This window comes from Pseudomonas sp. FW305-E2 (genome assembly GCF_058782925.1).
The window spans coordinates 145,781-256,542 of the sequence record NZ_JBYSYE010000004.1; the positions used below are offsets into that span (position 1 = coordinate 145,781).

Consider the following 110,762-nt stretch of genomic DNA (forward strand, 5'->3'; position numbering starts at 1 on the left):
AATAGGCTGAATGACGAACAGATCGATGAGGTTCTGCTGTTCCATGGCCTTGATGGCGACGACCTGCGTGGCCTGCATGTACACGCCCAGGCACCGAGCCCAGGGATGATCGACAGTGTGGAGCGGGTCAGGCTTGATCAACGCATCCGCAGCATGATTGGCCGTCTGCGCAGCGGCGAGCCGGTCGCAGATACAACAGTGCTCGATCACGCTCGGCGCCTGCCAGGCGCGAGTGGCCTGACAGATCAGGCACTGGCCACGTTGGCATGGACGCAGCGCCGAACACTGCTGCAGCACCTTTTCGAAGCCTTGCAGCCCAGCGACACCCCTGGCAGCGCGGCGCTGCGCCGGGTGTTCCCGGGGCTGAGCGCGCGCACTGCGCAAGCATTGGTACAGGCCGCCAGCAGCGTGGATCGCATGCGGCTGCGGTCCAGCGGCAGGGTTGCACTGGGGCTCGCCGAAGCGGCAAGGGGCAGTGTGCTGGCTACCCGCCAGGCTCGGGTATTTGAAGCGTTGTACCTTGATACCCCGCAGCACGCAGACTTGGCACGGGTGGCCTTGGGCTTGCTGCGGTATGTACCCGGTGGCGAACAAGGTGTGTGCTGGCGTCTGTACGAAGGTTGCCTGGGCGGGCCGATGCTGGCGAAGACCGAGCAAGGGCAGCGGGCGTTCGATCTGGTGCACGTGAACGGTACGTTTCAACTGCATGGCAGCCAGGGCACGGCGCTGGGTGAGGCAGGTGAGTTGTTCGACGTCATGGCGCCAGCCTATACCGAAGCGCAGAGGGCGGCGATGGGGATCGGCGATCCATTTGCGCACAACCTCAGGGTGATACTGGCGCGCGAAGCGGCACGCCATCGTGATGAAATCAGTCGTTTGCTTGGCGCGGTACGCCCAGGTGCTGTCCGAGGGCCCATGCGCTTGGCCGATGGACGTATTGGCTACCCGCTGGGTGGTGGCGGAGTAGGTGGTTTCGCATCAAGGGGGAGTGCCCTGAGGGCAACGCTGCGCGATCTCTTTCCGTGGTTGAGTGATGAGCAGGTCGAGACCTTCGCCGATGACGCCAGGCGTTCAGGGCAGCAGATTGAACACGTACTGGCGGACCTTCGCAATGAGTTCGCCATCCTGCGCATCACACTGAATACCTGGGTGGCACGAGGGCAGGGCGATGTCAGGGAAGATCGAGAGGCTCTACGCCAGACGTTGTTCAATTGCTGGCGGCGGTCAGTCGGCGTGGGGGAACTGCAAATCAATGCACAGGAAAACCTCCACGTCATGTTCTGCAATTTCAGATCGAGCGGCTTGCCCAACATACCCCCACAGGTCAGCTTCAGAGGTGTGACCAGCCTGTCGCTGCTGCACCTTGACCTTCTGGAGGTGCCCAGCAGCCTATTGCTGGCTTTCCCTAACCTGCAAACCCTCGATCTGGGAGGGAACCTGTTGACGCGCCTTCCGCAGCCGTTGCTGCAGATAGCGCAGCTGCGGCATCTGAGCCTGACCAACAACCGGATCGTCCTGAACATTGCACAAACCGCCACATTGGCCAGTTGCACGAACCTGCAGTCTCTCGACCTATCCCACAACCCCCTGGGGAGCCGGTTCACGTTGGCGGGTTTGGCTGAATTGCGTTGGCTGAACTTGCGCGACACACAGATCTCGCAGTTTCCACTGGGCGTGTTCGACAACGCTCAGTTGGTATCCGTTGACTTGCGGGATAACCGGATCAGGCACATTCCAGAGGGTTTCTACCAGTTGCCCCTGTGGCATCGGCGGCGGTTTCGCTTGAATGCGAACCCCTTGGGCGAGGCCCAGACGTTACGCTTGCAGGCTTCGCTGAGTAGCGACGATCCTGCCCTCGACGAGGAGCAAGTGCTTTTGCGCCTGCAGCACGCGCGTGAAGTCTGGGGGGATGCCGTGGCCCCGGAGCATCGCGGCCTGATGCTTGCTGCCTGGGACTCGCTGGATTCAGGGCAGGACGCCGAGCGTTTTTTCCGTGTGCTTCGCCAGTTGTTGCTGTCCGAAGACTTTCGTGTCAATGCGCGTGCACTGGGCAATCGGGTAATGGCGGTATTGCAAGCGATGGCCATTACGCCAGAGCTGCGGCAGAACCTGCTGTCAGTGGCCAATGATGAGTGGGGGTGCCAGGACGGTGCAACCTGGTGCTTGAGCAACCTTGAACTGAATTTGCTGGTTTGGCAGGTTGAGCACGCGGCTCAGGGAGAAAGCGAACGCGCTTTGCTAGACCTGGGCAGACGTTTATGGCGCCAGGATGCAGTCGACATGTTCGCTACCCGATGGGCGCTACAGCATGGCAGGACGCTGGAAGGAAGCGAGGTGGGGTTGGCTTTCAGGATCGGGCTGAGGGAGCGTCTCGACCTGCCATTGCAGGTGGGAGAAATGAGCTTTCTTGCGATCTCAGGCGTCCTGGAGGCGGACCTTGCAGAGGCAGAGGCTGCGGTGCGGGATGCAGAAACGCCGGAAGAGATTGCCCGCTCCATGGTTGACCGTGAATTTTGGCAGGCGCACCTGGAGCGTTCCCATCCTGAGCGATTCGCTGCGGTCGACCTGCCGTTCAGAAGGCAGCTTGAAACCGTGCTTGACGACGAAGCGCTGAGCGAAGGGGCCAGGATCGACCAGGCGGATGCCATTCGTGATGCTCAGCGCGCTGCACGCAGAGGGCTGATGCTGGATATGACGATTCAAGCGATGGAAATGGGACCCAAGGGGCCATCGATCGATGTACGTTGACATGCGCTCAGGGTAAGGGCTTGCCCGGCCCTGCCAAAGCGGCTTTGGGCTATGCTCAATCAAGCTGAATGTGGTTTGTACCAGCGCCGTAGTCTTGGCTTCAGGTGGCTCGGAAATCGACAGTTACTTTTACACACCCCGTTCTGGAATGAAGTGGTTTAGGCTCCCTGTCGGATTTTTCTCCGTGATCTGTAGTCATTGGTTTATCGAGACAATAAGGAGATACGCATGCTTGTCCGGTCACTGACCCTCGCAACCTTGCTTGCTGTTGCCGGCCCCCTGTTTGCCGCAGACAGTGATGCGCCTCTAGCCAAGGAACTGGGCAAGGCCAGACCATTGGTGGTTATCGCTCCCAGCAGTGCCGACCCAACGTTGCGAGGGCTGAACAAAGCGCTCGAGGACCCGGCCACACAGGCAGCGTTCAAGGAGCGCAACCTTGTCCTGTACAGCGTCGCCAACATGATGGGCAAGCGAGAGGACAAGAACCTCGAGCAGCAGACCACAATGGCCCTGATTCGGGAACTGAAGCTGGGTGCGAGCAAGGGTACCAAGGTGATCCTGGTGGGCAAGGATGGTGAGCGGCACATGCTCAAGGACGACGACACCGGCGAGGCCATCGACCCACAGGTGATCCTCAAAGCGGTCGATGAACTGCCTGCCAGCGAAAAGGCGGTGGCGGCGCCCGAGCCCGTAGCGGCGGCCCCGCAAGCCAAGGACAAGGACAGCAAGCCGGCCAAGCCCGCCAAGCCAGCGGCCCCGCCCAAACCGCTGGAAGACTGATCACGCCTCATGGCCCCAAGGCAACTTGGGGCCCGTTGCCGGGTGGTGTGTATCGCACTGTATCTGCCTGTGCTGCAGACCTACTGCCATACAAAAGTGCGCCTGGCACGATACATCCACGACAAACCGCAACGGCCTAATGGCTCCACTTTCCAACCCCAGTGGAGCTGCATCATGACTCAAGCAAAAAACACCCTCGGCCTGCTCGGCGCCGCCCTGATCGGCAGCATGGCATTGAGCAACAGTGCGTTCGCCGTCGAGCCGCTGGCTCAAGGTTACCAACTGGCCTCGGCCAAAGTGGCCGGCGAGGGCAAGTGTGGTGAAGGCAAGTGCGGGGGGAGCGGCAAGGCTTCCCAGAGCGAAGGCAAGTGCGGTGAGGGTAAGTGCGGCGCCGGCGCCAAGGCTGGGGCCGAGGGCAAGTGTGGTGAAGGCAAGTGCGGTGACGCCTCGTTCGCCAAGACCGACAGCAATCACGATGGCAAGGTCTCGCGCGATGAGTTTCTGGCGGTGGCCAAGGACCGTGCCCGTGATTTCGACACGATCGACCGCAACCATGACGGTTTCATCTCCGAGCAGGAAGCGGCCGATCACCTCAAGGCGATTTATCAGGCCAATGGCAAAGCCATGCCTGATGGCTTGTTCAGCCACCTGACCGGCAAGCCCTGACGTTCTACCCCATGAAACGCCACAACGCTCCTCCTGCTGGCCAGGTGGGGCGTTGTGCTTGTTGGAGAACTTTTATGTTTCCTGCGATGTTGAACATCGGGCTAGGCTTGCGTCGCGGCCTGTTGCCGGAACTGCTGGCCATGGAGGCGGGTGCAGTGGACTTTCTCGAGTGTGCGCCGGAAAACTGGATTGCCGTGGGCGGCGCCTATGGCAAGGGCTTGGCCCAGTTGGCGGAGCGCTTTGCTGTCACCTGTCATGGGTTGTCTTTATCGCTGGGTGGCAGTGCCCCGCTGGATCGCCATTTCCTTGAGCAGACCCGGCAGTTTCTCGATCGATACCATGTGCGACTGTACAGCGAGCACCTGAGCTACTGCAGTGATGACGGGCACCTGTACGACCTGATGCCCATCCCGTTCACCGATGAAGCCGTACACCATGTGGCCGCGCGCATACGCCAGGCTCAGGAGCAGCTGGAGCGGCGCATTGCCGTGGAGAACATCAGCTACTACGCCGCGCCGTATCAGGCGATGAGCGAACTCGACTTCATCCAGGCGGTGCTCGAAGAGGCGGATTGTGACCTGCTGCTGGACGTCAACAATGTCTATGTCAACGCCTGCAACCATGGCTACGACGCCCAGCAATTCCTTGCAGGCTTGCCCCCGGCGCGCGTGACCGGGATGCACGTTGCCGGGCATTACGATGAAGCGCCGGACCTCAAAGTGGATACCCATGGGGCCGCCGTGAAGGAGGATGTCTGGACGCTGTACGCCAGCGCTTGCGTGCGCTTTGGCGTAAAGCCGACGGTGCTTGAGCGTGATTTCAACTACCCGCCCTTGGCCGAACTGTTGGCCGAGACGGCGCGTATGCGTGCTGTGCAAAGCGCTGCCGGAGGGCAAGCAGATGAATGAGACCCTGCGTGCGCAGCAGTATGCCTTGGCCCGTCACCTGCGCGATCCACAGCGCCATGCCCCGCCGCCCGGCGTCGAGGCCCGGCGCCTGAAGGTTTACCGTGAATTGTTCTATGGTGCCATCGAAGGGTTGCTGGCTGGCAGCTTCCCGGTCATGCGCCAGGCGTTGGGCGAGCAGCGCTGGCACGCCCGAGTACGTGATTTTTACGCCAGTTACCGTTGCCAGACGCCGTTGTTTACCGAAATTGCCGAGACGTTCGTCGACTACCTGCAACATGTGACGCTGGACACCCCTTGGCAGCTGGAGCTGGCGCACTATGAGTGGGTCGAGGCGCAACTGTACCTGAGCGATGCCGAGGACCCGGCGCATGACCCGGGTGGTGACCTGTTGGCGGGAGAGCCGTTGTTGTCTTGTGTGGCGCGGGTGCTGGCCTATCGTTGGCCGGTGGAACGCATTGGCGGTGACTACCAGCCAACGGCTGCCCCGGCGTCGCCAACCTTGCTGCTGGTTTATCGCGATGCCCGGTTGCAGGTGCGTTTTGCCCGGTTGGCACCTATGGCGTATCGGTTGCTGGTGGAGCAGGGGACTGGAAGAGAGCGGCTGCAGGCGTTGGGCGGGGATGTGCAGCAAGGGTTGGCATTGTTGGAGGCATTGCGCGAGCAGGGTGTCATTGTCGGAACCGTTTGAAGGCATTGGGGGCTGCGCAGCAGCCCCCGATCCTCATCTGCCGAACCGCATGCCAAGCCAATGATCGAGGCTAAGGCGCCCGGCGCCCTTGAGCAGCAGGGGCAGCAACGCCACCAGGTAGATCAGCGGCAACTTGTAATTGCCGAAGCCCTGGTCGGTAATGGCATAGCCTTGGGCCAGCTCCGACAGGCCCGACCAGTGCGCCGGCCAGTGCACTGCCGCTATGGCTACAACGGTCACCACCATCAAACCCAGCGATGCCAGCCGGGTACCCAGGCCCAGCAACAGCAGCAACGGCAGCACCAACTCGGCCCACATCGACAGCTGCCAGTTCAGCTCCGCGGGCAGCAGGTTGAAGGGGAACGGGAAGCTGGACTGCAGGTCGGCGAACCAGTTGCTGCCGTTGAATTTCTCCAGGCCGGATTCGAAAAACTCCCAGGCCAAAAATACCCGTAATGGCACGTCGGCACTCCAGCTGCCGAGGCGATCAACGGTGGTCAGGGTACGGGTCAAGGTCGTCATGTGCGGTGCTCTCTTCAGGCAAGGGCGCGGGTGGTGCGGCGTTGTTTACGGGCCACTTTGGCGGTGAGCTTGACGGCGATGGCGCTGAACATCAGGGCGAACGCCAGCGGGTACCACCCCCCCATAGGGATGCGTTTGTAGAATGACAGGCAGAACACGGCAGCCAGTACCCACATGCCGCTGCTGTGCAGCGCTTGCCAGGCACGGCCGCCCAACAGCCGCATGGGGGGCTTGAACGAGGTGGCGGTGAGCAGCAGCACGAACAGGTAGCCGACTGTGCCGGGCAGGCTGGAAGTCAGTGTGCGGCCGGCCCAGAACAGCTCGGGAAATTGCTGGGCGTAGCGATAAATCAGCACGCCGTGCACGGTGTGGGAGAACGCGAATGCCAACCCCAGGTAGCGTCGCTCCTGAAGGATGCGGCGGCTTGATGTGCCAGGCAGCAAGGTCACTAGCGACGAGGCCAGGAACGCCAGCAGGAACAGTGCGAACGAGCTGCGTGCGGTGGCACGAATGGCACTGCGCAAGCCGTCCGGGTCAGGTTGGCTGGCCAGGACTATGGCGGTCATCGCCAAGGTCAGGCCGGCGAGGGCGGCGAACAGCTTCCAGCCGGAGGGCAAGGTGAGGGCTTTCATCAGGGACTCCCGGGGTGTGGTTGTGTGACCGGGAGTGTCTCGAGGCGGGGTATCTGCAGTGTGTCAGGGGGGATGCAGTTGTGTATCTGTTTGTAGAGGCGATCGCGCGTTTTGCAGGAACGGCCCGATCGAGATCCAAGGCCGTTCCTGCCAACGATCGCACTTCAGGTGAGTTCGATCTGCGCGCACAATCCGCCCTGTTCGCGGTTGCTCAGGGTCAGCCGGCCCCCCATGGCCTGGATCAGCTGGTGGGCAATGGCCAGTCCCAAGCCGGTGCCACCCGTGCTGCGATTGCGTGAACCTTCCACCCGGTAGAACGGCTTGAGCACTTCATCCAGCTCGTCACCGGGTATCCCTGGCCCGTTGTCGAGCACGCGGATGATGGTGGTACTGCCCTCGCGTGACACTTGCAGCTCGGCAGCACCTGCAAACTTCAGGGCGTTGTCGACCAGGTTCACCAGTACCCGGCGCAGCGCATGCGGGCGGGTTTCCAGCAGAGTCCCGCTGCTGCCGTGGCGTTCAACCTGGGCGCCGCTGTCCTGGTAGTCGAATACCAGGCTGTCGAGAAAGGCATCAAGGTTGACCCGGCAGGTTGCTTCGGTGCTGCTGTCCATGCTGCGGGCGTAAGCCACGCCTTCGCGCACCAGGTGTTCCATTTCATCGAGGTCGCTCCCGAACTTGTCCTTTTCGACCCCCTCATCCATCACTTCGACCCGCAACTTCATGCGAGTGATCGGTGTTTGCAGGTCGTGGGAAATGGCTGCCAGCAACTGCATGCGTTCCTTGAGGTGGGCAGCAATGCGCGCCTGCAGGGCGTTGAAGGCCACGGCAGCGTAACGCACCTCGCGTGGGCCGCTTTCATCCAGTTGCACGCCGGGCTGGTCCGGGTCGAGGTTGTCCACTGCCTGGGCCAGACGGGTTAGCGGGCCGATGGCCAGGCGTACCGCCAGCCAGGTACACAGCAACAGCACAGCCAGCTGAATCAGCAGCACCACGGGCAACCAACGGGCTACCGGGACCGGTGCGGGTGTCACGTCGATGGTCAGTGGCGCGCCGTCGGCCAGGTTCAGGTGCGCCTGGAAGTGCGCATTGGGCCCCGGGATTTCCAGGAAGGTCAGGCGGTAGTCGCTGCCAATGGCCTTGACGATCGACGCGGCGGCCATCGGTGGGTCACTGCTCGGCATCGCTTCGCCTGCCAGGCCCTGGTCGAGGCGATAGCGGTAGGTGCGCCGTTCCAGGCGCGGCAGCCAGGCGGCACGCTCGGCTGCAGGCAGGCGATCGAGGATGGCAACCGAAGTCGCCACGTCCTGTTCGAGGTTGCTGAGCATCATCGAACGGCTGCTGATGTAGCGCTCGTAGGCCTGCAGGCCGAACGACAGACCATAAGCCAACACCAGGCCGGTGAAGAAGATCATCGCCAGGCGCGAGGCCAGGGTGCGCGGCCATTTCATGAGGGGGACTCGAGCAATTGCACCGGCAGCGAAAACACGTAGCCCTCGCTGCGCACGGTCTTGATGCAGCTGGGCTCGCGGGCATCGTCACCCAGGCGCTGGCGCAGGCGGCTGACCAGCAAGTCGATGGAGCGGTCGAAGATGTCGGCTTCGCGGCCCTGGGTCAGGTTAAGCAGCTGTTCGCGGCTGAGCACCCGCTGCGGGTGGTCGAGGAACACCCGCAGCAGGCGGTACTCGGCGCCGCTCAGGGCCACCAGGGTGCCTTCGCTGTCGAGCAGGTGGCGCGCGGTGGTGTCCAGGCGCCACTGACCGAAACCCAGCAGGCGGCTGCTTTCACTGATGGTCAGGTTGGGCGGCAGCATGCGTGTGCGGCGCAGCACGGCGTTGATGCGGGCGAGCAGTTCGCGGGCCGAGAACGGTTTGGTCAGGTAATCGTCGGCGCCCATTTCCAGGCCGATGATGCGGTCGGTTTCGTCATTGCGGGCGGTCAGCATCAGCACCGGCGTATTGCGGTGCTTGCCGGCGCGCAGCTCGCGGCACAACAGCAGGCCGTCGTCGCCAGGCATCATGATGTCGAGCACGATCAGGTCGACGCTGTTGGCTTCGAGAAAGGCGCGCATCTGCCGGCCGTCGGCAACGATGCTGGTGCGCAGGCCGTTCTTCTTCAGGTAATTGCCGACCAGTTCGCGGATCTCGCGGTCGTCGTCGACGATCAGGATGTGATCGACGTGTTCCATGCGCTGGGTTCCTGTGCAAAGGGGGTTGGGCGCAGTGTACCGAGCGCGTTCGCCCTTGCCTGCGGGAGTTTGTATTGCAGTGTATCTGGCACGGGTAGGGATACAGCAGGACGCACATCACAACGTTGGGAGACACATGCGGGATACCTGGCTGACGTGAAATGGCTCTCGACCGGGGAGCAACACTCCCCACCCCCAAGTGTTACCCAGGAGAGATGCCATGAACGTCAAGACTATCGCCAGCGCCAGCCTGTTCGCCGTGCTCAGCTTCGGCGCCATCGCTGCCCAGGCCGCCACGGCCCCGATGCAGGATGGCGGGGTCATGCAGTACCGCTACGGTGAGCCTCTGGATGTGAAGAAAGTGCTGTCGGTGCAGGACGATCAGAGCAACGCCTGCGGCCTGGTGAACACCCGAATGGACTACCTTGACTCCCATGGCCAGCGGCAAAGCGTGCAGTACCGCACCTACGCCACGGGCGGTTGCCATGACAATTGATCGGCGCCGGATGCTCAAGGCAGGTGGTTTTGCGCTGGCGCTGATGGGGCTTGGGTTGGCTGGGCACCTGAAGGCACGCGACAGCTACGGCGCCATGCCGTCGCTGTCAGGCGCCAGCCAGTGGTTGAATTCGCCGCCCGTGGATGCCCCGGGGCTCAAGGGCAAGGTGGTGCTGGTGGACTTCTGGACCTGGGACTGCATCAACTGTCGGCGCAGCCTGCCGCATGTGAATGATTGGGCGCGGCGCTATGCCGATCAAGGGCTGGTGGTGGTGGGGGTACACACGCCCGAGTTCGACTACGAGCATGATGTGGACACGTTGCGGGACAAGTTAGCCCGGTTGGGTATCGGGTATCCGGTGGCGGTAGATAACGACTACAAGGTGTGGAATGCCTGGGGCAACCAGTTCTGGCCGGCGCATTACTTTGTCGACCGCAAGGGGCAGGTGCGCCATGTGCACGTTGGCGAGGGGGATTATGGCGAGCAGGAACAGGTGATACAGGCGTTGCTGGATGAAAAAGGGTGATTCTCCTGTACCGGCCTCTTCGCGGGCATGCCCGCTCCCCCAGGGAGAGTGCAATCAGTAACGTTTGCGCAGTACCTGTGGGAGCGGGCGTGCCCGCGAAGAAGCCAACACTTTTCTATCAGGTGAAACTGGCAAAGTGTGCCTGCATTCGCGCCGCATCCGCCTGCCGCCCGCTGAACAGCTCGAATGCCTTCACCGCCTGGAACACCGCCATGTAGCTGCCATCCAGTGTGCGGCAGCCCAGTGCCCGGGCCGCGCGCAGCAGTTCGGTCTCCAGCGGGAAGTAGATGATCTCTGCCACCCACAGGCGGGGATGCAGCAACGCCACCGGCAGTGGCGTGCCCGGTAGCTTGGCCATGCCCACCGGCGTGGTGTTGACCAGCCCGTCCGCTTCGGCCAGTGCTGTGGCCAGGTCGGTGCCAAGCACGGCGCGCTCCGCGCCGAAATGGGTGTTCAGGTTGTCCACCAGCGCCTGCGCACGGGTCGCATCCACTTCGAACAGCACCAGCCGCTCTACCCCTTCACCCAGCAGGGCATGGGCCACGGCCGAGCCAGCGCCACCGGCACCCATCTGCACCACCTGGCGCCGTGCAACGTCGGGCAGGCCACGGCGCAAGCCTTCGGCAAAGCCCAGGCAATCGGTGTTGTGGCCGACGCGCTTGCCGTCCTTGAGCACCACGGTATTTACCGCGCCGATACCGCGGGCCTCGTCGGACAGTTCGTCGAGCAACGGCAGGATCGCCTGCTTGAACGGGTACGTAATGTTCAGCCCGGTGAAACCGGTATGTTGCGCGGCTTCGAGCAGGCCGGGCAGGGCGCTGTCGTCCAGTTGCAGCTGGTCGGCGTCGATCAGCCGGTACAGGTAGCGCAGGGCCTGGGCGTCGCCTTCGTGTTCGTGCAGGGCCGGCGTACGTGACAGTTGGATGCCGCGGCCGATCAGGCCGGCGAGGATGGCTTGCTGGCTCATGCCGCACGCTCCTGCAACAGCTCGGCGAAGTGGCTCAGCGCCATGCGGTAGCCGTGGCTGCCCAGGCCGCAGATGACACCGACGGCGATGGACGATACGAACGACAAGTGACGGAACGGCTCGCGTTTGTGCACATTGGACAGGTGCACCTCGATCACCGGCAGTTCGCTGGCCACCAGGGCATCGCGGATGGCGACCGAGGTGTGCGTCCAGGCGCCGGGGTTGATCACGATGCCGGCGCAGCGGCCACGGGCGGCGTGGATCCAGTCGATCAGTTCACCTTCGTGGTTGGTCTGGCGGAATTCGATTTCCAGGCCGTGGGCGTGGGCAGTGTCGGCACATCCCTGAGCCAGGTCAGCGAGGGTTTCGTGGCCGTACTGGGCAGGCTCGCGGGTGCCCAGCATGTTCAGGTTGGGGCCGTTGAGCACGAGAATAAGGGGCTTCATGACGGGCATCGCTTTGTTGTTGTTGAATGCACGTAGTTTTGTACTGACTGGTTAGTTCCGTCAATTGGCCAAGATCGCCGCACCGGGAAAGTGGGCGATTATCGAACTTATTGGGCGTTGAATGCCCTGTACCCAGCCGTGCAAAGCTGCCCCTGCAACGAACTGCAGGGCGTCATTACAAAATTGTAATCTTGCCGCCACCGCCCCGATAACCAGCCCTTTCTACAGTCCCTCGCCAATGCTTCGCCCAGAGGACTGTTTCGTGCCCATCCCCCGCAAGATCGCCTTGCTCTGTCTGCTGCTGGCCAGTGCCACCGGCGCCCAGGCCAGCCAGGTGCTGAGCCTGCCCCAGGCGCTTACCGCCGCTTTCGCCCAGAACCCGGAGCTGGCTGCAGCCGGCCGTGAAATTGGCATTGCCGATGGCGAACGGCGCCAGGCCGGGCTGCTCCCCAACCCGGAGCTGGCCTGGGAGGTCGAGGACACCCGCCGCGACACCAGCACCACCACCGTCACCCTCAGCCAGCCGCTGGAACTGGGCGGGAAGCGCGGCGCACGTCTCGCCGTGGCGGGTGCCGGCCAGGCCATTGCCCAGCTTGACCTGGAGCGCCAGCGCAACGCCCTGCGGGCCGATGTGGTGCAGGCTTTCCACGCTGCCTTGCGTGCACAGACCGCGCTGGAGTTGGCTCAGCAGTCGCAGGCGTTGACTGAACGCGGTCTGCGGGTGGTGCAAGGGCGGGTTACGGCAGGCCAGTCATCACCGGTGGAGGCCACCCGTGCCCAGGTGCAACTGGCCCAGGCCCAGGCCGAAGTGCGCCGCGCGAAAACCCAGCGCAGCGTGGCCTACCAGGCCTTGGCCCGGTTGACGGGCAGCCCGCTGGCAAGCTTCGACCGGTTGCAGGCAGCCAACCTTTCGCCAGGCATTGCGCCGGGTGCCGACACCTTGCTTGACCAGGTCGAAAAGACTGCCGAATGGCGCCTGGCCGCTGCCCAGGTCGAGCGCGGCGACGCCTCCCTGGGGGCGGAAAAAGCCCAGCGTATCCCCAACCTCACCGTCAGCCTTGGCGGCCAGTACAGCCGCGAAGACCGGGAGCGAGTGAACGTGGTTGGCCTGTCCATGCCGTTGCCGCTGTTCGACCGCAACCAAGGCAATGTTCTGGCAGCTGCGCGCCGCGCCGACCAGGCGCGCGACCTGCGCAATGCCGTGGCGCTGCGTCTGCGCAGTGAAACCCGTAGTGCCATCAGCCAGTGGGAGACGGCGATGCAGGACGTTGAAGCCTACGACCGCACCATCCTGCCTGCTGCGCAGCAGGCCGTGGACACCGCCACCCGCGGTTTTGAAATGGGCAAGTTCGCTTTCCTCAATGTACTCGACGCCCAGCGCACGCTGATCGAGGCTCGCGGGCTGTACCTCGAGGCGCTGGCCTCGGCGACCGACGCGCGTGCACAAGTGGAGCGCATCTACGGCGATCTCGATGGCGTGAGCAACAAACCCAATAGCAGGAGCAACAATGACTAACCCACGCAAGCTAGCCCTTCTGGCTGCCGCCATTGCTGCGCTTGGCCTCGCGGGCCTGGCCTGGACCGGCAACCTCGGCCAGGCGTCCAAGGCTCAAGCCCCCCATGACGACCATGGTGAAGACAGCCACGGCCATGCTACAGCGCAGGCCGCCGAAGGCCCTGCAGAGAAGGAGCACGGCGAAGAAGAAGGCCAGCTGCACCTGTCTATCGCGCAGATCGAATCGGCTGGCATACAACTGGCTGCCGCAGGCCCCCGTGAGCTGGGCACCGCCATCAGCTTCCCGGGTGAGATCCGCTTTGACGAGGACCGCACCGCACATGTGGTACCCCGCGTGCCGGGTGTGGTCGAAGCGGTGCAAGCCGAGCTGGGCCAGGCGGTCAAGCGCGGCCAGGTACTGGCGGTGATTGCCAGCCAGCAGATCTCCGACCTGCGCAGTGAGCAGCAGGCCGCTCAACGTCGCCTGGAACTGGCGCGGTTGACCTTTCAACGGGAACAACAGCTGTGGCAGGAGCGAATCAGCGCCGAGCAGGATTACCTGCAGGCACGTCAGGCGTTGCAGGAGGCCGAGATCGCCCTGGCCAATGCTCGGCAGAAGGTCGCAGCGGTGGGGCCGGCCGGTGCCGGCAACCGCTATGAACTGCGCGCCCCCTTCGATGCGGTCGTCGTGGAGAAGCACCTGACCGTGGGCGAGGTGGTCGACGAGACCAGCAACGCGTTCACCCTGTCCGACCTGAGCCGGGTGTGGGCCACCTTCGCCGTGGCCCCTCGTGACCTGGGCAAGGTGGTGACCGGCCGTGAAGTCACGGTCAGTGCGCCGGACCTGGGCGCCCAGGTTCTGGGCAAGGTCAACTACGTCGGCAGCCTGCTCGGCGAGCAGAACCGTGCCGCCACTGTGCGTGCCACACTGGCCAACCCCAATGGCGCCTGGCGCCCCGGGCTGTTCGTCAATGTGGCTGTCAGCGTCGACCGCTTCGATGCCGCCGTGGCGGTGCCGGAAAGCGCCCTGCAAACCTGGGAGGCGCAGACCGTGGTGTTCGCCCGCACGGAGGAAGGCTTCGAGGCGCGCCCGGTGAAGACTGGCCGTCGCGATGCTGGCCAGGTGGAAATCACCAGCGGCCTGGCCGCCGGTACTCAGGTTGCGGCTGCCGGCAGCTTTGTCCTCAAGTCGGAACTGGGCAAGGGCTCGGCCGAGCACAGCCACTGATCACGGGGACACCTGCATGTTCGAACGCCTGATTCAATTTGCCATCGAGCAGCGCCTGGTGGTGATGCTGGCCGTGGTCCTGATGGCCGCGGTGGGTATCCACAGCTACCAGAAACTGCCGATCGATGCTGTGCCGGACATCACTAACGTCCAGGTGCAGATCAACACCGCCGCCCCCGGCTATTCGCCGCTGGAGACCGAGCAGCGCATCACCTTTGCCATCGAGACCGCGATGGCTGGCCTGCCAGGGCTCAAGCAGACCCGCTCGCTGTCGCGCTCGGGCCTGTCGCAAGTCACGGTCATTTTCGATGATGGCACCGATATCTTCTTCGCCCGCCAACTGGTCAACGAGCGCCTGCAGGTGGCCCGCGAGCAATTGCCTGAGGGCATCGAGGCGGGCATGGGGCCGATCTCCACCGGGCTGGGGGAAATTTTCCTGTGGACGGTGGAAGCCCAGGAGGGGGCGCTCAAGGAAGACGGTACACCTTACACCCCAACTGACCTGCGGGTGATTCAGGACTGGATCATCAAGCCGCAGCTGCGCAATGTACCGGGTGTGGCCGAGGTCAACAGCATCGGCGGCCATGCCAAGCAATACCTGATTGCACCAGAGCCCAAGCGCCTGGCGGCCTACAAGCTCACCCTCAACGACCTGATTGCAGCGCTGGAGCGCAATAACGCCAACATTGGCGCTGGCTATATCGAGCGCAATGGCGAGCAGTTGCTGATTCGCGCGCCGGGCCAGGTGGCCTCGGCCGAAGACATTGCCAACATCGTTATCTCCAGCGTCGACGGCACGCCGATCCGCGTCAGCCATGTCGCCCAGGTTGGCCTTGGCGAAGAGCTGCGCTCGGGGGCAGCCACCGAAAACGGTCGGGAAGTGGTGCTGGGCACGGTGTTCATGCTGATTGGCGAGAACAGCCGCACGGTGTCGCAGGCGGTCGCTGCAAAATTGGTCGAGATCAATCGCAACCTGCCCAAGGGCGTAGTCGCCGTGACGGTGTACGACCGCACCAACCTGGTGGAGAAAGCCATCGCCACGGTGAAGAAGAACCTGATCGAAGGTGCGATCCTGGTGATTGCCGTGCTGTTCCTGTTCCTCGGCAACATTCGCGCTGCGCTGATCACGGCCATGGTTATCCCGCTTTCGATGCTGTTCACCTTTACTGGCATGTTCAGCAACAAGGTCAGTGCCAACCTGATGAGCCTGGGCGCGCTGGACTTCGGCATCATCGTCGACGGCGCGGTGGTGATCGTGGAAAACGCCATCCGTCGCCTGGCCCATGCCCAGCAGCGCCACGGTCGCATGCTGACCCGCGGCGAACGGTTCCATGAGGTGTTTGCCGCTGCCCGCGAAGCACGCCGGCCGCTGATCTATGGGCAGTTGATCATCATGGTGGTGTACCTGCCGATCTTTGCCCTGACCGGGGTCGAGGGCAAGATGTTCCACCCCATGGCCTTTACCGTGGTCATGGCCCTGTTGGGCGCGATGATCCTTTCGGTCACGTTCGTTCCGGCAGCCATTGCCCTGTTCGTCACCGGCAAGGTCAAGGAAGAGGAAGGCCTTGTGATGCGTACGGCACGGCAGCGCTATGCCCCGGTGCTGGCCTGGGTGCTGGGCCGGCGCAAACTGGCATGTGCCGCCGCCGCCGCCCTGGTGCTGTTGTCGGGCGTGATGGCCAGCCGCATGGGCAGCGAGTTCATCCCCAGCCTCAGCGAGGGTGACTTCGCCCTGCAGGCCCTGCGCGTGCCGGGCACCAGCCTGTCGCAGTCGGTGGACATGCAACAGCGCCTGGAGCAGGCGATCATCGCTCAGGTGCCGGAGGTGGAGCGGGTGTTTGCCCGCACCGGCACTGCCGAGATTGCCTCCGACCCGATGCCGCCGAACATTTCCGATGCCTACGTGATGCTGCGCCCGCGCGAACAATGGGTTGACCCGGGCAAACCGCGGGATGAGCTGATCGCCCAGGTGCAACGCGCCGCTGCCAGTGTGCCCGGCAGCAACTACGAGCTGTCGCAGCCGATTCAGCTGCGGTTCAACGAGCTGATTTCCGGGGTGCGCAGTGATGTGGCGGTGAAGCTGTTCGGTGACGACATGGAGGTGCTCAACCGCACTGCCGCGCAGATCGCTGCCAGCCTGCAAGGGGTGTCGGGCGCGTCCGAGGTGAAGGTGGAGCAGACGACGGGCCTGCCGGTACTGACCATCGACATCGACCGTGACAAGGCCGCACGTCATGGCCTGAATGTGGGCGATGTGCAGGATGCCATCGCCATTGCCGTGGGCGGCCGCACCGCCGGTACGCTGTATGAAGGCGACCGCCGCTTCGACATGGTCGTGCGCCTGTCGGAGACCTTGCGTACCGATGTCGACGGGCTGGCCAGCCTGCTGATTCCGGTTCCGGCCAGTGCCGCTAAGGGGGCCGGGCAAATCGGTTTCATCCCGCTGTCGCAGGTCGCCACGCTGAACCTGCAACTGGGCCCGAATCAGGTGAGCCGCGAGGATGGCAAGCGCGTGGTGGTGGTCAGTGCCAACGTGCGTGGACGCGACCTGGGCTCGTTTGTGCAAGAGGCTGAGCAGGCCCTGATCGATCAGGTGCAGGTACCACCGGGTTACTGGACGCGTTGGGGAGGGCAGTTCGAACAGTTGCAGTCGGCAGCCGAGCGCCTGCAGGTGGTGGTGCCGGTGGCCTTGCTGCTGGTCATGGCGCTGTTGCTGATGATGTTCAACAACCTCAGGGATGGCCTGCTGGTGTTCACCGGCATCCCCTTTGCCCTGACCGGCGGGGTGCTGGCGCTGTGGCTGCGTGATATTCCGCTGTCTATTTCTGCCGGCGTCGGGTTCATTGCATTGTCGGGAGTGGCAGTGTTGAACGGGCTGGTGATGATTGCCTTTATCCGCGGGCTGCGCGAGGAAGGGCGCACGCTGCGGGCGGCGGTCGAGGAGGGGGCGCTGACCCGCTTGCGGCCAGTACTGATGACGGCGCTGGTGGCCTCGCTGGGGTTCATACCGATGGCCCTGGCCACCGGGACCGGGGCAGAGGTGCAGCGGCCACTGGCAACGGTGGTGATTGGCGGAATCTTGTCTTCTACCGCGCTGACATTGCTGGTGTTGCCGGCGTTGTATCAGTGGGCGTATCGGCGGGATGAGCAGCAGGAAGGCTGAGTACGTGGGGCTGCAAGGCAGCCCCAACAACCTCAAATGGCCCTTCGGGCACCAGCCCGTACACCGTCCACACCCAGGTCGTCATGCAAAGAAATCCGCGACGTTTCCGGCAACGCCAACCCGCCCACCAACGCCACCAGCGCAATCACCACCAGGTAGAACGCCGGTGCCAGGCTGCTGCCGGTCTGTCCGATGAGCCAGGTTGCCACCAGCGGCGCTGTGCCGCCAAATAGCGTGTAGGCCACGTTGTAGGTAATTGCCGAAGCGGTGTAGCGGGTACGGGTAGGGAAGCTTTCCGACAGCAAGGCTGCGGTAACCACGCCGCTGCACAATGCCCCCACCGCGAGCAGGATCACCCCCAGCAGCGCACCCGACATCGAGCCAGAGCTGGCCAGCCAGTACGCCGGGAACACGCAAAGCATCACCCACAGGCAGGTAAAGCCGATGGTCTTGCGCCGCCCCACCCGGTCCGAAAATGCCCCGGCCAGCGGGCAGCCGACCGCAGCGAACAGCAGGGCCACGGTGGTTACCAGCAGTGACTGCGCGCGGGTCAGGTTGCCGACCAGTTGCAGGTAGGTGGCGAAGTAGGTGGTGAACATGTAGAACGACAATGCGGTCAGCGAAATGAACGCCCCCAGGTTGCGAATGACCCGGCCATGGTGGCGCAGGGTTTCCTTCAGCGGTGAATGCTCGTGCTCCTTGCCCTGGGCGACGGCTTCGCGGAACGCCGGGGTTTCTTCCATGCGCCAGCGCAGGTACAGGCCGACCAGGCCCAGCGGTGCTGCAATCAGGAACGGAATGCGCCAACCCCAGGCATTCATCGCCTCGGTCGACAGGCTGGCTTCCAGGCCATACGCGATCACCGCCGCACAGGCAAAGGCGGAAAAGGTCGACACAGGCACGAAGCTGCCATAAAAGGCGCGCTTGTTGTCAGGCGCGTGCTCCATCAGGTAGGCGCAGGCCCCGGCATATTCGCCACCGGCAGAAAAACCCTGCAGGCAGCGGGCCAGGGTCAGCAGTGCCGGGGCTGCCAGGCCGATACTGGCGTAGGTCGGCAGCAGGCCGATCAACGTGGTGGAGCCGGCCATCAGCAAGATGGTCAGCGACAGGATGCGCTTGCGTCCCAGGCGGTCGCCCAGGGCGCCGAAGACGATGCCGCCCAAGGGACGCAGGGCGAAGGCCACGGCGAACACGGCGAAGGTTTTGAGCAAGGCTACGCTGGCGTCTTCGCTGGCGAAAAACTGGCTTGCGATCAGCGTGGCGAGAAAGCCGTACACGGCGAAGTCGAACCATTCGACGAAATTGCCGATGGCCGAAGCGGCAATCACCCTGCGCAGGGTGGCGGGGGATACCTCATGATGTGCGGACATGCGGGTGCTCTCCGGTTTCCTTTGGCAGCCATGTTGAAAGTGGCGCAGTCGGGCCGCGCCATCGTTATTGTGCTTGCCAGTAGATAGCCGAGCGCTGCAACGCGCTTTGTCGAGGGCGACCTCGGTATACCTGATTCGACCGGTCCAGCAGGTTACAGCTGGAGTACCCCCAACGGCCTGTCAGGCCGCACGCTCAAGCACATCCAGCAAATCGATGAATGCCAGGGCCAGTTTATGCCGCGGCGCCAAATGCACCAATGGCACCGAGGCGTGGTGCGATTCGCGCATCTTGATCGAACTGCTCAGGTACACCGGCAGCACCGGCATGCCTTCGTTGCGCAGTTGATCGACCAAGGTCTGGTGCAGCGCCGTGCGCCCGGCGAACTGATTGACCACCACACCTTCCACCACCAGCGCGGGGTTGTGGTCCTGGCGCAGTTCTTCGACCTCGGCCATGACATTGTGCAGGGCCTGGCGCGAGAAACTGTCGCAGTCGAACGGAATCAACAGAAGCTCAGCCGCCACCAGCGCGCTGAAGGTGTAGAAGTTCAGCGCGGGTGGGGTGTCGATGTAGATTCGCTCATAGTCCTCGCCCAGCGTTATCAGCAACTTGCGCAGCTTGTTGATCTTGAACTTGCTCTCCAGCTTGCTTTGCAGGTCGCTGAGGTCTGGGCTGGCGGTGACCAGGTGCAGGTTGCGGTAGCGGGTTTCGGTGATGGCCACGCGGTGCTTCTTGCCGGCGGCGGTAACCGGCGACAAGGTCTGGCGGAAGAAGTCGGCGATGCCGGCAGGAATGGTGTCGTTGGCCAGCCCGGTGAGGTAGAAGGTGGCATTGGCCTGCGGATCGAGGTCGACCAGCAAGGTCCGGTAGCCCTCGGCGGCACTGGCTGCGGCGAGGTTGCAGGCAATGCTGGATTTGCCGACGCCACCTTTCTGATTGAAAACCACACGACGCATGAGACGCTCATCCATGAAGTGAAAATGTCAGGTCGGGGTCAATCCTATGACTGAAACACTGCAGTTTTATGACAGGAATTGTTACAAGCCACCGATTCATCGTTGCCTGTAACGGCATTTCACGGGCAAGCCCGCCCCCGCAGACAACTCAAGACGTTCAGGCAAAAGCGACCCGGTTGCGCCCCTCCTGCTTGGCCCGGTAAAGCGCCCGGTCAGCCTCGCCCAATGCGTTCATGGGCTCGCCGTGAGTCTCGCCATCCCAGTGCGTCACCCCCAGCGAAATCGTCACTGCCCCCACCGGTTCCACCGGCATGTCCTGTACGGTCACGCGCAACCGTTCGGCCACCGCGGCCGCCACGTTCAGGGTGGCCCCAGGCAGCAATATCAGGAACTCCTCGCCACCGGTGCGACACAGCAGGTCGCCCTCGCGGCAACAACGGCGCATGAGCTCCGCCAGCTGGCGCAGCACCTGGTCGCCCACTTCGTGTCCATGGCTGTCATTTATCCGCTTGAAGTGGTCGATATCTAGCGCAATGGCTGCAAACTCCCGGTTTTCAGCCTCCAGTAACGACAGGCTGATTTCCAGGCTGCGGCGGTTGCCCAGGCCGGTCAGCGGATCGGTCTGGGCGTCCCGATTGAGCCGGCCGATGCGCTCTTGCAGCAAGTTCAGGCTGAACAGCAACGCCCGCTTGAGCTCTGCCGCCTCGAAGTACCAGGCCCGCACCTGATGCAAGTGCTCGGCGGTAGCGGCGCGGTCCATCGTGCGGGCACCGGCGGCGAGTTTCCACAGCGGGCGGGCGATGGTACGGGCCAGCCACCACAGCAGCAGGCTGCCAACCAGCGCCAAGGGCGCCGAACTGGCGATCACGTTCAGCACCAGATGGTGCAACGGCGCCACCGTCTGCGCCAATGGCTGCTGCGCTACCACGCCCCAGCCGGCGCTGGGGACGGTGGCGAAGCCTGCGAGCATTTCCACGCCCAGGCTATTGGTCAGCTGCCGGGTACCGCTGTCCAGTGTCGCCAACTGGTCGACCAGCGCATTGCCCTCCACCACCGTGCCTACCCGCTCGCTATGGGGGTGGTACAGCAGGCGTCGGTTGCGGTCGACCACATACAGGTACGAACCGTCCTTGTAGAAATGCTCGCCCAGCAGGCTGTTGAGGATGTTGCGTTCACGCAGGTACAGGCTGCCACCCACATACCCCAGGTAGCGGCCGTTGCGGTCGAAAATGGGTTGCGACAGCGCCACCACCAGGTTGTCGGCCGCCGACAGGTAGGGCGTGGAAACCAGCGGACGGCGTTCCTGCAGGGCTTCCAGAGCGCCGGGTGACTGCACGTGGGTGCCGACCAGGTGGCGTAGCGGGGCGGGAGATACTGCCAGCAGTACACCGTTGGCATCGATCACGAAGGTGGAGTTGAAGGCCATGCTCTGGCCCAGTAGGCGGTCGCTTTCCACCTGCAGCGCAGCGGCATCGCTCAACTGCCGGCTTTGTACGCTGGCGCTGAACATCAGTTGCTGCAAGGCGTTGCCTATGAAGGTTTCGGTGATGCTGGCCAGTTTTGTCGCATACACCCGGTTGGCTTCCAGGGCATTGTCGATCAATAGCTGGCGCTGCACCCGGTAGCTGGCGAAATAGCTGGCGCACAGCATGACCACTGCGGTAAGGGCGCAGAGCACCAGAATGAGTGTACGTAGATCCAGGCGCAATCCATGCTTGGTGTATGTCAATCCTGACCTCGGGTGATCGTAAAGGGCGGCTGAACGGAAGTTACCTTGGCGGGCAGCGCTCAAGAGCCTGCCTTGTCCAGCGCATCAAGCTCATCTTCCACCTCTTGCATACGCTGCTCCACCAAAGCTTGCACGTTCACATCGCGGGCGGTTTCGCGCATCAGGGCGGTGAGTTTTTCGCTTAAGCGTTTGCCGGCTTCGGTGTCTTCCAGGGCGCGAGCTTTGGCGGGGTCCTGGGTGGCGGCGACGATGGTGGCGAATTCGGCGTCGCTGAAGTTCTTTTCGCTGTACAGGCGGAACAGGTCCCGGCGCTGGTCCTCGACGGTGAGGTGCTTGCGCAGTACGTCCTGGATGGTCGCTTGCGACAGCTGCGGGTGAGTGCGACCCAACAGCGCGGACATGCGCTCGATGTTGTGCGTGTAGGCGTCCTGCAGCGGCAGCTGGCTGAGGATCTGATCTTCACGGGAGGGTTTCTGGTCGCAGGCGGTGAATGCAGCAGCCAGCAACAGGGGTAACAGCAACTTCGGGAGGCGAGGCATGGTGTGGCCTGGTCGGGCAGTGAAGACTGCCGATTATACCGATGTCCGCCTTGCCACGACGAGCCCTGTGATTTGCCTTGTGCGGCACGCTGCGGTAGAACCGTGCGCTCCCAACCATACTGGCAATAGCCCGATGCCGAACTGGACCCTGCAACCTGTGGCGCGTGACGCCATTGCCGAAGTGCTGGCATTTGTCGACAGCGCCCGGCGTGCGCTTTTCCCGATGCTCGCCAACGCACCCTTGCCGCGTGACCTGGCGCATTTCGCCGACACTTACCTGGACGGCGCCGGCTGCTTTCTGGAAGCCCGTGAGGGTGGGCGGCTGGTTGCGGTGATCGGTTACTTGCCCTATGACCATCGCTTTGCCCAGCTTGATTACCGCGCAGAGCGGGTAGTCGAGGTGGTGCGGCTGTTCGTGTTGCCGGCCTACCGCAGGCATGGCCTGGCGGCCGCCTTGTTTGGTGCCTTGCGCGAACGGGCGATGCAAGCGGGCTTGGACTGCCTTTACTTGCATACTCATCCGTTTCTGCCGGGTGCCATTGCGTTCTGGGAGCGGCAAGGCTTCACGGTGGTGGATGTGGAGCAGGACCCGGTGTGGCAGACCACGCACATGCAGCTGCGATTACGCTGACCTGTGGGCACGTGCCTGTTGGCGATGACGCAACAGCATGGGCAGGGCTACCAGGTTCAGGGGGCGCGAAAGCGCAGGATGCGCACGCCGTCGTAAGGGTCGGTGAGGTAGTGGGCGTGGACACCGAAGGTGCTCAGCAGGCGCTCTGGGGTAAGCACTTCGAAGGGTTTGCCGAGGGCGACCAGACGGCCCTTGTCGAGAACCGCGACACGGTCGCAGGTCAGCGCCTGGTTGAGGTCATGCAGCGCTACCAGGGTGGTGACCGGCAGCGCCTGCACTTGTTGCAGCAGGCTTAGCTGATGCTGAATGTCCAGGTGGTTGGTCGGTTCGTCCAGCAGCAGCACCTGCGGCCGTTGGGCCAGCGCACGGGCGATGTGCACACGCTGGCGCTCGCCACCGGACAGCGACCCCCACAGGCGCGTGCGCAGGTGCAGGGCGTCGAGGTCGGCCAGGGCTTGTTCGACGATGGCGCAGTCCTGCCGAGAGAACGGTGCCAGGGCCGAGAGCCACGGCGTGCGGCCCAAGGCAACCGCGTCGAACACGCTGATCGCATCGAGTGTGTCGGCCTGTTGCTCGACCAGCGCCAGCGCCTGGGCAACACGGCGGCGGGGCATCTGTGCCAGTGGCTCACCCAGGAGCTGCACGCTGCCGCAGGCGGGTTTGCACAGCCCTGCCAGCACCTTCAACAGCGAGGACTTACCCGAGCCGTTGGGGCCGACGATGCCCAGGGTTTCACCAGCGACAACGCTGAGATCGATAGCGCTGAGCACGGTAGTGCCGGCCAGTTGCAACCCCAGCCCATGGCAGGCTAGCGGGGGGATGCGAACAGCGGTCATGGCTGTCATGGGCGCCCCCGTCGGCTGACCAGAATCAGGGCGAATACGGGGGCACCGATCAGCGCCGTAACCACGCCCACCGGGATCACCTGGCCGGTGATCAGCGTGCGCGAAAGAATGTCCGCCACAATCAGAAACAGCGCACCACCCAGTGCGCTGGCGGGCAACAGACGGCTGTGCCCGGGGCCGAGCAGAAGGCGCAGGGCATGGGGTATAACCAGCCCGACAAAACCGATGGCGCCGACAATGGACACCATCACAGCCGTCACCAGCGCTGCACAACTGATCAGCAGCAACTGGGTGCGGCGCACCGGGATGCCCAGCGAGGCGGCCGAATCGGCACCGAAGGTAAAGGCATCCAGCGCACGGCGATGCCACAGGCACACCAGCAAGCCGACAATCACCACCGGTACGGCCAGCCACACCGAAGGCCAGCGTACACCGCTCAGGTTGCCCAGCAGCCAGAACAGGATGCCGCGCGCCTGCTCGGCGGTGGCTGACTTGGTGATCAGGAAGGCGGTCAGTGCATTGAACAGCTGCGAGCCGGCGATACCGGCAAGGATGACCTGTGCATTGTTGCTGCTGGGGCCGGCCGCGCGGGCCAGCACCAGCACCAGGGCGAATGCGGCCCCGGCGCCGATGAAGGCCCCTGCAGACATGCTTAATGCGAAGCTACCCAGCCCCAGCAGGCCGACCAGTACCGCGCCGGTCGAGGCGCCGGCAGACAGCCCCAGCAGGTAGGGCTCGGCCAGTGGGTTGCGCAACATCGCCTGCAGGATGACACCGCAGGTGGCCAGCCCGGCGCCGCAAGCGGCCGCGACCAGGGTGCGGGTCAGGCGGTAGTTCCAGATGATGCCGGCGTCGATCGGGTCCACCGGGTAGTCGGCTTGCCACAGGTGGTTGGCCAGCACCTGGCCAACCACGCTGGGCGACAGGTTGGTTTCGCCAATGGCGGTACCGGCCAGCAGGGCGGCCAACAGAGCGGCCAGGGCAACCGCGATGCAGGGTAACAGGCGGTTCATCACGGGGCTGCTTTACCGCTGGCGAAGGCCGTGGACAGCGTCTGCATGCCGCGGAACAGGCGGATGCCGGCCTGCATGGCGTCAGCGTCGAGGATAATGATGCGGTCGTGCTTCACCGCGTCCATGTTGCGGGTTACCGGGTCACTGCGCAGGAATTCGAGTTTTTTCTGGTAGTCGTCGGCGGGGAAACGGCGGCGGTCCATACGCGCGATGATCAGCCAGGTCGGATTGGCCTTGGCCAAAGTTTCCCAGCCTACGCTTGGCCATTCTTCGCTGGACTCGACCACGTTGCGCACACCGAGGGTGCGCAGCATGAAATCGGCGACACCTTGGCGGCCGGCCACATAGGGGTCGATGTCTAGGTCGGCGCTGGAGAACCAGAACAGCGCCGAAGTTGCCGACAGGTCCTTGCCGGCCAGTTGTGCCCTGGCGCTGTCGAGGCGCCCTTGCAACTCGGCGTTCAGGGCCGCGCCGCGGTCCTGAACGTCGAAGATCTCGGCCAGTTGGCTGACGCTCTTGTAGATACTGTCTACCTGGAACGCTTGCAGGCGGGTGCCGTCTGCACCGACCAGGTTGTCCTTGCCCTCGCAGTCCGATGGCAGCACGTAGGTGGGGATCTTCAGCTCATCGAACTGCTCGCGGGTGGCGACCACGCCCTGGGCACCGACCATCCATTCGAACTGCGCCGCGACCAGCTGCGGGCGCTTGCCGACCACCGCCTCGAAGCTGGGGTCGTTGTCGGCCAGGCGCGGCACCTTGGCGTTCACCGCCTGGTATTCGGGCAATACATTGTTGAACCACAGCGAAGTGCCCGCCAGCTTGTCACCCAGCCCCAGGGCATAGAGCAGCTCGGTACCGGCCTGGCCGATGGTGACGGCGCGCTGCGGCGCCTGGGCAAAAATCTGCGGCTTGCCGCAGTTGTCGACCGTCAGCGGATAGTGGGTGGCAGCGGCCTGGGCCAGGCCAGTGAAGCCTAGGCCAGCGAGTAGGGTGGCGAAACGGGGCAGCATGCTGGGCGATCTCCTATCGGACAGTTCTGGTGAGGAACGCACGGACAGGCATCGCCGAGGCCCAGCGGGTGGCCGGGGCAACACGGATGGCCAATCCCGGACACCCCGCCGGTTGGTGAATGTAGGCCGGCAGGTCTCCTGACTGGTGCGTCACGGCCCGGCTCCGGCCTTCCCGGGCGGCAGGCCCAGTGGCATCGATGGAGCAGGCTCGGCACCTACAGTTGCGGGGGCAGTTCCGTTTGGCCCGTATTGGCAGGCCTGGGATTCCCTGTTAGTTCCGTGGTGGAAACCGGCGGCCCGCATGGTAGACCATCGCGTCGCCAGGTGAAAACGCTTTTCAGAAGTACTTCAGCCAGCTGATGTCGCGGCGGCGCTGCTTCAGTCGGGCGAACCCGCGCACCGGCAGGTACAGCGAAAACGCCAGCAGTACTGCGACCAGCCATATCGCTGCGACACCGTCGAAACCGAAGTAGTCGCCATGGTTGAGCCCGAACAGCGCCACGCAGACCAGGTACAGCAGCTTCAGCACATACAGGTGCAGCAGGTAGAAGAACATCGGTGCCGCACCGAACACCGCCAGGGCAGTGATCCAGCGCGCCTGGCCGGCCCGTTCGAACGCGCGTAACAACAACAGGCCGCAGCCCAGGGTCAGGGTCAGGAACAGCAGCGACGGTGGGTATTTGGTGATGTTGAAGAAGCTCATCAGGGTTTGCGTGAAGGTTGGGTAACCGCTCCACGGTGCCTCACCGTAACCGTTGAACATGCGCAGCAGGACAAAGCCAAGCAGCGCGAGCAAGCCAGCCGCCAGCAGGTGTTGCTGGCGTTGCCCGGCATCGCTGCCGCGGGCGAACCAGGGCCCCAGGCCGTAACCCAAGGCGATGACGCCGATCCACGGCAGCACCGGGTAAGACGTGCGCAGGTGCAGGTTTTCGGAAAACGCCAGCCAGCCGCGATCATGCAGGATTGCCCACGGCACATGCAGGGCTGAATCCACGCCAAAGTGCAGGCCGTCGAGCAGGTTGTGGCCGGCGACGATGCTGGCGCCCAGGGCGAGCAGTGCGGCGCGTGGCAGCCACACCAGCAGCGACAGGGCGATCATGCTGACGCCGATGGCCCAGATCACTTGCAGGTAGATCACGCTCGGGGGCAACTGGAAGGTCCAGGCGAAGTTGACCAGGGTGAACTCCAGCACCACCAGGAACAGCCCGCGTTTGAACAGGAACGCGGAGACGTCGCCACGGCCCTGATGCTTCTCGCCATACAGCCAGGCCGACAGGCCGGTCAGCAGGACGAACACAGGCGCACACAGGTGAGCGAGGGTGCGGCTGAAGAAAAGCGCCGGTTCCGTGGTGTCGATGGCCATGGGGTCGCTGACCTGGCGGTGCAGGAGGAAAGTCTCGCGGACGTGGTCCAGGAGCATGAACAGGATCACCAGGCCGCGCAGGGCATCGATGCTCTGCAGGCGCTGGGTGATCAGCGTGGGCGTGGCGCTGGCACTTGTCATGGGTTGTCTAATAGGAATTAATTTCATGTGAAACGTTATCGTATAACAAGACGCTGAAAGGGAATAGAGGTTTTTGTGTGGCCTGTGCCGGGCTCTTCGCGGCACAAGCCACCCAGATCAGAAGCTGTAATCCACCGTCGCGAAGTACGACCGCGGTATCCCCATCAACCACTGCTGCCCGCTGAACGCCGACTGCACATACTCGCGATCGAACAGGTTGTTCAACTGCAACCCCACCTTCACATCCGGCAACACCCGCCAGGCGATGTTGGCATCGACCACGGTGTACCCGGGGGCGCTCTGGGTATTGGCGGTATCGGCATAACGCTCATCCACATAGCGCGCCCCAATGCCAGCCTCCACCTGCTGGCCGAAGCCTTTGCTCAACCAAAGGTTGGCGGTACGCCGTGGCACGTTGGCCGGCCGGTTGCCTGCCCGATCCTGCGGCAGGCCGCCGACCCTTTCGTCGAAGTCGTCGTACTTGGCGCGTATCAGCGATGCGTTGGCCGACATCTGCCACTGATGGGCCAGGGCCAGCTCCAGCGTCGCTTCCAGGCCATCGGAAGTCTGCTGCCCGGCTTGTTGCTTCTCGTGCGTGATGGGGTCGTCCACCAGCAGCTTTTTCTTGACGATGTGGTAGGCGGCAAGCGTCCATTCGCCGCGCCCCTCCCAAAAGCGCTGCTTGAGGCCGGCCTCGGTCTGCTTCGCCTCGGTCAGGTCATAGTTCATCTGCGCGGGGCTGAGGCTGATGAGGTTGTTGACCCCGTCCTCGCTGGTCGAGTACTGGCCGTACAACGACAGGTCGTCGCTGATTGCGTACACCAGCCCGACGCGCCAGTTGCCCCCTTGCAGGCTGCGATCGCTGCGGCTGTCGTTGGTCAAGTTGTTGCGGTCGATGTGGTTCTGGTCGCGACGCACGCCGGTAACCAAAGACAGGCGATCGCTCAATTGCAGGCGGTTTTCGGCAAACAGGGCAAAGGTATGGGTGGTCGAGAGTGTTTGCGGCCGCAACGGCGAGGCGCTATGAAACCCGCCGGGCTGCGGCTGCCACGGGTCGAGGTAGTCGCCGCCGACATCGTTGTAGGGTGAATTGCTGTCGACGTTGAATCGCACCTTGTTGTATTCGGCACCGAGCACGGTCTTGCTGTCCAGGCCGAACAGGGTGTGGTCGAAGGTGAAGGTTTGACGGTCGCCGAACTGTTCCTGGTTGTGCTTGATTTCCAGGTAGCTGCCGCGCAGCAACTGCTGACGCCCGGCGTCCCAGCTGTAGTCTTCGGCGTTGCGCCAGTGGCGGCGGCTTTTGATGTAGTACAGCTGGTTGCTGGCGCTGAGCTGGTCGTTCAGCGCCCAGTCGGTCGTTAACCGGGTCCATTCATCAACGTACTGCTGCACGTCGTTCTGCACGTTGTAGTTCTTTTTGCGCAGGCTGCTGCGGTAGTGGCCGTCGATCAGCGGGGTACCGTAGTAGTTGGCAGGTTGTGCATCGCCGCGGTCATGGGCCAGCGTGAAGCTGAGGTCATCACTGGCGTCAAAACGCAGCGCGGCGCTCAGGGCCAGGCTACGTGAAGCGGTGCGGTCGACCCAGCCATTGCCGGCCTGTTGGTTCAGCGTCAGGCGGTAGCTCAGGCGCTCGCTGAGGCTGCCGCCGCTGTCCAGGCCGAGCTGCTGGCGGTCCCACGAGCCGTAACCCAGTCGCAGGTGGTTGCGCACCTCGCCGGCAAAAGGTTTTTTCGGGATCACGTTTATCACTGCGCCGGTGGCGCCTTCGCCATGCAGTACCGAGGCCGGGCCGCGAATCACCTCGATGCGTTCGACCATCCACGGGTCGACCGGGAAGGTCTGTGTGCCGGCACCGGTGTACAGGCGCGCGCCGTCGAACAGGGTCATCACTGAGCTGTGGCCGGCAAAGCCGCGGGCAGACAGGCCTGTACCGCCGTCCCCCGGGGAGCCGACGAAAGTAATGCCCGGTGAGCGGGTCACTGCATCCTGCACCGTGATGTTGTTGCGCTGCTGAATCTGCCGTTCGCTGATACTGCTGGTGCTGGCCGGTGTTTCCAGGGCGCTGAGGCCAAGGCGCGAACCGGCCTGGGTCGGCGTGGCCAGGTCGATGGTGCGGTTGTCCTGGGTGTCGGTGATGGCCGTGGAAGGCAGGGCCAGAGGCTGCGGGTCGCGGTCATCAGCCAGCGCCGGCAGGGCAACGGCCAGGCAGGCCGCCAGGGGGTGAAGTTTGAACATACGGGACATGTCGTTCCACTGCTGCAGGAATGAATGGATCCCGGTGGAAAACACGCAAAGGCGAACCATGCAGGCAGGCGCGCGCACGGATTCCGGCCTGCGCCCGCCCACCGCGGGTTGCCAAGTGAAGCTCCAGGCCGGTCTCCGGGCTTGCGAGGGGCATGAAACCTTCACCTTCCCATGCTTGAGCACAGTGGTATCTCGAAGGGTTCGCTCGCTTACCGTTGCGGGGGCAGCACCGGACTTGTCGTGGGCAACACGACGCACCGGTTTCCCGTTTCACCCTGCGCGCGGCGGCGCAGGGCACCTGAAACTGGCGCGCATCTGACCATTGAAAGGCTGGGGCGTCAAATGTTGGTGTGCTGTGAATGCTGAGAAAAAACAACAGGTTGTGCGTTTTTGCGGCGCCGGAGCCCCATTTGGCAAGAAGATCAGGCCCCAGCGTGATGAGTTGGCTGGGGAGGCAGGCTTGCCTGTAAAGCTAGCGCCCGCGGCGCCGCGATACCCGTGCCTCGATGTTCTTGCGCCCGATCAGCAGCGGCGGCTTCTCCACCACCGGCTCATCCGCCAGCCATTTGTACATCACCAGGCAGTCCACCAGCCCCAGGCGGGCATGACGGTAGGCCTTGGGCAAACGGCCGACTGTTTCAAAGCCCAGCTTGTGCCATAGCGCCACGGCCACTGCGTTGGTGGCTACCACCGAGTTGAACTGCAATGCCAGAAAGCCTTCCTGGCGCGCCAGCTTTTGCGAGTGCTCGCACATCAAGCGCGCCACGCCCCGGCCGCGCGCCTGTTCGCAGACCATGTAGCCGCAATTGCCCACATGCGCACCAGGCCCGGCAGCATTGGGCTTGAGGTAATACGACCCCAGTAGCTCGCCATCTTCTTCGGCCAACAGCGTGTGCAAGGGCAGCTCCAGCCACAGCTGGCGCGCCTGTTCGAAGCTCAGCGCCGGGTCGAAAGCGTAGGTTTCACGGGCTTGGACAATGGCCTGGAAGGTGGGCCAGAAACGATCAAAATCTTCCGGCGTCATGGGGCGAATGTGGATCATGCGGGTTCCTGCGCGGGGTGAGCCGCCCAGTCTGGGTGGCGCGGCGCCGTCGCGCAAGGGCGGCGACGCCGTTTGTGCTCAACCGTTGGCCTTGCCCACCGCGTCCATTGCGCGGGCCGAGTACACCAGCGCGGCACCGGCGTTCATGGCCACGGCCACGCCGAGGGCCTCGGCAATTTCCTCGCGGCTGGCACCCGCTTTGACGGCCTGCTGCGAATGCACGGCGATACAGCCGTCGCAGCGGGTGGTCACAGCCACGGCCAAGGAGATCAGCTCGCGGGTCTTGGCATCCAGGTGGTTGGTTTTGGCGCCTGCACCGCTGGCGGTCATGTAGCCGGCTACGGTGTCGGGGGAGAGTTGCTTGAGATCGCCGATGCCGGCCATCAACTGCTTACGGTAGGCGTCCCAGTCCATCATGCTCATCGTCTTCACCTTGGGGGGTTGCGAGTGGAGCTTTCAGGCTAGTCGAAGCGTGGCACGTGCGAGGCGGTACTTTGGTGGGTAAACGCAGGTCACTCGTACAGTGGCCTGCGTTGAGCCTTCAGATGTAGATGAACACCAGCACCAACGCCGCGACCACTGCCCATTTTTCCAGGTAGTAGCGCAGGCGATTGCGCTTCTTCAGCGCCTTGCCACGCTCGCGGATCTTGTAGATGCGGGTGAACAGGCGGTTGATGCCACCGGTCTTGTCGCTGGCATCGTTGGGCGCAGCGGCAGCGGCCATCACGTTGCGGCTGAACCAGCGGTTGAACGCGGTTGCCCAGCGGTACTTGAGCGGGCGTTCGACGTCGCAGAACAGGATGATGCGGTTGTGCTCGGTGGTGTTGGCTGCATAGTGGATGTAGGTTTCGTCGAAGATCACCCCCTCACCATCGCGCCAGGCGTATTTCTCGCCGTCCACGTCGATGTAGCAGCCGTCGTCATTCGGCGTGTCCAGGCCCAGATGGTAGCGGTACGAGCCGGCATACGGGTCACGGTGGCGCACCAGCTTGGCTCCCGGAGGCAGGGTAGCGAACATGGCGGCCTTGACCGTGCCGATGCCTTGCAGCAGCTCGGTCGTGCGTGGGCAAAGGGCCATTGCCGACGGGTGGCTTTCGCCATACCACTTCAGGTAAAAACGTTTCCACCCGGTCTTGAAGAACGAGTTGAAACCGACGTCATCGTAATTGTCGGATTTCTTGATTTCGCCTACGTGCAGCAACTGGCGGCCTTCCTCACGGATCTCCTGCCAGTGGTCCTGCAGCGGTTTCAGTTCTGGAAAGGCCTCGACCGGCAGGTAAGGCTTGGCCGGGTGTTTGGAGAACAGGTACAGGAAGCTGTTGATCGGGGCCAGGAAGCTGGAGTGGTCGCCCAGCTGACGAGTCAGCTTGTGGCGAACCCGACCGCGCAGGTGAACATAGGCGATCGAGAAGACGAAGATAAGTACGAGTGCAATTTTCATGGACGTTTACTTGTCGAAAAATGGCCATGCGCCGAGGCATGAGCCCGCCAGCATAAACAATCATGGGGGCAGTTTGTACTTATTGTTACCAAACTGCGGGGCGACATTGGTGTAATACCCTACAGTCTTGCGCAAACGTTTCATGTCAGGGAGTTTGTATGGTTCAGGATATACGCTCCAGCGGTAGCCCGTTCAAGCGGCTGTTCTTCGCCTTGCCGGTCAGCGACGCGCAGCGCCGTGACTTGGGCCAGTGGCGGCGCGGGCTGAACCTGCGCAGCGGCAAACCGGTGCCGGCGGCCAACTTCCATGTCACGCTGCTGTTTCTCGGTGATGTGGACACTGCGCAGGTGCCTGCAATGTGCGCGGCGGTTGACCAACTGGCGCTGCCAACCTCGGCGCCGCGGCTGTTGCTCGACCGTTTGCAGGTGTGGCAACGGGCCGGCGCCTTGGTGCTGGAGGCGCAGCAGGTACCGCCCGCCCTGTTGCAACTGGTGTACGGTTTGCAGCAGGCGTTGCTGCCGTTGGGGCTGGAAGCGGCCACGCGTGAGTATCGACCGCACCTGACGCTGTCCAGGGATTACCGCGGGCAGCCGCCCGAGGCCAGTAGCGCGCCGGAGTTTTACCTCACCGCGCGACACTTCACGCTTTACGAGTCGCGCAAGGGGGCTTACTGGCCATTGGCGCAGTGGCCGCTGGCGGGCTGACCCGCCGGGCGAAAAACGCCTTGTCCCGGATGCGTACCTGCAGGGGCTGTTCAGATCGGGTGATTACACCGGCATGCTTTGGTAAGGCAATTCATCCCCTGGGCTGCGTTCGAACTGGCGCTTGTATTCGCGGCTGAACTGCGAGGTACTCTGATAGCCCACCCTGTGCGCAGCCTGTGCCACGCCCAGGCCTTCGCCGATCAGCATCTGCTGCGCCTTGAGTAGCCGCAAGCGCTTGAGGTACTGCATCGGCGCCATGTCGGTGCAGCGCTTGAAATGTTCGTGGAAGGTTGAAACGCTCATGTTGGCGCGCGCAGCCAGTGCCTCCACGCTCAGCGGCTCGCTGTAGTGCTCGCGCAGGTGGGCGAGGGCGGCGCCGATGCGGGCGAAGTGCCCCTGTTGCTCCACCAGTGCCCGCAGCACACCGGCCTGCGGGCCACGCAGGGCGGTGTACAGCACTTCGCGCACACGCGCCGGGCCCAGCACCTTGGCGTCCAGCGGGTCGTGCAGGCAGCGCAGCAGCCGCTCCACGCTTTCGCGCATGGGCGCATCCAGTGCCGCCGACGTCATCGATTGCGGGGTTTGCGCCTGCACTTCAGCGTCCGGTGCCAGGCCCATGCTCTGCACCAACTCGCCCAGCACGCCACGGTCGATGCCCACCGCCACGCCCAACAGCGGCGCCTCGCGGGTGGCAAAGGTTTCACACATGAACGGCACCGACAACGCCTGCACCAGGTAATGCCCGGCGCCGTACTCCAGGGTGCGCGGCCCCAGGCGCGCCAGTTTGCTGCCTTGGGCCAGGATCATCAGGCTTGGTTCGTAGATCTGCGGGCTGCTGGCCACATAGTGGTCCCAGCTCAGCACCTGTACCTGGGGCAGGTGCGTGGGCACAAAGCCTGGGCGCGTGGCGAGGCTGCGGATCAGTGCGCAAAGCGGCGCATTGGCGTCGACGTGACGGGTCAGTTGCATGGTGGACCAAGGGCAGAGAATCAGACAGTTTGATCATCGCAGATTGAGGGCGTGGCGCCAGGTGTTAGATGACACCTTCGGAGAATCAGGCATGCATGCCGGAGAATCAGCCGTGGGCGAGGCGGCGAACGGCGCGCAAAATGCGTCGCCTGAATCGTTTCACTTCACTGCGAGGCCCTGCATGTATACCGCCATCGGTTATGCCGCTCAAACCGCCACCAGCCCCCTGGCCCCCATGACGTTCCAACGCCGCAGCCCGCGCCCGGATGACGTCGCCATCGACATCCTGTACTGCGGCGTGTGCCACTCCGACATCCACCAGGCGCGCAACGAATGGGGCATTGCCGTGTACCCGCTGATGCCGGGCCACGAGATCATCGGCCGGGTCACGGCGGTGGGCGACAAAGTCACCGCGCACAAGGTCGGTGACCTGGTGGGCGTCGGCTGCATGGTCGACTCGTGCCGTACCTGTGAAGCCTGCGCCAAGGACCTGGAGCAATATTGCCTCGAAGGCCCGACCATGACCTACGCCACCCCGGACCGGGTCGATGGCAGCAACACCATGGGGGGGTACTCCAGCAGCATCGTGGTCAGCGAGCACTTCGTGGTGCGCATACCGGCCGGCATGGACCTGCCCAGCGCTGCACCTATTCTGTGCGCCGGCATCACCACCTATTCGCCGCTCAAGCACCACGGCGTTGGCCCGGGCCACAAGATCGGCATCCTCGGCATGGGCGGCCTGGGCCACATGGGCATCAAACTGGCCAAGGCCCTGGGTGCGGAAGTGACCCTGTTCACGCGCTCTCAGGCCAAGGCCGAGGAAGCGCGCCGCCAGGGGGCCGACCATGTGATCGTCTCCACGGATGCCGAGCAGATGCGCGCCGCTGCCGGCCGTTTCGATTTCCTGCTCGACACCATTCCGGTGCAGCACGACCTCAACCCGTACCTGGAAACGCTGAAGTTCGACGGTGTGCACATCCTGGTCGGCCTGATCGAACCGATCGACCCGGCATTGCATGCGGCCAACCTGGTGATGAAGCGCCGAGTGCTGGCGGGGTCGTTGATCGGGGGGGTTGCCGAGACTCAGGAAGTACTGAACTTCTGCGCCGAGCACGACATCCGTTGCGATATCGAGATGCTGGATATCCGCAACATCAACCAAGCCTATGAGCGGATGATTGCCGGTGATGTGAAGTACCGGTTCGTGATCGACATGGCCACGTTACAGGGCTGATGGGTCGGTTGCCTGTACGGGCCTCTTCGCGGGCAAGCCCGCTCCTACACAGGGGTGATGTAGGGCTTGCGCGCGGTGGGGCCCGTACAGGCAGCAACGATGCAGCCGTTTTACCAGGCCATCGGCTTGTCCCAGGCCTTCCAGAACAACCATCGCCGCACCTCGCCGTGCGCCCCGGTACCGATCTGCCACTCGGGCCGCCCGCTATCCAGCGCAATCACCGAAATAACCCCCGCATGGCTCGCCGCCACCAGCGTTTGTCCGTCGGCGCTGATATCCATCGCACTGATGGTCGATCCCAGGTAATGCTGCCAATGCTCCTTACCCTCTTCGCCAAACGCCCGCAGGTAGCCATAGGCATCACCCACAATGTACTCGCCATCGCGCGCAACCCCCGCATACACCCTTGCGCCATCCTGCACCAGCGGGGTACGCGGGTCCTGGCTGTAGTAATCGGTATCCAGCCCGTGCAGGTCTGCCACCCTCACGGCCAGCGTGGCACCGCTGTAGAAATGGCAGGCATTGACGATCAGCTGGTCACCGGCGCGGTTGAACAAGGCAAAGTGCGGGTATTCGCTGCCCGGGCCGATGTGCGCCAGCGGCTTGAGTCGTTCGTCCAGAACAAGGTGTCGGCTGCCTTGCTCACCCACGACGATCAGCCGGCCATCCGCCGACACCGCACCATGCTCCATGCTCAGCCCCAGGCTGATGTCGTCCGGGTCGGTGCCCTCGGCCAGCTCATCGAGCACCCGTGTCTGCTGTGGCAGCAGGCGAGTCGCACCTTGAGTGGCCAGCACGAAGATACCTTCGGCACTCACCAGCAGCACTCGCTGGCCATCGGGGAAGGGGATCAGCGCGGTCGGTGTGGGCGGCAGGTCGAACGGCTCGAACGGGTAGCCTGGCGGCAACCCCTCCAGCCCCGTAGGCCAGGCCAGGCGCTGCACTTGCGGGCCGCCCCAGCCATCGGTCACACGCACGCCCTCGGTATTGGCCAGGGCGAAATAGCGCCGCGCCGGGCAACGGCCAAAGTGTTCGATGCCGATGACCGGGGTTACCCCATGGTGATCGATACGCACCACCTGGCCCTTGTCGTAAGGCATACCGATGCGGGCCAGCAGGCTGCCATCTTCCAGCAGCAGGACATGGCTGATGCCTTGGCCGTGGTCTTCGAGCAACGGTATCAAGGGGTGGTGTGCGGGTGGCCAAGCCTCGCGAAATGCCTGACGCTGCGGTTCGTCCATGCCAGGGCGGTTGGCTGCCTGCAGGGCTGCCAGCCAGGCGTCGAGCAGGTGTTCGGTGGCGGGTGCCTGCGGCTCTTCGAGGTTGTCCCAGCCGTGCGCACGGCCCTGCGCGACGTAGTCGTTGACGGCCTGGGCATAGGCGATGACTGCCTGCTGCCACTGCTGCTGGGGGTGCTGCTTGTCCATGAGCGGATCGGGCTCCTTGTTGCACGCGCGTTTCACACAAAGCGCGCATGGTACTCCTTCTGCCTGCCCAGCAGTTGTGAGGCCCCAGCTTGACGCGTACCATGCCGGGCATTCCTATCCATAACAAAACGTACGTTGGCACCCCTGCAAGCGGGGGGGCTGGCGTGCGACCTGTTGCTTTGTCTGCGGAGAAGCGGTTTCCACCCATGAACGGACCCATACCCACACACCTGCCGCCCACAACGGGCAGCGGCAGCTGGCTGAGCGTCATCGCCCTGGCCTTGGCGGCCTTCATTTTCAACACCACCGAGTTCGTCCCGGTGGCGCTGCTCAGTGACATTGGCCGCAGCTTCGACATGAGCACTGCCCAGGTCGGCCTGATGCTGACCATCTATGCCTGGATCGTGGCGCTGGCCTCGTTGCCCATGATGTTGCTGACCCGCAACATCGAACGGCGGCGTCTGCTGCTGTTCGTGTTCCTGGTGTTCATTGTCAGCCACGTGCTGTCGTGGCTTTCGCAGAGCTTCGCCATGCTGCTGGTCAGCCGTATCGGCATTGCCCTGGCGCATGCGGTGTTCTGGTCCATCACCGCCTCGCTGGCGGTGCGTGTGGCGCCGCCGGGCCAGCAGGCCAAGGCGCTGGGCCTGCTGGCCACCGGCACTACCCTGGCCATGGTCCTGGGCATCCCGCTGGGCCGTGTGGTGGGCGAGGCACTGGGCTGGCGCATCACGTTCCTGAGCATTGGCGGGGTAGCGCTAGCCACCATGCTGTGCCTGATGAAATCGCTGCCGCTGCTGCCCAGCCAGAACTCCGGTTCGTTGCGCAGCCTGCCGGTCCTGTTCAAGCGCCCGGCACTGGTCATTACCTACTTGTTGGTGACGTTGGTCATTACCGCGCAGTTCACGGCCTACAGCTATATCGAGCCGTTCGCCCTGCACGTAGCGCAGATCGGCGGCGACCGCACCACACTGTTGCTGCTGTTGTTCGGCGGTGCCGGGGTTTTTGGTTCGTTGTTGTTCAGCCGTTACAGCGACCGCTTCCCGCATGGCTTCCTGGTGGGTTCGATCGGGGTACTCGCCGCGTGCCTGTTGCTGATGTTGCCGCTGTCGGGCAACTTCTATGTGTTCGCAGTGCTGAGCATGTTCTGGGGCGTGGCCATTCTCAGCTTCAGCCTGGCGCTGCAGTCCAAGACCCTGAAGCTGGCGTCCGACGCCACCGATGTGGCCATGGCGCTGTTCTCGGGTATCTACAACATCGGTATTGGCGGGGGTGCGCTGCTGGGCAGTATCGTCAGCAGCCAGATGAATGTGGCGGATATCGGCCTGGTGGGCGGCAGCGTGGCAGTGGTCGGGCTGGTACTGGCCGTTGCCAGTACCCGGCGCTTTCGCGAGGCATTGGCACGCTGAGCCGGGGCCGCTCAGGCCCCTTGCCGGTCAAGTAGAGACTCAGGCCAATACGGCAGCCCATGCCGATATCAACAAAACCCCCGCCAATACCTGGTTGAACACCCGCAACCGCCCCGGTGCCTGCAGCCACCGGGCGCTCCCCACCCCCAACACCGCCCACGCGGCCATGCTCGGCAGAGCGATCAGCAAGAACACCAGCGCCAGCTGCCACACTGGCAACGACGGCGCGGCAAATACCCCGACCACCGCCACGGCCATCAACCACACCTTGGGGTTCACCACCTGCAACGAAGCCGCGCTGAGCGCACTGAAGCCTGGCGCCGTGGTCGTGTGGAGCGGGGCGGCGGCACTGCGCAGCATCTTCCAGGCCAGGCTGCTCAGCCACAGCACCCCGGCCCCGCTCATCAGCTGTTGCGCCAGGGGGTGGCGCAGCAGCAGTTCGCCCAGCCCCAGCCCGACGAGCAGCACAATGGCTGCAGCCGCGCCACACGCCGCCACGATCGGCGCCAGGCTTGCGCGCAGGCCCCGGCGGGCGCCATGGGCCAGGATCAACAGGTTGGTCGGCCCCGGGCTGATACTGGACACCAGGGCAAACAGAATGAAGGGCAACAACGACTCAGACATGGTTCAGGGCTCCGTAACATCGAAGCACCATGCTCGCTGCCCGCCGGCACTCAGTCTGGAAGGTTTGAGCAGCGCCTGCGGTAGTCGGCCGGGGTCAACTGGTAGGCGCGGCGGAACCAGCGCCCCAGGTGGCTCTGGTCGGCAAAGCCCAACGCCACGGCCACTTCGGCCGGTGTCTGGCCTTGGGCAAGCAGGCGCCGCGCGCGTGCCAGGCGCAGCTGGATCAGGTAGGCATGGGGTGCAATGCCGAACGCCGCCTTGAACGCACGCGTCAGGCGAAAGCGGTCAATGCCGCAGGCCTGGGCCAGGTCCTCCAGGCCGATGTCGCGCTCCAGATTGGCATGCAGGAAGTCCCGGGCGCGCTGTGCGGTCAGCGGCAGGCGCGGGTCGGGGTTGATGCGGCGGCGCCAGTGCAGGTGGCGGGTCAGGCAGGCCAGCAGATCGTCCATGGCCGTTTGCCTGACGATGCGCAAGTCCTGGTCATGCACGGCCCTGAAGGCCAGGGCGGTGGCCCGTGCCAGGCGTTCGTCGTGGCACAGGGTGTCGGCGAAGCTGGGCAGGCTGTCGCCCGGCGCGTGCTCGTACAGTGCGCGCAGCTGTTGGTCGAGCCAGGCGGGCTCCAGGTACAGCGTCGAATAGGTGAAGCCTTCTTCGGTGGGCGCCAGGCCATCGTGGATGTCGCCAGGCTCAAGTAAAAATACCTGCCCCGGCGTGCTGCGGTGGCGCACCCGGCGGCAGTTGAACTGCTGCACACCCTGCTCGGTCACGCCGACCAGGAAGCTGTCGTGCCAGTGGGGATCATAGGCATGGCCGACAAAATGCGCGCGGACCGACTCGATGCCGGTGTCGGCGTCTTGTTTGAAGTCGATCCAGTTGCTCATGGACGTGTACCGTGGGGTAAATGGCTACCTTAGCGCAACGCCCCCGGCTCAGTCTGGAACGATTGTGCAGCCGTTGGTCAGTGCCCGGGCGCGCAGGGCCTCGAAGCGTTCGCGTAGCCACAGGTGCAATTGCTTCACGGCCGGTGTGAGTTGTTTGCGATGAGGGCAGACCAAGGTCAGCGGGGTAGGCTCGCCGAGCAATTCGGGCAGGACCATTTCCAGTTCACCGGTCGCGATGTTGGCGCTGACATCCAGCCACGACTTGTAGACGATACCTTCCCCCTGGATGGCCAGGCGGCGGATGACGTCGGCATCGTCACTGACCAGCGGCCCACGCACCTGCACGGTGCGATTACCCAGCTGCCACTTGTCGTACACCCGGCTGTGCTGCATGTACAGCAGGCAGGCATGCTGCTGCAGTGCGTCGGGGGTAAGCGGGCGGCCGTGACGGGCCAGGTAGTCGGGCGAGGCCACCAGCACGCGGCGGTTCCATTCGGCCAGTGGCAGGGCGATGTAGTTGGCATCCTGGTTGAGGCCATAGCGGATGGCCACATCCACAGGGTCGCGGTTGAGGTCGGCCATCTGGTCGGACAGGAAGAAGCGCAGTTGCAATGCCGGGTGGTCGTGGCGGAAGGCGCTGAGCCAGGGCAACAACATGTTGCGGCCCATGTCGGAAGGGGCCGACACCTGCAGGGTGCCGCGCAGGCTATTGGGGTTGCCATGCAGATCTTCATGGCCCTGGCGCAGGCTTTCCAGCACATTCAGCGCGGTTGGCAGGTAGCGCTCGCCCTCGGCGGTCAGGCGCAGGCTGCGGGTGGTGCGGGCGAACAGGCGTACATCCAGGTCGCGTTCCAGGCGTTTGATCGCGGCAGCCACCTGGCCCGGCAGCAGGCCGGCTTCATGGGCGGCGGCAGTGAAGCTACCCAGCACGCTGCTGCGGGCAAACAGTTCGAGGTCGGTGATGCGCAGCATTTTCATTCCAGGGATGAAAGTGTTGTTACATTGTGCCGCTTTTTCTTTTTTGCTGGAAAGATAAGATGCCCGGCAAATCCACTGTTAACTCCGGAGTTGTCGCATGGATACCGTATCGCTGGCCAAGCGCCGTTACACCACCAAAGCTTACGATGCCTCACGCCGCATTCCCCAGGCCACCGTCGACGCCCTGCTCGAACAACTGCGTCACAGCCCGTCGTCGGTCAATTCCCAGCCTTGGCATTTCATCGTCGCCGACACGGCCGAAGGCAAGGCCCGCCTGGCCAAGAGCACTGCTGAGGGTTATGCCTACAACACGCAGAAGCTTCTCGATGCCTCGCATGTGATCGTGTTCTGCACCCGTACCGAAATGACTGAAGAACACCTGAACGCCGTGCTCGATCAAGAGGCTGCCGATGGCCGTTTCCGTGATGAGCAAGCGCGCGCCGGGCAAAACCAGAGCCGCCGGCACTACGTCAACCTGCACCGCTTCGACCAGAAGGATGTGCAGCACTGGATGGAAAAGCAGACCTACCTGGCGTTGGGAACTGCCTTGCTGGGTGCAGCGGCGCATGGGCTGGATGCCACGCCGATCGAGGGCTTCGACAGCAAGGTCCTCGATGCCGAACTGGGTTTGCGTGAGCGTGGCTTTACCAGTGTGGTGATCCTGAGCCTGGGTTACCGCAGTGAGGCGGACTTCAATGCCGGGCTGAGCAAGTCGCGGTTGCCGGCATCGCAAGTGTTCACCTTCCTGTGAGGTTTCCGGGGCCGCTGTGCGGCCCTGGCAACGCTGGCGGTTAATCTGGCAAAGCCCAGACGTCGACCGCCCGATCAGGCAAACTGGCAATGACCCGGCATATACCGCATACTTATCGGCAAATGCCGAAAAGGAGCCTGCCATGCTTGCCGAAGTGCTTCGCGACAACGGTTACCACGAGTACCGGGCGCGCTTGCAGGCGCTGCTGGACATTCCCGAGCTTGCCAGCGATTTCGAAATCCACACCCGCATCACCGATGGTTTTGCCGCCACCTGGTTGGTAAAGCTGACCGAACGCGGTGTGCTCACGCCGGTGGAGCGCGACCAGATCATCCCGCTGCGCACCCTCAAATCCCGTATCGAGCGCGACCAACCGCTGACCGTGGATGAGAGCGATCGGCTGTTCCGCTCGGCCCACATCACCGCCATGGCCGAGGCTGTGTTCGGTGAAGCGGGCAAGGCCAAACGCTGGCTTTCCAAGCCCAAGGAGCGTTTCTCGGGGCTGACGCCGATGCAGATGCTCACCACCCAGCAAGGCACCACGCAGGTCGAAGAAATGCTGCTGCAGATTGCCGAGGGCTATGGCCTGTGATTTTGTGGCGAATCAGCGCCTATGCAGACTTGAGCGGTACGGGGGGCTTGCGTGTAAGTGGCCGCTGGCACCAGGCGGGTCGGCCGGTGGTGTATGCCGCCACCAGCCCTCCCGGGGCGATGCTGGAAGTGTTGGTGCACCTTGAGATCGACCCCGAGGATTTCCCGACCACCATGCGCTTGCTTCGCATCGAACTGCCCGACACGGTTTCCCAGGCGCAGTTGCCCGCTTTGCAGCCCGGCTGGTCTGCTCAGCCTGAGTTGACCCGTACGCTGGGCAATCGCTTTCTGGATGACGGTTCGGCATTGCTGCTGCCGGTGCCAAGCGCGATCATGCCCAGCACCACCAATTACCTGTTCAACCCACGCCACCCGCAGGCGCAGAGCGCGAAAATCCAGGTTGAGGATTTCACGCCGGACAGCCGCCTGTTCTAGTGTGGTGTTTTGCAAATACGGCCAATAACTCGCGAGCGATTTTTGCGCTCAGGCAAGGCGTCGCGACGAGTCGTAGCCCAGCTACGGCGAGGAGCGACAACGCCGCATGAGCGCAAAAAGCGCCGCGAGTTATGGTCGTTATTTGTGAAACACCACACTAGGGCGTGGTCACCACAGTGCTGCCGATGCTGACGCCAGCACCCGGCCAAACACTTCGAGCGCCTTGTCCACGTCAGCCTCGGTGCTGAAACGGCCGATGCTCAAACGCACACTGTTGCGAGCCTGACACTCATCCAGCCCCAGTGCCAGCAGCACATGCGAGGCAGCGTTGCTCGCCGAGTTGCAGGCCGAGGTGGTCGACAAGGCCAGCTCGCCGGCCAGCGCCGCGCTGTTGAAGCCTTTGCTGTCGATGCACAGGTTCAAGGTATGGGGAATGCGTTGCTTGGCGCAGCCGTTCAAGGTAACGCCGGGCATGGCCAGCAGGCTTGTGCGCAGGCGTCTTGCCAGTTGCTCGAGGCGCTGGTGTTCGCTGTCGCCAGGTTGGCCGGCCAAGGCAAAGGCGCTGCCCATGCCCGCTATCTGATGGGTCGCCAGGGTGCCGGAACGCAGGCCCTGCTCGTGGCCGCCGCCGTGCATCTGCGCACGCATCAGCACGCGGGCGCGCGGCCCGACATACAGCGCACCGATGCCTTTTGGCCCGTAGACCTTGTGCGCCGAAAAAGACATCAGGTCCACGGCCATCGTATGCAGGTCGATCGCCAGCTTGCCCACGGCCTGCGCGGCATCCACGTGCAGCAGGGCACCATGGGCACGTACCTGCTCGCCGACCGCGGCAAAATCAGTGACCGTGCCCAGTTCGTTGTTGACCGCCATCAGCGATACCAGGCGGGTGTCAGCGCGCAACGCTGCCTGCACGCTTGCAGGCTGAATCAGGCCATTGCCATCCGGTGCCAGGCGTGTAACGGCCCAGCCCTGGCGCTCCAGTTCGGCCACGGTGTCGAGCACGGCCTTGTGTTCCAGTTGGCTGGTGATCAGGTGCCCGGGCTGGCCGATGCCTTGGGCAATACCCTTGAGCGCCAGGTTGTTGGACTCGGTCGCACCTGACGTCCATACCAGATGCTCGGCGTGCGCGCCGACGCACTCGGCGACTTGCTGGCGCGCTTGTTCCACGGCGTGACGTGCAGCCTGGCCGAAGGCGTGGCCGCTGGACGCCGGGTTGCCGAAGTTGGCCTGGTTACCCAGGCAGGCGAGCATGGTTTCGATAACCCGGTCGTCGACTGGGGTAGTGGCGGCGTAATCGAAGTAGAGTGGGGCGCTAGGCATTGAGGGCGGGTCCGTGTCAGTGGCCGTCAAATCGGCAATCATTGACGTAAGCGTACCTGCCAGCAGCGGTATTTTTTTCGTTTCCCTCAGGTCAATTCGCGATTATTTTAGAAAAAAATTCTCTATCGAAGATCTTTCATGGGATTTTCTACTTTGCCTGGTGAGGGCCATGAAGGGGCCCTCGCCGGCACCGTCAGGGCTCCAGAGCCTTCTCTTCCTCTGCAACCACGCGCTCGCACAATTCCGTAATCTGCTCGCGCATCCAGCGGTTGGCCGGGTCCTGGTCGGTGCTTTCATGCCAGTACAGGTGCGTTTCCAGCGCAGGGACCTCCACCGGCAGCGCCTGATAACGCAACTGATGGCGACGGGCGAAGCGCTCGGGGACCGTCATCGCCATGTCGGTCTGCTGCAACACCTGCGACGCCATCAGGTAGTGTTGCGAACGCAGGGCGACCTTGCGTTGAACCCCCATCTTGCCCAGCGCCAGGTCGACGTAACCCAGGCCGTTGCGGCGGCTGGAGATATGGATGTGGGTCATGCCCAGGTAGCTGTCGAGGGTCAGCTTGCTGTCGGCCAGCGGGTGACCCTGGCGCAGGGCGCAGACATAGCGGTCTTGCATCAGTTTGATGTGGCGCACCTGCGGGTCGGTGTTCAGTGGCGCGTCGATGGCAAAGTCCAGGCGGCCGGCCGCGAGTTCCTTGGTGGTCTCGCGGCGCTTGCACAGGAAGCTTTCGATCATGACTGCCGGCGCCAGGCGGCGCAGGCGCTGGAACAGCGGCGGCAGGATGACCGCCTCGGTCAGGTCGGTCATGCTGATGCGGAAGGTCTTGTTGGCCTGCTGCGGGTTGAACGTGCGGCTTTCCTGCACCGAAGTCCGCAGCAGCGCCAGCGCGTTGCGCACAGGGCCGATGATGTTCTGCGCCATGGGTGTGGGCACCATGCCTTGCGCGGTACGCACGAACAGCGGGTCATTGAAGGTTTCGCGCAGGCGCGACAGGGCATTGGACACTGCCGGCTGGGTAATGCCGACGATCTGCCCGGCGCGGGTCAGGTTGGCTTCGGTGTAGATCGCATCGAACACGATGAACAGGTTGAGGTCGACCTTGCTAAGGTTCATGGGCGCCGCTCTTTATTGGAATTATCGGCCGATCATATATCGGTTATGAATGTTTATACACGCGGAAAATAGACTAGGTGGATGGAGCAATGCTGCTCTAGGCTCTGGCCCACGTACTCCGAACTGTGAAGGTAGCCCAGATGGATTTCGCCTATTCGCCCAAGGTCCAGGCACTGCGCGAGCGTGTCACTGCGTTCATGGACGCTCATGTCTACCCCGCCGAAGCCGTGTTCGAGCGCCAGGTCGCCGAGGGTGACCGCTGGCAGCCCACTGCAATCATGGAGGCGCTCAAGGCCAAGGCCCGCGCCGAAGGGTTGTGGAACCTGTTCTTACCAGAGTCGGAATACGGCGCCGGCCTGAGCAACCTGGAGTACGCACCGCTGGCAGAGATCATGGGCCGCTCGTTGCTCGGGCCGGAGCCGTTCAACTGCTCGGCGCCGGACACTGGCAACATGGAAGTGCTGGTGCGCTACGGCAGCGAGGCGCAAAAACGCCAGTGGCTGGAGCCGCTGCTGCGTGGTGAGATCCGCTCGGCGTTTGCCATGACCGAACCGGACGTGGCCTCTTCGGACGCCACCAACATGGCTGCTACTGCCATACGGGACGGTGACGAGTGGGTGATCAACGGCCGCAAGTGGTGGACTTCCGGCGCCTGCGACCCGCGCTGCAAGGTCATGATCTTCATGGGCCTGTCTGACCCTGAAGGGCCACGCCACCAGCAGCATTCCATGGTGCTGGTGCCGACCGACACGCCAGGCGTGAAGATCGTCCGCCCGCTGCCGGTATTCGGTTATGACGATGCGCCCCATGGTCATGCCGAAGTCCTTTTCGAGCATGTGCGGGTGCCGTACGAAAACGTGATCCTTGGCGAAGGCCGCGGCTTCGAAATTGCCCAGGGCCGCCTGGGGCCAGGGCGTATCCACCACTGCATGCGCTCGATCGGCATGGCCGAGCGCGCACTGGAGCTGATGTGCAAGCGCTCGGTGGAGCGTACTGCTTTTGGTCGGCCACTGGCACGCCTGGGCGGCAACGTCGACAAGATCGCCGACTCGCGCATGGAAATCGACATGGCCCGGCTGCTGACGCTCAAAGCGGCCTACATGATGGACACCGTCGGCAACAAGGTGGCCCGTAGCGAGATCGCCCAGATCAAGGTGGTGGCGCCGAACGTGGCCTTGAAGGTGATCGACCGGGCTATCCAGATACATGGCGGGGCAGGGGTAAGCGGCGATTTCCCGCTGGCCTACATGTATGCCATGCAGCGCACCCTGCGCCTGGCTGACGGGCCGGATGAAGTGCACAGGGCGGCGATTGGCAAATACGAGATTGGCAAGTATGTGCCGGTGGAGATGTTGCGTAGCGGGCGGTGAACGCGTCAGCCTGCGCCGGCCCATTCGCGGGTGAGCCCGCGCCTACACGGGCAGCACTCAGCTTGCCCGCGACGTGGCCAGTGCAAGTGATTCACTCAGGCACCTAGTTGCGTGTCTTTTTCTCTCTTGGACGCGGGTTCTTGTCCAATGGCGTGCGGCTGGTGCCCATCCATACTGTCATCCTTTTTTTGCCCCCGCGTCTTGATCAACGAAATCACCACCCCACCCAGCAACAACCCGAATGTCACGCCCAACGACAGCAGCGCCGGCACCTTGCCCACCATGCCGTGGTAGAAAATCTTGCAGCCAATGAAGATCAACACCAGTGCCAGTGCGTACTTGAGGTAGACGAACCGGTGCATCAGCGCCGCCAGCGCGAAATACAGCGAGCGTAAGCCGAGGATGGCGAAGATGTTGGAGGTGTAGACGATGAACGGGTCCTGGGTGATGGCGAAGATCGCCGGCACGCTGTCGACGGCAAACACCAGGTCGGCCAGTTCGATCAGTACCAGCGCCAGAAACAGCGGGGTGGCATAACGCAGCGCCTTGCTGTGCCCGGCCGGGGTGTGGCGTACGAAGAAGTGCGAGCCATGGATCTGGTCGGTAACCCGCATGTGCCGCCGCACGAACTTGAGGATCGGGTTGTTGGCCAGGTCCGGGCGGCTGTCTTCCTTCGACAGCGCCATTTTCACCCCGGTAAACAGCAGGAAGGCACCGAAGATGTAAAGCACCCAGGCAAAGTTCTGTACCAGCGCCGCGCCCACGCCGATCATGATGGCCCGCAGGAACACCACGCCCAGGATGCCCCAGAACAGCACGCGGTGCTGGTAGCGGCGGGGGATGGCGAAGTAGCTGAAGATCATCGCCATGACGAACACGTTGTCCATGGACAGCGACTGTTCGACCAGGAAACCGGTGTAGAACTCCAGTGCCGACTGCGCACCCAACTGGTACCAGACCCCCGCGCCGAACAGCACACCGACACTGAAATAGCCTGAATACAGCAGCAGGCTCTCGCGCATTTCAATTTCCCGGTCGTGGCGGTGCAGCACGCCCAGGTCGAGCACCAACAAACCGATGACGATGGCCATGAACACCAGCCACAACCAGGCGCTGGTACCGAGGACAGGTGTTGTGAGGAATGCTTGCAGAGCTGTCATGAGCCCCTCCTTGAATGTCGACGTTGCAAGGCAACAGTGATCCGACATGGCGGCTTGGCAGCCGTCAGAGGGGCCCGGTATCACATGGGTTTGAGCCTAGACCCGTTTGCCCGCGATGCCGAATGGGGAGCTGTTACATTTCTTTGCCAGTGCAGCGCTCAGGACCGCAATCCTTTGCTCAGCCCGTTCCCTTCTATTAAGTAACCCCGGTTATAGCCAAAACCAATTGAAAGCATGAGCTTTGCCAATGAGCCTTCAGCGGGATGATTGGTTAGGATTCTGTGCATCAACTGATTCCAACCCCATGAAGGAGTGTCTCTCATGCCAATCATCAACAGCCAGGTCAAACCCTTCAACGCCACCGCCTACCACAAAGGCGAGTTCGTTCAGGTCAGCGAAGCCGATCTGAAAGGCAAGTGGTCTGTCGTGTTCTTCTACCCGGCCGACTTCACCTTCGTTTGCCCGACCGAGCTGGGTGACCTTGCTGACAACTACGCCGAGTTCCAGAAACTGGGCGTGGAAATCTACGGTGTTTCCACCGACACCCACTTCACTCACAAAGCCTGGCACGACACTTCGGACACCATCGGCAAGATCGAATACCCGCTGATCGGTGACCCGACTCACGTCATTTCGCGCAACTTCGACGTGCTGATCGAAGAAGCCGGCCTGGCCGACCGCGGTACCTTCGTGATCAACCCGGAAGGCCAGATCAAGATTGTCGAGCTGAACGACGGTGGTGTAGGCCGTGATGCTGCTGAACTGCTGCGTAAGGTCAAGGCTGCTCAGTACGTTGCCGCTCACCCAGGCGAAGTGTGCCCGGCCAAGTGGAAAGAAGGCGAAGCCACTCTGGCGCCGTCGCTGGACCTCGTAGGCAAGATCTAAGGTCATGCCCATAACGCGGGCGGTAAGCAGCCGCCAAAGCTGAAGTACCTACCGCCCCGTCAAGCGCCCGGGCGACCTCGCCTGGGCGTTTTTGTATCCGAGTTTTGAAAAAGGAATCGCCCGTATGTTGGACGCCACGCTTAAATCGCAACTGAAAACCTACCTGGAGCGGGTCACCCAGCCGATCGAGATCGTTGCTTCCCTCGACGACGGCGCGAAGTCCCGCGAATTGCACGACCTGCTGGTAGAGATTGCCAGCCTGTCGAACCTCATTACCTTCAGCGCGGACGGTACCGATGCCCGTCGCCCTTCGTTCTCGCTGAACCGCCCGGGTGCCGATATCAGCCTGCGCTTCGCCGGCATCCCCATGGGCCACGAGTTCACATCGCTGGTGCTGGCACTGCTGCAAGTGGGTGGCCACCCGTCAAAGGCCAGTGCCGAAGTGATCGAGCAGATCCAGGCCCTGGAAGGTGAATTCAACTTCGAAACCTACTTCTCGCTGTCGTGCCAGAACTGCCCGGACGTCGTCCAGGCACTGAACCTGATGGCGGTACTCAACCCCAACGTGCGCCATGTTGCCATCGACGGTGCGCTGTTCCAGGACGAAGTGGAATCGCGCAAGATCATGGCGGTTCCGAGTATCTACCTCAACGGTGAAGTGTTTGGTCAGGGCCGTATGGGCCTGGAAGAAATCATTGGCAAGATCGACACCAACGCTGGCGCCCGCCAGGCCGAGAAGATCAACGCCAAGGAAGCCTTTGACGTGCTGGTTGTCGGCGGTGGCCCCGCTGGCGCCGCGGCTGCCATCTACGCTGCCCGCAAGGGCATACGCACCGGTGTTGCCGCCGAGCGCTTCGGCGGCCAGGTGCTGGACACTCTGGCCATCGAGAACTTCATCTCGGTGCAGGAAACCGAAGGGCCGAAGCTGGCCACGGCGCTGGAAGAGCACGTCAAACAGTACGACGTCGACATCATGAACCTGCAGCGCGGTGAAGCGCTGATTCCGGCCGCCGAGGGCGGTCTGCACGAAGTGCGCCTGGCGGGGGGCGCTTCGCTGAAGGCCAAGACCGTGATCCTGGCCACCGGCGCCCGCTGGCGCGAAATGAACGTGCCGGGTGAGCAAGAGTACCGTGGCCGCGGCGTGGCCTACTGCCCGCACTGTGACGGCCCGCTGTTCAAGGGCAAACGCGTGGCGGTGATTGGCGGCGGCAACTCGGGTGTGGAAGCGGCCATCGACCTGGCCGGTATCGTCGCCCAGGTGACGCTGATCGAGTTCGACAGCCAGTTGCGTGCCGATGCGGTGTTGCAACGCAAGCTGCGCAGCCTGCCGAACGTCAACGTGATCACCAGCGCGCTGACCACCGAGGTGCTGGGCAATGGCGAGAAGGTCACCGGCCTGCGCTACAAGGACCGCACCACGGATGAACAGCACGAAGTGGCACTGGAAGGCATCTTCGTGCAGATTGGCCTGCTGCCCAACACTGACTGGCTGAAGGGCACCGTCGAGCTGTCGCCGCGTGGCGAAATCATTGTCGACGCCAAGGGCCAGACCAGCATCCCGGGTGTGTTTGCAGCAGGTGACGTGACTACCGTGCCATACAAGCAGATCGTCATTGCGGTGGGTGAGGGGGCCAAGGCGTCGCTCGCGGCCTTTGACCACCTGATTCGGACTTCGGCACCGGCGTAAGCCTGTACGGCCCTTTCGCGGTTGGAGCCGCTCTCACAGGACTGCGCAGTTGTTGAAACTGTGAAGATCCCCGTAGGAGCGGGTTTACCCGCGAAGAGGCCGGGCCTGCTGGCCAATCACCACCCGCCGTTCACCGTTGCTGCCGCTACCGTATTCGCGGGTAAACCCGCTCCTACATCGGATCGGTGGTGGACAGATGTCGGTGGCTGGACACAGGCCGTCGTGTAGGAGCGGGTTCACCCGCGAAAGGGCCGGCCCTGCTGGCCAATCTCCACCCGCCGGTCACCGCTGCCGCCGCTACCGTATTCGCGGGTAAACCCGCTCCTACACCTGATCAGGGTTGGACACACATTGGTGATTGGGCGCAGGCCGTCGTGTAGGAGCGGGTTTACCCGCGAAGAGGCCGGGCCTGCTGGCCAGTCTCCACCCGTCGTTCACCGTTGCTGCCGCTACCGTATTCGCGGGTAAACCCGCTCCTACACTGGACACGCATCGAGGGTTGGACACAGGCCGCTGTAGGAGCGGGTTCACCCGCGAAAGGGCCGGTGCAAGCAAAGCAGCACCTGAAGGTGTCTATGCTTACTGCAGACCCCTCAGGAATCACACCCATGACCCTGATCAGCCGCGAACCCTGGTGGCTAGTCCCCCCACAGCCCGGACAGCAAGAGCAGGACCTGCACTGGGGCTACCTGGAAATCTACGCCGACGGTCGCGCTGTGTTCGTCGACCAGCGCCCCACTGACCGGGAGCTGGCCGAGCGCAAAAGCTGCCGCAATTTCCCCGACCCCGAGCCGTGAAGGCTCAGCCTTCCAGCTCGGCCAGGCGTGCTTCCAGCGCCGCAATGCGGGCTTCGAGGGCCTCGATGCGTTCTTCTGACACACTGCCGCCACTGCGCCCGCCGCCTTCTTGCTGCCGTGCAGCGAGAATTGCCTCGATTTCCGCTGGGTCGCCCAAGGCATGGGTGTAGCGGTCTTCACGCTGGCCGGCCTGGCGTGGCAGGTGCAAGGCCAGGCCCCGCGAGATCAGGCGCTCCAGCTGATGCTGGATCTGCTCGGTGTCGTCGAAGTCGTGCAGGCGGTTGCTACGGGTCAGCAGTTCGTTGAGGGTTTGCGGGCCCCGCAGGAACATCAGGCCCATCAGCACCAACTGCGCTGGCACCAGCTCCAGTGCCTTGTCTACCCGATGTTCCCAGCGGTCGGCACGGCTGCCCATCTGCAGGCGGGTCATGCCCTGACCTTCGAGGACGCGCAGGGCCTGGCCGACCTGGCCTTGGGTGAGGTTCATCACCGGCTCGCGGCTGGTCTTCTGGTTGCAGGCCAGGACCAGGGCATTGAGGGTCAGTGGGTAGCTTTCCGGGCTGGTGGCCTGCTTTTCGATCAGCGAGCCGAGAACGCGGACCTCGATGCTGTTGAAGCGGCCTTCACCTGCGGTTTCGTGTTCTGACATGGCCCTGTCTCGTGGCTGGGGAAAGGCCACTAGGGTAGGTAATGCGATCGCGTAAGGCAATTGGGGCCGCAAAGCGGCCCCGGCCCGCTTAGCCGTTACGCCGCTCTTGGGCCTGACACGCCGCCGCGGTGAACAGCACATCGGTCGAAGAATTCAGCGCCGTTTCGGCAGAATCCTGCAACACGCCGATGATGAAGCCCACCGCAACCACCTGCATGGCAATTTCGCTAGGGATGCCAAACAGGCTGCACGCCAGCGGAATCAGCAGCAGCGAACCCCCAGCCACGCCCGAGGCGCCGCAGGCGCACACTGCCGCCACCACGCTGAGCAGCACGGCAGTCGGCAGGTCCACCTGGATACCCAGGGTATGCACGGCGGCCAGGGTCAGCACGGTAATGGTGATCGCCGCACCGGCCATGTTGATGGTCGCGCCCAGCGGGATCGACACCGAGTAGGTGTCTTCATGCAGGCCAAGGCGTTCCGACAACGCCAGGTTCACCGGGATGTTGGCGGCCGAGCTGCGGGTGAAGAACGCGGTAATGCCGCTTTCACGCAGGCACAGCAGTGTCAGCGGGTAGGGGTTGCGGCGAATCTTCCAGAACACGATCAGCGGGTTCATCACCAGCGCCACGAACAGCATGCAGCCGATCAGTACCGCCAACAGGTGCAGGTAGCCGAGCAGCGCGTCCAGGCCCGACTGGGCCAGGGTGGAACTGACCAGGCCAAAGATGCCCAGCGGGGCGAAGCGGATGACCACGCGCACGATCAGGGTTACACCCGTGGACAGGTCTTCGACCACGGTACGGGTGGTTTCGCCGGCGTGGCGCAGGGCCACACCCAAGCCGATGGCCCACGTCAGCACGCCGATGAAGTTGGCATTGAGCAGGGCATTGACCGGGTTGTCTACCGCACTCAGCAGCAGGTTCTGCAGCACCTCGGTGATGCCGCCTGGCGCGCTCAGCGAGGCTTCGCTGGTGCTTAGTGCCAGGTGCGACGGGAACAGCATGCTGGCAACCACGGCCACCACTGCTGCGGCAAAGGTGCCCAGCAGGTACAGCCAGAGGATCGGGCGAATGTGGGTTTCCTGGCCGTGACGATGGTTGGCGACCGAAGCCATGACCAGGATGAACACCAGCACGGGCGCAACCGCCTTCAGGGCGCTGACAAACACCTTGCCAAGAAAGGCCAGGTCGCGGGCGATGGCAGGTGCCAGCAGGGCGAGGGCGATGCCAGCGAGCAGGCCGATGACGATCTGAGTCACCAGGCTGGTGCGGTTGAGGAAGCGGAGGAGAGGGGTCATGTGCAGCGGTATCTCGGAATCTGGAAAGGGCGGACTTTACCATAGAGCACCTGGTGGGCACGGCGCGCCTTGTTGCTAGTCAATGAGGCTTGGATGGCTACCAGTGAAACAACTCCCGCCGCGCCCCCTCGGTAATCGCCACGATCCCTGGGTGCTTGACCTTGCGCTCCACCGAAATGGCGTAGAACGACTCGTGCACGGCCTCGGTCTGCCCGATCAGTTGCACGCCATACTGACGGCACACCTCCTCGGCGATTACGCTGGGCGCAACGAAAATGCCGCTGCCCGACTGCCCGAACGCTTGCATCAAGGCACTGTCATCGAACTCCCCCACGATCCGTGGCTGCACCTGCTGCTCGCCCAGCCACCGCAGCAAGCGGCTGCTTACCACGGTCTCCTGGCCGGGAACCAGCAGCGGAGCATCCTGCAGGCAAGCTGGAAAAGGGCCTTCAAGCCGTTGTGCCAGCGCCGGGGTGGCGAAGAAGCTCAGCCCGCACTCGCCCAGCTTTTGGCTGTAGCACTTGATGTCCAGGTGGTTAGGCATGGGGCTGTCGGAAATCACCAGGTCCAGGCGCTGAATAGCCAGGTCTGCCAGTAAACGCTCAAGTTTGTCTTCGCGGCAGTTGATGCGCAGCACCTCTTCCAGGTCCATGGTCGGTGCCAGCAGGCGGTAGACAATGGATTTGGGCACTACGTCAGCCACCCCCACACGGAACAGGATCTGCTCCTGAGGGCCGGCACGCAGCATGGCTTCGAGCTCGCTGCCGATCTGAAACATCTGCTCTGCATACACCAGGGCCTGACGGCCGGTTTCTGTCAGTTCCAGCTGCCGGCCGGCGCGCTGGAACAGTTCCAGGCCGTAGGTTTGCTCGAACAGGGTGATCTGCCCGCTAATGGTTTGTGGTGTGAGGTTCAGCTGTTGGCTGGCGCGGGTGATGCTGCCCGTCTTGGCCACGGCCCAGAAGTAATGCAGCTGGCGATAGTTAAGCACCGTCGGTCGTTCCGATTCGTAAAAACCGAAGTATATGCCATGAAAATACGAATTTTCCTGAACTATTGCCGTCTCTAGAATGCACGGCTATCAGGCGCCATGCGCCGCCGGGTTATTTCAAGCGAGGACACCATGCTGCAACTCAAATCCATTGGCACCCCCTTGGTGCTGGCTTTGGCCCTGTTCACCCTGGCAGGCTGCGACCAGGCCGAGAAATCCGCCCAGCAGATGCTCGACCAGGCCGCGCAGTCGGCCAAGCAGGCCATCGACGACACCAACAAGGCTGCCCAGCAGGCGCTGAGCGAAGCCATCGGCGGCGAAGGGCAGAAGCCCAAGGATGCCGAGAAGAAAGAAGAAACCCAGGAAATCTGACCCCAACCGCTGCTGCAGGATTTGAACAATGGAATATTTGCTGGAACTCGCCGCTAGCCCTACCGCCTGGGTTGCCCTGGCTACGCTGGTGGCCATGGAAGTTGTACTGGGCATCGACAACCTGATCTTCATCTCGATCCTGACCAACAAACTGCCGGTGGAGTACCGCTCCAAGGCGCGGCGTATCGGTATCAGCATGGCCTTGGTCATGCGGCTGGCCTTGCTCAGCACCGTGGCCTGGATCGTCCAGTTGACCGACCCGGTGTTCGAAGTGTTCGGCAACGCCTTCTCGTGGAAGGATGTGATTCTGATTGCCGGTGGTTTGTTCTTGCTGTGGAAGGCGACCAAGGAAATTCACGAAAACGTCGACCCGCATGGCGCCAAGGAGGAAGCCAAAGTCTCCTCCACGGTGACCCTGGGCTTTGCTGCGGCGATCTTCCAGATCCTGCTGCTGGACATCGTCTTCTCGGTCGACAGCATCATCACCGCCGTGGGCATGACTGAGCACCTGCCCATCATGATTATCGCCGTTATCACGGCTGTGATCGTGATGATGGTGGCCGCCGACCCGCTGGCCAACTTTATCAACGACAACCCGACCGTGGTCATGCTGGCGCTGGGCTTCCTCATCATGATCGGCATGACGCTGATCGCCGAAGGCTTTGGCGCCCATGTACCCAAGGGCTATGTGTATGCGGCCATGGCGTTCTCGACGGCTATCGAGGTCCTCAACATTCTGGCCCGCCGAGCGCGTCTGAAGCGTGAGGCGGCTGAAGGTTGATGTAAAAAAGGGGCGCTTCGCGTCCCTTTCGCGGACAAGCCCGCTTCCACAGGTACCTCGCGTGGCACTGACATTGCGAATACCTGTGCAGCGGGCTTGTCAGTGAGTGGGGTTCGGGAAATCCTGAGGTTAGCTCACCCCGGCATGCCGCCGCGCCCGCCTTACTGGCTGTGGCTTGGCGGGTGCCTGCGGTGGCAGGTGGTGTGCATGACGCCGCACGATACGCAGTACACCCCACAGCATGGCGGCTGCGACGCTCAGCCACATGCCTACCAGCATGAGAATTGCCATGGTCAGGCTCATCTGTGCCTCCATCTTTGCGGCAAGCGCTTGATTGGCCCGCGTTTACCTTCCAGACACTGCTTTAGTCTAGCCCTTCGTCTGTGACGTTCCATCGAACAATGGTCTATCTCTAGGGCCGATTCGCTCCAAGGCGCTGTCGGACTATACCCGCGCCGCTGTCGGACCTATGATCGGTGGCCAGAGCCGGGCGCTGCCTGCCTGGCGTTGGAACAAGCGAGTGTCCATGGAGCAACATTCCTTCAAGGCTGCCCCCCGGCGGCTACTGGCGGCCTGCCTGCTGGCTGCCACCCTGGCCGGCTGCGCCAGCGCACCGCACGGCAACCTCAAGGGCCTGCCGCAGCGAGTCGAGATCAGCAGCGTGCCGTTCTACCGTGGCAACGCCAACCACAGCGGGGCCATGGCGCTGGCGGCAGTGCTGTCGCAGCAGGGGGCGCCAATCACGCCAGGGCTGCTGGACAAGCCGCTGAACCTGCCCCAGGGCGTTGAAGCGCTGGGCACCGGCATCCCCCGTGTTGCGCGGGAGTACGGCATGGTCGTGTACCCGTTGGACCAACAGCTGGACGCGCTGCTGACCCAAGTGGCGGCGGGCAACCCGGTGCTGCTGCGTTACGAGGACGGTTCGGCCTGGTGGGGCGAGCCCCGTTATGCCGTTTTGATCGGTTATGACCGCTACAAGCAGCGGGTGCTGCTGCGCGCAGGCATGCACCGGCGGCAGGTGATGGCGTTCGACGAGTTTGCCTCGGCGTGGGCGAAGCAAGGGAGTTGGGCGGTTTTGGTGCAGCCACCACGGCAGCTACCGGCCCAAGTGGATCGTCAGCGCTGGTTGCAGGCCGCCGATGAGCTGGCGCGGGCGGGGCAGGAGGTTGCAGCGAAGCAGGCTGTGAATAGCCTGAACAAGTAGTATTGCCTGTCCCGGCCCTTTCGCGGGCACGCCCGCTCCCACAGAAACCATGCAACCTGCACAAATTCTGTGGGAGCGGGCGTGCCCGCGAAGAGGCCAGGCCTGCTTACATCAGAAGCCCAGGCGATCGCGCAGGCTGTAGTACCAGGCACCGATGGCGCTGAACGGCACACGCAGCATCTGGCCACCCGGGAACGGATAGTGCGGCAGGCCGGCGAAGGCGTCGAAACGCTCTGCCTGGCCGCGCAGGGCCTCGGCCAGCACCTTGCCCGCCAGGTGGGTATAGGTCACGCCGTGGCCCGAGCAACCCTGCGAGTAGTAGATGTTGTCGCCAATCCGGCCAACCTGCGGCAGGCGCGACAAGGTCAGCAGGAAGTTACCGGTCCAGGCGTAGTCGATCTTCACGTTCTTCAGCTGCGGGAAGGCCTTGAGCATTTTCGGGCGGATGATCGCCTCGATGTTGGCCGGGTCACGCGCGCCGTACACCACGCCGCCACCGAAAATCAGGCGCTTGTCGCTGGTCAGGCGGTAGTAGTCGAGCAGGTAGTTGCAATCCTCGACACAGTAGTCCTGCGGCAGCAGGGTGCGTGCCAGTTCTTCGCCCAGTGGCTCGGTGGTGATCACCTGCGTGCCGCATGGCATGGACTTGGCGGCCAGCTCGGGTACCAGGTTGCCCAGGTAGGCGTTGCCGGCAACGATGATGAACTTGGCGCGGACCTTGCCCTGCGGGGTATGCACGACCGGGTTGGCACCGCGTTCGATGCGCACGGCCGGGGTTTGCTCATAGATGATGCCACCCAGCGACTCGACCGCGGCAGCTTCACCCAGGGCCAGGTTCAGCGGGTGGATGTGGCCGCCGCTCATGTCGAGCATGCCGCCGATGTAGCTGTCGCAGGCAACCACTTCGCGGATGCGCTTCTGGTCCATCAGCTCCAGCTGATTATGGCCAAAGCGTTCCCACAGGCGCTTTTGCGATTCCAGGTGGCCCATCTGCTTGCTGGTAAGGGCAGCGAATACGCCACCATCTTTCAGGTCGCACTGAATGTTGTACTTGGCCACGCGTTCACGAATGATGCGCCCGCCCTCGAAGGCCATGTGGCCCAGCAGTTGTGCCTGCTTGGGGCCGACGGTGCGTTCGATGACATCAATGTCGCGGCTGTAGCTGTTGACGATCTGGCCGCCGTTGCGGCCCGATGCGCCGAAGCCGACCTTGGCCGCTTCGACGATGCTCACCTTGAAGCCGTTCTCCAGAAGGAACAGGGCGCTGGACAGGCCGGTGTAGCCGGCACCGATGATGCACACATCGGTTTCCACCTCACCCTGCAGCGCCGGACGTGGCGGCACCGGGTTGGCCGAGGCGGCGTAGTAGGACTGGGGGTAGGGGGTGTTAGCCATGCTGCAGGAACCTCGTGTTTTATATTTTTAACGAATGTACCGATGCTATCAATAATAATAAACACCCGCTAGTCGTCTGGTGAAAATCCTTTACGGGGCCCCCTCAGCCAGCCTCTCTATAAAGAGTTTAAGATTCAGTGGGTTAGCGCGAAAAAAAGTGTTGACAGAGTTTTTGTAATGCGTAGAATGCGCACCACACGACAGGCACATAGCTCAGTTGGTTAGAGCACCACCTTGACATGGTGGGGGTCGTTGGTTCGAGTCCAATTGTGCCTACCAAATCGAAAAAGGGCGATCAGAAATGATCGCCCTTTTTGCATTTGCGCCCGAAGCAGCGTGTAACGTTTGGTCGCGGTTCGGGGCATACCCGGCGTGCTAGAATCCGCCCCTTCGAATCTGGAGGTACACGCGTGCGCAAACTGGCTGTGGTAATGGCAGTGCTCGCCCTGGCGGGCTGTGAGAACGAGGTCGAAGGCGTGCACAAGCAGGTGGCCGAACACCTGCATAACCCCAAGACCGCCAAGTTCGGCAACGTGCGGATCGACACCCAGGGCACCATCTGCGGTCAGGTCCGTGGCAAGGACGATGCCGGGCAGTACGAAGCCTACCGCAGCTACGTGGCGATCAAGCGCGATGGCCAGTACGACATCATCGTTGACGAAACCGGCAACAACCTGCGTATCCGTGAGCTCTGCGGCGGAGCCGACCTGCAGCGCCGTGCCGAGGCGCTGGCAGACCAGCCGGCGCCCCAGGGGTGGGATGTGGAAGTGGTACAGGGCGCCAACATGGGCGCACTCAGCGATATGACGGCGCGCCTGATCGAAAAGGGCATCCCGTCTTCGGTGGAGTACCGTGACGGCAAGCCGGTGGTGCTGATGGGGCCGTTCCCCACCCGCGAAGAAGCGCAAGCGCGCAGGGACGAAGTGATGGCCAAGCTGGGTACCGATTCGGTGGTCATCCAGCACGGCGCAGCACGCTAGGGTCTGTTCGAGAAGTCTTGAGACGCAGCATGACCAAGTATCAAGGCTTATCGTACAGAGCCTAAGCCAGTACAGTGGCGCCGCGGCCAAGGCTTGTGTCAGGCGCTGTTCACACAAGTTTGGCTATGCTTGGGTTGGGAGATGCCAAACGGGGAGGGCCTCATGTCTACACTGGAGCGGGCCATTGCCGTGGCCGCCAGGGCGCATGAAGGGCAATACGATAAGGGTGGGGCTGCTTATATCCTCCACCCGTTACGCGTGATGATGCGGGTTTCCACACCTGAGCAGCGGATTGTGGCGGTGCTTCACGATGTGATCGAAGACACCCCGCTGACCCTGTCCGACCTGGCGCGTGAGGGCTTCGCGCTGAAAATCCTGGCTGCGTTGCTGGCGCTTAGCCGCCGCGAAGGCGAGCCTTACCAGGATTTCGTGGTGCGCCTGGGCGAAGACCCGTTGGCGCGCACCGTCAAGCTGGCCGATCTGGCCGACAACAGCGACCTCTCGCGCATCCCTTGCCCGGGCCCCGCCGACCTGGCGCGGCTGGCCCGTTATCGCCAAGCCAGTGCCTACTTACAGGCGCTGGCCTGAGGATCAACCGCACGCCTTGAGGTTGACCGGCCCCACGAACGCGTTTCCTCGCCCCATCACGCAGGCGACCTGTTGGTTGCGTTGCTGCTCCCAGGCTTGCGGCGGGTAGGTCTTGTTCCAGGCTTCGAACAGCTGGCGGTCCTGTTTGGACAGGCGCAGGTTGTACTGCTTGCTCATGTAGAAGTAGGTGCGGGCGATCATGCCGCGGATCGACGGGCGCGGCATCACCTTCTTGGCCTTGAAGTCGACCTGGGTCAGGCAGCGGCCATACTGGCCGCGTTGTTCTGGTAGCCAGCCGAAGCTGAAGTTGCTGCGGTCGCCGTTGACCTCGCCGATGCTTGGCACCAGGTTGTGCAGGTCGGCTTCGGCGCGTTGGTACACTTCGTCATGCTGCGAGCACTGCTTGCGCCCGCCGCTCTGCCAACACTGGCGCTGATGGCCGATCTGCCAGGCGGGTACGATGTGTTCCCACTCGATGCGCGACGCGCGCTGGGCGTTCTTGCGTGGGGCATAGCCGCAAGATGCCAGGTCGACCTTGTTGCCTTTGTATTTACAGCCGCAATAGAACTCGGTCGATTGCGGCGCATAGAGCTTCCAGGCGACCTTCTTGGCCTCCTGGAAGGTGCGCGGGGCGTCGGCTTGAACAAGCGGAGTGGTCAGTAACAGGCAAGCTGCTGCGAAAAGCGAAACTCTCATGCGCCGTCAATCTTCCTTCGGTACGGTCCAGAAAATCTGCACGCCGCCATCGTCGCGATGGGCGAGGGTGACGTTGTCGTTTTCTGCGATCTCCTGAAGCAGGGTCTCCCAGTCATCCGGGCTTTCCTGTTCCAGGCGGAAGATCAGCGCCGCACGGCTGCGCTGGGCGGTGGGGCTGTTGATGATCTTCTGGATGCGTACACCCAGCTGTTCATAGCTGCTCGGGGTGGCGGAGGCGGTGCTGGACACAGGAATTTCCTTGTTTTGCTGTATGTGCATACAGTATTTCACTGTAAGTAAATTCGCAACAGCTTGTCAGGGGAAATCCAGCGTTGGTCCGTAAGCCATGACACCGTTCTGAAATGTAAACGATGTTCGGGTTAGTAGCAGTGCAAAGCAAAACCTCTTTTTTGTCCTGGGTATGAAGTGAGACAGGCGGCGACTGAGGCTGCCTGCCTTCTTTATCGCTTCAGCAGGTTGTTGCGCTGGTGGCTTTCTTCGCGGCCGTACGGATGTGGGTGCCGTACAGCGTCAGGCCTGTGAAGGCCAGGCCGCCCACCAGGTTGCCCAGTACGGTGGGGATTTCGTTCCACACCAGGTAGTCCATGAGCGAGAAGTCGCCGCCCATGATCATTGCGGAAGGGAACAGGAACATGTTCACGACCGAGTGCTCGAAGCCCATGAAGAAAAACAGCATGATCGGCATCCACATGGCGATCACCTTGCCGCTCACAGAGGTGGAGATCATCGCGCCGACCACGCCCATCGACACCATCCAGTTACACAGCACGCCACGCAGGAAGATCGTCAACCAGCCTGCCAGCCCGTATTGCTCGTAACCCAAGGTGCGGGCCTCACCGATGCTGGCAATTTTCTCTCCCACGGCACCGGGGGAAGCATGGAAACCATAGGTAAAGACGAAGGCCATCATGCAGGCGACCGTAAGGGCGCCGGCGAAGTTGCCGACGAACACCAGGCCCCAGTTGCGCAGAATTCCCCTAACGGTGACCCCGGGACGTTTGTCCAGTAATGCCAGCGGGGTGAGCATGAAGACCCCAGTGAGCAGGTCGAAGCCCATAAGGTAGAGCATTGAAAAACCAACCGGAAACAGTACTGCGCCTAGCAGGGCTGAGCCTGTCTGTACTGCGATGGTCACTGCGAATACGGCAGCCAGGGCCAGAATTGCCCCGGCCATGTAGCTGCGGATCAGTGTGTCGCGAGTGGACATGTGGACCTTTGATGCGCCGGCATCGAGCATCTTGGTGACAAAGTCGGTGGGTAGCAGATAAGACATGGCGGCTCCCTCAGTTGCGGGTCATAGGCGGCACCCCTGAGGGGTGCCGAGGGTTGGATGGGTTTACCAGGAACGGTATGGCAAGAACTTGCCATTGAGGGTCAACAGAACCCGGTCGCCTTTGGGGTCTTCGATTCGCTCGACATGCATGGAAAAGTCGATGGCACTCATGATGCCGTCGCCAAATTTTTCCTGGATCACGTCTTTCAGGGTCGGGCCATAGACGCCCACGACTTCGTACAGTCGATAGATCAGCGGGTCTTGAGGGATGGACTTGTCCCAGCCCTTGACTGGGAAAGCGGTTAAGGTGGTGGCGACTTGATCATCCAGCTCCAATACCTCGCAAAGATGCGTTGCCACTTCCCGCGGCGCGCTGTTCATGCCGTAGCAGACCGATGCAAGCCATACCGGGGCCTTGCCCACTGCGTTGGCAAGATCATCCCAGCTCAGGCCCTTGCGTGCTTTCGCGGCCATGATCAGGTGATGCATTTCAAGTTTGTCCATTATTTCTGCTCCCGCAGTTGGGTTTAAGGTGAACACACCCATAGCGAGAGATGTGCCAATCTCCATTATTTTTTAACTATCTGATTTTATTAGTTTATTTTTTATTGATAGCGATTTGGATTGACGAAATTTCGTGAATTACGAACTCTCGTAATATTGTTTACGAAATTTCGTGAAAATCGGCTGAAGGATATGCATCTGTGACAGACGCCGTCGCCCTCGGAGTCGCTGCCGACTCCGCCGTTGCCATGCTGTTAATCCACCCGGTAGATGATCGGGTACTGCAAGCCAACAACGCCGCGCTTGATTTACTGGGCTGCGCCGCAAATGAGCTGCCCGGTCATGCCTTTAGCCATTTTCTGCGAGGGGGAATCGCACTGTGGGTGAGCTTTACGGATGAGGTGCTGACTCAAGGCGAAGCGTGGTCGGACGACCTGCTGCTGGTGGATCTGCAACTGCGGCAAATAGCGGTGGAGGTTTCGGCTAGCGCGGTTGATGGCGGGAAAATTGTACTGGCGGTGCAGCGCCGGGACCTTCTGGAGCAGCGCCGTAACCGTGCAGAGGCGCGCCGCCAACACCGTTTGGGTCACGTGGGATGGGAGCGGATCAGCCAGGTGTTCGAGCGCATCCAGCAGCAAAACCGGCTGATTCTTGGTGCAGTTGGCGAGGGCATCTATGGGCTCGATACCCGGGGCCAGACCACGTTCATCAACCCCGCCGCCGAGCGTATTTTGGGGTGGAGTGCCGTCGACATGATTGGCCAGGATGCCCACCATTTGTTCCACCACAGCCATAGCGACGGACGTGCGTTCGAGGTCAATCAGTGCCCCATCCATGCTTCGTTCAGCGATGGACAAGTTCATCGCGTGGACCACGAGGTGTTCTGGCACAAGAGCGGCGAACCAATCGCCGTCGAGTACACCAGCACTCCAATCTTCGAGATGGGAAGGCTGGTGGGGGCGGTGGTGTTGTTTCGGGACATCCGCGAACGACAGCGCACTGAAGCGCGCCTGCGCGATGCGCTAAGTGAAGTAGAGCAGTTGAAGACTCGGCTGGAGATGGAAAACCAATACTTGCAGGAGGAAATCAACGCCCACGGCAATCACCACGAGATCGTCGGCGAAAGCCCAGCGGTCAAGCATCTGTTACAGCAGATCGACCTGGTCGCAGCTACCGACGCCAACGTGTTGGTCACCGGCGAGTCAGGCACGGGTAAGGAGCTTGTGGCTCGCGCGATTCATGCCAGCAGCCCCCGGCGCGACCGCCCTCTGATTCGGGTCAATTGCGCCGCGGTGCCCCGTGAATTGTTCGAGAGCGAGTTCTTCGGCCACCTCAAAGGGGCCTTCACCGGAGCGGTCAGCAACCGAGTGGGTCGCTTTGAGTTGGCAGACGGCGGAACCTTGTTTCTCGATGAGGTGGGAGAGATTCCGCTGGAGCTACAAAGCAAGTTGCTCCGTGTTCTACAGGACCGCCAGTTTGAGCCTGTAGGCGACAATCGCACCAGGGCCGTTGATGTGCGAGTTATCGCCGCAACGAACCGTGACCTGCGCGATATGGTCGCCCGAGGGGCGTTCCGGGAAGATTTATACTTCCGCTTGAATGTGTTCCCTATACGCTCGGTGCCCTTGCGGGAGCGACTTGAGGACATTCCGTTGCTCGCCAGCCATTTTCTTGAAAGGGCTAGCCTGGCGTTTAACAAGCCGGGCATTCGCATGTCGCTGACCCAAGTCGCGGTGCTTCAGCAGTACGCCTGGCCAGGCAACATCCGCGAGCTTCAAAATGTGATTGAGCGACAGACCATCGTCTCCCGAGACGGTCGCGTGAGCTTTCATGAGGTTCTGGCGCCAAACGGCCCGTCCAGTGGCCCAGTATCTTCAATTGCACAATGCCAGCCTGAGCCGACTGCCGACAAAGACTGGGAGCGGCAGATGAAGCTGAATGCGATCTCTGTGCTCAAACGAACAGCAGGGAAAGTCTCCGGCGAGGGTGGTGCTGCGCAATTGCTGGGGTTGAAGCCCACAACCTTGGCGTCTCGACTCAAGAAGTGGGGCGTTGATCCGAGAGATTACAAATAGAGCCGCTTGCGCAAGCCAGAGAAGAAACCCGCTGATGCGAGCCCCAGTTGAGTGGCGGCGGGGCGGGTTGATCTGGAAAGGAAGCATGGCCGGTGATGTGGGGCACCGGCCATGGGGGGTTGATCAGTACTCCCAGAAGATGCGTTGCAGCTCTTTGCTGTCCTGGGTCTTGGTCATTGCCACCATCGCCAGGATCCGCGCTTTTTGCGGGTTCAGGTCGTGAGCCACGACCCAGTCGTTCTTGTCATCCGGCTGTTCGGCGTTACGCAGTACGAAACCACCCTGGTTGACATGCGACGAGCGGATGATCTGCACGCCGTTCTTGCGCAGTTCTTGCAGCGCCGGGACTACCCGCGACGATACCGAACCGTTGCCGGTACCGGCATGGATCAGCGCCTTGGCGCCGTTCTGTGCCAGCGCCTTGTAGGCGGTGTCGGTGACGTTGCCATAGCCATAGGCAATGTCCACCTGCGGCAGGCTGCTGATCTGCTTGATATCGAACTCGGAATTGACCGTATGGCGCTTGGCCGGCAGGCGGAACCAGTACGATTTGCCTTCCACCACCATGCCCATCGGGCCCCAGGCGCTCTTGAAGGCTTCGGTCTTGATGTTGACCGCCTTGCTCACATCGCGGCCGGACTGGATCTCGTCGTTCATGGTCACCAGCACGCCCTTGCCACGCGACTGCTTGTCGCTGGCTACGGCCACGGCGTTGTACAGGTTGAGCATGCCGTCGGCGGACATGGCGGTACCCGGACGCATCGAGCCGACCACCACGATTGGCTTGTCGGTCTTCTCTACCAGGTTGAGGAAGTAGGCGGTTTCTTCGAGGGTGTCGGTGCCGTGGGTGATGACGATGCCGTCCACGTCCTTGCTTTCGGCCAGCTCGGCGACGCGCTTGCCCAGCTTCAGCAGGTCGTCATTGCTGATGCTCTCGGAGGCGATCTGCATCACTTGCTCGCCACGTACGTTGGCGATGTCGGCCAGTTCTGGCACGCCGGCGATGAGCTTGTCGACGCCCAGCTTGGCAGCCTGGTAAGTGGCGCTGTTGGCTGCGCTGGCGCCGGCGCCGGCAATGGTGCCGCCGGTGGCGAGGATGACCACGTTGGCCAGCTTCTGTTGGGTTTCGGCTTCTTTGGCCGAGGCGCTGGATGGCAGGATCAGCAGCAGGGCGAGTGCGCTGGGGGCGAAGGTTTTGAGTGCGGCATTCATCGTTATTGTTCTCGCTTCCTAGTGAGATAGTTATTGAGTCGCGCAGGGCTATAGGCATTTTTCGTACCAAGGCACCACGCGTTGCCTGGGTTGGAGCGGCCTTGCGTTGCAAGGGGCCGCGTAGCAGCCCCGGCAATGTGTGGTGTTGCACCGAGCCGCGCCTGCAAAAGGTGGCATTGCATTCGTAATTCCGAACAAAAAAAGGAAAAGGTGTTCGGGTTTTCGGAAAAGCCTGCATAATCGGCCCCGGCAGCACATCGGCCTCCGACAGCCAAACGGATTTGACAAACAACGGTCCTGTTACCATAGTTGGTCAGCGCAAACGTTTGCGATCCGATAAAAAACACAAGATTCGGAGTCATCGTTCATGAAGCTGCCGTTCCCCGGTCGTCTGCTGGCCCTCGCTGTCATTTCCTCGCTTAGCCTCGCCTTGCCATTGTCTGCCGCCCAGGCTGAAGACAAGCCCAAGGTCGCCCTTGTCATGAAGTCGCTGGCCAACGAGTTCTTCCGCACCATGGAAGACGGCGCCAAGGACTACCAGAAAACCCACGCCGACGAGTTCGACCTGATCGCCAACGGCATCAAGAACGAGACCGACACTGGCGAGCAGATCCGCATCGTCGAGCAGATGGTCAATGCCGGCGCCAAGGCGCTGGTGATTGCACCGGCTGACTCGAAAGCACTTGTGTCGGCGGTGAAGAAGGCCATGGACCAGGGCGTGGTGGTGATCAACATCGACAACCGTCTGGACCCTGACTTGCTCAAGAGCAAAGGCATCAGCGTTCCCTTCGTCGGCCCCGACAACCGCAAGGGCGCGCGCCTGGTTGGCGATTACCTGGCCAGCCAGAAGCTCAAGGCCGGCGACCAGGTGGGCATTATCGAAGGCGTGCCGACCACCACCAATGCCCAGCAGCGTACCGCCGGCTTCAAGGACGCCATGGACGCCGCGCAGATGAACATCGTCTCGGTACAAAGCGGCAATTGGGAGATCGACAAAGGCAATGCCGTCGCCGCCTCCATGCTCAACGAATACCCCGACCTGAAGGCCTTGCTGGCCGGAAACGACAGCATGGCACTGGGCGCTGTGTCCGCCGTGCGTGCCGCTGGCAAGGCCGGCCAGGTGCAAGTGGTGGGCTATGACAACATCAATGCCATCAAGCCAATGCTTGAAGACGGTCGCGTGCTTGCCACCCTCGACCAGGCCGCCAGCCAGCAGGCGGTGTATGGCATTCAGGCGGCGCTGAAAATGGTCAAGGGCGAAAAGCCTGATGTGGATGCCGACAACGTCATTCAGACCCCGGTCGAACTCATCACCAAGAAGCCCTGATGCTGCCAGGAGAATCGGCCATGCCTGCATCGGCCAATGAAGTGGTGCTTGCCGCCAGCGGCCTGGGCAAGACCTACGCCCAGCCCGTGCTCGGCGAGGTCAGCCTGAGCCTGCGCGCCGGTGAAGTGCTGGCCCTGACCGGCGAGAACGGCGCGGGCAAGAGTACGTTGTCCAAGCTCATCAGCGGCCTGGAGGTGCCCACCACCGGGCACATGACCTACCGTGGCCAGGCCTACGCGCCCGGCAGCCGCAGCGAGGCCGAACGCCTTGGTGTGCGCATGGTCATGCAGGAGCTGAACCTGCTGCCGACGCTGACCGTGGCGGAAAACCTGTTTCTCGACAACCTGCCCAGCCGTTTCGGCTGGATCAGCCACAAGCGCCTGCGCCAGCTGGCAACGGCCGCCATGGCTCGGGTCGGGCTCGACGCCATCGACCCGGACACCCCTGTCGGCGAGCTGGGCATCGGCCATCAGCAAATGGTCGAGATTGCCCGCAACCTGATCGGTGACTGCCATGTGCTGATCCTGGATGAACCCACTGCCATGCTCACTGCGCGCGAGGTGGCGTTGCTGTTCACCCAGATCGAGCGCCTGCGCGCGCGCGGCGTGGCCATCGTCTATATCTCGCATCGCCTGGAAGAGTTGCAGCGGGTGGCCCAACGCATCGTTGTGCTGCGCGATGGCAAGCTGGTGTGCGACGAGCCGATCCAGCGCTACAGCAGCGCCGAGCTGGTCAACCTGATGGTCGGCCGCGAGCTGGGCGAGCATATCGACCTTGGCCGACGGCAGATGGGTGCACCGCTGCTCAAGGTCGACAAGTTGTGCCGCGGCGACAAGGTGCGCGAGGTGTCGTTCGAAGTCAGGGCAGGGGAGATTTTTGGCATTTCCGGCCTGATCGGCGCCGGCCGTACCGAGCTGTTGCGCCTGATCTACGGTGCCGATCGCGCCGACAGCGGCGGTATCGCGCTCGGCCAACCGCCGCAGGCGGTAAACATCGACTCGCCCAAGGCTGCAGTGCGGGCCGGTATCGCGCTGATAACCGAAGACCGCAAAGGCGAGGGCCTGCTGTTGACGCAGTCGATCAGCGCCAACATTGCATTGGGCAACCTGGGCGCGGTATCGCGGGCCGGCGTGCTCGATGGCGAAGCGGAAAAAGCCTTGGCCGAACGCCAGATCCAGGCCATGCGCATTCGCAGTGCCGGCGCGCAGCAGGTGGTGGGTGAGCTGTCTGGCGGTAACCAGCAAAAAGTGGTGATCGGCCGCTGGCTGGAGCGCGATTGCCAGGTGCTGCTGTTCGACGAACCCACGCGTGGCATCGATGTGGGCGCCAAGTTCGACATTTATGGCCTGCTGGCCGAGCTGGCGCGCCAAGGCAAGGCCTTGGTGGTGGTGTCCAGTGACCTGCGAGAACTGATGCTGATTTGCGACCGCATCGGCGTGCTGTCCGCCGGTCGCCTGATCGACACCTTCGCGCGTGATCATTGGAGCCAGGACCAGTTGCTTGCCGCCGCCTTCGCCGGTTATCAGAAACGTGACGCGCTGCTGCATGATGCAGCCCCCAGGATGGATGCATGAAAACCACCCCGCTCAACAACCAGGAAGCCGCCCCCGTGCGCCGCAGCGGTACCTACTTTGGCCTGGGCACCTACCTGGGCCTGGCTGGCGCCTTGCTGGCGATGATCGTGCTGTTCTCGTTCCTCAGCAGCCACTTCTGGTCGTATGGCACCTTCAGCACGCTGGCCAACCAGATCCCGGACCTGATGGTGCTGGCGGTGGGCATGACCTTCGTGTTGATCATCGGCGGCATCGACCTGTCGGTGGGCTCGGTGCTGGCGCTGGCCGCCTCCACGGTGAGCGTGGCGATACTCGGCTGGGGCTGGGGCGTGCTGCCCTCGGCGCTGCTGGGCATGGCTGTGGCCGCATTGGCCGGCAGCATTACCGGTGGCGTCACCGTGGCCTGGCGCATCCCGTCGTTCATCGTCTCGCTTGGTGTGCTGGAGATGGCCCGTGGCCTGGCCTACCAGTTCACCGACTCGCGCACCGCCTATATCGGCGACGCCTACGCCTGGTTCTCCAACCCGGTCGCCTTTGGTGTTTCGCCAGCGTTCATCATCGCCTTGTTGGTGATCGTGCTCGCCCAGTTGGTACTGACGCGTACGGTGTTCGGCCGTTACCTGATCGGTATCGGCACCAATGAAGAGGCCGTGCGCCTGGCCGGTATCGATCCGCGCCCTTACAAAGTGCTGGTGTTCGCCCTGATGGGCCTGCTCGCCGGCCTGGCCGCACTGTTCCAGATCTCGCGACTGGAAGCCGCCGACCCCAACGCCGGGTCTGGCCTGGAGCTGCAGGTCATTGCCGCCGTCGTGATCGGCGGTACCAGCCTGATGGGCGGGCGTGGCTCGGTCATCAGCACCTTCTTTGGCGTACTGATCATTTCCGTATTGGCCGCCGGGCTGGCGCAGATCGGCGCCAGCGAGCCGACCAAACGCATTATCACCGGGGCGGTGATCGTCATCGCCGTTGTGCTCGACACTTACCGTAGCCGGCGCGCAGGCCGGCGGAACTGACACCATGGCAACCATCAAAGACGTCGCGGCACTGGCGGGTATTTCCTACACCACCGTGTCCCATGTACTCAACAAGACCCGTCCGGTCAGCGAACAGGTGCGGCTGAAGGTGGAAGCCGCCATTGTCGAACTGGATTACGTGCCCAGTGCGGTGGCGCGCTCGCTGAAGGCGCGCAGCACGGCCACCATCGGCCTGTTGGTGCCCAACAGCGTCAACCCGTACTTCGCCGAGCTGGCGCGGGGTATCGAAGACGCCTGCGAGCGCAACGGCTATTGCGTGATCCTGTGCAACTCCGACGACAACCCGCAGAAGCAGCGCAGCTACCTGCGCGTGCTGCTGGAAAAACGCATCGACGGCCTGGTAGTGGCCTCGGTGGGCCAGGACGACGACCTGCTGCAAAGCCTGGCCGGTGTGCGCACGCCAATGGTCATCGTCGACCGTGAGCTGGAAGGCGTCGATGCCGACCTGGTGCGCATCGACCACGAGCAGGGGGCGTATCTGGCCACCCAGCACCTGCTGGAGCTGGGCCATCGCGACGTCGCCTATATCGGCGGCCCCGCCGAAACCGGGGTTACCCAGCTACGCCTGAGCGGCTTCCGCCGTGCCATGGCCGAAGCCGGAGCGCCTGTGCTGGACAGCCGTGTACTGCACTGCGACTTCACCAGCCCGGGTGGTCATGCAGCGGCGGCGCAGGTGCTGGAAGGCAAGCGGCCCTCGGCGATTTTTGCCGGCAACGACATGATCGGCTTTGGTGTGCTGCGCGCTGCCGCCGAACGTAATATCAGCGTACCCGGCGAGCTGTCGGTGATCGGCTTCGACGACATCGAACTGAGCCGCTACGTGTACCCACCACTGACCACCGTGGGCCAGTCGATCCGCGAGCTGGGCGAGAGCGCTGCCTCGTTGCTGCTGACGCGTATCGCTACGCCCCGGCAAGGCGCGGCGGAGCAGCGTATCGTCGCCCCGCGTATCGTCTTGCGTGAATCCACCGGGCCGCGCCCGGACCTGTTCAATGAATACCGCTAACGCTAAGGAAACGTCATGAATGCCAAGGTTGTGGTGGTCGGCAGCCTCAACATGGACCTGGTGGTCCGCGCCCAGCGCCTGCCCCGGGCCGGCGAAACACTCCCCGGCGATAGCTTTTTCACGGTGCCGGGCGGCAAGGGTGCCAACCAGGCGGTGGCGGTAGCGCGGCTGGGGGGCAGCGTGGCGATGATCGGCAATGTGGGGGATGATGACTACGGGCGGCAACTGCACCGGGCCTTGTATGTCGAGGGTATCGACTGTCAGGGTGTCAGCACCTGCCCGGGCACGTCCAGCGGTGTGGCGCTGATCACGGTGGATGCTGCCAGCCAGAACTGTATTGTCATCATTCCCGGCGCCAACGGCCTGCTGACGCCGCAGTCGGTGCTGCGTTTCGATGCACTGCTGCAGGCCGCCGAGGTGGTCATCTGCCAGCTGGAAGTGCCCACTGACACTGTGGCTTGCACACTGGCCAGGGCGCGTGAGCTGGGCAAGCAGGTCATCCTGAACCCAGCACCCGCTACCGGCCCCTTGCCAGCGGACTGGTTTGCGCATATCGATTACCTTACCCCTAACGAAAGCGAGGCCGAAGCCTTGACCGGTGTGGCGGTGACCGACCAGGACAGTGCCCGGCGCGCAGGCGAGCGCTTGCTGCAGCTGGGGGCAGGCAAAGTGATTATCACCTTGGGTGCGCAAGGTGCCTTGCTGGTTACTGCCCAAGGCCATCAGCACTATCCGGCGCCGCGCGTGCAACCGCTGGACACCACCGCTGCCGGCGATACCTTCATTGGTGGCTTTGCTGCCGGCCTGGTGCGTGGGCTGGAGGAGGGGGGGGCGATCGCCTTTGGCCAGCGTGCCGCGGCATTGTCGGTTACCCGTGCCGGTGCCCAACCGTCGATTCCCTACCTGGCGGAGCTGACGCCATGAAGAAAACCCCGCTGCTGAACGTTGCCCTGTCGCGAGTCATTGCCGGCATGGGGCATGGCGATATCCTGGTGATCGGCGATGCCGGGCTGCCGGTGCCGCCGGGTGTCGAGCTGATCGACCTGGCCATTACGCCTGGCCTGCCGGACTTCGCCAGCGTGCTGCGGGTGGTGCTGAGCGAATTGCAGGTTGAGCGGCACGTGCTGGCTGAAGAAATGCAGAAAGTGGTGCCACCTGCGCTGGTCGAAATCGAGCGACTGAAGGGCAAGCTGGGCAAGCGCGAATGGCTGACCCATGAGGATTTCAAAGTGCTGTCGCGCAGTGCCCGTGCGGTGGTGCGTACAGGCGAGTGCCAGCCCTACAGCAACATCGCCCTCATCTCCGGCGTCACCTTCTAGCCGCTTCCACAAAGGACGCCGGGCTGTGTAAACGCATGATGCATAGGCAACAGGAGTGCCATCCATGCTCAAGTCCCTGCTACAAGGAGTTGTTTTCATGGCCACAGCCTCCACCCTCCAGGCCGCACCCATCGACCTGATCATCGACACCGATCCCGGCGCGGACGACGTGGTCGCGCTGTTTCTGGCCATGGCTTCGCCCAACGAACTCAATATCCGCGCCATCACCACCGTGGCCGGCAACGTGCGCCTAAACAAGACCTCGCGCAATGCCCGCCTGGCCCGCGAATGGGCGGGGCGCGAAGACATCCCGGTGTATGCCGGTGCCGGCCGCCCATTGGTGCGCACGCCGATCTACGCCGCCGACGTTCATGGCGAAGAAGGCCTCACCGGTGTACCGGTGCACGAGCCGAAAGCGCCCCTGGCCCAGGGCAATGCCGTGCAATACCTGGTCGATACCCTCAGCGCAGCCAAACCGCACAGCATCACCGTCGCCATGCTCGGCCCGCAGACCAACCTGGCCCTGGCGCTGATCCAGCGCCCGGGCATCGTCAACGGCATCAAAGAGGTGGTGGTCATGGGGGGAGCCCATTTCAACGGCGGCAACATCACCCCGGTGGCGGAGTTCAACCTCTACGCCGACCCGCACGCCGCCGAAGTGGTGCTGGCCAGCGGCGTGCAGCTGACCTACCTGCCGCTGGATGTCACGCACAAGCTGCTGACCAGCAACGCTCGCCTGAAGCAACTGGCAGCCGTGAACAACCAGGCCAGCAAGCGCGTGGTGGATATCCTCAATGCTTACATCACCCACGATATGGACGTGTATGGCATACCTGGCGGCCCTGTGCACGACGCCAGCGTCATCGCCTACCTGTTAAAGCCCGAGCTGTTCAGTGGCCGGCGTATCCACATGAGCATCGACAGCCGCGAAGGGCCCACTTTCGGCCAGACAATTGCAGACTGGTACGGTGTGCTCAAGCGGCCGGCGAATGTGCTGTGGGTGGAGCAGGGTGATGCCCAGGGGCTGTTCGACCTGCTCAGTGCCCGTCTGGCGCGATTGGAATAGCCGCGTGCGGCGCGTAGCGCTCGAACACCTGGTCGATGAAGCTGCGTGCCGCCTCGGCACCGTTGTCGCGCACCAACAGGTCGATGGCGATCAACAGTAACTCTTCCGGTGTGCCAGGGCTGTACGCGCTCTGGCCCTCGGCCCATTTGACCTTGATATCGGCATCGATGCTGTGGGTGCTCATGAAAAGCTCTCGCTGGGGGCCCGGAACGAAGGGGGAACACCTGACCCTGGTGTTCGATGGAGGCGGGATGCGCTCCACTTCTTGCAGCAAATCATGGCTTTGCGCCGGTGACCGTGCGAGCTAAGCATATGGCAAACGCAGCGTGTTGTGCAAAATCCGGTCACGATTGCTTTTCGCCTCGCCGCTGCAGTTCAGGCAGACTTGACCGGTTTTGCAACAAATGATGAGCGGAGCTGTCGGATCAGGCAGTTCCCGGACCGATTTAGGAGGCTTCATGTTCCGTACCCGTGCTTACCTGGCAACTCTGGCTGTGGCTGCTGTCCTGGCGGGTTGCAGCACTGGTGGCAATGCTGATGGTGGTGCCGCGCCGGCCGCGCCAGCGGGCAACGATGGCCGCTGCGAAGCCAGTGGTGCCGACTTTGCCCTGGGCAAGCAGGCCAGCGCCGAATTGCTGGAGCAGGCACGCAAGGCCAGCGGCTCGCAGATGGCGCGCATTCTCAAGCCGCACGACGTGGTGACCCTGGAGTACCGCTCCGAGCGCTTGAACCTGAACGTGGACGAGCAGGGCAGGGTAACCCGCGTCAACTGCGGTTGATGCACGCGGGGGCAACTGCCTTGCGCAAAATGTGAAAAACCTGCGCGGTCGCCTGTAGGAGCGGGTTCACCCGCGAACACGGGCGAAGCCCGTGCCATTCACCCTAAAGTAGGTTTCGCAGGCAATCCCGCCCCACTCAGATGATGCATCACCCATAAAAAAACCCGCCACAAGGGCGGGTTTTTTTACAGCTATCCGAATTACTCCGGACGAACCTGTGCAGCCTGCATGCCCTTCTGGCCGCGCTCGGCGACGAAGGAAACAGTCTGGCCTTCTTTCAGGCTCTTGAAGCCGTCAGATTCGATGGCTTTGAAGTGTACGAACAGGTCGTCGCCGCCGCCTGCTGGGGTGATGAAGCCGTAGCCTTTCTCATCATTGAACCATTTGACGGTGCCTTGTTGGCGATTGGACATGGGTGAATCTCCAGAACATTTAGTTTTTTCAGTGGTGCAATGCGGCCGAGGCTACGGAGCACGGGATACATCATAGTCTAATTCTGCGCATCTAGCGCCTTTTACCTTCGCAGGATATTGATCCAGCTCAAAGAATGGCTGGCCATCACCGGCTTTAAGGTTTCAGCTCTTCGGTGCGCAGGCCTGTTTCACCACCGACTGCGCCTTCTGCATCAGTTTGGCGTCAACGCCGTCCTTGCTGTCGAGGTCGGCAATCTCGGCGTCGGTGAAATTCTTTTTGATGGCTTGCGCGCCGCAGTCGCAGTGTTTTTTCGCGGTGGCAGCGTCAACGCCCTGGCCGCTGGCCACTTGCGTGCACTGGGTCATGTAGGCGGCCTCCTTCCCGGCTGGGAAGTTGCCGGCGTTCGCAGCCACGGGCAGCAGCAGGGCGCCAGCGGCCGCCAGGGCCAGAAGAGACGGAACTCGCATCACCAGTTACTCCTTGGGTTAAGGTCTCATCAAGAGTAGGTTGCTTCCCAAAGTCTGAGCGGTATTTTTCCGCGTTAGTTCACCGCTGCGGTGCAATTTCCAAATATTTCTGCCTGGGGTGCAACCCGCGTGCTAGCATGCTCGGCTTGCAGTCGCGCTGTTGCCGGCTGCAGCTATCTTTTTTCTTTCCAGTCACTCTGGTTCGTCCCTGACAAGCCGAAAGGCTTCTGCCACTGTGGGGCAGGCTTCCTTTTACCGGAAGGCAGGTCGGATCTTGTACTGGCTCATCCCAACCCACGTGACCTTTGGTAGGGGTCACCACTAGGAGAGGAGGCGCCATGCCCGTTATTACTCTTCCCGATGGCAGTCAACGTTCGTTCGATCACGCCGTATCCGTAGCCGAAGTAGCCGCTTCCATCGGCGCTGGCCTGGCCAAGGCCACTGTGGCCGGCAAGGTCGACGGCAAGCTGGTCGATGCGTGTGACCTGATCAGCAACGACGCCACACTGCAGATCATCACCCCTAAAGATGAAGAGGGACTGGAGATCATTCGTCACTCGTGCGCCCACCTGGTTGGCCACGCCGTGAAGCAGCTGTACCCGACCGCCAAGATGGTGATCGGCCCGGTCATTGACGAAGGCTTCTATTACGACATCGCCTACGAGCGCCCCTTCACCCCAGAAGACATGGCCGCCATCGAAAAGCGCATGATGGAGCTGATCGAAAAAGACTACGACGTGGTCAAGAAAATGACCCCGCGCGCCGAAGTCATCGATGTGTTCACGGCCCGTGGCGAAGACTACAAACTGCGTCTGGTCGAAGACATGCCGGATGAACAGGCCATGGGCCTGTACTACCACGAAGAATACGTCGACATGTGCCGTGGCCCGCACGTGCCGAACACCCGCTTCCTCAAGGCATTCAAGCTGACCAAGCTGTCCGGCGCCTACTGGCGTGGCGATGCCAAGAACGAGCAGCTGCAGCGCGTGTACGGCACGGCCTGGGCTGACAAGAAGCAGCTGGCTGCGTACATCCAGCGCATCGAAGAAGCCGAAAAACGCGACCACCGCAAGATCGGCAAGCAGCTCGACCTGTTCCACCTGCAGGAAGAAGCCCCGGGCATGGTGTTCTGGCACGCCAACGGCTGGACCGTCTACCAGGTACTCGAGCAGTACATGCGTGGCGTGCAGCGCGAAAACGGCTACCAGGAAATCAAGACCCCGCAGGTTGTCGACCGCATCCTGTGGGAGCGTTCCGGCCACTGGTCCAACTATGCCGAAAACATGTTCACCACTTCGTCGGAAAGCCGTGACTACGCGGTAAAACCGATGAACTGCCCGTGCCACGTGCAGGTGTTCAACCAGGGCCTGAAAAGCTACCGCGACCTGCCGCTGCGTCTGGCCGAGTTCGGTGCCTGCCACCGTAACGAGCCGTCGGGCGCCCTGCACGGCATCATGCGCGTGCGTGGCTTCGTACAGGACGATGCGCACATTTTCTGCACCGAAGAACAGGTGAAGAAAGAAGCCGCCGACTTCATCAAGCTGACCCTGGACGTGTACAAGGACTTCGGTTTCAGCGACATCGCCATGAAACTGTCCACTCGTCCGGCCAAGCGTGTCGGTTCTGAAGAGTTGTGGGACCGTGCTGAAACAGCGCTGGCCGACGCCCTGAACGAATCCGGCCTTGAGTGGGAATACCAGCCGGGCGAGGGTGCCTTCTACGGCCCGAAAATCGAGTTTACCCTGCGCGACTGCCTCGGCCGTAACTGGCAGTGCGGTACCCTGCAGTACGACCCGAACCTGCCAGAGCGTCTGGATGCCAGCTATATCGCCGAAGATAACAGCCGAGTTCGCCCGGTCATGCTGCACCGTGCCATCCTCGGTTCGTTCGAGCGCTTCATCGGCATGCTGATCGAGCACTATGCTGGTGTGTTCCCGGCGTGGCTGGCCCCAACCCAGGCGGTGATCATGAATATCACCGACAAGCAGGCCGATTTCGCCCTCGAGGTTGAGAAATCTCTGAACGGAAGCGGTTTCCGTGCCAAGTCGGACTTGAGAAATGAGAAGATCGGCTTTAAAATCCGCGAGCATACTTTGCTCAAGGTCCCGTACCTTTTGGTTATAGGGGACCGCGAAGTCGAAACGCAAACCGTCGCTGTGCGTACTCGCGAAGGCGCAGACCTGGGCTCCATGCCCGTCGCCCAATTCGTTGAGCTGCTGACACAAGCGGTTTCCCGGCGTGGTCGCCAAGAATCGGAGTAATGACTATTAAGCGTGAAATGAGAAACGATAAGCGTGCTGTACCGAAGGCCCCGATCAACGAGAATATCTCGGCCCGCGAGGTTCGGTTAATTGGCGCAGACGGCGAGCAGGTTGGCATCGTCTCGATTGATGAAGCGCTGCGTATCGCTGATGAAGCGAAGCTGGACCTGGTAGAAATCTCTGCAGACGCGGTACCACCCGTCTGCAAGGTCATGGACTACGGCAAGCACCTCTTCGAGAAGAAGAAGCAGGCTAACGAAGCCAAGAAAAACCAGAAGCAGATCCAGATCAAAGAAATCAAGTTTCGTCCAGGGACGGAGGATGGGGATTACCAGGTAAAACTACGCAACCTGGTACGTTTCCTTACCGATGGGGACAAGGCCAAGATCTCTCTGAGATTCCGTGGTCGTGAGATGGCCCACCAGGAGCTGGGCATGGAGCTGTTGAAGCGGGTCGAAGCCGACCTCGCCGAATACGGCACCGTTGAGCAGCATCCGAAGATGGAAGGACGCCAGCTTATGATGGTCATCGCCCCCAAGAAAAAGAAGTAATCTCCCGGGCACGGCAGGCCTGATGATTATGTGTAATTTTATCGAATGCGGAGTTCCAACATGCCAAAAATGAAAACCAAGAGCGGTGCTGCGAAGCGCTTCCTGAAGACAGCTTCGGGCTTCAAGCACAAGCACGCTTTCAAGAGCCACATCCTGACCAAAATGTCGACCAAGCGTAAGCGTCAACTGCGCGGTGCCAGCTTGCTGCACCCGTCCGACGTCGCAAAAGTCGAGCGCATGCTGCGCGTTCGTTAATTCTGGTTAAGATAGAGGAAGTTACTCATGGCTCGTGTTAAGCGCGGCGTTATCGCTCGTAAGCGTCACAAAAAAATTCTGAAACTGGCTAAAGGTTACTACGGTGCACGTTCGCGCGTATTCCGTGTAGCCAAGCAAGCGGTCATCAAGGCAGGCCAATACGCCTACCGCGACCGTCGCCAGAAGAAGCGTCAGTTCCGCGCACTGTGGATCGCTCGTATCAACGCCGGTGCCCGCACCAACGGTCTGTCCTACAGCCGTCTGATTGCTGGCCTGAAAAAGGCTTCGATCGAAATCGACCGTAAGGTTCTGGCTGATCTGGCAGTGAACGAAAAAGCGGCGTTTGCTGCGATTGTCGAGAAAGCTAAAGCCGTTCTGGCTTAAGTACCCGCGACAATCACCCGGCGGTGCTAGCGCTGCCGGGCATTGAACGTCATCGATAGGGGAAGAGCCTTCAAAGCTCTTCCCCTATTTTCGTATCTGGAGTCTGTACATGGAAAACCTGGATGCGCTGGTCTCCCAAGCCCTAGAGGCCGTGGAACGCGCTGAAGACATCAACGCCCTGGAACAGATCCGGGTTAATTATCTCGGCAAGAAGGGCGAGCTGACCCAGGTGATGAAGACCCTGGGCAACCTGCCAGCCGAAGAGCGACCGAAAGTCGGCGCGCTGATCAACGACGCCAAAGAGCGCGTCACCGTTGTGCTCAATGCCCGCAAGGCTGCCTTTGAAGAAGCCGAGCTCAGCGCTCGCCTGGCTGCCGAATGCATTGACGTCACCCTGCCAGGCCGCGGCCAGGCCACCGGTGGCCTGCACCCGATCACCCGTACACTCGAGCGCATCGAGCAGTTCTTCACCCACATTGGTTACGGCATCGCCGAAGGCCCAGAGGTGGAAGACGACTACCACAACTTCGAAGCGCTCAACATCCCTGGCCACCACCCGGCGCGGGCGATGCACGACACCTTCTACTTCAATGCCAACATGCTGCTGCGTACCCACACCTCGCCGGTGCAGGTGCGGACCATGGAGTCCACCCAGCCGCCCATCCGCATTGTGTGCCCGGGCCGCGTATACCGCTGCGACTCGGATATCACCCACTCGCCGATGTTCCACCAGGTCGAAGGCCTGCTGATAGATCGCGATATCAACTTCGCCGACCTCAAGGGCACCATCGAAGAATTCCTGCGCGTATTCTTCGAGAAAGAACTGGCGGTCCGTTTCCGCCCATCGTTCTTCCCCTTCACCGAGCCGTCTGCAGAAGTCGACATCCAGTGCGTGATGTGTTCCGGCAACGGCTGCCGCGTGTGCAAGCAAACCGGCTGGCTGGAAGTGATGGGCTGCGGCATGGTGCACCCGAATGTGTTGCGCATGTCCGGCATCGACCCAGAAGAGTTCCAGGGCTTCGCCTTCGGCATGGGTGCCGAGCGCCTGGCCATGCTGCGCTATGGCGTCAACGATTTGCGTCTGTTCTTCGACAACGACCTGCGGTTCCTAGCCCAATTCCGCTAGGCCCAATCGACGCAACTTTCAGGAGAACAGCATGAAATTCAGTGAACAGTGGCTGCGCGGTTGGGTCAACCCGCAAGTCTCCCGTGACGAACTGGTCGCCCGCCTGTCCATGGCCGGCCTCGAAGTTGACAGCGTTACCCCCGCTGCCGGCCAGTTCAGCGGCATCGTCGTGGGCGAAATTCTCGCCACCGAACAACACCCGGACGCCGACAAGTTGCGCGTGTGCCAGGTAAGCAGCGGCCAGGAAACCTTCCAGGTTGTGTGCGGCGCCCCTAACGCCCGCCCAGGCATCAAGATCCCGTTCGCCATGATCGGTGCCGAACTGCCAGGCGACTTCAAGATCAAGAAGGCCAAGCTGCGCGGTGTCGAGTCCTTCGGCATGCTGTGCTCGGCTGCCGAACTGCAGATCAGCGAAGAAAACGACGGCCTGCTGGAACTGGCTGCCGACGCTCCGGTTGGCGAAGACATTCGCACGTACCTGAGCCTGGATGATGCCAGCATCGAAATCGGCCTGACCCCGAACCGCGGCGACTGCCTGTCCATCGCCGGCCTGGCACGCGACGTCAGCGCCCTGTACGACACCCCGGTCACCCGCCCGGTGGTGCCAGCCGTAGCGGCCGCCCATGACGAAGTGCGCCCGGTCGAAGTCAGCGCCCCGGCTGCCTGCCCGCGCTACCTGGGCCGCGTTATCCGTAACGTCGACCTGAGCAAGCCAACCCCACTGTGGATGGTCGAGCGCCTGCGCCGCAGCGACGTTCGCAGCATCGACGCCGCCGTCGACATCACCAACTACGTGATGCTCGAACTCGGCCAGCCGATGCACGCCTTCGACCTGGCGGAAATCAACGGCGGCATCCGCGTGCGCATGGCCGAAGAGGGCGAAAAACTCGTCCTGCTCGACGGCCAGGAAGTGGCCCTGCGTGCTGACACCCTGGTGATCGCCGACCACACCCGCGCCTTGGCCATCGCCGGCGTCATGGGGGGCGAGCACAGCGGTGTGAACACCGAAAAAACCCGCGACCTGTTCCTGGAAAGCGCCTTCTTCGAGCCGATTTCCGTCGCCGGTAAAGCCCGTTCCTACGGCCTGCACACCGATGCCTCGCACCGCTACGAGCGCGGCGTCGACTCGCAACTGGCCCGCGAAGCCATGGAGCGCGCCACCCAGTTGCTGCTGGACATCGTTGGCGGCGAAGCCGGCCCTGTGGTTGAAGCGGTCAGCGAGCAGCACCTGCCACAAGTAGCCCCGGTCACCCTGCGCGCCGAACGCATCACCCAGATGCTTGGCATGGAAATGGACCCAGCCCAGGTCGAGCAGTTGCTCAACGCCTTGGAACTGACCACGGTTAAAAGTGCAGAAGGGCAGTGGACCGTCACCGTTCCAAGCCACCGCTTCGACATCAGCCTGGAAGTGGACCTGATCGAAGAGCTGGCCCGCCTGTACGGCTACAACAACCTGCCGGTCCGCTACCCTCAGGCGCGCCTGGCGCCACAGGGCAAGCCGGAAACCCGCGGTGACCTGCCGACCCTGCGCCGCCTGCTGGTTGCCCGCGGCTACCAGGAAGCCATCACCTACAGCTTCATCGACCCGAAACTGTTCGAACTGTTCAGCCCGGGCGTAGAGCCGCTGCTGCTGGCCAACCCCATCTCCAGCGACATGGCCGCCATGCGCGCCTCGCTGTGGCCGGGCCTGGTCAAGGCACTGCAGCACAACCTGAACCGCCAGCAAGACCGCGTGCGCCTGTTCGAAAGCGGCCTGCGCTTTGTCGGCCAACTGGGTGACCTGCAGCAGCAGCCAATGATTGCCGGCGTCATCACCGGCAGCCGCCTGCCAGAAGGCTGGGCCAACGGCCGCGACGGCGTCGACTTCTTCGACGTCAAAGCCGACGTGGAAGCCCTGCTGGGCTACTCCGGCGCCCTGAGCGACTTCACCTTCAGCGCCGGCAAACACCCAGCCCTGCACCCAGGCCAGACCGCTGCCATCGAGCGTGACGGCAAGCTGGTCGGCTACCTCGGCGCCATTCACCCGGAGCTGGCCAAAGCCCTGGGCCTGGACCGCCCGGTGTTCCTGTTCGAGCTGGTGCTGGGCGACGTGGTCGAAGGCCGCCTGCCGAAATTCAGCGAACTGTCCAAGTTCCCGGAAACCCGTCGCGACCTGGCTTTGATCGCAGGACGTGATGTGGCTTCTAGCGCGGTGCTTGAATTAATTCGTGACAATGCAGGCGAATGGCTCACAGACCTCAGGCTGTTTGATGTGTACCAAGGTAAAGGCATTGATCCTGATAGAAAAAGCCTTGCCGTCGGCTTGACCTGGCAGCATCCATCGCGCACTCTTAACGACGATGAGGTGAACACTACCCTGCAAAACATCCTCACCTCGCTCGAACAAAGGTTGAACACCACGTTAAGGAAATAACGGCATGGGTGCTCTGACGAAAGCTGAGATGGCCGAAAGGCTGTACGAGGAGCTGGGGCTTAACAAGCGTGAGGCCAAGGAGCTGGTCGAGCTGTTTTTCGAAGAAATTCGGCACGCACTTGAAGAGAACGAGCAGGTCAAGCTGTCCGGTTTCGGCAACTTCGACCTTCGCGACAAACGCCAGCGGCCGGGCCGCAACCCCAAGACAGGGGAAGAAATCCCGATCACCGCACGGCGCGTCGTCACCTTTCGTCCAGGGCAGAAGTTGAAGGCCCGGGTTGAGGCCTATGCTGGAACCAAGCCATAACGACGAACTGCCCCCCATACCGGGCAAACGCTACTTCACCATTGGTGAAGTGAGCGAGTTGTGTGCCGTAAAGCCACACGTGCTGCGGTATTGGGAGCAGGAGTTCGACCAGCTGAACCCTGTGAAGCGGCGGGGGAACCGGCGGTATTACCAGCGCCAGGATGTGCTGATGATCCGCCAGATTCGTGCGCTGCTGTATGATCAGGGGTTCACCATTGGCGGGGCGCGGTTGAGGCTCTCCAGTGATGAGGCTAAAGATGAATCCAGCCAGTACAAGCAGCTGATTCGGCAGATGATTGTTGAATTGGAGGATGTGTTGGTGGTTTTGAAGAAGTAAACCGGGTTTCTGATGAGCGGAAATTTTTTTGAGAAAAAGCTTTCATTTATCAGAGGGTTAGGGTACATTCTTCAACGTTCTCGGCAAGATTGAGAACATGCTTCAAAGCCCAGTCGGGGCGTAGCGCAGCCCGGTAGCGCACTTGCATGGGGTGCAAGGGGTCGAGTGTTCGAATCACTCCGTCCCGACCAAAATACTCCAAGAAATCCAGTCACTTAGCGGTGACTGGATTTTTTATGGGCGGTGAATAATCTAGGTCACGCGGAAATGCCCCTACTTATACCCCTACTCGTAGAAAGCGCTCAATCCGCGGCGTGGCAGCCTTGCATGAACCTCCAGCAGTGCTCTGTCCATGACCACCTCCTCACGGGGACATCTCAACGCCAGTCCGCCATGAGTTGCGTTGATGCTTTCATGAAAAGGGACGAATACTAGAGGACTGCTACGAAGAGGGATGGTCATGCAGACACGCTTTGTTGTAACCCCCGCCGTGCCACAAGAGAAAGAGCAATTTCCTCGCCGTATCGGCGTCCCAGCCGTCCTTGGTGCTGGGTACGATCTCTACGACACCAATAGCAAAACACGGCTGGTTTTGAACTATCCCACCCAGGGAGAGGCGGAGTACGCCTGTGCAAGTCGGAATAGCCAGGAAGATGTTGAAGGGAATCGACTGGTAGGGCACGGGTGAGGTCCCGTGCTTTCACATTCTGCGGGGCAAAAGAAAGCCCGCTGCTAGGCGGGCAAGATCTATCACGTAGGGATGACATAATTGTCCCTATGGAGCCGTGAAAATTGAGTGAAAGTAAAGTCCTCGTTATGTAATCCGAATGAGCCAGGCTCATTCTGCCTGCTATGGTTCAGCGCCTATTCCACAGCAGAAAGTAACTCCACCAGTTTACCTTGCGGACCGATCACTATCAGGTCGGCATTCATGTGGACCGCATCGTCAGTACCCGGCAACCGATGCCGGCACGGTTTCCTGCCAAGCTATTCTGGCCATCCGATTACAAGCACGAGGTTGGGGCATGCCTTTCGTCTATGATTCTGAGTTCGAATCACTACGCTTCCGCCACTATTTCTCATTAAAGCCCTGATTTTTCGGGGCTTTTTTGTGCCTGTGTGTTTTTGGTCCCCCATCTGGTCCCCCATTATTGCTTCGGCTTCCTTTGGCCTTCTGTGGGTTCTGGTGGACGTATTGTCTTCATGTGGGTCCGTAGTCTCACGTCAGGAAAGGGGAGCAGTTCAGGTCTCACAAACACTAGGTCCGACCTTCATTTACAAGCCTGGATTACTCCCTTGCGACCGGCGCAGTCCTTCACCTGTTCCCAAGAATGCGACCTCAAAGTTGGATTTAGAGGCGCTCATCATGATGCCTCGGAATCCAACAGAAGGGGTTTCAGGCAGGTCTGACAGCCACGCTGCTGCTCATGCCCTGTACCTTGAGCACGTAGCCGCCACTCTCCTGAACAACCTTGGCTTGAGGCATGTAGGCGTAGAAATATTCGTACTGATAGACCGCCTGCTTCCACTTCCTGCCACCATAGAGCTCAAACACAGTGTCAGTATTCTTAAAGCCCTTGAATGCGCCGCGCAGTTGCCCTTCGCAGATGACCATGGGTGACACTCCTAGTGGTTGGTCGCCATGAGCCTCTCGGTCATGACACATGTGCATGCATTGACCGCTGGCAACCAATCCGGGGCGTGTTGCCTGCAGTGCTCCTCAGTTCAGGTTGTAGCCAAATTCTCGGCTCAGCAGAATCTGCTTCCAGTGGCTTTCTCGTGTACCGATCTCTCCTGGCATGGCATGAATATCAGCGATCTCCAGAATTGAGAATCTTAAGTGCCGCTGCCGCCCGGGAAGGGCGTCGATGCCAAACTCTTTTTTCAAGGCAACGTTGCCACCGTGTGCAGTGGCCGCGTATGTGCACCAGCGTCCCCAAATGCCGCTTTCGCCGTCGGCCTTGCCGACATACAGTTTACCGGTTTCACTGTCTGTGATCAGATAGACGCCCTTGACGTTCGACAATGCTGCACGCCAGGTTGGAATGCTTTGGCGTACGACGATATCCAGATGTTCTTTCGTCAAGTTGACCGACTTGAAACCTGGGAAATCACCTATCGTGAGACGCTTGGGAAGCAACTCCGAGACGACAAGGTCATTCTCCAGGGTTTTGCCCAGTGGGTACGAATGGCGTTGTTTGTACGTGCTCTTGAGGTAGAGGCGACCTACCCATTCCTCGGCTGCTTCTATGCGTTCCAGGTCGTACATGTAGTGACTTCGTGGCTCGGCATGATGGACGCAACCCTTCCTGCGAAACAGTCCCGCAAAGAGCCAGCGAGTAGGGCGTCCCGCCTGGATCAGAGAAACGACGTACTCCTTTTTGAAGTTCTGCTGGGATTGCCACGACTGCCACCTGTCAAAACGGCCTTCCAGGAACACGTCGAGCGGACGTTCCTCGCCGTTGAATCGCGCAAGGTGAACCTTCGCGGTGCTGGGAGTAAAGGCAGGCTCCCATTGTTTGAGCAGGTCAAAAAGCAGCATAGAGTAATGTCCGTCTGAGCTTCATCGCGCTTTGCGATTTTTCCATCGTGTGGCGAGCCCCCTCATGAGGGAGCTTGAACCGAAGATATTCTGGATGATATTGAGGTCGTCCTCGGCCATCCCTGCGGGTTTAACGTCTCTCAACACGGCCTCGGTACCCAGGCTCTTGGCCCAGGCAGCCATGTAACCTTTGGCTGTGTCCGATCCGCCGTTTCGCAGTTCACTTAGTAAGGTCTGAGCGAACGAGAGCCGATCTTCCTGGGTCAGGAAGCGCTTGTTGATCTCAGGGCGGAGGGTGTTGACTGATGTCCAGGTGAGGGGGCTATCTGTCATTTCGAGTAACCCGAGCGCCAGTTGGGGCACCTCATTTGACTCTTTCTCGCTTTGCCCCCCTTCAGCACGAATCACCTGCTGGAACAGCCGGGACCGCTGCTCATCATTGGTGCCATCGTCGAGCAGCAATTTTTTGAGGTTACCGTAAGCTTCTGCGCCAAGTGCCCTGCACCACAATGACAAGGCCAAGTCAGTATCCTGAATTCCCCCACGCTTTCCTTTAAGCAGGACAGCTCTTGTCGCTTCAAGATCTTCAAGGATGGAGAGGTGTGGAGTGATCGCTTTCCATGCTCGCTCCAGTAACCGGACTTCTTCGTTGTTGTTGTAGTCGATCGCATCAGCCAAATCGGAGATCTGTGCAACGGACAAATCCTTTCTGCCTGAGCTGAGGAAATCAACGGCCTCCGCTGGTCTTTGCTGCCACACGATGCATGCTGTTTCGTCCAGTGTTGACGACAGCGACTCCGGTACCACTCCATTGTCCAGCATGCTATTCATGGACGCGAGAGTGTGCTTTCCAGCGAAGCCTGGGTTAGATACAGCTGTTTGCCTTGCCTCCATGAACAATGCTTGAGGCTGATATCCGTTGGGAAGCTGCTCCTGAGTTGGCCATTGTCCTGCTAGGTGGCTGTGAAGGGGGTCGAAGGACTGTTGGTACGACTTGGCAGCGGTAACAAGTTTCTGCAATGCCGGGCCTAGTACCGCTGAACTAGCATGGATAAAGACTTTCGAAAGTCCTGGCATCAGGTGTGCGAGGTAGCTGTCCCACTCGCCGGCCTTGCCCGCTAGAGTCGGAAGAAGCTTGTCGAGGTGTCCTCTGAGATATTGCTGGCCCCACAGTTTCGCCTGGATATGGGTCGCTGCGCCGGTATAGAGAGCCTCGTCTTCATCGTCGAATTCCGAGCGCTGAGTCATCCCTGTCAGGTGATTGGCAAGCTCCTCTTGGTCCTCCTCAATCAAGCTTTCGTAGACCAAGAACAATGCATTCCGGCACTGATTCGGAACGCGCTCAAGTGGTCGCTTGATCCAGCGTTGCGCCACGCTGTGAAGCGCTCGCTCATTGTGAACGACGAAGGTATGAAACACTTTAGTAGCGTCGTTCTCATAGCCCTCGATGGCGCACAGGAGGACGCAGAGATCGGCGTAGGCTTCATGCTGCTGGTTATCGAAATAGCTGAGGCGTTCAGCACCCAGATCGGCCACAAGGCGGAATGCACGCTTGTAGTCCAGCGGCAAGTCCTGGAAGTCTGAGACCCTTCGTACGAATCGTGAGAGGCACTCCACAATCTGTTCTACATGGCCGTGAGCGAGGTGACGCTCGAAGGCCTGCATGACACATTCGGTTATCTCGGTTGAGTGCATCATGGCAACGGATTTCACCTGTTCCCAAAGTCGGTCACGGCTTTCATCCCCCTCGCTGGCCATGGACTCCCATACGACGCTGATACGCTGAGCTAGGAGTGACATGTCGAGAGTGTCCAATTCCTCGAAGTCATCGCTAGTATTTTCTTCAAAGTCATGCAGCGCTCGGGTCAGTTGCTCGACGTAGGTGGAGCCGATTTCTGGCAAGAGTGTTTGCTCGTACGTGTCCATCCAGCGTTGTAACTGGATAAAACCAAGCTTGTAGTTGCCCGTAGGTGCGGTGACATTGCGCTCACAGAGCCACGCAAAGAGCTGGTCTTTAGCGTGGACAGGAAGGGTGTGATCTTTCAGAACAGTCAGCACAATGCCTGCAGCCCCAATAGCCATGGCAGCGGCTTCGTCGATGTTGGGCGCTTGGCCTGAGGGCAAGCACATGGAGATGTTCTTGCCATTAGTGAGCAGTTCTTCGATGAGGACACAGGAGATCTGTTGTTGGTCGATCACGTTGGCCACAGCAACTATTCGGCCAATTTTCTCGACGCCTAGGAGTGATCTGAGCTCGCCTGACGTGACGATATCGTTGCTCAGTATGCCCAGCACCAAATCCCGGGTGCGCGGTGGCAGGCGATCAATGATGTCAGCGACAACGCGCATGGCGTTGTATTTGAGCGACTGCTCAGTACGATGAAGCTCACTGAGCATGGTGTGTAGCAACTGCATTTCCTGATCGCTCAAGAAGTCGTTCGCGCGAGGTGAGAGAGCTTCCAAGAAACCTTGAGTATCGCCAGATACCAGGTGGCCGTAGATTCTTGAAGCCTGTCCTCCATAGCGCCGGGTGACTGAGTCTTCAGAAAGCAAGAGAAGGCTCTGGAGAGAGTCCGGCCATGGAACGCCGACGAGGCTTGCAAGGAATTGGCGCAGGTCTCGACAACCCTCAACCAAGATCGTCTTACCATCATCGTCTTCTTTAACGTATTGCTTGAGGATGTGCTGAGCTTCAATCGGTTCGTCTTTGAGCAGTGTCTGCCTGACCATGAGGTTGGTCAGGCGTTGAAGTAGCTGTGGGTCATCCTGAAGGTCACGATAAAACCCTGGAAAGCTCACGCGTGCGGCGCTCAGCGCCCCGAGTGCTACAGGGTGTTTGGTGACTGCACCTTCATGCAACCCACCTGGGCGCTCACTGCCGACAGCATCAAGCTCTCGGGCCTTGGCCAACCACCACGTTTGAGTAAATGCGTTAACGATCTGAAGGGCGTTACGGGGGTCGGTGACGTTGATGTGAATCATCCGATCCACTACCTGTTCCACTGAGGCGCCTTTCTCAGCAACATCTTTGACCAGCTCGGGGAAACCCTTCAGCTTGGCAAGCGCGAACTGGCGCATGTCATTGCGAGGCGGCGGGGGTATCTCCAAACGGAACTGGAAGATGCGATCTAGGTAGCGCCGTGCGTCGGTGGGGTTGAAGATCGAGCCTGGTTGTTCTGGGTTGCCGCGCCGGCGAGACAGGGCGTCTGCGACCTTACCTTCGTCACAGGAAATGACAAATACGAGCCCCATGTTCTCTGGCAGTTTATCGCTAGGGATCTCCATGAAGGTTCTAACAGCGTCAAGGCCTAAGACCATCTCTTCAGCGGAGAGTCGATCGAGGTCGTCCACGAAAATGACCAAGCGCTCAAAGGGCACCGAGTTACCATTTGTTGGCTTGAATGTACGGAGCTGCTGAAGCAGCAGATCTTCGTACTGCTCTGCGTTGACGCTGGGCAGATGCACTCGCGTTACCGTGTTGAACGGATTGACGGGGACTGGCTTCATCAATTTCATGAGGTAGCCATACAGACCGCTGAACGCAAGAGTGAACAGTCCTTGGGCATTGCCGTCACTCAATGGCAAATAAAAGAGACCGAGTACGCCCAACGCAACGTAGCCGGCAAATGCGATCAGAAAAGCAGGGAGTGGAGCCACCCAGCTTGTCAGGTGCTCTCCAATAAGCTGCAAGGTAGTTTTGCGAGTGGTTGTCGTGTGGGTGACGTTTCGATAGAGGTCATCCTGCAGTTTCCCTTCATCGCCGCCCAGTTCAAGGAAGACATGGCGAAGGAGCGCCCGCTTGATGTCCTGCTCTTTTCCTCCGAACCGCCAGGCGTTGAAGGTGATGCTTCTGTAGCGCTGGCTTCTAGGTCGACGCCCGCCGGCTACTGACGTGTCATCTGCGAGCGCGCGAGTATAGAGTTCTTTGACCGAGCTCTTGCCGGTACCCCAGCCGCCCAGCAAGCCGATGCTGAAAGGTGGCTTGTGGCCTTCTTCCTCGACCAAGCAGCGCAATGCTTGAGCGTAATGCCGATGGCCAAAGGCATCTTGGTCTTCGGTTTCAATGTGGCGATCCAGCACGGCAGGCAGAGTGCGGCGGGAATCGAGCATACGATCATCCCTTATCAGTATGGCAAATGGCTATTGTCAGGTGAGCATACTGGTCGCTGCTGTTTGAGGCCAGTGGGCGCGGCGAGATGTGCGAAATCGTGAGCGCCCGGGAGGGTGACATGTCGCAAGAAATCATGGGGTAGCCGATAGACAGTGTCCAGAGGGGGGTTGTACTGTCTGTGCGAAAGTGGCGCTAGGCCACTACTTGCCGGCTTCTAGAGGGAATTAGAGTGCGTGTTAAATCGATCAAGCTAACCAATTTCAAGAAATTCAAAGATGACCACCTTGAGTTCAACGACGATGTGAACATATTTGTCGGCGATAACAATGCCGGTAAGAGCACCATTCTGGAAGCTTTGGAAATCGTTCTTAACTACAACTACCGGGGTCGTCCCTTTGGCACCGAGTTCACGCCAGACATTTTTAATAAGGACGCTGTCCAGCAGTTCCTGGATTCCGACAAATCGGCCAACTACCTGCCTAGGTTGGTGATCGAGGCGTTCATCGACGGCGTGCCTGATTATCGCGGCGCGAACAATTTCTTGAAGGTGGATGCCCAGGGCGTCACGGTGCAAGCGTGCTTCGATGCCTCACTTGAGGACGTCTATGCCGACTACCTGAAGACGAAACCCAACATCACTAGCATTCCGATCGAGTTCTACAAGCTGGAGTGGCTGGATTTCGGATGGAACCCCATCAAAGCCGTGGCCAAGAAATTCAGGGCGTTGTACATCGATCCGACCCGTATCCACCCGACCTTGGGTAAAAATCAGTACATTTCGACCATTCTGAACACCGCTTTGGATAAGGAAGAACTGGTCAAACTGACGCTCAACTATCGTGAAAATCAGCAGGTGTTCAACGATTCGGGTGAGGTCAAAGCGGTCAATGCGGGCTTGGATGCAGATCACCTAATCACTGACAAGAAGCTCTCCATTGCAGCGAGTACCTTGCCAGCTGGGTCTATTCAGACCGGGCTTCAGCTTGAGGTGGATGACGTGCCATTCCAGTTTATCGGGAAGGGTGAGCAGAGCAATGTGCAGATCAAACTCGCCATTCAAAACAAGTCGAAGGATATCGATCTGGTAATGATGGAGGAGCCGGAAAACCACCTCTCGCACACCAATCTCAACAAACTGGTGCACTACATCGAGAAGCAGCGTGGCACCAAGCAGCTGTTCCTTACGACTCACAGTTCGTACGTTCTTAACAAGCTGAGCATCGACAAAATCTGTCTTGTGCAATCAGGCTACCAGCGTCTACACAAGCTGGATCCCGATGTCGTCAAGACCCTCAAGCGGTTGCCAGGCTATGACTCTTTGCGCGTGGCGTTGTCGCGGAAGGTGATTCTGGTAGAAGGGCTGTCCGATGAGTTGGTGCTCAAGAAAATTTACTACCGCAAGCATGACCGTCTACCGGAGCAGGATGGCATAGATATCATCGTGGTTCGCGGAGTCGGGTTCGATACCTTTATCTCTGTTGGTAAAGAGATTGGTACCCGTATCAACGTCCTCAGGGACAATGACGGTGACTATCAGAGCAACGTTGTGAAGGCCCGAGACGATTATGCGGCCTTTGCAAACATCAAGCTCATCTCCTCAGCCAAAGACGAGGAATTCTCGCTTGAGCCCGCAATGATTTACGCCAATGCGACTGACCTGAAAACGCTGAACGCCTTCGCGAAGGAAGTGCTATCCACGCAAACCTTCAATCTCTACAAGGAGGAAGCCGGATTGGATAAACGTCGCGTATTTCTGATCAATTGGTTCAAAAGCGTCAAGGGCAATGGCAAGGGGGCGCGCAAGGTCGATTCGGCAATCAAGCTTTTCGATGGGAGCCTGGATTTCAAGTATCCGGCATTTCTGGATGAGGTGTTCGACTTTGGCTAATGAATTTTGGATCGCTGGAGCCGGGTCAGGCAAAACCCACAAAATCATTGAAGATGCTATCGAAGTCATCAAGGCGGGTGGACGCGTGTTGGTCGTTACCTACACGATGAGCAACCAGGCCGAGTTGCGTTCTCGCTTCGTCGAGGTGTACGGCAGAAGCTGTGACGATTTTGTCGTCAAAGGTCTGTTCTCTTTCTACTTGGAAGACATGGTGAGACCGTACCAACACTTTGTGTTCCCTCAGCGTATCACTACGACAATGTTCACGGAGCAGAACCCTCACCTGATCCCGGGTACGAAGACCTGGTTTCCCAATAGAGGGGAGAAGACCGAGGACGGCTTGAACCCGCTCCATTATCTGACCTCTTGTAAGACAAAAGCCTATACCGGCTTGCTCGCGAAATTGGCGACGAGGGTCTCGGCTGCGTCTAAGAATGCTCCTGCTAAGCGGCTGAAGGAAATTTATCAGCGGGTCTTTTTCGATGAGGTTCAGGATCTGGTGGGCTGGGATTACGACGTCATCAAGGCGCTGAGTAAGGTCATGCCTGACTCGATTTGCTGTGTCGGTGATTTTCGTCAAACCATTTACACGACTACGTTCGGCCATAAGGCGCCGGAAACGCCGCTGCAGAAGATCCAATACTTCCAGCGCTTGAAGTTTGAACAGCGCTCGCTGCCGAAGAACCGTCGATGCATCCAGGACATCTGTGATCTGTCCGACACGATTCACCCCGGTCTTTATGACAAGACTCTATCAGAAGTAGAGAACGTTCCTGATGAAGTGGCCCACCACTATGGCGCCTTCGTCATCAAACGCTCACAGGTGAGCGAGTATCTCGCTGCGTTCAATCCTCAGGTCTTGCGATGGTCGTCGTCTATGGGCAAAAGCTATTTGCCGCCTAGCATGCCCTGTCATACCTTCGGCTCCAGCAAAGGTCTTGGGTTTGATCGCGTTCTGATTATTTCTCCGGACAAACATCTCAAGTATTTAGGCGGTGACCTTAAGGTTTTCGATAAGGACAAAACGGAGGAGTCCAGGAACAAGCTGTACGTGGCTATCACCCGCGCGAGGTACAGTCTTGCATTCGTGGTCGACGATGAGCATCTGGAAAGTATTCAGTTGCCGCTTTGGAATGGTATGGGGCAAGCCGTTGCTGAGCTGGTGTTTTAGTCATGGACGAAGACAGGCCTCCCTTTGATGGCGGCTTGACTGTGGCTTCATTGCATCCGGGAGTGAAGATCGCGGTCTCGAACGCACGGTGCCCCTCGCTGGCCCAGAGTGCAGAAAGGTTCCCATAGCCCTGCCATAATCCGCGTGACTTAGCAATGCTATTATCGATAACCGAGCGATCATGGGCATCGGAAGCTCAATGGCGTGAATTATCGCGGTTAGGGTGAATACGAGCGCAACCAGCTTCCATCGCAGGGTGCGTAACTACCCAGATATTTGCAATGAAAGGAATGGGTTTGCAGTTGGAGTGACATCGGCAATGCTTGCTGCTTCGAGAATAAGGTAGCCATTTAGGAGGCTTGTTTTGCGAGGCCCTCTTACCGTGCAGGTCCATATGTTCTGTCCGTTAGCTCGTTTCTGATGAATTCCCAGCCTCTCAAAGTGACGTTGAATGTGGCGCCAAGGTGCAATCTCATCGTCCGTTTTCGCCTGCTCCGGATGCTCCGCGGCGTAGCGTTGGAAAATGCCCGGAGTGACCAGGAAAAAAGTACCCTCCACGGTGTGGACTTTGGCCTTGCTGTCGTTAATCACCAATCGATGACTGCGCAGACCGTCGCGCAGCCACTCTAGAAAGGCCACTCCGATGGTATCCTGGGGCGGTGTAGTTGCAGACTGCTCGCTTCTAGTGCTTGAGTTGGTCTCAGGCTGACGCGGCTCCTCCAACATATTCATCAGATCGTCTAGGTAATCGAAATCCTGAGTCTGGGGAGCGGCGGCCGGCCGCGTCTTATCCGCGGCAGTTTGCGGCCCAGCTGTACTCGGTTCGCTGGTTTCACTAGTTGGCAGGGGGGCGACCGTCATCGGTTCAATCGTGCCGCTAAAGTAGTCTGGTCGGAGCTCATCGGCCCAGATCAGACTCGGCTGCAGGCGAAGGAAGGTGAAGCGATGCTGCCAGTCACCGTCCGAGACAGTGGCGTTCCAAACCGCTTTGCTTTCCGGTGTCGCTTCCACCAAACCATGTGACTGCAGCTCATCGAACAAGGCGATGTTGGAGGTGGGGATACCGTCCACAGCCTGGGCCAGTAGATGTGCGCGCAGTTTGTCGGTCGTGGTCTTGCTCACCAGCCACAGGTGGTCTTCGGTCAGCCAGCCGGCTGCGCCGGGCTGGTTGAGCTTGAACTCGTTCTTGACGAGATGGCGCAGTCCCGTTAGCAAGTGGTGCTGCAGGGAGTGCTTGGGCGCCTGCAAAGCCTTCGCAGGATTACCACCGATGTTTTGCGCGGTGGAGACCCGGTCAGCCTGCAGCACCAATCCCCCGAGGGTCCCAGCATGCTCGTAGTGGTCGGCGAGCAGAAACAGCAATTGACTCCACAATTCGGGGTAATCGCTGAGCCAGTCGAGCAGGGCGGGCGATAGGATCTGCGTATAGAGCAACCCCGCCGCGGCACCGTGCAGCTTGTAATCGCGGCCTGGGTGGTAGCGGAAACGGTAGGGCTGGCTCAGCGGGCCGTGCCAGGGGTGCCAGCGTTCGGCATTCTGACACTCGACCTGCAGGTCTACGGCGATTTTGCCGATGTCATGGAGCAGAGCACCATAGGCAATCGCGGCGCTCCAGGCATCGGCCTGAGCGGCTTGGTCTTCCGGTGCAGCACCGCTGGGAAGTAGATAGGACTGGCGTAGCTTCAAGCTGCAGGCCACTAGTTCCAGCCCGTGATCGAGCATGCCCCCGGGATAGGCGTGATGATGGCTTTCGCTGGCCGGGAGTTGCTGTACGAAGCTAGCGTAGCGGCGGATGGGCTCGAGGTAGAGCCGATCAAACTGCGCTTCGGAGAGGGCCGTGTATTGCCAGATGCATTCGAGCAGCTTTCTCCGGTGATCGGCGGCGAGTAGAGATTCGGCCGACTGGGGAAGCAGGAAGCCCTCGATGGAGGTAGTGGGAGTGAGCTCTGCCGTCTCACCTTTTCTAAATTTCAACCACCAGTGTTTCATCGCATGACCTGCTGTTCGTTCGGAAGGTCCTTTTGCCTTTTCGGATAGAGCTCTTACCCTTGCGCCCCCTTCCATTGCCGCCGTTACCCTTTACCGCCTTGGCCTTTTTCGCGCGTGTGATAATTCGAAGCCAGACACATCGGGATCGGCGGCCGATCGGAATAGCGGTCCCTTTGTTCAGGGCATAGACGCCCGGCATGATTTCTAGAGCAGGGGCGCTGATGACGTTGAGTGATGCGGTATTGGTCGTGTTATTGGCTGATCGGATTCATGGCACGGATGCGGCCATCCGATCTGCGGCCAAGCGCTGTGCGAAAAACTGCCCCGCAGCTAGCGCGATATCGTGTTTAAGATCGGGAACAGCGCAAACCCGAGGCAACTTGTGGCGCACCTGTGTCAGCACTTGCCTGATTGAGTAACTAGGCGAGGTCGTTTTAACCGGCACCTCGCAAGAGCGCGTGCGCTTTAAGTAAACCCTCGGCTAAATCCGCAGTCTCAGTTATTATCCCAGCACTTGTCTCACACCTAGGAACATCATTCATGTCCAAACTTGCCGAGTTCAAAGCACTGGAAGCCCAACTGGCCGCGCAGCTGCAACAGCTGGATGCCATGAAAAACGACTCCGGTTTGAAGCAGGAAATCGAGTTTGAACAGAAACTCAAAGCGTTGCTGGAACAATACGGCATGGGCCTGCGCCAGGTGATCAGCATTCTGGATCCGGCCAAGGGCTTGAGCGTATCGACCGCGAGTGCGTCCAGCAGCAGCCAGCGCAAACCTCGCGAAGTGAAACGCTACAAGCATCCACAGAGCGGTGAGGTTGTGGAAACTAAGGGCGGCAACCACAAGATCCTCAAACAGTGGAAGCAGGAGCACGGCTCGGACATCGTTGAGAGCTGGGTGCAGTAATCACTGACTTACTGACAGCGGTAAAAGTCGCGCTGCAGACATAATAAAGGCCCCGAATAGGGGCCTTTTTGCTGGGTGAGTAGAATTACGCGGTGAGACGAGCTGGCGTATCCGTGGCTTGATCAGACTGCAAGGCCAACAGGTACTCAGAGGCTTCCCGAGCCTGACCACTGGCGCGGAAAATGGCTCGTTTGTCTTCCTTGAGTATCTTCAGCCAGGACGCCAGGTATTCCTCGTGACGCAACTCACCTGTGGTACCGGTGAGCGCGCAGAGAAACGCGGCGCCCATTTCTGCGACCAGCTCCTCGAAGGCATACGCCGTGGAGCCGAATGCATGCCCGCCGGTGATACCTTCACGGTTCAGACGAGTACGATGGCCCGACCAGTGCGTCAGCTCATGCAGAGCCGTTGCATAGTAGCTGCCGACGTCTTCGAACTGCGCCTTCGTAGGCAGTTGGATCAGATCACGGATCGGCTGATAGAATGCGTCATCGCTGTAGCGATGCTCGATGAGCGCACCGCTGGCGACCAGCAGTTGCTCGGCCGGTTCATGATCGATGAAGGTCGCCGGCTCAGTGTGCTCGGTGGAGGCTGGCTCCTCGTCAGGCAAGCCTTCGGTCTGCTCGATGTTGAACAGGCAGTGCGTGCGCAGGAGTGCGAACTGCACCAATTTGATGTTGCCCTGTTCATCGCGAACGACCTGGCCGTCCTCGTCATGCGCCTCCTTGCTCATCGGTTTGTACAGTACCGCGAGGGTGGATTGCTCGCCCTTGCGCACATGGCCGCCAGCCTTGCGTGCCTGATTGAAGGTCAGCCAGCGATCCTGGGTGAACCCTCGCAGGCGGGCCTCAGCCCACAACAGTGGAACGTTGATGCCGGCGTAGGGCCGCCGGGTAATGGCGTTGATGGGAAATGGGGAGTCAGCGCTCGTACCTGTGGTGGTCCAAGGTTTGATCCAGGGGATCACGCCCTGGCTCAGGGCACTGATGATCTTGTTGGTGACGTCCAGATAGATATCGGACATGGCGTTCTCCGGTCGTGAAGGGGGGAACGCTGCCCGGCCGGGAAGGGTTCCCGGTGGGGTAGAGGGGCAGTGATGGTGGTAACTGGGTCAGAGGGCGGCGATGTCTACCGCGCTCTCATCAGGCAGTCGGATGAGCAAAAAAGGTGGGCAGTTGCGTGGTGTGACGCGAGCCAGCTGAAGCTGCGGCAGATGCGCAATTTCTGAAGTGCCGTTGCTCAGCAGGTCGAGTTGCAGTTCTATGGGACGGTGCAGGGCAAGCGGTGCAGAAGTCAACGCGCTATTGAGTAGTTTTGCCAAGCGCAGTGCGGACTGTCCAACCGGCTCCTCACCTGTGGCAGGTTCAATGAACTGCCGCCAGACGCCTGGGCTCAACACAATGGCAGTGGAGAGGTGGTTCATCCTGGACATGGTGGCCTCCGGTTAGCAGATTCCGCGTCACCTTTTTGGGGTTTGGTGTGCATTGGCACGATTCGATTCGATCAACCCACCGAGCAGGTAGGGTCCGTCCATTAAAACGCGCCTGAACGTGGGGTCAATCTCCGATCCTGACCTCATTTGAGCGGGCCTATCCAGGGATTTCCAAGGAAGACTTTCGGCCCTTCAACTCCTGACCAGCGGCGATCTTCAGTCACTCTGGACGTAGTGTGAAATGCCTCCCGAAATACCCGCTAGGTGCCTCTCGGGAAGCGCAAAGTGCTCGCTTTTACGTTCAAGGTTTTCCCGCAGGATCGACTTCGGCGGCCAGGTACAGGTGGGTGGAGGTGGCCTCCACCACCAGCGATCCTGCAGTGCCACGAAGGCTGGAGAGAACGGGATCCTCGATGTCAAAGTACTCGGCAAAATCATCGCCGCCGAATTCATCGCGGGCGCGATTCCACCAGGTGTCAAAGTCGTCGACGGCAGGGTTGCAACCGGTGGCGTAGGCCACGCGTTGACGACCACCGCCATTCGGCTCGCTTTCACCGATCTCGGACATGAGATAGACGCCGTGGTCTTTGACCAATACCACTCTGCAACCGTTGATACCGGCCTCTGCCAATACGGCGTGAAGTTCATTGCCTGTGAAACGCAGCATGATGAGATCCTCCAGAAGGTGCGGAGGAATGCCACCCATGCGGGAGAATTCCCAGCACTGGAATGGATTGGGTTAGGTGCGTCGAAGACGCGGGCTCAGAGAGCTACGGGGATTAGAAGGCGTTCATCACCGGGGAGCGGTGACCATGCGAGCTGCCGAACGCGAATCGCATTTGGGGATAACCATCACAAACGTGACGTAGCCTCAAAGGTTATGGCTACCTGGGTTGCTGGAAAACCAGCGATTGCACAACTGGTGTAACAAGCGAAACGAACAGCGTCAATGTGGTTTTGGTATGAATTTCAGGCACAGGTCCACTGAGTGCTACTGGCGATAATCGGCGACTGCTAGGTGATCAGCGGTCATTGAAATCGGCGGCAGAGGAGTAAGCTAAAGCTTGGATCCAAATTAGCTGTAGCGGCTTAACTTCGAGCGAAGTGACGGCTAGGGAGGTGATCAAATGTCGACTCTAGCTCCTGCCAGTTCCGGCCGGACCGGCATCGGCAGGCATTGCATACGCGCTGCGGTTGGAACTGGCCGGATGTTGAAGCGACTCGAAAGGATGGTGCTGCACTCCAGTGCATTAGAGTCAGTGCCTTTCAAGTATCGGCAATTCGGGTTGTTGATTTTCAAGTTGTTCCTTGTCCTCGCGCTCGCGTCAGTTGCGCTTTTCCTCGCGATTGGAATGCTTGCTCTCTGGACAATCGCGGCACTGCCTATAGCTGAATCAGATGATGAGCCTGATATCTTTGACGTGAGTCATCCTCGTCATCGTTTCAAGTATCCTGAAATGTATGACGACCACGGATCATTACGTTGATTTTTACTTGAGCTTCCGCATGCCGCCGATGACTTGAGATGATCCTTTTCCAGCTTGAAGCTTGGCGCTCTCCGCGCCCTGAGTAAGTAAGCTTTGAACGTTGCTGCCAACGTTGTAACCAGCCCAGCTCATCGCGCCTAGGAAAAACATCGGCAGCACCACGAACATAGCGCCCATTACGTACTCGATCACCTGTGCAGTAACCGTCCCGTCCATGATTCCTGCTGTCGGCAACGACAACAGCGCCTGGTCTGTGGATGAGACCTGGTTGTATAGCGTTTCCAGCATGCTCGAATCGACCCAGCGCGCAAGCTCCCACCAGAACGTCAGCATGTGCAGGGCGAACAACGCGAACGTGATCGTCATGAGCGCCTTGAGCTGGTAGGTGCTGATCAGCAGCACCAGCGGCAAGCTGATGATCGTGCCCATGATCAGGAAGGCTTGAACCATGGGTAGGGCGGCACGCAGGGCATTCATCGCCGGGAAATTGCTGAAAGAACCCAGGGCCAGGCCGGTATTGGTGGCCAGGTTGTTGAGCCCTTGCGTCAATGAACCGCCCCGGGCGCTGCTGCCATAGTCCTGGAACACCTCCCCAGGCGCCATGCTCAACGATTGCTGCCGCGGGCTCACTAGCTCGCGCAAGGTCGCGTCTTCGATCTCTGTCGATGTACGCCCAGTCAGCCAGCCCCGCAGTTGCGACATCAGCGAAGGATCGACCTCGGCCACCAGTCGATCGCGCAGTCCGACTGTTGCATCACCCCACCACTGCTTGCAGGTGGGATAACCAGCACTATTGTCGAGCTGGGGTAGCGAGGTATCTCTCGTCTCGTCGTACGGCCAATCGAGCCTGGGCATTCGCGAGCGATCGGTATCGTAGTAACCCGGTGTATTGAGCAGGTAGGTCGAGCCGATCCAGGACGCGTCGTAGCTCTGCGCTTCGTCGAGTTCAGGGCGATTGGTAAAGAGCCGTGAGCGCGAAAAGCCGTAACAGTCCCGAGTGAAGTCGGCGACCTCCTGCAGCAGTACCTGGTCGTTGATCCGCGAGCTGTCGATCTCCATGCGCATCGCACGGATGTCCGGTGCGCAGGGGATCGACGCGGTCGCGGCGGCGGTGATGCCTTTGCTCATGGCATGCACCAGGAACCACCACACCGGGACATTCGCTGACTTCTCGCCGATGGTGTTGAAGGTTGTGCCCCAGGCCGTGTCCGCGGGCTTCGCCATAGAGACGCCACAGCGCTGGCTCGCCGCATCGTCAAAGCTCACGGATGAAAGGTTCAGCGGGAAAAACGGCATGCAGCCAAACAATATGACCACGTAGCTCATCCACAGCCGGTTCTCGACGCGAGGGATCGACAACAGCCCCTTATTGCCCTCGTCGGCGCCTTGCTGACGGGCGGACAGCCATTCCTGCAGGATGATCGCGCCGAACGGAGCGGCGAACAGCCCGGTGTCCGCCAATGTGTTCCAGATGCCGTTATTGATGATCCAGGCCAGCAGTGAAAGGTAATACTCGAGGTAGCTGTTGGTGCTCATGTTCATGGTTGCGCCTCACACGCGAGACAGTTCGACCAGGATGATCGAGCTGAAGCCGATCAATCCCAGGCGCTTCAGCCGTTGTTGATCTGCAGGCGTGGGGCGCCTGCGCAACGCTGCGGCCCAACCGGCAATAAACAGGGTGTACAAGAGCGCGCGCCAGCACGCGAAGTAGGGCGTTGTCCCTCGTGCAGGTTCGAGCCAATTGAACTGGGTCACGGACAGGTGCAGCGCCATCCAAGCAATCAGCAAAATGCCCAGCATGGCGCCGAGGATCATCAGCACACGTGCGAGCGTGGATCTCACCGAAATCACGATCATGGCGTGCTTCTCTCCTGTTCGGCTCGGCGCAAACGGTCCGGCTCCGGATCGCGCTGATCTATGCTACGCGAGGCGTCGGCGCCGCCGGCGTGGCGATCAAGGACCAGGCTAGCGGTATTGGTGGCCAGCGCCTGGCGTACCTGCAGTTCGGTTTGCAGCAGGCGTATCTCGCGCTCGAGGGTTTCGACGCTGCCGTTGAGGGCGCTGGTGGCGGGCTGCGCTGAGGCCACATTGGGTTCGTGGCTGCCGGCGAATAGGGTACGCTGCAGCAGCATCGCCTTGTAAATGACGCTCGACAGGGCGGTCTCGCTGGCCAGGCGTCGGGCCAGCAGGTTCTGGTCGGGGTCGTCGCGTAGCCCCTCGATGACACCGCGGGAGACCTGCAACAACGGGCTGGAGACCTTGCCCAGGTTCTCCGGTGTTGGCTGCTCGGTGCCAGAAACCATACGTTGCAAGCCTTCAAGATTTTCCATGTAGGTTTCCTGGATCAGCGGCGACAGGCCGGTGCCAGCGGTTACCCGCAATGTCTCGCAGTCGTCGCAGGTCTGAACCTCGGTTTCCCCGAGCACACGCTTCGCCCATTCGGAGGCCTCCTCGGGACTCGACCAGGCTTGGCAGATGGCGCCATTTTGGCAACCCGAACCCAGAGCTGAGGTATCCTCGACCGCCCGGTTGTGCAGCAGGTTGTAGCCGGCTTTGACGACGTCCGACGTCACCCGGATGGGTTGCTGGCCGTTGCCACCGGCTTTTTGCCCACCGACCCAACTGACGCCGTTGTTGCCGTTATTGGATTCGGTGTCTTTCACTGCCGTCACGGCGTCACCGCCGGACTGCTCGAGGTTGTGCTGCATCTCCTGGTTCTGCGCCAGCGCGCCCCAGCCGGCCTGGTCGACCTTGTCGGCCATCTTCGCCGCCATTGCCTGGCAGGTGAGCTTGGAACGGTCAAAGTCGATCCGCCCCTGCAGAACGCCATTACTGAGCAGCTCATAAAGCCCGGGATTGGCCCGCTGGATGATCATCGCCGGCAGGGACATCACCGCCTGTGTGGCGTTCTGAATGACGTTGCCCATAATCTGCTGGAAACCCTGGGTGGCGCCATTGAGCTGGTTCTGCAGGGTGTTCGAGAGGTTCATGTTCCCGCACATCATATTGGCGCGCCATGACATGCCCACACCAAGGCCATTGGGTCGGTAGAGCGAGGAGGGCGCTCCCGCCGCCGAACCACCGCCGATGGTGTACATCACCCGGTCGTCCAGCACCGGAGCCTGGTCACCAAGGTGGTAGCCGTTCTCGGCGGCGTGGCCCACGGCGTGGACGAGGAAGCACAGCAATCCGAGCGAGAGGGTCTTCATCATTGGCCTCCGTCAAAATCGATGCTGAACAGGAGGGTCTGGCCCATGCGCTGGCAGCAGCGGTACGGCCGCCACAGCGACCAGGCATAGGCGCCTTCGGCGCTCTGGATCGTTGGGCTGGGGAAGATGGCGCAGGTGCTTTGGATCACCGGCGTGAGCAATTGCCAGCGGTGGTTGTTGGCGTTGTTCTCCATCACCGGCTGGGGTGGCCAGTAGCCGGGAGCGGGCATCGGCTGCAACGGCCGATAGACGTGCGGCTGGCCAACGCGGGTGATGAAGTCACTGGCGCGTTGCGCCATCACGGCACCCGCCTTGAAATCGTCGGGCTGCACCAGAAAACCGTGGCGTGGGTAGACGCTACCCCACATGTCGCCGAGTGTCTGGTTGCCGATCTCGCGCATGCCCGGAACCAGTGCTTTCGGGTAGACAGATTCAGGAATGGCCTGGCGCCACGCCAGCGGGTCGAGCGTGCTGAGGTAATAGGGTGCAAACGGCACGGCACTGCTTGGGCAGGCATAGCCGAACGTATGCGCCAGGGCGGTAAGGGCAGCTCCGCCAGGGTGCCCGATGCCATCGACATTCTTGAACCGAGGCAGGTTATCGCGCTGCAGCGAAGGCGTGATGAGGTTGCCACCGCCTTGGGATGCTGACGTCGGCATCGACAGTGCGGACATCTCGCTCCAGGGGTTGCCCCCGGTGTCGGCGTAGCTCGACACCACCAGCTCGGGAATGAAATGACGGATCTTCGGCGAGGTGCGCACCGTGCAGCCGAACGGCGTGCACAGCAGCCAGTAGCAGATCCCGACGACCCGGTATTCCAGGCACTGCAGCGAAGTGACCGAGGCGATGATAGTCGGGGTGGTCAGTGCCAGGCACTGCTCGGTGGCGACGAGCAGAACCGCCGCAGTGAGTGCACGACTTCGGCCAGTCTTCTTGGGCATCGGCGATCTGCAGCGGGTAGAGGCGGTCACGTTCATAGGCAACGCTCGGCTGGTGGCAGCGGTGTGCATCCGTGCGCCAAGTTTCAGCATCCCGGAACCGGCACTGGAGGAGGGGAGACAAACTGAGCCCGGGTTGATCGGTTTCGTCTGGCGGCTGATTTAGCAGAGCAAGTCAGGCAAAATAGCGAAGAGTACAAATGTGCTCTTGTCGATTTTTGCTTAGCTAAGGGATTGCGAACAGTCCTGGCAGTAACGTTCACGACATACCGCGCAGGCGATCAATCTCCGCCGCGATCTGCATGGCGGCCTCCAGCTCGGACTGCTGGAGCTCTTCCATCAATCGCCAGCGCTGGGCTTTCTCCTCGGGCTCGGTCATGGCCAGTGCGAGGTACAGGCTCGGCGGCACGGCGCGGAACAGTGTTTCTAGGTTCTTCGACAGGACTACGCCCTCGGTGTACTTGCCCGAGGCCTTGCTCGCGGAGAGCAGCAGCGCCTTTTGCGCCGGCGTGAGTTTCTTGAAGCGGGCGATTTCCTCGATTTCCGCCGGCGGCATGTTCAGGCAGATCCACCACTCGATCATGTTGAGCATGGTCTGTGCCGCGTCGGGGAAGTCGGCCAGGTTCTGCGTGGCCAGCCAGAACCAGGCACCCAGCTTGCGCCACATTTTCGTGCCCTTGACTACAAAGGGGGCGAGTAGCGGATTCTTGGTGATGATGTGGCCTTCGTCTGTGACCATGATGATCGGACGCCCGAGGTACTGGTCGCGCTCGGCCAGGTTGTTCACCGTGTTCATCAGGCTGATGTAGCTGATCGACATCTGCGCTTCGTAACCCTCACGGGCGTAGGTGGCGAGGTCGACAATCGTCACATCGCTCTCTGGCCAGGGCGTGCCGGGCCGGTCAAACAGCGTGCCTTCGAACCCTTGGCAGAACAGGTCGATGGACTCGGCCATCTCCTGGGCGCGCTCCCGGCGTTTGTCCGGCAAATGGGCGTCGCTGGCGACCTGGCGCAGGGCATTGCGGACATGACGGGTCAACACCTGTTGTTCGGTCGCTGCGCAGTGCTGGGCGGCATCGAGGATGCACTCTCGGATCAGGCTGCGGTCCGCGCGGGTCAGGCGCGCTTCTTCCTTGGCTTCACCACCGGTGATCATCAGCCGCGCGGTGATCTCCAGTTCGCCCAACACGTCGCGCTGCTCATCACTGTCCGGCGTGGTCTCATCCAGGTCTTCGGTCGACAGGCTGGCCACCTGGTCCGGGTGCTCGATCAGCCGCCGGGCATGGGCGAACGGCGCCAGGCTTACATCACTGCCTGGTTTGAGCTGCACCTTGTTGACGGACAATCCGAGCGTGGTGAAGTAATCGCCTTGTAGGCCAAAGGAGTTGCCCGCTTCGACAATAAACAGCCGCGGCCGGTACACGGCCATGACCTGCATCAGGATTGAGACCAGGGTGGCCGACTTGCCGGCGCCGGTCGGACCGAACAGCAGCAGGTGGCCATTCATGGAGCGGTCGAAGCGAGACAGCGGGTCGAGCGACAGCGGAGCACCCCCGCGGTTGAAGAAGGTGATACCTGGATTGCCGGTGCCGATGCTGCGCCCCCAAAGCGGCAGCAGGTTGGCGACATGCTGGGCAAACAACAGCCGGGTGTACCAGTTGCGCGTGTCTCGTGCCGGGTTGTAGACCATCGGCAGCCAGCGCAGGTAGCTGTTGCAGGCGGCCACTTCGTCGCCCTCGCGCACCGGCTGCAGGCCGGCGCCGAGCAGTACGTTGGCGGCCTGAGTCGAGCGCTGGCGCAGCTGCTGTTCATCCGCACCGCGCAGGTACAACGCCAGCGTGCCGCGGTACAGCTTGTGCTGGCGCCCAATCAGCGCGCGCGCTTCCTCCACGTCCTGGCGGGTCTGGGTTGAGGCGAGGTTTTCGCCGATGGCTTTGCGCGCCAGACGGTTGAGCTGCTCCTCGAGTACATCCTGAGGCGTGATCACCAGGGTCAGGCTCATGACCGCCTGCTCGGGCAACTGATCGAACAAGGCGTTCAACGCCTCGCCTTTACGCGTTTCGCCGGTCAGCTGGCCGATATGCGGCGGCCTACGCAGCTTGTCGACCACCATCACCGCATGGGGCTGTTGATCGAAGTACCATAAGCCCTGTTCACTATCGGAGCGCGGCTCCTGGAAGAACAGCCGCTCGGCGAAATCGTGGTCGAATGGCAGCGGCAGCTCCTCGTTGTCCTCCGTTTCCGGATAGGGCACGCGTCGATAGAACGCCGCTGGGGACTCGTCGGTGAGGGTAGGGAAAGGGTTGAACCAAGGTAGCAACCAGGCGTAGAAGTCGCGGCCGATCAACCGGCGTGGGCTGACCCCGCAGGCCTGCAGCGAGGCCACCAGGCGGTCGCAGGTGCGGCTGAGCAGCTGATTCGGGCTCTGCCCGTCATCGTCACTCTGGTCCCCGAGCCAGCGGTAGACCACCAGGCGAATCCGCCGATTGCTGCCGCGCCAGGGCAGGTGGGACACGACATGGTCGTCGAACAGCCCGCCCGGTTTAGCGATGGCCTCGAGGTGACGTTGCATCGAAGCGAGGAAGGCTTGGGTAAACGGCGTGCCGCGAGCCCTCGGTGCGATATAGCGCTCCAGGCGTTCGAGGTACGGGGCAAAGTCACTGTCGTCCTGGCAGAAGAACTGCACCACCCAAGGCGCCTGGTCCAGTTCGTCGAAGCTGTCCTGCAGCGCATCCTCCAGGGCGTCGCGGGCCGCCATCAACCACTCGGGCTCACGGCCCTCGGTCCCGATCGGCTCCAGCTCGAACGCAGCGCCCACGGAGCGGTTGTCGTCGAGTAGAAAACACTGCTCGTCCTCGAGGTACTCGACCCAAGGCAGGTGATCGGCAAAGCTGGGATTGTGCGCATACTGGGCGGACTCGTCGGCAAGCGTCGCACGCCGGCGCTGCGCCTCACGCCAGGGCTTCCAGCGTGGCGGGTCGGGACTTGCGTCATCGGCCATCACAGATCGTCCAGCCGTTCGCCGGGCAGCGCGTACTGGACCTTCTCGTACAGCGGAAACACGGTCGAGTAGCCTGGCACCGGGGCCTGCTGGGTTCCGGCCAGGTGCGGGTACACGTACATGACCAGGTCCGGGTTGGGCAGGCGCGGGAACTGGGCGTGGATTTCGTTGGCAGCCGTTCGCGTGTAAGCGTTCTGGTCACCAATCAGGCGCTCAGGGTCGAGCACCGGACGCCGCAATTCGCCACGCGCTTCCTGCAACTGCTGCTGGGAACCGACGGAGCCACCACCATTCCAGATGTCCAGCATGGTTTGATCGCCGTGGGGCAGCATTTCCTCCTTGCTCGTGGAGCAGCCGCTCAGGTGTAGGGCGAGCAGTAGACTAATCCAGATCCAGTACCGAGACGGATGGGCTTTCATGGTTCACTCTCCGGCCTTTCGGCTCGTAGTCGATGCTGATCTCGTGATCCAGGTGCAGGGCCACCTTGGCCCCGGGCGGCACGTAGATGGCGGCGAAGGCTTCGCCATAGAGCTTGTTGATCCACTCCCGGATATCACCAATGCCACCGCTGATAACCGAGTTCAGCGCGCTGTTACCGCTGTTCTGGGTCAGGCCCAGGCTGCCGCTGGCCGAGTTGATGAACGAGGTGTTGGTCTGCTCGCTGCCCAGGGCCGCGGCGAAGCCGGCCCCCGCTGCGGTGATCAGGCTCTGGCTGCCCAGGTATTGCTGGGCGTTGGAGCGGCGCTCCCCAGAAATGCAGGGAATGCCGTAGGGATCGGAGATGTAGCCCAGCCCGCCACGGATCTTCTCGGTGTCCGAGGTCTGGGCGCTGCTGCGATTGCGGCTGACGACCTTCTGCGGCTGTGGCACTGTGCGGACCGTACCGTCACTGAAGACGAGGGTGATGGACTCGACCTGGCCGCGCACGCAGGACAGCGTCCAGTCGCCAGCGGCGGTGCCGCTCATGACCGCGCCGACCACATCCGGCAAGTCGATGCCGTTGGCGGTGAGGTTGTCCGGGCCCACCAGCACCTTGAACGGATAAGGGTCGTTCACGATGCCGTCCACCGGCACCCGGCCAATCAGCGCGGTCATGGTGATCGAGCCCATCAACGTCGAGTTCTCGGGGAGGGTGTAGACGGGCTTGGCGCCCTCGGCGCGGTCCTGGGCATTCTCCAAGTCACGCTCGCCTTTGGCGACGGCACGCAAACGGTCCTGGCCACGGTCGATGGCGTTGTTGTCCAGTCCGTGCAGGTCCTTGAACGTCGACGTCAGCGATGACAGCGGACCGTCAGCTTTGCTGGCGTCGCCTTGGTCGGCGCGGGCATTCGACGGTTCGATCCACTGCACTGCGTCAGCTGGCTGCTGAGCCCCCGAAAACTGTTGCTCGTCGCCGGGCTCAAGGCCGAAGCCTGCGGGGACATCGGACTTCGCGGCCGGCTTGCTGGTGAGCTGGTCCTTGAGCCTAGACAGCAGGCCCTGGGTTTCGCGGTGCTGCTGCTCAGCCTTCTGCCGGGCATCGTTAGCCTGCTGGCGCTGCTCGGTGACCTGTTGGGTGACGCTGCTCAAGGTGCTCTGTATACGCGTGTCGATATTGCCTTCGCGCGAGCGCAGCCGGTTGTTCTCGGTTTGCAGCGCATCGTTGCCTTTCTTCAGCGTCTGCATCTCACTGCGCATCGCTTTGACCTGGCCGATCAAAGTAGCCACTGTGTCGCGCGGGGTATCGCCTGCGATGCCCAGGGCCTTGGCTTGTTCCGCACTGAGCGTGGTTTTGTCCGGATCGCGAGCGTGCTGGCCGTCCGGAGGGGCCATCCAGGATTTGCCGATGATCAGCACGATGCCCAGCAGGACCCCGGGTACCAGCCATCTCAGCAGGCCATTAGCTTTCATGATCGGCAGCCTCTGACGTTGGCGGGGGCAACAGCATGGCGTGCTTCAGATCGCTGCCGCGGGTGACGAGGTAGGCCACGGTGGTGTCTTCTGGCGTACCTGGGAGACCAAGGTCTGCGTGCTGGAACGTCGCGGCGTACAGCGTCGCCTGCAGGTGGCGCGGGTCCAGCGCGATCTTGTCGGGGCCGCGGTTAACGATCTTTACCGCCGTTACCCAGTAATCGCCCAACCGCCACGCAGCAAGCGCCTTGATCGAAACCCGCTCGGTGGGCAGCAAGGTGCTGAACGCGATGGAGTCGGTCAGCGGTACGCGCCGTACACCCGGCAATGGCGCCACGGTACGCAGAGGCGCATAGAGGTTCTGTGCGGCATAACGGGTAAGCACCACCGGTACCGGCGTCGCCGCGGGTGGTCCATCCTTCTCGATCTGCGTATCCGGCGCCTGAGCCTTGGTCACGATCTTGACCGGCTCCAGTGACTCGCTGCCTTCGAGGGCTTCGATGTCGATCAGGATGATGTCGCCTGACTTCACGGACTGCAGTTGCAGCCGGGTAGGGGGCAGCGCTTCTGCGGCGCGCAGATACACCGTACCGCCGACGGACTGCACGCGCAGTTTGCCGGCGATCGCACTGGGCAGCCCGACGCGCACGTCTTCATCGAGCATCAGCACCCGTTCTTGGCCCACCGTGAGCGGAACGGCCAAGGGCAGGCGGTCCCAGTATTTGACCTCGACGGCGACGGCGCCGACCGCTGAACACCAGCCACTGGCCATCACCAGAATCAGGATCAAGACACGCATATCACGCACCTCCCGGCAGCGCCAGCTTCTGCGGTGTGCCTTCGTAGCAGTCCAGGGCCAGGCCCCACTTGTTACGTTCAGGATCGACGTCGAAGCGCACCACCCGCAGCGGATACCGCACCACAACGCGTTTTACCGGCTCGGCGGCATAGTATTCGTCAGCGTTGAGGTCGAGCTTGACCAGCCAGCTGTGCTTATCCAGCTGTTTCACGCGCAGGTCGGGGTCGTCGCTGTAGCCGCGGCCCAGCACCTCATATACCCCACGCACCCGGCCGCGCAGTTCGCCGGCGGCCTTGCGATAGTCGAAGTCGCCGTCGAAGAACGTCTTGCACGCGGGCGTCAGGTAGGGCTGCAAAGCAAAGATGGCACGGTGGTAGTCGACCTCACCGTCGGTGGGCCAGCGGTTGAGTTGGCCGAAGATGTACAGGGCGAAGGCGTAGATGTTCTCGGGCGGCACATCCCACCACTTGCGCGTGCTGCCTGAGCGCAGATCAGGCGGTACGTGAATAGTGAGCTCGGAGGGCGCGGCCTGCCAGCCGTACCACAGCCCGCCGCACAGGAGCGCCAGGATGGCCAGAGCAAGGCGCAGACTGAAGATGTGCGCCTGCTGCGCATCCACCTTATTGCGGAAGCGGCTCATGGGTTGGCTCTCCTATGCCGGCGCGTACGGCGCACGGTCCACGGCCCCGAATGCAGGATCAGTTGGTGGGTACCGATGCCCCAGTGCACCGCCAGGTGCCACTGCAGGCGCCGGTACAACCAGGTTTCCGGGCGGGCACGCTTGGCCCGGCGCAGCAGCTTGCCGCCGCCGAGCAACACCAACGCCATGCAGAGGAACATGCAGGTGGGGAGGGTGGCGATGGAGGCGGTAGCCACCGCCAGCGGCGCACCGAAGATCACACCAAGCCCGGCACCGACGATCAGGGCTACCCACATCTCGTCGTTGGTGAGGCCGCGCAGGACGGCCGGGTCACGGTTGAGGCGTTCCGGGAGGAAGGTCAGTGTGCCGTCAGGCAGCGTGGCAGGGGTGTCGGACATAAAGACCTCACAGAATCGTCGCGGCTTTGGTGAGGAACCACAGGATCACCACCACCAGCAGCGCGCCGACCCCAACCACGGCACCGAGGTCTTTCCAGGTCTTGCGCTGGTTCTGCACGTCGGCGTAGACCGTGAGCGAATGCCAGGCCACGCCCAGGAAGGCGAGGGTGGCGATCAACAGGCCGAGCAGGATGCCGCCGTCGTAGGCGTAGTTCTTGATGGTATCGATCAGTCCTGAACCTTCACCCCGGGAGGGCGCTTCCATGGTCGGCAGGTCGGCCCTGGCGAACGTCGAACTCAGCAAAGCCAGACCGCCGAACAGGACTTTTGAACAGGTATCCCGCAGCAGCAGAAGCGGGCGGTAGTAATGGTGAAAGATTTTCATGGCACGGTCTCCGGGGTTACGACAGCATGAAAAACATCAGCACGATCAGGGCGAGGGCCAGCCGCAGCGTGCTACCGCCTAGCACGCCGAAATTGAGGTTGCCGGCCGCCCAGCCGCGGTAACCGGTCCACAGGGCCCAGGTGCACCAGAGCAACGCGAGCACCAGCACTGATGAGCGCCACAGCACCGAACTGAGCTGCGGGGTGAACCCGGCCACGGCAGAGAACGCGCTAAGTTGGGCGTCAGTCATGCTCATTGGAGGAACTCGAGTGAAGCGCTTCGGTACGGTAGTCGCCGCTCAGCTCGACCAGGTCAGCTGGCTGCGCGCGGGAAGGCGACAGGTAGTTGTGGATGCCTTGGCGCACGCGCTTGAGGTCAGCATCGAACCTCAGATAGTTGAAGCGGTATCTATTTTCGTCGATAGGACCTTGAGCTCTGGCTGCGCGCTCGGCTAATTTCTGTGTGACAATTACCTGCTGCTGCAATAGTCGTAGGTCCGAATGCTCACGCAAGGCTTGCGCACTGGCGTTGAACGTCAATAAAACAGCAATTATCGGAAGATAGGGATTGGATTTCATGGCTGAGTCCAGTTCGATACCTGGTGCCACGGTGCTCGCCGAATCAGCCTTCCGCACCCCTTAAAAGGATCGTCAATCGGTCGATTTAGGCTATTCATCTGCTTGGGCAGCTCTATTGGGCTGAACGGACAGCCCATGATTTGCGACTCTATGGGCAAATCAGTAAGAGAGGTCAAGGTGTTCTGGTTATTGATATATGTGTTGTTTGCTGCTTTTTTTTATTTTCTTCAGAGGTTTGTCAATAGACCTCTGTTCGTTCGCACAAAAAATCATCATTTTCCGTGGAAGCTTAACTACAGTGTGCGCTACTGGGGTGTGCAGCAATGGTTGGCGCTGATCATTTCCTTATGTTTGCTGTGTGTGCTCGGATTACTAGTTCTGCACTACCGAGGATTTGACATAAAGGTAGCGGGGCGTTGGTTTTTGTTAGTGCTTAGCCTAAGTTCTTTATGCTTGGCTGTTGTTCGACTGAAACTGGTAGAGGTCTATAGGCTGCACAAGGGATGGCTAGCGGCTTTTGCAGCGGTGATTACGCTGGGATTAGGTATTATGGCCAGCGCGGAAGCAGATGGTTTCATTCTTCACCACACTCGTGTAAGTCCTGGCAATTTCCCAGTAGGCCAGAAAATTTTGACTTTGGCTTGGCTCGCTTATATTTGGTACTGGGGAGTAAGTCTGTTGGTCTCTATAGTTATTCTGCTCGGTGCCGTACTCGGAATGTTCGCCCTAGGTATCAATAGCAATCCTTATCGACATCCTGCAGCCATAGATGACTCAGTGCGGTTTCGCCCTAATAAGCGATATCATGAAGAAAGCTGGGTGGGTATGACGCTGCTGGTTGGCTTAATTTATACGGCTATTTCCGTAACATCATTGTTGTTGGAAAGTGCGGGACCCAGGCTGCGCGAGGTGCAGCATGAATTATTGATTTATGCTGCTTTTCATTTGCAGCCAGAGGACTGCGCAATGAATGATCTGCCGCGAGGAACTCAACTGGCTGTGATCAGTGCTAAAGAGGTGGTGGTCGCCCGTCCAGCTGAAGAAGGTTATATTTACGAAACGCGGAGCTGTAGGGTTAAGAGTTTGGCGGAAGTGAAGGAAAATCGCGAGAAGTATATTCGTCAGGCTCGGGCTCGAGACAATTATTTTTGAGTTAATTTTTTAGGTTGTGGTGCCGTATTTGGTTGTTTTTTGATTAGGCGCCGATTGGGGTAGGCGTTGAGTAGGGTACATGGCTGACCTGGCCTCAAAGATATTTTTTGAATGTAGCAGCGGTGAGCGACACCATGCAACCTAAGAGGAGAGCACAAGGTATCAAGACGAAGGCGGGATTGAATGTCCAAGGCAGAGAAAGATAGATAACCCAGGGGCTCATCATCAGTGGTAGCAACGTCCGCTTCGCTCGATGGTAAACAAAACTGCTCTCCCGGCCCGCCCCGAACTTCCGCAGATCGCGCCGCATCAAGCCATCGACTGCGCCGGTGAATACTGAGAGCAGGAATAGTGGGGTGGCCAAAATGAGTACGGCCAGTCGCACCACGAAAGTAAAGACCGTAAACAGCGCTGCCAGTAGGTAGTTCTTCATCACAACATAGACCTGGGCAAACTGCCCTTGCAATGAGGGTTCTCGACTGAGCAATTTCAGCTGGGTGTCGGATTGCGCCCATCCTGAGCGCACCACGACCCAGTCGTTCAGGTGTTCGAGTACCTTCGCCGTCGCTTGTGCTGGTTCCTGCACTAGTAGCGAGTTCTTGAAATGGCCACTCAGCCAACCCAATTCGCTCAGCCACATGGCATGGCTGTGGTGCCAGCCCTGTTCGGGCCAGAACCACAGCATGCCCATGAACTCCAGCACGATGGAGACAATCAGCGAAGCCAACAGCAGGCCGAGCAGCCGCAGACAAAGCTCAAGCGTGCCAAAGACGAGCCCTGGATGTCGTTGCGCAGGAGGCGGGCTGGCTGGAGTGGTCGGCATAGGGTCTTCGCAATACTTGGTCGCTTACGGCACCTGCCTGCGCCCTGGTGGAGGGATCTCTGGATCGAAATCGGCCGTGGGTGCACCTCCCGCGCTACTCCACCAATTCCCCGCATTGGCGTTATAGGACTCACGCATACGCGCGGCCAGGGTCTGCAGATCTGCTGGCATCGCATCATCGGTGGTCGGTTTCGGTAGCGGCATACGGACCTTCCACAGTTGCCCGCCTTCCTGGAACGAGAACATTTGCCCCTTGGGTAGGGCGATGATGTGCGCGGGTTCGATCAGTGGTACGGCGGTGGTGGTGACCCGATCCTGCGAGGAGGAGGTGAAGTCGGTACGAGCATCCGGATCGGCGGTGTCCGTCGCACCTGAAACCAGGGTGCGTGTCTGCACGTTGACCTTGGGCAACTGGTTGGTCAGCAGTTCAGCCGTCGCGGTTTCCCGCACGCGCAGCATCTGCAGGGTGTTGAAGTTCCCGATGACCTGGCCGGCCTTAGCACGGTTACCAATACGTGCCTCGATGTCGCTCAACGTTTGGGTGTAGGCGGTGACCTGAATACCGGCACCGCCGCCCTTGTTGATCAAGGGGATAAACTCATCGCCCATCAGTTCGTTGAACTCGTCGGCGTGCAGGTTGATCGGCACTTTGTCCGCGGCACTGGA

Annotated in this window: 110 protein-coding genes, 2 tRNA genes, 1 pseudogene and 2 riboswitches (2 of these 115 running past the window's edge); of the genes and pseudogenes, 52 read left to right on the plus strand and 61 right to left on the minus strand. The window is 61.3% G+C overall.

Going from position 1 to position 110,762, the window contains the following annotated elements; genetic code table 11:
- The 5 genes from AC3WLP_RS05780 to AC3WLP_RS05800 form a co-directional block, all read left to right on the plus strand.
- Positions 1 to 2,748, plus strand: the 3' portion of a protein-coding gene (locus tag AC3WLP_RS05780; protein ID WP_088512884.1) for an NEL-type E3 ubiquitin ligase domain-containing protein. 1,746 nt of this gene lie to the left of the window's left edge; the window shows 2,748 of its 4,494 coding nt (coding positions 1,747-4,494); the start codon falls outside the window, past its left edge; its stop codon occupies positions 2,746 to 2,748.
- Positions 2,749 to 2,976: 228 nt separating this feature from the next.
- Positions 2,977 to 3,528, plus strand: coding sequence for a DUF4174 domain-containing protein (locus AC3WLP_RS05785; RefSeq protein ID WP_003250449.1), 552 nt, complete (start codon positions 2,977 to 2,979; stop codon positions 3,526 to 3,528).
- Between the two features lie 174 nt (positions 3,529 to 3,702).
- Positions 3,703 to 4,194: an HvfA family oxazolone/thioamide-modified RiPP metallophore gene (locus tag AC3WLP_RS05790; RefSeq protein WP_003250451.1), complete on the plus strand. Its 492-nt coding sequence runs from the start codon at positions 3,703 to 3,705 to the stop codon at positions 4,192 to 4,194.
- A gap of 74 nt (positions 4,195 to 4,268) precedes the next feature.
- A complete protein-coding gene (locus AC3WLP_RS05795) occupies positions 4,269 to 5,102 on the plus strand; it encodes an HvfB family MNIO-type RiPP peptide maturase (RefSeq protein ID WP_012052935.1) in 834 nt (277 codons plus the stop codon).
- The gene (locus AC3WLP_RS05800) at positions 5,095 to 5,790 is read left to right on the plus strand and encodes an HvfC family RiPP maturation protein (protein ID WP_014753785.1); all 696 of its coding nucleotides are present in this window, start codon (positions 5,095 to 5,097) and stop codon (positions 5,788 to 5,790) included. The genes AC3WLP_RS05795 and AC3WLP_RS05800 overlap by 8 nt, the downstream gene beginning before the upstream one ends.
- Positions 5,791 to 5,823: 33 nt before the next feature.
- Here the strand turns inward: AC3WLP_RS05800 and AC3WLP_RS05805 are convergent, their stop codons facing one another.
- The 4 genes from AC3WLP_RS05805 to AC3WLP_RS05820 form a co-directional block, all read right to left on the minus strand.
- Entirely contained in the window at positions 5,824 to 6,312 is a 489-nt protein-coding gene (locus tag AC3WLP_RS05805; protein ID WP_088512883.1) for an HvfX family Cu-binding RiPP maturation protein, read from the minus strand.
- Positions 6,313 to 6,326: 14 nt separating this feature from the next.
- The gene (locus AC3WLP_RS05810) at positions 6,327 to 6,944 is read right to left on the minus strand and encodes a ferric reductase-like transmembrane domain-containing protein (RefSeq protein WP_012052932.1); all 618 of its coding nucleotides are present in this window, start codon (positions 6,942 to 6,944) and stop codon (positions 6,327 to 6,329) included.
- A 164-nt stretch (positions 6,945 to 7,108) separates the two neighbouring features.
- The gene (locus AC3WLP_RS05815) at positions 7,109 to 8,395 is read right to left on the minus strand and encodes a sensor histidine kinase (RefSeq protein WP_014753784.1); all 1,287 of its coding nucleotides are present in this window, start codon (positions 8,393 to 8,395) and stop codon (positions 7,109 to 7,111) included.
- Positions 8,392 to 9,132: a response regulator gene (locus tag AC3WLP_RS05820; RefSeq protein ID WP_003250463.1), complete on the minus strand. Its 741-nt coding sequence runs from the start codon at positions 9,130 to 9,132 to the stop codon at positions 8,392 to 8,394. Before AC3WLP_RS05820 ends, AC3WLP_RS05815 begins: the two co-directional genes overlap by 4 nt.
- A gap of 220 nt (positions 9,133 to 9,352) precedes the next feature.
- On the opposite strand from AC3WLP_RS05820, the gene AC3WLP_RS05825 reads away from it, so the two are divergent.
- The gene (locus AC3WLP_RS05825; protein WP_004573749.1) at positions 9,353 to 9,628 is read left to right on the plus strand and encodes a DUF2790 domain-containing protein; all 276 of its coding nucleotides are present in this window, start codon (positions 9,353 to 9,355) and stop codon (positions 9,626 to 9,628) included.
- Positions 9,629 to 9,638: 10 nt separating this feature from the next.
- Positions 9,639 to 10,154 (plus strand): thioredoxin family protein, encoded by a 516-nt coding sequence (locus AC3WLP_RS05830; protein ID WP_041168480.1) that lies wholly within the window; start codon positions 9,639 to 9,641, stop codon positions 10,152 to 10,154.
- Positions 10,155 to 10,272: 118 nt separating this feature from the next.
- Here AC3WLP_RS05830 and AC3WLP_RS05835 read toward each other — a convergent pair whose 3' ends face one another.
- Positions 10,273 to 11,121 carry a shikimate dehydrogenase gene (locus AC3WLP_RS05835; protein WP_012052928.1) on the minus strand — a complete coding sequence of 283 codons (849 nt, stop codon included), beginning with the start codon at positions 11,119 to 11,121 and terminating at the stop codon, positions 10,273 to 10,275.
- A complete protein-coding gene (aroQ, locus tag AC3WLP_RS05840; RefSeq protein WP_003250469.1) occupies positions 11,118 to 11,567 on the minus strand; it encodes a type II 3-dehydroquinate dehydratase in 450 nt (149 codons plus the stop codon). The genes AC3WLP_RS05835 and aroQ overlap by 4 nt, the downstream gene beginning before the upstream one ends.
- 262 nt (positions 11,568 to 11,829) lie before the next feature.
- Here aroQ and AC3WLP_RS05845 point away from each other — a divergent pair, with 262 nt between their 5' ends.
- The 3 genes from AC3WLP_RS05845 to AC3WLP_RS05855 are packed head-to-tail and all read left to right on the plus strand — an operon-like array spanning position 11,830 to position 17,453.
- The gene (locus AC3WLP_RS05845; RefSeq protein ID WP_088512882.1) at positions 11,830 to 13,083 is read left to right on the plus strand and encodes a TolC family protein; all 1,254 of its coding nucleotides are present in this window, start codon (positions 11,830 to 11,832) and stop codon (positions 13,081 to 13,083) included.
- On the plus strand, positions 13,076 to 14,290 hold the full coding sequence (locus tag AC3WLP_RS05850; protein WP_012052925.1) for an efflux RND transporter periplasmic adaptor subunit: 1,215 nt from the start codon (positions 13,076 to 13,078) through the stop codon (positions 14,288 to 14,290). Before AC3WLP_RS05845 ends, AC3WLP_RS05850 begins: the two co-directional genes overlap by 8 nt.
- A gap of 16 nt (positions 14,291 to 14,306) precedes the next feature.
- On the plus strand, positions 14,307 to 17,453 hold the full coding sequence (locus tag AC3WLP_RS05855; RefSeq protein WP_088512881.1) for an efflux RND transporter permease subunit: 3,147 nt from the start codon (positions 14,307 to 14,309) through the stop codon (positions 17,451 to 17,453).
- 32 nt (positions 17,454 to 17,485) lie between these two features.
- Here AC3WLP_RS05855 and AC3WLP_RS05860 read toward each other — a convergent pair whose 3' ends face one another.
- The 4 genes from AC3WLP_RS05860 to AC3WLP_RS05875 form a co-directional block, all read right to left on the minus strand.
- Positions 17,486 to 18,823, minus strand: coding sequence for an MFS transporter (locus AC3WLP_RS05860; RefSeq protein WP_088512880.1), 1,338 nt, complete (start codon positions 18,821 to 18,823; stop codon positions 17,486 to 17,488).
- A 180-nt stretch (positions 18,824 to 19,003) separates the two neighbouring features.
- A complete protein-coding gene (locus tag AC3WLP_RS05865; protein ID WP_088512879.1) occupies positions 19,004 to 19,780 on the minus strand; it encodes a ParA family protein in 777 nt (258 codons plus the stop codon).
- Positions 19,781 to 19,937: 157 nt separating this feature from the next.
- Positions 19,938 to 21,509 carry a sensor domain-containing diguanylate cyclase gene (locus AC3WLP_RS05870; RefSeq protein ID WP_012052922.1) on the minus strand — a complete coding sequence of 524 codons (1,572 nt, stop codon included), beginning with the start codon at positions 21,507 to 21,509 and terminating at the stop codon, positions 19,938 to 19,940.
- Between the two features lie 59 nt (positions 21,510 to 21,568).
- Positions 21,569 to 22,048 (minus strand): hypothetical protein, encoded by a 480-nt coding sequence (locus AC3WLP_RS05875; protein WP_003250484.1) that lies wholly within the window; start codon positions 22,046 to 22,048, stop codon positions 21,569 to 21,571.
- 133 nt (positions 22,049 to 22,181) lie between these two features.
- On the opposite strand from AC3WLP_RS05875, the gene AC3WLP_RS05880 reads away from it, so the two are divergent.
- Complete coding sequence (locus AC3WLP_RS05880) at positions 22,182 to 22,679, plus strand: GNAT family N-acetyltransferase (RefSeq protein WP_003250486.1); 498 nt, start codon at positions 22,182 to 22,184, stop codon at positions 22,677 to 22,679.
- A gap of 56 nt (positions 22,680 to 22,735) precedes the next feature.
- Here AC3WLP_RS05880 and AC3WLP_RS05885 read toward each other — a convergent pair whose 3' ends face one another.
- The 8 genes from AC3WLP_RS05885 to lpxO form a co-directional block, all read right to left on the minus strand.
- Entirely contained in the window at positions 22,736 to 23,524 is a 789-nt protein-coding gene (locus AC3WLP_RS05885; protein ID WP_012052921.1) for an ABC transporter ATP-binding protein, read from the minus strand.
- Positions 23,521 to 24,537 (minus strand): FecCD family ABC transporter permease, encoded by a 1,017-nt coding sequence (locus tag AC3WLP_RS05890; RefSeq protein ID WP_014753773.1) that lies wholly within the window; start codon positions 24,535 to 24,537, stop codon positions 23,521 to 23,523. The genes AC3WLP_RS05885 and AC3WLP_RS05890 overlap by 4 nt, the downstream gene beginning before the upstream one ends.
- On the minus strand, positions 24,537 to 25,547 hold the full coding sequence (locus AC3WLP_RS05895; RefSeq protein WP_014753772.1) for an ABC transporter substrate-binding protein: 1,011 nt from the start codon (positions 25,545 to 25,547) through the stop codon (positions 24,537 to 24,539). Before AC3WLP_RS05895 ends, AC3WLP_RS05890 begins: the two co-directional genes overlap by 1 nt.
- A gap of 111 nt (positions 25,548 to 25,658) precedes the next feature.
- Positions 25,659 to 25,856: riboswitch (cobalamin riboswitch) on the minus strand.
- Between the two features lie 28 nt (positions 25,857 to 25,884).
- Positions 25,885 to 27,051 carry an acetyltransferase domain-containing protein gene (locus AC3WLP_RS05900; protein WP_088512878.1) on the minus strand — a complete coding sequence of 389 codons (1,167 nt, stop codon included), beginning with the start codon at positions 27,049 to 27,051 and terminating at the stop codon, positions 25,885 to 25,887.
- 117 nt (positions 27,052 to 27,168) lie between these two features.
- Complete coding sequence (locus AC3WLP_RS05905; protein WP_088512932.1) at positions 27,169 to 29,295, minus strand: TonB-dependent receptor; 2,127 nt, start codon at positions 29,293 to 29,295, stop codon at positions 27,169 to 27,171.
- 109 nt (positions 29,296 to 29,404) lie between these two features.
- A riboswitch (cobalamin riboswitch) is annotated at positions 29,405 to 29,612 on the minus strand.
- 155 nt (positions 29,613 to 29,767) lie between these two features.
- Complete coding sequence (locus AC3WLP_RS05910; RefSeq protein ID WP_003250500.1) at positions 29,768 to 30,337, minus strand: GNAT family N-acetyltransferase; 570 nt, start codon at positions 30,335 to 30,337, stop codon at positions 29,768 to 29,770.
- A gap of 78 nt (positions 30,338 to 30,415) precedes the next feature.
- Positions 30,416 to 30,760: a carboxymuconolactone decarboxylase family protein gene (locus AC3WLP_RS05915; protein WP_014591592.1), complete on the minus strand. Its 345-nt coding sequence runs from the start codon at positions 30,758 to 30,760 to the stop codon at positions 30,416 to 30,418.
- 118 nt (positions 30,761 to 30,878) lie between these two features.
- Positions 30,879 to 31,778, minus strand: a complete 900-nt coding sequence (gene lpxO, locus AC3WLP_RS05920; protein WP_003250504.1) for a lipid A hydroxylase LpxO — start codon at positions 31,776 to 31,778, stop codon at positions 30,879 to 30,881.
- Between the two features lie 158 nt (positions 31,779 to 31,936).
- Between lpxO and thpR the strand changes: the two genes are divergently transcribed.
- A complete protein-coding gene (gene thpR, locus AC3WLP_RS05925) occupies positions 31,937 to 32,482 on the plus strand; it encodes an RNA 2',3'-cyclic phosphodiesterase (protein WP_088512877.1) in 546 nt (181 codons plus the stop codon).
- Between the two features lie 63 nt (positions 32,483 to 32,545).
- On the opposite strand, the gene AC3WLP_RS05930 is transcribed toward thpR, so the two are convergent.
- Positions 32,546 to 33,451 (minus strand): AraC family transcriptional regulator, encoded by a 906-nt coding sequence (locus tag AC3WLP_RS05930; RefSeq protein ID WP_014753767.1) that lies wholly within the window; start codon positions 33,449 to 33,451, stop codon positions 32,546 to 32,548.
- Between the two features lie 181 nt (positions 33,452 to 33,632).
- Between AC3WLP_RS05930 and calA the strand changes: the two genes are divergently transcribed.
- A complete protein-coding gene (gene calA, locus AC3WLP_RS05935) occupies positions 33,633 to 34,685 on the plus strand; it encodes a vanillin reductase (protein ID WP_088512876.1) in 1,053 nt (350 codons plus the stop codon).
- Positions 34,686 to 34,795: 110 nt separating this feature from the next.
- Here calA and AC3WLP_RS05940 read toward each other — a convergent pair whose 3' ends face one another.
- Entirely contained in the window at positions 34,796 to 36,112 is a 1,317-nt protein-coding gene (locus tag AC3WLP_RS05940; protein ID WP_014753766.1) for a WD40 repeat domain-containing protein, read from the minus strand.
- A gap of 206 nt (positions 36,113 to 36,318) precedes the next feature.
- On the opposite strand from AC3WLP_RS05940, the gene AC3WLP_RS05945 reads away from it, so the two are divergent.
- Positions 36,319 to 37,518, plus strand: a complete 1,200-nt coding sequence (locus AC3WLP_RS05945; protein ID WP_003250514.1) for a sugar transporter — start codon at positions 36,319 to 36,321, stop codon at positions 37,516 to 37,518.
- Positions 37,519 to 37,557: 39 nt separating this feature from the next.
- On the opposite strand, the gene AC3WLP_RS05950 is transcribed toward AC3WLP_RS05945, so the two are convergent.
- From AC3WLP_RS05950 to AC3WLP_RS05960, 3 genes are read right to left on the minus strand one after another with little or no spacing between them, the layout of a single operon-like run.
- Positions 37,558 to 38,142, minus strand: coding sequence for a LysE family translocator (locus AC3WLP_RS05950; RefSeq protein ID WP_088512875.1), 585 nt, complete (start codon positions 38,140 to 38,142; stop codon positions 37,558 to 37,560).
- 50 nt (positions 38,143 to 38,192) lie between these two features.
- On the minus strand, positions 38,193 to 39,023 hold the full coding sequence (locus AC3WLP_RS05955; RefSeq protein ID WP_003250518.1) for an AraC family transcriptional regulator: 831 nt from the start codon (positions 39,021 to 39,023) through the stop codon (positions 38,193 to 38,195).
- Between the two features lie 48 nt (positions 39,024 to 39,071).
- Complete coding sequence (locus AC3WLP_RS05960) at positions 39,072 to 39,995, minus strand: LysR family transcriptional regulator (protein ID WP_088512874.1); 924 nt, start codon at positions 39,993 to 39,995, stop codon at positions 39,072 to 39,074.
- 103 nt (positions 39,996 to 40,098) lie between these two features.
- Between AC3WLP_RS05960 and nfsB the strand changes: the two genes are divergently transcribed.
- From nfsB to AC3WLP_RS05975, 3 genes are all read left to right on the plus strand, one after another.
- A complete protein-coding gene (gene nfsB, locus AC3WLP_RS05965) occupies positions 40,099 to 40,752 on the plus strand; it encodes an oxygen-insensitive NAD(P)H nitroreductase (protein WP_004573726.1) in 654 nt (217 codons plus the stop codon).
- 142 nt (positions 40,753 to 40,894) lie between these two features.
- Positions 40,895 to 41,344, plus strand: coding sequence for an Xre family toxin-antitoxin system antitoxin (locus AC3WLP_RS05970; protein ID WP_003250525.1), 450 nt, complete (start codon positions 40,895 to 40,897; stop codon positions 41,342 to 41,344).
- Positions 41,341 to 41,778 (plus strand): RES family NAD+ phosphorylase, encoded by a 438-nt coding sequence (locus AC3WLP_RS05975; protein WP_012052908.1) that lies wholly within the window; start codon positions 41,341 to 41,343, stop codon positions 41,776 to 41,778. The genes AC3WLP_RS05970 and AC3WLP_RS05975 overlap by 4 nt, the downstream gene beginning before the upstream one ends.
- 168 nt (positions 41,779 to 41,946) lie before the next feature.
- Here the strand turns inward: AC3WLP_RS05975 and AC3WLP_RS05980 are convergent, their stop codons facing one another.
- Positions 41,947 to 43,101: a cysteine desulfurase family protein gene (locus tag AC3WLP_RS05980; protein ID WP_088512873.1), complete on the minus strand. Its 1,155-nt coding sequence runs from the start codon at positions 43,099 to 43,101 to the stop codon at positions 41,947 to 41,949.
- A 193-nt stretch (positions 43,102 to 43,294) separates the two neighbouring features.
- On the minus strand, positions 43,295 to 44,218 hold the full coding sequence (locus tag AC3WLP_RS05985; protein WP_014753760.1) for a LysR family transcriptional regulator: 924 nt from the start codon (positions 44,216 to 44,218) through the stop codon (positions 43,295 to 43,297).
- Positions 44,219 to 44,358: 140 nt separating this feature from the next.
- On the opposite strand from AC3WLP_RS05985, the gene AC3WLP_RS05990 reads away from it, so the two are divergent.
- Positions 44,359 to 45,588, plus strand: a complete 1,230-nt coding sequence (locus AC3WLP_RS05990) for an acyl-CoA dehydrogenase (protein ID WP_014753759.1) — start codon at positions 44,359 to 44,361, stop codon at positions 45,586 to 45,588.
- Between the two features lie 95 nt (positions 45,589 to 45,683).
- Here the strand turns inward: AC3WLP_RS05990 and AC3WLP_RS05995 are convergent, their stop codons facing one another.
- Positions 45,684 to 46,748: a TerC family protein gene (locus AC3WLP_RS05995; RefSeq protein ID WP_041167238.1), complete on the minus strand. Its 1,065-nt coding sequence runs from the start codon at positions 46,746 to 46,748 to the stop codon at positions 45,684 to 45,686.
- A 321-nt stretch (positions 46,749 to 47,069) separates the two neighbouring features.
- On the opposite strand from AC3WLP_RS05995, the gene ahpC reads away from it, so the two are divergent.
- The 3 genes from ahpC (at position 47,070) to AC3WLP_RS06010 (ending at position 50,117) form a co-directional block, all read left to right on the plus strand.
- On the plus strand, positions 47,070 to 47,633 hold the full coding sequence (gene ahpC / locus AC3WLP_RS06000) for an alkyl hydroperoxide reductase subunit C (RefSeq protein ID WP_003250537.1): 564 nt from the start codon (positions 47,070 to 47,072) through the stop codon (positions 47,631 to 47,633).
- A 124-nt stretch (positions 47,634 to 47,757) separates the two neighbouring features.
- A complete protein-coding gene (gene ahpF, locus AC3WLP_RS06005) occupies positions 47,758 to 49,320 on the plus strand; it encodes an alkyl hydroperoxide reductase subunit F (protein ID WP_003250539.1) in 1,563 nt (520 codons plus the stop codon).
- Between the two features lie 608 nt (positions 49,321 to 49,928).
- A complete protein-coding gene (locus AC3WLP_RS06010; RefSeq protein ID WP_012052901.1) occupies positions 49,929 to 50,117 on the plus strand; it encodes a hypothetical protein in 189 nt (62 codons plus the stop codon).
- A 4-nt stretch (positions 50,118 to 50,121) separates the two neighbouring features.
- Here the strand turns inward: AC3WLP_RS06010 and AC3WLP_RS06015 are convergent, their stop codons facing one another.
- The 3 genes from AC3WLP_RS06015 to nhaR all read right to left on the minus strand — a co-directional run bounded on the left by AC3WLP_RS06015 (position 50,122) and on the right by nhaR (position 53,057).
- Positions 50,122 to 50,766 carry a YceH family protein gene (locus AC3WLP_RS06015; RefSeq protein ID WP_012052900.1) on the minus strand — a complete coding sequence of 215 codons (645 nt, stop codon included), beginning with the start codon at positions 50,764 to 50,766 and terminating at the stop codon, positions 50,122 to 50,124.
- A gap of 88 nt (positions 50,767 to 50,854) precedes the next feature.
- Positions 50,855 to 52,066: a serine/threonine transporter SstT gene (sstT, locus tag AC3WLP_RS06020; protein WP_014753754.1), complete on the minus strand. Its 1,212-nt coding sequence runs from the start codon at positions 52,064 to 52,066 to the stop codon at positions 50,855 to 50,857.
- Positions 52,067 to 52,163: 97 nt separating this feature from the next.
- The gene (gene nhaR / locus AC3WLP_RS06025) at positions 52,164 to 53,057 is read right to left on the minus strand and encodes a transcriptional activator NhaR (RefSeq protein ID WP_004573709.1); all 894 of its coding nucleotides are present in this window, start codon (positions 53,055 to 53,057) and stop codon (positions 52,164 to 52,166) included.
- Between the two features lie 132 nt (positions 53,058 to 53,189).
- Here nhaR and AC3WLP_RS06030 point away from each other — a divergent pair, with 132 nt between their 5' ends.
- Positions 53,190 to 53,429 (plus strand): hypothetical protein, encoded by a 240-nt coding sequence (locus AC3WLP_RS06030; protein ID WP_003250549.1) that lies wholly within the window; start codon positions 53,190 to 53,192, stop codon positions 53,427 to 53,429.
- Positions 53,430 to 53,457: 28 nt separating this feature from the next.
- A complete protein-coding gene (locus AC3WLP_RS06035) occupies positions 53,458 to 54,210 on the plus strand; it encodes a TerC family protein (protein WP_003250551.1) in 753 nt (250 codons plus the stop codon).
- A gap of 129 nt (positions 54,211 to 54,339) precedes the next feature.
- On the opposite strand, the gene AC3WLP_RS06040 is transcribed toward AC3WLP_RS06035, so the two are convergent.
- A complete protein-coding gene (locus tag AC3WLP_RS06040; protein WP_012052896.1) occupies positions 54,340 to 54,513 on the minus strand; it encodes a hypothetical protein in 174 nt (57 codons plus the stop codon).
- Positions 54,514 to 54,679: 166 nt separating this feature from the next.
- On the opposite strand from AC3WLP_RS06040, the gene AC3WLP_RS06045 reads away from it, so the two are divergent.
- A complete protein-coding gene (locus AC3WLP_RS06045) occupies positions 54,680 to 55,414 on the plus strand; it encodes a peptidase C39 family protein (RefSeq protein ID WP_012052895.1) in 735 nt (244 codons plus the stop codon).
- Between the two features lie 111 nt (positions 55,415 to 55,525).
- Here the strand turns inward: AC3WLP_RS06045 and AC3WLP_RS06050 are convergent, their stop codons facing one another.
- Positions 55,526 to 56,809 carry an NAD(P)/FAD-dependent oxidoreductase gene (locus AC3WLP_RS06050; RefSeq protein WP_003250557.1) on the minus strand — a complete coding sequence of 428 codons (1,284 nt, stop codon included), beginning with the start codon at positions 56,807 to 56,809 and terminating at the stop codon, positions 55,526 to 55,528.
- A 202-nt stretch (positions 56,810 to 57,011) separates the two neighbouring features.
- Here AC3WLP_RS06050 and AC3WLP_RS06055 point away from each other — a divergent pair.
- From AC3WLP_RS06055 to AC3WLP_RS06065, 3 genes are all read left to right on the plus strand, one after another.
- Positions 57,012 to 57,088 (plus strand) — tRNA-Val (locus tag AC3WLP_RS06055).
- A 131-nt stretch (positions 57,089 to 57,219) separates the two neighbouring features.
- On the plus strand, positions 57,220 to 57,789 hold the full coding sequence (locus AC3WLP_RS06060) for an SPOR domain-containing protein (RefSeq protein WP_012052893.1): 570 nt from the start codon (positions 57,220 to 57,222) through the stop codon (positions 57,787 to 57,789).
- Positions 57,790 to 57,951: 162 nt separating this feature from the next.
- Positions 57,952 to 58,377: a hypothetical protein gene (locus AC3WLP_RS06065; protein ID WP_003250560.1), complete on the plus strand. Its 426-nt coding sequence runs from the start codon at positions 57,952 to 57,954 to the stop codon at positions 58,375 to 58,377.
- 3 nt (positions 58,378 to 58,380) lie between these two features.
- Here the strand turns inward: AC3WLP_RS06065 and AC3WLP_RS06070 are convergent, their stop codons facing one another.
- The 4 genes from AC3WLP_RS06070 to cynS all read right to left on the minus strand — a co-directional run bounded on the left by AC3WLP_RS06070 (position 58,381) and on the right by cynS (position 60,871).
- Positions 58,381 to 59,073 carry an endonuclease gene (locus AC3WLP_RS06070; RefSeq protein WP_014860898.1) on the minus strand — a complete coding sequence of 231 codons (693 nt, stop codon included), beginning with the start codon at positions 59,071 to 59,073 and terminating at the stop codon, positions 58,381 to 58,383.
- A gap of 6 nt (positions 59,074 to 59,079) precedes the next feature.
- A complete protein-coding gene (locus tag AC3WLP_RS06075; protein ID WP_004574330.1) occupies positions 59,080 to 59,322 on the minus strand; it encodes a DUF1654 domain-containing protein in 243 nt (80 codons plus the stop codon).
- Positions 59,323 to 59,542: 220 nt separating this feature from the next.
- On the minus strand, positions 59,543 to 60,367 hold the full coding sequence (locus AC3WLP_RS06080) for a formate/nitrite transporter family protein (protein ID WP_004574329.1): 825 nt from the start codon (positions 60,365 to 60,367) through the stop codon (positions 59,543 to 59,545).
- Between the two features lie 63 nt (positions 60,368 to 60,430).
- Positions 60,431 to 60,871, minus strand: a complete 441-nt coding sequence (cynS, locus tag AC3WLP_RS06085) for a cyanase (protein ID WP_017147724.1) — start codon at positions 60,869 to 60,871, stop codon at positions 60,431 to 60,433.
- Between the two features lie 200 nt (positions 60,872 to 61,071).
- Here cynS and AC3WLP_RS06090 point away from each other — a divergent pair, with 200 nt between their 5' ends.
- The gene (locus AC3WLP_RS06090; RefSeq protein ID WP_088512872.1) at positions 61,072 to 62,946 is read left to right on the plus strand and encodes a sigma 54-interacting transcriptional regulator; all 1,875 of its coding nucleotides are present in this window, start codon (positions 61,072 to 61,074) and stop codon (positions 62,944 to 62,946) included.
- Positions 62,947 to 63,069: 123 nt separating this feature from the next.
- Here AC3WLP_RS06090 and AC3WLP_RS06095 read toward each other — a convergent pair whose 3' ends face one another.
- A complete protein-coding gene (locus tag AC3WLP_RS06095) occupies positions 63,070 to 64,158 on the minus strand; it encodes an asparaginase (RefSeq protein ID WP_003250634.1) in 1,089 nt (362 codons plus the stop codon).
- Between the two features lie 367 nt (positions 64,159 to 64,525).
- Here AC3WLP_RS06095 and AC3WLP_RS06100 point away from each other — a divergent pair, with 367 nt between their 5' ends.
- The 7 genes from AC3WLP_RS06100 to AC3WLP_RS06130 all read left to right on the plus strand — a co-directional run bounded on the left by AC3WLP_RS06100 (position 64,526) and on the right by AC3WLP_RS06130 (position 71,463).
- Positions 64,526 to 65,485 (plus strand): sugar ABC transporter substrate-binding protein, encoded by a 960-nt coding sequence (locus tag AC3WLP_RS06100; RefSeq protein ID WP_012052887.1) that lies wholly within the window; start codon positions 64,526 to 64,528, stop codon positions 65,483 to 65,485.
- Positions 65,486 to 65,505: 20 nt separating this feature from the next.
- Positions 65,506 to 67,059, plus strand: a complete 1,554-nt coding sequence (locus AC3WLP_RS06105) for a sugar ABC transporter ATP-binding protein (RefSeq protein ID WP_088512871.1) — start codon at positions 65,506 to 65,508, stop codon at positions 67,057 to 67,059.
- A complete protein-coding gene (locus tag AC3WLP_RS06110) occupies positions 67,056 to 68,051 on the plus strand; it encodes an ABC transporter permease (RefSeq protein ID WP_003250639.1) in 996 nt (331 codons plus the stop codon). Before AC3WLP_RS06105 ends, AC3WLP_RS06110 begins: the two co-directional genes overlap by 4 nt.
- 4 nt (positions 68,052 to 68,055) lie before the next feature.
- Positions 68,056 to 69,078: a LacI family DNA-binding transcriptional regulator gene (locus AC3WLP_RS06115; protein WP_014753747.1), complete on the plus strand. Its 1,023-nt coding sequence runs from the start codon at positions 68,056 to 68,058 to the stop codon at positions 69,076 to 69,078.
- A gap of 15 nt (positions 69,079 to 69,093) precedes the next feature.
- A complete protein-coding gene (rbsK, locus tag AC3WLP_RS06120; RefSeq protein WP_088512870.1) occupies positions 69,094 to 70,002 on the plus strand; it encodes a ribokinase in 909 nt (302 codons plus the stop codon).
- On the plus strand, positions 69,999 to 70,397 hold the full coding sequence (gene rbsD / locus AC3WLP_RS06125) for a D-ribose pyranase (protein ID WP_003250646.1): 399 nt from the start codon (positions 69,999 to 70,001) through the stop codon (positions 70,395 to 70,397). Before rbsK ends, rbsD begins: the two co-directional genes overlap by 4 nt.
- Before the next feature lie 64 nt (positions 70,398 to 70,461).
- Entirely contained in the window at positions 70,462 to 71,463 is a 1,002-nt protein-coding gene (locus tag AC3WLP_RS06130; RefSeq protein ID WP_012052883.1) for a nucleoside hydrolase, read from the plus strand.
- On the opposite strand, the gene AC3WLP_RS06135 is transcribed toward AC3WLP_RS06130, so the two are convergent.
- On the minus strand, positions 71,435 to 71,647 hold the full coding sequence (locus AC3WLP_RS06135) for a hypothetical protein (protein WP_003250649.1): 213 nt from the start codon (positions 71,645 to 71,647) through the stop codon (positions 71,435 to 71,437). The genes AC3WLP_RS06130 and AC3WLP_RS06135 overlap by 29 nt on opposite strands.
- A gap of 274 nt (positions 71,648 to 71,921) precedes the next feature.
- On the opposite strand from AC3WLP_RS06135, the gene AC3WLP_RS06140 reads away from it, so the two are divergent.
- Positions 71,922 to 72,242 carry an I78 family peptidase inhibitor gene (locus tag AC3WLP_RS06140; RefSeq protein ID WP_012052882.1) on the plus strand — a complete coding sequence of 107 codons (321 nt, stop codon included), beginning with the start codon at positions 71,922 to 71,924 and terminating at the stop codon, positions 72,240 to 72,242.
- A 200-nt stretch (positions 72,243 to 72,442) separates the two neighbouring features.
- Here AC3WLP_RS06140 and AC3WLP_RS06145 read toward each other — a convergent pair whose 3' ends face one another.
- Positions 72,443 to 72,655: a cold-shock protein gene (locus tag AC3WLP_RS06145; RefSeq protein WP_003250656.1), complete on the minus strand. Its 213-nt coding sequence runs from the start codon at positions 72,653 to 72,655 to the stop codon at positions 72,443 to 72,445.
- 162 nt (positions 72,656 to 72,817) lie between these two features.
- Positions 72,818 to 73,123 (minus strand): hypothetical protein, encoded by a 306-nt coding sequence (locus AC3WLP_RS06150; protein WP_012052881.1) that lies wholly within the window; start codon positions 73,121 to 73,123, stop codon positions 72,818 to 72,820.
- Between the two features lie 338 nt (positions 73,124 to 73,461).
- On the opposite strand from AC3WLP_RS06150, the gene thrS reads away from it, so the two are divergent.
- The 10 genes from thrS to AC3WLP_RS06200 all read left to right on the plus strand — a co-directional run bounded on the left by thrS (position 73,462) and on the right by AC3WLP_RS06200 (position 81,445).
- On the plus strand, positions 73,462 to 75,384 hold the full coding sequence (thrS, locus tag AC3WLP_RS06155; RefSeq protein ID WP_003250660.1) for a threonine--tRNA ligase: 1,923 nt from the start codon (positions 73,462 to 73,464) through the stop codon (positions 75,382 to 75,384).
- Complete coding sequence (gene infC / locus AC3WLP_RS06160; protein ID WP_012052879.1) at positions 75,384 to 75,935, plus strand: translation initiation factor IF-3; 552 nt, start codon at positions 75,384 to 75,386, stop codon at positions 75,933 to 75,935. The genes thrS and infC overlap by 1 nt, the downstream gene beginning before the upstream one ends.
- Before the next feature lie 60 nt (positions 75,936 to 75,995).
- Positions 75,996 to 76,190, plus strand: coding sequence for a 50S ribosomal protein L35 (gene rpmI, locus AC3WLP_RS06165; protein WP_003250667.1), 195 nt, complete (start codon positions 75,996 to 75,998; stop codon positions 76,188 to 76,190).
- Positions 76,191 to 76,217: 27 nt separating this feature from the next.
- Complete coding sequence (gene rplT, locus AC3WLP_RS06170) at positions 76,218 to 76,574, plus strand: 50S ribosomal protein L20 (protein WP_003250671.1); 357 nt, start codon at positions 76,218 to 76,220, stop codon at positions 76,572 to 76,574.
- A gap of 109 nt (positions 76,575 to 76,683) precedes the next feature.
- Complete coding sequence (gene pheS, locus AC3WLP_RS06175; protein WP_003250674.1) at positions 76,684 to 77,700, plus strand: phenylalanine--tRNA ligase subunit alpha; 1,017 nt, start codon at positions 76,684 to 76,686, stop codon at positions 77,698 to 77,700.
- Positions 77,701 to 77,731: 31 nt separating this feature from the next.
- Entirely contained in the window at positions 77,732 to 80,113 is a 2,382-nt protein-coding gene (gene pheT, locus AC3WLP_RS06180; protein WP_012052878.1) for a phenylalanine--tRNA ligase subunit beta, read from the plus strand.
- A gap of 4 nt (positions 80,114 to 80,117) precedes the next feature.
- On the plus strand, positions 80,118 to 80,420 hold the full coding sequence (gene ihfA, locus AC3WLP_RS06185; protein WP_003250679.1) for an integration host factor subunit alpha: 303 nt from the start codon (positions 80,118 to 80,120) through the stop codon (positions 80,418 to 80,420).
- Positions 80,401 to 80,757, plus strand: coding sequence for a MerR family transcriptional regulator (locus AC3WLP_RS06190; RefSeq protein ID WP_003250681.1), 357 nt, complete (start codon positions 80,401 to 80,403; stop codon positions 80,755 to 80,757). The genes ihfA and AC3WLP_RS06190 overlap by 20 nt, the downstream gene beginning before the upstream one ends.
- A gap of 114 nt (positions 80,758 to 80,871) precedes the next feature.
- Positions 80,872 to 80,948 (plus strand) — tRNA-Pro (locus tag AC3WLP_RS06195).
- Positions 80,949 to 81,211: 263 nt separating this feature from the next.
- Positions 81,212 to 81,445: a hypothetical protein gene (locus tag AC3WLP_RS06200; RefSeq protein ID WP_088512869.1), complete on the plus strand. Its 234-nt coding sequence runs from the start codon at positions 81,212 to 81,214 to the stop codon at positions 81,443 to 81,445.
- A gap of 708 nt (positions 81,446 to 82,153) precedes the next feature.
- Here the strand turns inward: AC3WLP_RS06200 and AC3WLP_RS06205 are convergent.
- The 3 genes from AC3WLP_RS06205 to AC3WLP_RS06215 form a co-directional block, all read right to left on the minus strand.
- Positions 82,154 to 82,372 (minus strand): hypothetical protein, encoded by a 219-nt coding sequence (locus tag AC3WLP_RS06205; protein ID WP_088512868.1) that lies wholly within the window; start codon positions 82,370 to 82,372, stop codon positions 82,154 to 82,156.
- A gap of 105 nt (positions 82,373 to 82,477) precedes the next feature.
- Entirely contained in the window at positions 82,478 to 83,299 is an 822-nt protein-coding gene (locus AC3WLP_RS06210) for a GIY-YIG nuclease family protein (protein ID WP_088512867.1), read from the minus strand.
- Between the two features lie 21 nt (positions 83,300 to 83,320).
- Positions 83,321 to 87,409: a KAP family P-loop NTPase fold protein gene (locus AC3WLP_RS06215; protein ID WP_088512866.1), complete on the minus strand. Its 4,089-nt coding sequence runs from the start codon at positions 87,407 to 87,409 to the stop codon at positions 83,321 to 83,323.
- 230 nt (positions 87,410 to 87,639) lie between these two features.
- Between AC3WLP_RS06215 and AC3WLP_RS06220 the strand changes: the two genes are divergently transcribed.
- Both AC3WLP_RS06220 and AC3WLP_RS06225 read left to right on the plus strand, forming a co-directional pair.
- Positions 87,640 to 89,298, plus strand: a complete 1,659-nt coding sequence (locus tag AC3WLP_RS06220) for an ATP-dependent nuclease (protein ID WP_088512865.1) — start codon at positions 87,640 to 87,642, stop codon at positions 89,296 to 89,298.
- Positions 89,291 to 90,469, plus strand: a complete 1,179-nt coding sequence (locus tag AC3WLP_RS06225) for a UvrD-helicase domain-containing protein (RefSeq protein WP_088512864.1) — start codon at positions 89,291 to 89,293, stop codon at positions 90,467 to 90,469. Before AC3WLP_RS06220 ends, AC3WLP_RS06225 begins: the two co-directional genes overlap by 8 nt.
- Positions 90,470 to 90,733: 264 nt before the next feature.
- Here AC3WLP_RS06225 and mobH read toward each other — a convergent pair whose 3' ends face one another.
- A complete protein-coding gene (gene mobH / locus AC3WLP_RS06230; RefSeq protein ID WP_088512863.1) occupies positions 90,734 to 92,458 on the minus strand; it encodes a MobH family relaxase in 1,725 nt (574 codons plus the stop codon).
- Between the two features lie 221 nt (positions 92,459 to 92,679).
- Between mobH and AC3WLP_RS06235 the strand changes: the two are divergent.
- Both AC3WLP_RS06235 and AC3WLP_RS06240 read left to right on the plus strand, forming a co-directional pair.
- Positions 92,680 to 92,873 (plus strand): annotated as a pseudogene (locus AC3WLP_RS06235) (DUF7740 domain-containing protein).
- Between the two features lie 125 nt (positions 92,874 to 92,998).
- Positions 92,999 to 93,364, plus strand: a complete 366-nt coding sequence (locus tag AC3WLP_RS06240) for a histone-like nucleoid-structuring protein, MvaT/MvaU family (protein WP_088512862.1) — start codon at positions 92,999 to 93,001, stop codon at positions 93,362 to 93,364.
- A gap of 85 nt (positions 93,365 to 93,449) precedes the next feature.
- Here AC3WLP_RS06240 and AC3WLP_RS06245 read toward each other — a convergent pair whose 3' ends face one another.
- The 3 genes from AC3WLP_RS06245 to AC3WLP_RS06255 form a co-directional block, all read right to left on the minus strand.
- Positions 93,450 to 94,388: an ArdC family protein gene (locus AC3WLP_RS06245; RefSeq protein WP_088512861.1), complete on the minus strand. Its 939-nt coding sequence runs from the start codon at positions 94,386 to 94,388 to the stop codon at positions 93,450 to 93,452.
- Between the two features lie 87 nt (positions 94,389 to 94,475).
- The gene (locus AC3WLP_RS06250) at positions 94,476 to 94,796 is read right to left on the minus strand and encodes a hypothetical protein (protein ID WP_256596044.1); all 321 of its coding nucleotides are present in this window, start codon (positions 94,794 to 94,796) and stop codon (positions 94,476 to 94,478) included.
- 301 nt (positions 94,797 to 95,097) lie between these two features.
- Positions 95,098 to 95,463 (minus strand): DUF3085 domain-containing protein, encoded by a 366-nt coding sequence (locus tag AC3WLP_RS06255; RefSeq protein ID WP_088512860.1) that lies wholly within the window; start codon positions 95,461 to 95,463, stop codon positions 95,098 to 95,100.
- 460 nt (positions 95,464 to 95,923) lie between these two features.
- Here AC3WLP_RS06255 and AC3WLP_RS06260 point away from each other — a divergent pair, with 460 nt between their 5' ends.
- On the plus strand, positions 95,924 to 96,283 hold the full coding sequence (locus AC3WLP_RS06260; RefSeq protein ID WP_088512859.1) for a hypothetical protein: 360 nt from the start codon (positions 95,924 to 95,926) through the stop codon (positions 96,281 to 96,283).
- Positions 96,284 to 96,286: 3 nt separating this feature from the next.
- Here AC3WLP_RS06260 and AC3WLP_RS06265 read toward each other — a convergent pair whose 3' ends face one another.
- The 13 genes from AC3WLP_RS06265 to AC3WLP_RS06325 all read right to left on the minus strand — a co-directional run bounded on the left by AC3WLP_RS06265 (position 96,287) and on the right by AC3WLP_RS06325 (position 108,121).
- On the minus strand, positions 96,287 to 97,825 hold the full coding sequence (locus AC3WLP_RS06265) for a conjugal transfer protein TraG N-terminal domain-containing protein (RefSeq protein ID WP_088512858.1): 1,539 nt from the start codon (positions 97,823 to 97,825) through the stop codon (positions 96,287 to 96,289).
- A gap of 9 nt (positions 97,826 to 97,834) precedes the next feature.
- Positions 97,835 to 98,140, minus strand: coding sequence for a hypothetical protein (locus tag AC3WLP_RS06270; RefSeq protein ID WP_088512857.1), 306 nt, complete (start codon positions 98,138 to 98,140; stop codon positions 97,835 to 97,837).
- The gene (locus tag AC3WLP_RS06275) at positions 98,137 to 99,492 is read right to left on the minus strand and encodes an integrating conjugative element protein (RefSeq protein ID WP_088512856.1); all 1,356 of its coding nucleotides are present in this window, start codon (positions 99,490 to 99,492) and stop codon (positions 98,137 to 98,139) included. Before AC3WLP_RS06275 ends, AC3WLP_RS06270 begins: the two co-directional genes overlap by 4 nt.
- On the minus strand, positions 99,492 to 100,469 hold the full coding sequence (locus tag AC3WLP_RS06280) for a TIGR03756 family integrating conjugative element protein (RefSeq protein ID WP_088512855.1): 978 nt from the start codon (positions 100,467 to 100,469) through the stop codon (positions 99,492 to 99,494). Before AC3WLP_RS06280 ends, AC3WLP_RS06275 begins: the two co-directional genes overlap by 1 nt.
- Positions 100,470 to 100,689: 220 nt before the next feature.
- Positions 100,690 to 103,431 (minus strand): conjugative transfer ATPase, encoded by a 2,742-nt coding sequence (locus AC3WLP_RS06285; RefSeq protein WP_088512854.1) that lies wholly within the window; start codon positions 103,429 to 103,431, stop codon positions 100,690 to 100,692.
- Positions 103,431 to 103,850, minus strand: a complete 420-nt coding sequence (locus AC3WLP_RS06290) for a TIGR03751 family conjugal transfer lipoprotein (protein ID WP_088512853.1) — start codon at positions 103,848 to 103,850, stop codon at positions 103,431 to 103,433. Before AC3WLP_RS06290 ends, AC3WLP_RS06285 begins: the two co-directional genes overlap by 1 nt.
- The gene (locus AC3WLP_RS06295) at positions 103,813 to 105,321 is read right to left on the minus strand and encodes a TIGR03752 family integrating conjugative element protein (RefSeq protein WP_088512852.1); all 1,509 of its coding nucleotides are present in this window, start codon (positions 105,319 to 105,321) and stop codon (positions 103,813 to 103,815) included. The genes AC3WLP_RS06290 and AC3WLP_RS06295 overlap by 38 nt, the downstream gene beginning before the upstream one ends.
- Entirely contained in the window at positions 105,311 to 106,120 is an 810-nt protein-coding gene (locus AC3WLP_RS06300; RefSeq protein ID WP_088512851.1) for a TIGR03749 family integrating conjugative element protein, read from the minus strand. The genes AC3WLP_RS06295 and AC3WLP_RS06300 overlap by 11 nt, the downstream gene beginning before the upstream one ends.
- 1 nt (position 106,121) lies before the next feature.
- Positions 106,122 to 106,760 (minus strand): PFL_4703 family integrating conjugative element protein, encoded by a 639-nt coding sequence (locus AC3WLP_RS06305; protein WP_088512850.1) that lies wholly within the window; start codon positions 106,758 to 106,760, stop codon positions 106,122 to 106,124.
- On the minus strand, positions 106,757 to 107,158 hold the full coding sequence (locus AC3WLP_RS06310) for a TIGR03750 family conjugal transfer protein (protein ID WP_088512849.1): 402 nt from the start codon (positions 107,156 to 107,158) through the stop codon (positions 106,757 to 106,759). Before AC3WLP_RS06310 ends, AC3WLP_RS06305 begins: the two co-directional genes overlap by 4 nt.
- Positions 107,159 to 107,165: 7 nt before the next feature.
- Positions 107,166 to 107,543, minus strand: coding sequence for a TIGR03745 family integrating conjugative element membrane protein (locus AC3WLP_RS06315; RefSeq protein ID WP_088512848.1), 378 nt, complete (start codon positions 107,541 to 107,543; stop codon positions 107,166 to 107,168).
- 16 nt (positions 107,544 to 107,559) lie between these two features.
- A complete protein-coding gene (locus tag AC3WLP_RS06320; protein WP_088512847.1) occupies positions 107,560 to 107,799 on the minus strand; it encodes a TIGR03758 family integrating conjugative element protein in 240 nt (79 codons plus the stop codon).
- Positions 107,786 to 108,121: an integrative conjugative element protein, RAQPRD family gene (locus AC3WLP_RS06325; protein WP_088512846.1), complete on the minus strand. Its 336-nt coding sequence runs from the start codon at positions 108,119 to 108,121 to the stop codon at positions 107,786 to 107,788. The genes AC3WLP_RS06320 and AC3WLP_RS06325 overlap by 14 nt, the downstream gene beginning before the upstream one ends.
- Positions 108,122 to 108,256: 135 nt before the next feature.
- Between AC3WLP_RS06325 and AC3WLP_RS06330 the strand changes: the two genes are divergently transcribed.
- Positions 108,257 to 109,273, plus strand: coding sequence for a type IV pilin N-terminal domain-containing protein (locus tag AC3WLP_RS06330; RefSeq protein WP_088512845.1), 1,017 nt, complete (start codon positions 108,257 to 108,259; stop codon positions 109,271 to 109,273).
- 94 nt (positions 109,274 to 109,367) lie between these two features.
- On the opposite strand, the gene AC3WLP_RS06335 is transcribed toward AC3WLP_RS06330, so the two are convergent.
- Both AC3WLP_RS06335 and traD read right to left on the minus strand, forming a co-directional pair.
- Entirely contained in the window at positions 109,368 to 110,096 is a 729-nt protein-coding gene (locus AC3WLP_RS06335) for a TIGR03747 family integrating conjugative element membrane protein (RefSeq protein ID WP_088512844.1), read from the minus strand.
- 24 nt (positions 110,097 to 110,120) lie between these two features.
- Positions 110,121 to 110,762, minus strand: partial view of a type IV conjugative transfer system coupling protein TraD gene (gene traD / locus AC3WLP_RS06340; RefSeq protein WP_088512843.1) — the end only. Its footprint extends 1,485 nt past the window's final position; 642 of the gene's 2,127 nt are visible here — the last part of the coding sequence; the start codon falls outside the window, past its right edge; the stop codon is at positions 110,121 to 110,123.

Coding starts and splice junctions, on each gene's coding strand:
- AC3WLP_RS05785 (WP_003250449.1), top strand. CDS start 2,977: ATGCTTGTCCGGTCACTGACCCTCGCAACCTTGCTTGCTGTTGCCGGC.
- AC3WLP_RS05790 (WP_003250451.1), top strand. CDS start 3,703: ATGACTCAAGCAAAAAACACCCTCGGCCTGCTCGGCGCCGCCCTGATC.
- AC3WLP_RS05795 (WP_012052935.1), top strand. CDS start 4,269: ATGTTTCCTGCGATGTTGAACATCGGGCTAGGCTTGCGTCGCGGCCTG.
- AC3WLP_RS05800 (WP_014753785.1), top strand. CDS start 5,095: ATGAATGAGACCCTGCGTGCGCAGCAGTATGCCTTGGCCCGTCACCTG.
- AC3WLP_RS05805 (WP_088512883.1), bottom strand. CDS start 6,312: ATGACGACCTTGACCCGTACCCTGACCACCGTTGATCGCCTCGGCAGC.
- AC3WLP_RS05810 (WP_012052932.1), bottom strand. CDS start 6,944: ATGAAAGCCCTCACCTTGCCCTCCGGCTGGAAGCTGTTCGCCGCCCTC.
- AC3WLP_RS05815 (WP_014753784.1), bottom strand. CDS start 8,395: ATGAAATGGCCGCGCACCCTGGCCTCGCGCCTGGCGATGATCTTCTTC.
- AC3WLP_RS05820 (WP_003250463.1), bottom strand. CDS start 9,132: ATGGAACACGTCGATCACATCCTGATCGTCGACGACGACCGCGAGATC.
- AC3WLP_RS05825 (WP_004573749.1), top strand. CDS start 9,353: ATGAACGTCAAGACTATCGCCAGCGCCAGCCTGTTCGCCGTGCTCAGC.
- AC3WLP_RS05830 (WP_041168480.1), top strand. CDS start 9,639: ATGCTCAAGGCAGGTGGTTTTGCGCTGGCGCTGATGGGGCTTGGGTTG.
- AC3WLP_RS05835 (WP_012052928.1), bottom strand. CDS start 11,121: ATGAGCCAGCAAGCCATCCTCGCCGGCCTGATCGGCCGCGGCATCCAA.
- aroQ (WP_003250469.1), bottom strand. CDS start 11,567: ATGAAGCCCCTTATTCTCGTGCTCAACGGCCCCAACCTGAACATGCTG.
- AC3WLP_RS05850 (WP_012052925.1), top strand. CDS start 13,076: ATGACTAACCCACGCAAGCTAGCCCTTCTGGCTGCCGCCATTGCTGCG.
- AC3WLP_RS05855 (WP_088512881.1), top strand. CDS start 14,307: ATGTTCGAACGCCTGATTCAATTTGCCATCGAGCAGCGCCTGGTGGTG.
- AC3WLP_RS05860 (WP_088512880.1), bottom strand. CDS start 18,823: ATGTCCGCACATCATGAGGTATCCCCCGCCACCCTGCGCAGGGTGATT.
- AC3WLP_RS05865 (WP_088512879.1), bottom strand. CDS start 19,780: ATGCGTCGTGTGGTTTTCAATCAGAAAGGTGGCGTCGGCAAATCCAGC.
- AC3WLP_RS05875 (WP_003250484.1), bottom strand. CDS start 22,048: ATGCCTCGCCTCCCGAAGTTGCTGTTACCCCTGTTGCTGGCTGCTGCA.
- AC3WLP_RS05880 (WP_003250486.1), top strand. CDS start 22,182: ATGCCGAACTGGACCCTGCAACCTGTGGCGCGTGACGCCATTGCCGAA.
- AC3WLP_RS05885 (WP_012052921.1), bottom strand. CDS start 23,524: ATGACAGCCATGACCGCTGTTCGCATCCCCCCGCTAGCCTGCCATGGG.
- AC3WLP_RS05890 (WP_014753773.1), bottom strand. CDS start 24,537: ATGAACCGCCTGTTACCCTGCATCGCGGTTGCCCTGGCCGCTCTGTTG.
- AC3WLP_RS05895 (WP_014753772.1), bottom strand. CDS start 25,547: ATGCTGCCCCGTTTCGCCACCCTACTCGCTGGCCTAGGCTTCACTGGC.
- AC3WLP_RS05900 (WP_088512878.1), bottom strand. CDS start 27,051: ATGACAAGTGCCAGCGCCACGCCCACGCTGATCACCCAGCGCCTGCAG.
- AC3WLP_RS05905 (WP_088512932.1), bottom strand. CDS start 29,295: ATGTCCCGTATGTTCAAACTTCACCCCCTGGCGGCCTGCCTGGCCGTT.
- AC3WLP_RS05910 (WP_003250500.1), bottom strand. CDS start 30,337: ATGATCCACATTCGCCCCATGACGCCGGAAGATTTTGATCGTTTCTGG.
- AC3WLP_RS05915 (WP_014591592.1), bottom strand. CDS start 30,760: ATGAGCATGATGGACTGGGACGCCTACCGTAAGCAGTTGATGGCCGGC.
- lpxO (WP_003250504.1), bottom strand. CDS start 31,778: ATGAAAATTGCACTCGTACTTATCTTCGTCTTCTCGATCGCCTATGTT.
- thpR (WP_088512877.1), top strand. CDS start 31,937: ATGGTTCAGGATATACGCTCCAGCGGTAGCCCGTTCAAGCGGCTGTTC.
- AC3WLP_RS05930 (WP_014753767.1), bottom strand. CDS start 33,451: ATGCAACTGACCCGTCACGTCGACGCCAATGCGCCGCTTTGCGCACTG.
- calA (WP_088512876.1), top strand. CDS start 33,633: ATGTATACCGCCATCGGTTATGCCGCTCAAACCGCCACCAGCCCCCTG.
- AC3WLP_RS05940 (WP_014753766.1), bottom strand. CDS start 36,112: ATGGACAAGCAGCACCCCCAGCAGCAGTGGCAGCAGGCAGTCATCGCC.
- AC3WLP_RS05945 (WP_003250514.1), top strand. CDS start 36,319: ATGAACGGACCCATACCCACACACCTGCCGCCCACAACGGGCAGCGGC.
- AC3WLP_RS05950 (WP_088512875.1), bottom strand. CDS start 38,142: ATGTCTGAGTCGTTGTTGCCCTTCATTCTGTTTGCCCTGGTGTCCAGT.
- AC3WLP_RS05955 (WP_003250518.1), bottom strand. CDS start 39,023: ATGAGCAACTGGATCGACTTCAAACAAGACGCCGACACCGGCATCGAG.
- AC3WLP_RS05960 (WP_088512874.1), bottom strand. CDS start 39,995: ATGCTGCGCATCACCGACCTCGAACTGTTTGCCCGCAGCAGCGTGCTG.
- nfsB (WP_004573726.1), top strand. CDS start 40,099: ATGGATACCGTATCGCTGGCCAAGCGCCGTTACACCACCAAAGCTTAC.
- AC3WLP_RS05970 (WP_003250525.1), top strand. CDS start 40,895: ATGCTTGCCGAAGTGCTTCGCGACAACGGTTACCACGAGTACCGGGCG.
- AC3WLP_RS05980 (WP_088512873.1), bottom strand. CDS start 43,101: ATGCCTAGCGCCCCACTCTACTTCGATTACGCCGCCACTACCCCAGTC.
- AC3WLP_RS05985 (WP_014753760.1), bottom strand. CDS start 44,218: ATGAACCTTAGCAAGGTCGACCTCAACCTGTTCATCGTGTTCGATGCG.
- AC3WLP_RS05990 (WP_014753759.1), top strand. CDS start 44,359: ATGGATTTCGCCTATTCGCCCAAGGTCCAGGCACTGCGCGAGCGTGTC.
- AC3WLP_RS05995 (WP_041167238.1), bottom strand. CDS start 46,748: ATGACAGCTCTGCAAGCATTCCTCACAACACCTGTCCTCGGTACCAGC.
- ahpC (WP_003250537.1), top strand. CDS start 47,070: ATGCCAATCATCAACAGCCAGGTCAAACCCTTCAACGCCACCGCCTAC.
- ahpF (WP_003250539.1), top strand. CDS start 47,758: ATGTTGGACGCCACGCTTAAATCGCAACTGAAAACCTACCTGGAGCGG.
- AC3WLP_RS06010 (WP_012052901.1), top strand. CDS start 49,929: ATGACCCTGATCAGCCGCGAACCCTGGTGGCTAGTCCCCCCACAGCCC.
- AC3WLP_RS06015 (WP_012052900.1), bottom strand. CDS start 50,766: ATGTCAGAACACGAAACCGCAGGTGAAGGCCGCTTCAACAGCATCGAG.
- sstT (WP_014753754.1), bottom strand. CDS start 52,066: ATGACCCCTCTCCTCCGCTTCCTCAACCGCACCAGCCTGGTGACTCAG.
- AC3WLP_RS06030 (WP_003250549.1), top strand. CDS start 53,190: ATGCTGCAACTCAAATCCATTGGCACCCCCTTGGTGCTGGCTTTGGCC.
- AC3WLP_RS06035 (WP_003250551.1), top strand. CDS start 53,458: ATGGAATATTTGCTGGAACTCGCCGCTAGCCCTACCGCCTGGGTTGCC.
- AC3WLP_RS06040 (WP_012052896.1), bottom strand. CDS start 54,513: ATGAGCCTGACCATGGCAATTCTCATGCTGGTAGGCATGTGGCTGAGC.
- AC3WLP_RS06045 (WP_012052895.1), top strand. CDS start 54,680: ATGATCGGTGGCCAGAGCCGGGCGCTGCCTGCCTGGCGTTGGAACAAG.
- AC3WLP_RS06050 (WP_003250557.1), bottom strand. CDS start 56,809: ATGGCTAACACCCCCTACCCCCAGTCCTACTACGCCGCCTCGGCCAAC.
- AC3WLP_RS06065 (WP_003250560.1), top strand. CDS start 57,952: ATGTCTACACTGGAGCGGGCCATTGCCGTGGCCGCCAGGGCGCATGAA.
- AC3WLP_RS06070 (WP_014860898.1), bottom strand. CDS start 59,073: ATGAGAGTTTCGCTTTTCGCAGCAGCTTGCCTGTTACTGACCACTCCG.
- AC3WLP_RS06080 (WP_004574329.1), bottom strand. CDS start 60,367: ATGTCTTATCTGCTACCCACCGACTTTGTCACCAAGATGCTCGATGCC.
- cynS (WP_017147724.1), bottom strand. CDS start 60,871: ATGGACAAACTTGAAATGCATCACCTGATCATGGCCGCGAAAGCACGC.
- AC3WLP_RS06095 (WP_003250634.1), bottom strand. CDS start 64,158: ATGAATGCCGCACTCAAAACCTTCGCCCCCAGCGCACTCGCCCTGCTG.
- AC3WLP_RS06100 (WP_012052887.1), top strand. CDS start 64,526: ATGAAGCTGCCGTTCCCCGGTCGTCTGCTGGCCCTCGCTGTCATTTCC.
- AC3WLP_RS06105 (WP_088512871.1), top strand. CDS start 65,506: ATGCCTGCATCGGCCAATGAAGTGGTGCTTGCCGCCAGCGGCCTGGGC.
- AC3WLP_RS06110 (WP_003250639.1), top strand. CDS start 67,056: ATGAAAACCACCCCGCTCAACAACCAGGAAGCCGCCCCCGTGCGCCGC.
- AC3WLP_RS06115 (WP_014753747.1), top strand. CDS start 68,056: ATGGCAACCATCAAAGACGTCGCGGCACTGGCGGGTATTTCCTACACC.
- rbsK (WP_088512870.1), top strand. CDS start 69,094: ATGAATGCCAAGGTTGTGGTGGTCGGCAGCCTCAACATGGACCTGGTG.
- rbsD (WP_003250646.1), top strand. CDS start 69,999: ATGAAGAAAACCCCGCTGCTGAACGTTGCCCTGTCGCGAGTCATTGCC.
- AC3WLP_RS06130 (WP_012052883.1), top strand. CDS start 70,462: ATGCTCAAGTCCCTGCTACAAGGAGTTGTTTTCATGGCCACAGCCTCC.
- AC3WLP_RS06135 (WP_003250649.1), bottom strand. CDS start 71,647: ATGAGCACCCACAGCATCGATGCCGATATCAAGGTCAAATGGGCCGAG.
- AC3WLP_RS06140 (WP_012052882.1), top strand. CDS start 71,922: ATGTTCCGTACCCGTGCTTACCTGGCAACTCTGGCTGTGGCTGCTGTC.
- AC3WLP_RS06145 (WP_003250656.1), bottom strand. CDS start 72,655: ATGTCCAATCGCCAACAAGGCACCGTCAAATGGTTCAATGATGAGAAA.
- AC3WLP_RS06150 (WP_012052881.1), bottom strand. CDS start 73,123: ATGCGAGTTCCGTCTCTTCTGGCCCTGGCGGCCGCTGGCGCCCTGCTG.
- thrS (WP_003250660.1), top strand. CDS start 73,462: ATGCCCGTTATTACTCTTCCCGATGGCAGTCAACGTTCGTTCGATCAC.
- infC (WP_012052879.1), top strand. CDS start 75,384: ATGACTATTAAGCGTGAAATGAGAAACGATAAGCGTGCTGTACCGAAG.
- rpmI (WP_003250667.1), top strand. CDS start 75,996: ATGCCAAAAATGAAAACCAAGAGCGGTGCTGCGAAGCGCTTCCTGAAG.
- rplT (WP_003250671.1), top strand. CDS start 76,218: ATGGCTCGTGTTAAGCGCGGCGTTATCGCTCGTAAGCGTCACAAAAAA.
- pheS (WP_003250674.1), top strand. CDS start 76,684: ATGGAAAACCTGGATGCGCTGGTCTCCCAAGCCCTAGAGGCCGTGGAA.
- pheT (WP_012052878.1), top strand. CDS start 77,732: ATGAAATTCAGTGAACAGTGGCTGCGCGGTTGGGTCAACCCGCAAGTC.
- ihfA (WP_003250679.1), top strand. CDS start 80,118: ATGGGTGCTCTGACGAAAGCTGAGATGGCCGAAAGGCTGTACGAGGAG.
- AC3WLP_RS06190 (WP_003250681.1), top strand. CDS start 80,401: ATGCTGGAACCAAGCCATAACGACGAACTGCCCCCCATACCGGGCAAA.
- AC3WLP_RS06200 (WP_088512869.1), top strand. CDS start 81,212: ATGGTCATGCAGACACGCTTTGTTGTAACCCCCGCCGTGCCACAAGAG.
- AC3WLP_RS06205 (WP_088512868.1), bottom strand. CDS start 82,372: ATGGTCATCTGCGAAGGGCAACTGCGCGGCGCATTCAAGGGCTTTAAG.
- AC3WLP_RS06210 (WP_088512867.1), bottom strand. CDS start 83,299: ATGCTGCTTTTTGACCTGCTCAAACAATGGGAGCCTGCCTTTACTCCC.
- AC3WLP_RS06215 (WP_088512866.1), bottom strand. CDS start 87,409: ATGCTCGATTCCCGCCGCACTCTGCCTGCCGTGCTGGATCGCCACATT.
- mobH (WP_088512863.1), bottom strand. CDS start 92,458: ATGAAACACTGGTGGTTGAAATTTAGAAAAGGTGAGACGGCAGAGCTC.
- AC3WLP_RS06240 (WP_088512862.1), top strand. CDS start 92,999: ATGTCCAAACTTGCCGAGTTCAAAGCACTGGAAGCCCAACTGGCCGCG.
- AC3WLP_RS06245 (WP_088512861.1), bottom strand. CDS start 94,388: ATGTCCGATATCTATCTGGACGTCACCAACAAGATCATCAGTGCCCTG.
- AC3WLP_RS06250 (WP_256596044.1), bottom strand. CDS start 94,796: ATGTCCAGGATGAACCACCTCTCCACTGCCATTGTGTTGAGCCCAGGC.
- AC3WLP_RS06255 (WP_088512860.1), bottom strand. CDS start 95,463: ATGCTGCGTTTCACAGGCAATGAACTTCACGCCGTATTGGCAGAGGCC.
- AC3WLP_RS06260 (WP_088512859.1), top strand. CDS start 95,924: ATGTCGACTCTAGCTCCTGCCAGTTCCGGCCGGACCGGCATCGGCAGG.
- AC3WLP_RS06265 (WP_088512858.1), bottom strand. CDS start 97,825: ATGAACATGAGCACCAACAGCTACCTCGAGTATTACCTTTCACTGCTG.
- AC3WLP_RS06270 (WP_088512857.1), bottom strand. CDS start 98,140: ATGATCGTGATTTCGGTGAGATCCACGCTCGCACGTGTGCTGATGATC.
- AC3WLP_RS06275 (WP_088512856.1), bottom strand. CDS start 99,492: ATGAAGACCCTCTCGCTCGGATTGCTGTGCTTCCTCGTCCACGCCGTG.
- AC3WLP_RS06280 (WP_088512855.1), bottom strand. CDS start 100,469: ATGAACGTGACCGCCTCTACCCGCTGCAGATCGCCGATGCCCAAGAAG.
- AC3WLP_RS06285 (WP_088512854.1), bottom strand. CDS start 103,431: ATGGCCGATGACGCAAGTCCCGACCCGCCACGCTGGAAGCCCTGGCGT.
- AC3WLP_RS06290 (WP_088512853.1), bottom strand. CDS start 103,850: ATGAAAGCCCATCCGTCTCGGTACTGGATCTGGATTAGTCTACTGCTC.
- AC3WLP_RS06295 (WP_088512852.1), bottom strand. CDS start 105,321: ATGAAAGCTAATGGCCTGCTGAGATGGCTGGTACCCGGGGTCCTGCTG.
- AC3WLP_RS06300 (WP_088512851.1), bottom strand. CDS start 106,120: ATGCGTGTCTTGATCCTGATTCTGGTGATGGCCAGTGGCTGGTGTTCA.
- AC3WLP_RS06305 (WP_088512850.1), bottom strand. CDS start 106,760: ATGAGCCGCTTCCGCAATAAGGTGGATGCGCAGCAGGCGCACATCTTC.
- AC3WLP_RS06310 (WP_088512849.1), bottom strand. CDS start 107,158: ATGTCCGACACCCCTGCCACGCTGCCTGACGGCACACTGACCTTCCTC.
- AC3WLP_RS06315 (WP_088512848.1), bottom strand. CDS start 107,543: ATGAAAATCTTTCACCATTACTACCGCCCGCTTCTGCTGCTGCGGGAT.
- AC3WLP_RS06320 (WP_088512847.1), bottom strand. CDS start 107,799: ATGAGCATGACTGACGCCCAACTTAGCGCGTTCTCTGCCGTGGCCGGG.
- AC3WLP_RS06325 (WP_088512846.1), bottom strand. CDS start 108,121: ATGAAATCCAATCCCTATCTTCCGATAATTGCTGTTTTATTGACGTTC.
- AC3WLP_RS06330 (WP_088512845.1), top strand. CDS start 108,257: ATGATTTGCGACTCTATGGGCAAATCAGTAAGAGAGGTCAAGGTGTTC.
- AC3WLP_RS06335 (WP_088512844.1), bottom strand. CDS start 110,096: ATGCCGACCACTCCAGCCAGCCCGCCTCCTGCGCAACGACATCCAGGG.